Here is a 115,343-nt window from a genome sequence, read left to right as displayed (position 1 = left end):
CGCTGGCAACAACTGTTCGGCGTGCAACTGCCGCTGGCGATGCCGAGCATCATGGCCGGGATCAACCAGACCACGATGATGGCGCTGTCGATGGTGGTCATCGCCTCGATGATCGGCGCACGCGGCTTGGGCGAGGACGTGCTGGTCGGCATCCAGACCTTGAACGTTGGGCGCGGGCTGGAAGCGGGCTTGGCCATTGTGATTCTGGCGGTGGTGATCGACCGCATTACCCAGGCTTATGGCCGACCACGGCATGAGGTGAGCAAATGACCACGCCTTCTAAAATCGAAGTCAAAAACGTATTCAAGATTTTTGGCAGCCGCTCCAAAGAAGCGCTGGCCATGATCCAGCAAGACAAAAGCAAAGATCAGGTGCTGGCGGCGACCGGGTGCGTGGTGGGGGTCAATAACCTGTCGCTGAACATCGGCACCGGCGAGATTTTCGTGATCATGGGCTTGTCGGGGTCGGGCAAGTCGACGCTGGTGCGGCACTTCAATCGCCTGATCGATCCCACCAGCGGCGCGATTCTGGTCGACGGCGAAGACATCCTGCAATACGACATGGAAGCCTTGCGCCAATTCCGTCGCCATAAAATCAGCATGGTGTTCCAGAGCTTCGGCCTGTTGCCGCACAAAAGCGTGCTCGACAACGTGGCGTATGGCCTGAAGGTGCGTGGCGAAAGCAAAGCCCTATGCGCCGAGCGCGCCTTGCACTGGATCAACACCGTGGGCCTCAAGGGCTATGAAAGCAAATACCCGCATCAACTGTCAGGCGGCATGCGTCAGCGCGTCGGCCTGGCGCGTGCCTTGGCTGCCGACACCGACATTATCTTGATGGACGAAGCCTTCAGCGCCCTTGACCCGCTGATCCGCGCCGAGATGCAGGACCAGTTGCTTGAACTGCAAAAGACCCTGCACAAAACCATCGTCTTCATCACCCATGACCTGGATGAAGCGGTGCGCATTGGCAACCGGATTGCGATTCTCAAGGACGGCCGATTGATCCAGGTGGGCACGCCCAAGGAGATTCTGCATGCGCCGGCCGATGACTATGTGGATCGTTTTGTTCAGCGCCGTGCCGTGGCGGTTTAGGGGGAAGGGTGAGAGATGAGTAACGTGCAGACTGAAGCCGTGGTGATTGATAACGCGCGCATGCGCTGGCAGGACGTGGTGGCCGTTGCCCGGCATGGCGCGGGGCTGGAGCTGTCGGCGCAGGCCTGGGCCCGCATCGACAACGCGCAGGCCATCGTGCAGCGCATTGTGCAAAGTGGCGAGCGCGCCTATGGCATCAACACTGGCTTAGGCGGGTTGAGCAACGTTTCGTTGCAGCATGAGCAACTGAGCGCACTGTCGCGCAACACCTTGCTCAGCCATGCGTGCGGCGTGGGCCCTGTGCTGAGCAATGAGCAAACCCGAGCGATCATGTGCGCGGCGGTCATTCAATACAGCCAGGGCAAGTCCGGCTTGCACCGCCAAGTGGTCGAAGCGCTGCTGGCGTTGCTCAATCGCCAGATCACCCCGCAGGTGCCGTCTCAAGGTTCAGTGGGGTATTTGACCCACATGGCGCATATCGGCATCAGCTTGCTGGGCGTGGGCGAGGTCAGCTATCGCGGGCAGGTCGTGCCCGCGCAGCAGGCCTTGGCCGCCGAGGGGTTGAGCCCGGTGCAACTGGGGGCTAAAGACGGCTTGTGTCTGGTCAATGGCACGCCGTGCATGACCGGTCTTAGCTGTCTGGCGCTGGCCGATGCCGCGCATTTATTGCAGTGGGCTGATGTGACGGGCGCCATGAGTTTCGAGGCGCTGCGTGGCCAGATCGATGCGTTCGACCCTGAGATTTTGGCGCTCAAGCCGCATCCGGGCATGCAGCAAGTGGGGGCCAATGTGCGTCGCCTGCTCGCAGGCAGTGAAGTGATCGCCAGCAGCAAAGGCGTGCGCACTCAGGATGCGCTGAGCCTGCGCTCAATTGCGCAGGTGCATGGCGCCGCCCGCGACCAGCTCAAGCACGCCATTGCGCAGATCGAAACCGAGCTTAACTCGGTCAATGACAACCCGATGGTGCTGGGCACGCCCGAGGCCTATCGGGTGGTCAGTCAGGCCAACCCGCATGGCCAGTCGGTGGCCTTGGCGGCGGATGTATTGGCCATCGCGATGGCCGAGATCGGTTCGATTGCCGAACGTCGGCTGGACCGTTTGATCAACCCGCATGTCAGCGATCTGCCCGCGTTTCTGGTGAGTCAGCCGGGCGTTAACTCGGGGATGATGATCGTGCAATACGTCGCAGCCTCGCTGTGTGCGCAAAACCGCCAACTGGCGCAACCGGCGGTGCTCGACAACTACGTGACCTCGGGCTTGCAGGAAGACCACTTGAGCCTGGGCACCAATGCGGCGCTCAAGCTGCTGCAATTGCTGGAAAACTGCACGCAGATTCTGGCCATTGAATACCTGTTGGCGGCGCAGGCGTTCGAGTTTCTCAAGGCCAAGCATTTCGGTGATGGCACGCAGTTGGCCTGGCACTTACTGCGCGAGCACGTGGCGCCGTACGATCAGGACCGCTGGCTGGCGCCGGAGATTGCCAAGAGCGCGGCTATTCTCAAGGACCCGCGCGGGTTGCAGGCATTGTCGCCTTACCTGGCGTGAAGCATCGACGGAGTGATGGAATGAAAACGCTTTGGCAACACTGCAACGTCGCGACCATGGCCAATGGCACGTACTCGATCATCGAAGACGCGGCCATCGTGACCCGCGATGAATACATCGAGTGGGTGGGGCCCCGTCTGAATCTGCCACACGGCGAGTACGACCAGACCGTGGGCCTTGAAGGCGCATGGGTCACGCCGGGGTTGATCGATTGCCATACCCACACGGTGTTTGGCGGCAATCGCAGTGGCGAGTTCGAACAGCGCCTGCAAGGCGTGAGTTATGCCGACATCGCCGCTGCGGGAGGCGGGATTGCCAGCACTGTGCGTGCGACCCGCGCGGCCAGCGAAGACGAACTGTTCGCCAGTGCCCGTCAGCGCTTGCTGTGTTTGCTGCGCGATGGCGTGACCAGCGTTGAGATCAAGTCCGGCTACGGCCTGAGCCTGGAGAGCGAACGCAAAATCCTGCGGGTGATTCGTCGTCTGGGCGAAGAACTGCCGGTCACTGTGCGCAGCACCTGCCTGGCGGCGCACGCGTTGCCGCCGGAATACAAAGACCGCGCCGACGACTACATCGAGCACATCTGCACGCACATGCTGCCCGCGCTGGCGGCCGAAGGGCTGGTGGATGCGGTGGATGCCTTCTGCGAGTACCTGGCGTTTTCGCCCGAGCAGGTCGAGCGGGTGTTCCAAGTGGCGCAGCAGTTGGGGTTGCCGGTCAAGTTACACGCCGAGCAACTGTCTTCGTTGCACGGCTCAAGCCTGGCGGCGCGTTATCAGGCGTTGTCGGCCGATCACCTGGAATTCATGACCGAAGAAGACGCCATCGCCATGGCGCAGTCCGGGACCGTGGCGGTGTTGTTGCCGGGCGCGTTTTACTTTTTGCGCGAAACTCAACTGCCGCCGATGGACGCCCTGCGCAAGCATGGCGTCAAAATCGCCATCGCCAGCGACCTCAATCCGGGCACCTCGCCGGGCTTGTCGCTGCGCCTGATGCTGAACATGGCCTGCACCTTGTTCCGCATGACCCCCGAAGAAGCCTTGGCGGGCGTCACCCTGCACGCTGCCACGGCCTTGGGCATGGGCGAGACCCACGGCTCACTGGAGCCCGGAAAAGTGGCTGATTTTGTGGCCTGGAACATTGATCGCCCGGCAGACCTTGCGTACTGGCTGGGCGGAGATCTGGACAAACGCGTCGTGCGCCATGGCGTTGACGTCACGCTTTAGGAGAAAAGGCTGTGGATAAGGTTCTGACATTCAAACAAGGTCGCGTGCCCTTGCTGATCAGCATGCCCCACGCGGGGTTAAAGCTGACGCCTGCGGTCGAGGCCGGGCTGATTCCCGAGGCGCAAAGCCTGCCGGACACCGACTGGCACATCCCCAGTCTCTACGAATTTGCTGAGCAACTGGGGGCCAGCACGTTAGCGGCGCAGTATTCGCGGTTTGTCATCGACCTCAATCGCCCCGAAGACGACGCCCCGCTGTACGTAGGCGCGACCACCGGGTTATTCCCGGCCACCCTGTTTGACGGCTTCCCGTTGTTTCGCGAAGGGCAAGTGCCGACTGCGCAAGAGCGTGCGACCTACCTGCAAACGATTTGGCAGCCCTACCATCAGACTTTGCAGCAGGAGCTAAAGCGCCTCAAAGCCGAATTTGGCTACGCGCTGCTGTTTGACGCGCACTCCATCCGCTCGCACGTGCCGCACCTGTTTGAAGGGCGTTTGCCGGACTTCAACCTCGGAACGTTCAATGGCGCCAGTTGTGATCCGCACCTGGCGAGTGACCTTGAAGCGATCTGCGCCGAACACCCGGCCTACAGCCATGTACTGAACGGGCGTTTCAAAGGTGGCCACATCACCCGGCATTACGGCAGCCCTGTGGATAACATTCACGCTGTGCAACTGGAATTGTCGCAGTGCAACTACATGGAAGAGTTTGAGCCGTTCAACTACCGCGAAGACCTGGCAGCCCCGACGCAGGTGGTGCTTGAGCAGTTGCTGACGCGGATGATCGAGTGGGGGCAGGAGCGCTACGCCTAAAACGCCTCGATGACTGTGCGAAACCTTGTAGTCGCTGCCGAGGTACGAAGGCTGCGATGGGTTGCGAAGCGACCCTGAACGGCGGTCATGCGGCCCGCATCGCAGCCTTCGTACCTCGTCAGCGACTACAAGCGGCTCTCTGGGGGGCGGGCACATAACCCCATGCTCATTCCGCGAATCGGGTTTATGATGCCAATCGGCACCATTTTTTGAAGTCCTCATCTGGGATGACCTCAACCCTCCCACGGAGTGTGTAATGCAGACCTTGTTCCCGCAGATCAAACCCTACGCCCGGCACGATCTTGCTGTTGATGGGCCGCATGTACTTTACGTCGATGAAAGTGGCACGCCCGACGGTTTGCCGGTGGTGTTTGTCCACGGGGGGCCGGGCTCGGGCTGTGATGCCAACAGCCGCTGTTATTTCGATCCGGGTGTGTACCGCATCATCACCTTCGATCAACGCGGGTGCGGGCGTTCAACCCCGCACGCCAGCCTTGATAACAACACCACTTGGGATCTGGTGGCCGACATGGAGCGGATTCGTCTGTTCTTGGGCATCGATAAATGGGTGCTGTTTGGCGGCTCTTGGGGCTCTACCCTGTCGCTGGCGTACGCGCAAAGCCATCCAGACCGTGTGCACGGCCTGATTCTGCGTGGGATCTTCCTGGCGCGCCCGCAAGAGATTGAATGGTTCTACCAGGCGGGCGCCAGTCGAATCTTCCCGGACTATTGGCAGGACTACATCGCGCCGATTCCGCCGGAAGAACGTGACGATTTGCTCACCGCCTTCCATAAGCGCCTGACCGGCAATGACCAGATCGCACAAATGCACGCGGCCAAGGCTTGGTCGACGTGGGAAGGCCGCACGGCGACGCTGCGCCCCAACCCGCAAGTGGTTGAGCGTTTCTGCGACCCGCATCGCGCCTTGTCGATTGCCCGTATCGAATGCCATTACTTCACCAACAATGCATTTCTTGAACCGAATCAACTGATCCGCGACATGCATAAAATCGCCCATTTGCCGGCAGTGATCGTGCATGGCCGCTACGACGTGATTTGCCCGCTGGATAACGCCTGGGAATTGCACCAGAACTGGCCGGGCAGCGAGCTGCAAGTAATACGCGATGCGGGTCACGCAGCCTCTGAAACCGGTATTACCGATGCGCTGGTGCGCGCGACCGAGCAAATGGCGAGCAGCCTGCTCAACTTGCAGCCCGACGAAGCATGAAGGGCTTGTTGCAACGCGTCAGTGGGGCGCGGGTCGAGGTGGGCGGTGAGGTTGTAGGCTCAATTGATCAGGGTTTGCTGGTGCTGGTGGCCGTCGAACCCGCAGACACTGAAGCCCACGCGGCCAAGCTGTTGCACAAGTTACTCAATTACCGGGTGTTCAGCGATGCGGACGGCAAAATGAACCTGTCGCTGGCCGATGTCGGCGGCGGTTTGTTGCTGGTGTCGCAGTTCACGCTGGCGGCTGACACCAAAAGCGGGTTGCGCCCAAGTTTTTCCACGGCGGCACCTCCTGCGTTAGCCGAAACGCTGTTCAAGCACTTGCTGGAAGAGGCAAAACGGCTTCACCCGACGGTCGAAACCGGGCGTTTTGGCGCCGAAATGCAGGTGCATTTGGTCAATGATGGCCCCGTGACATTCTTGTTACACATCTAAAACCTTGAAAAACCGTGTTTTCGTCTGAAAACAGGGGGGGGTGGCGATAAATACTTGCTGAGAATAGATGCGTTGTAACGCGGCCTACTAGATAATCCCGCGCTACCATAGACACTAATCCGACGTGCTTGGGGAATCATTTCTCCCTTTTACGGTCGGAACAGTGCTCGCCAACCCGGCATCTAGATCGCTGGCCGTTGGTTTCATCATCTGTTTTCGGCGAGGTTTGCTCGTGATTGTTAGTCCATTTAATGCACCAAAAATGTCTGCCAAGCGGTTGCGTAACGCACTGGTGACGGGCTCTGCGCTCTTTTGCTTGTTCGGTGCGGGTCAACTGTGGGCATTCAGTCTGGATGACGTGGCGGCGCAGGCTAAAACCCTGGCCGAGCAGAAATACCAAGCGCCACGCAGCAACTTGCCAAATGAGTTCCGCGACATGAAGTTTGCGGACTACCAGAAAATTCAGTTCAAACGTGAAAAAGCCCAATGGGCCGGGGACAAGACCCCGTTCAAACTGTCCTTCTATCACCAGGGCATGCATTTCGACACGCCGGTGAAAATCAACGAAGTGACGTCCGACAAGGTCGAAGAGATCAAATACGACGCGAGTCGCTTTGATTTTGGCGATGTGAAATTTGACCCTAAAGCCACCGAGAACCTCGGCTGGGCGGGTTTCCGCGTGTTGTACCCCATCAACAAAGCGGACAAGCAAGACGAAATCATGACCATGCTGGGCGCGAGCTACTTCCGCGTGATCGGCAAGGGCCAGACCTACGGCTTGTCGGCGCGTGGCATGGCGATTGATACCGCATTGCCATCGGGCGAAGAGTTCCCGCGCTTCACCGAGTTCTGGATTGAACGTCCAAAACCTAACGACAAACACCTGGTGATCTTCGCGTTGCTGGATTCGCCGCGTGCGACCGGCGCTTACCGCTTTATCCTGCGTCCTGGCGTAGACACGGTGGTCGACGTGAAAGCGCAAATGTTCCTGCGTGACAAAGTAGGCAAGCTGGGCATCGCTCCGCTGACCAGCATGTACCTGTTCGGCGCCAACCAGCCGTCCAAAGTGCTTAACTACCGCCGCGAACTGCACGATTCGTCGGGCCTGGCGATTCATGCTGGCAACGGCGAGTGGATCTGGCGTCCGCTGAACAACCCGAAACACTTGGCAGTGAGCAACTTTGCCGTTGAAAACCCGCGTGGTTTTGGCTTGCTGCAACGTGGCCGTGACTTCAGCCACTACGAAGACCTCGACGACCGTTACGACAAACGCCCAAGCGCGTGGATCGAGCCACAGGGTGATTGGGGTAAAGGGACTGTCGATCTGGTAGAAATTCCGACAGCTGACGAAACCAACGACAACATCGTTGCGTTCTGGAGCCCGGGCACGCTGCCAGAGCCAGGCAAACCGTTTGACTACGCCTACCGCCTGCACTGGACCCTGGACGAAGCGGCACTGCACCCGACTGACAGCGCGTGGGTTAAACAAACCTTGCGTTCGACCGGTGACGTCAAGCAATCCAACCTGATCCGTCAGCCTGACGGCAGCGTGGCCTACCTGATTGACTTCGAAGGTCCGTCGCTGGAAAAACTGCCAGCCGATGCGCCTGTTCGTAGCCAAGTGAGTGTGGGTGACAACGCTGATCTGGTTGAGAACAACCTGCGCTACAACCCGGAAACCAAGGGCTGGCGCTTGACCTTGCGCTTGAAAGTCAAAGACCCGAGCAAGTCCACCGAACTGCGTGCGGCCCTGGTTCAAGACGTTGAGCAAGCCCCTGCAACCGTGGCCAAGGCTGAGAAAGTGGCAGCCAAAGTGCACGAGAAGAAAGAGCACAAAGACGATAAAGCCAAGGACGCTAAAGCCAAGGACGCTAAAGCTCCGGCAGCCGAGGCAGCCCCCGCCACGCCAGAACCGGTGAAGACTGAAAAAGTGTTGACCGAGACCTGGAGCTACCAGTTGCCAGCCGATGAGTAATGCTCACACTCAGCCAGTCTCGCTTGACGAGTACCTGGCGCACTTGCCACTGAGCGAGGAGCAGCGCGCCGACTTGGCGAACTGCACCTCGTTTGCCGAGTTGCATGAACGTCTGTCAGCGCGCACCGACATCGATGCTGCCGAGGCCGCTCAGGCGTCGGTCGGCACACGTCTGAACCTCACAACGGCTGCCGAACTCGAGGAAGCAGAAATGCTCGCCCTCGACGCCAGTGGCCGGGTGATGCTCAAGGCCACGCCGCCGATTCGTCGCACTAAGGTGGTACCCGAGCCATGGCGCACCAATATTCTGGTTCGTGGCTGGCGCCGTCTGACGGGTCGCAGCAACCCGCCTGCGCCGAAAATCGACGAGCGCGTACTGCCTAAGGCGCGCTGGCGGACGGTGGGCTCGATCCGCCGTTACATCCTGCTGGTGCTGATGCTCGGTCAAACCATCGTCGCTGGCTGGTACATGAAAGGCATCATGCCGTACCAGGGCTGGTCGTTCGTTGATCTGGACGAAGTCATGCATCAGCCGTTGATGCAGACCGCGCAGCAAGTGCTGCCGTATGCCTTGCAAACCAGCATCCTGATTTTGTTCGGGATTCTTTTTTGCTGGGTTTCGGCGGGGTTCTGGACCGCCCTCATGGGCTTCCTTGAGCTGCTGACCGGGCACGACAAATACCGCATTTCCGGCGCCAGCGCTGGCGATGAGCCGATCCCGGAGCAGGCGCGTACTGCGCTGGTGATGCCGATCTGTAACGAAGACGTGACCCGTGTGTTTGCGGGCCTGCGGGCAACGTACGAATCGGTAGCGGCCACGGGTGACCTGGACCGCTTCGACTTTTTCGTCCTCAGTGACAGTAACGACCCTGACATTTGCGTCGCCGAGCAACAGGCCTGGTTGGATGTTTGCCGCGAAACAGAAGGCTTCGGGCGGATTTTCTATCGCCGTCGTCGCCGTCGTGTGAAACGTAAAAGCGGCAACCTCGACGACTTCTGCCGTCGCTGGGGCGGCGACTACAAGTACATGGTGGTGCTCGACGCCGACAGCGTCATGAGCGGTGAATGCCTGACCAGCCTGGTGCGCTTGATGGAAGCCACGCCAGACGCAGGCATCATCCAGACCGCGCCTCGGGCGTCGGGCATGGACACCTTGTATGCACGCATGCAGCAATTTGCAACGCGGGTCTACGGGCCGCTGTTCACCGCCGGCCTGCACTTCTGGCAGTTGGGTGAATCCCACTATTGGGGCCACAACGCGATCATCCGCATGAAGCCGTTTATCGAGCACTGCGCCTTGGCGCCGTTGCCGGGCAAGGGCGCATTTGCGGGCGCGATCCTGTCTCACGACTTCGTCGAAGCGGCGTTGATGCGCCGTGCCGGTTGGGGCGTGTGGATTGCCTACGACCTGCCGGGCAGCTACGAAGAACTGCCGCCCAACTTGCTGGACGAACTCAAGCGTGACCGCCGCTGGTGCCACGGCAACTTGATGAACTTCCGCCTGTTCCTGGTTAAAGGCATGCATCCGGTGCACCGTGCGGTGTTCCTGACGGGCGTGATGTCGTACCTGTCGGCGCCGTTGTGGTTCTTCTTCCTGCTGCTGTCGACGGCCTTGCTGGCGGTCAACACGCTGATGGAACCGCAGTACTTCATGGAACCTCGCCAGCTGTATCCGCTGTGGCCTCAATGGCACCCGGACAAAGCCGTTGCGCTGTTCTCGACCACCATCGTGTTGCTGTTCTTGCCTAAGCTGCTGAGCATCATCCTGATCTGGGCCAAAGGCGCGAAACAGTTCGGTGGCAAGTTCAAGGTCACGCTGTCGATGCTGCTCGAAATGCTCTTTTCGATGCTGCTGGCCCCTGTGCGCATGATCTTCCACACCCGTTTCGTACTGGCCGCGTTCCTCGGCTGGGCCGCGACCTGGAACTCGCCACAACGTGACGACGACTCCACGCCGTGGAGTGAAGCAGTGCGTCGCCATGGCCCGCAAACCCTGCTGGGTGCAGCCTGGGCGGCCTTGGTGCTGTGGTTGAATCCGAGCTTCCTGTGGTGGCTGGTGCCGATTGTCGGGTCCTTGATGCTGTCGATTCCGGTCTCGGTGATCTCCAGCCGGGTCAAGCTGGGCCTCAAATCCCGTGACGAAAGCCTGTTCCTGATTCCTGAGGAATACGCACCGCCGCGTGAATTGTCGGCCACTGCTGAATACACCCACGAGAACCGCTACCACGCGCTCAACGACGGTTTTGTTCGTGCCGTGGTCGACCCGCAGCAGAACGCCCTGGCCTGTGCCCTGGCGACCTCGCGTCACCGTGAAGCCGAGCCGATTGAGTGGCTGCGTACCGAACGGGTACGTCAGGCGCTCAAGGTTGGCCCGCAAGGCCTGAGCAACAACGAGCGTATGGCGTTGTTGAGCGACCCTGTGGCGCTGGCACGCCTGCACGCGCTGGTGTGGAGCGAAGGTCACGAAGACTGGCTCAACGCCTGGCGTGAAACCGTGGCGGCGCAGCCCCACGCGCCGTTGTTGCCGTTGCAGCCTGCGGCGTGATCCCTATCTCGCTCGCACCTCTTTATGGGGGGGCGAGCGAGAGACGGTTTTTCGTAGCAGTTTCCGAAGGCTACGTCCGGCGGCAAAGCCGTCGTAAAGCCATACACCGCGCAGTACCTGATAAACCTCGCACTTAGCCTTTACGATCGCTTCGCAATCGGACGCAGCCTCGCAAAGCTCGGCAGCTGCTACGAAACAGGCATCTGCATTCCCCGCTTGTCGTGCTTTTCTCTCGCAAAACTCGTCTCCTAACCTTCTGTGAGTTAGCATCCGTCCCCGAATGGGTGAGTGCCCGGCTTTATTGGCTTTATGAATCGAGCCCGCCGCAGGCCAACACCTTTATTGAGTAGGTTGAGGGGAGTGGATGATGAAAAATTTTGTCTCGAAACTGCTGTGCGGCGTCGCTGCCTTATTGGCGGTCAGCGCAGCCCATGCCGGCGCCATTGACGACGCGGTCAAGCGCGGCACATTGAAAGTGGGCATGGACCCGACTTACATGCCCTTCGAAATGACCAACAAGCGCGGTCAGATCATTGGCTTTGAAGTTGACTTGCTCAAAGCCATGGCCAAGTCCATGGGCGTCAAACTGGAGCTGGTGTCCACCGGCTACGACGGCATCATCCCGGCCTTGATGACCAACAAATTCGACATGATCGGCAGCGGCATGACCCTGACTCAGGAACGCAACCTGCGCCTGAACTTCAGCGAACCCTTCATTGTGGTCGGCCAGACCCTGCTGATCCGCAAGGAACTGGCAGACAAGATCAAGTCGTACAAAGACCTCAACGACCCGCAATACCGCCTGACCTCGAAAATCGGCACAACGGGTGAAATCGTTGCCCGCAAGCTGATGTCCAAAGCCCAGTACCACGGCTATGACAACGAGCCTGAAGCCGTGCTGGATGTGGTTAACGGCAAAGCTGATGCCTTTATCTATGACGCGCCTTACAACGTTGTAGCGGTTAACAAGTTCGGTAACGGCAAGCTGGAGTTCCTCGACAAGCCGTTCACCTACGAGCCGTTGGCCTTTGGTCTGAAGAAAGGCGACTACGACAGCATTAACTTCATCAACAACTTCCTGCACCAGATCCACGAAGACGGCACCTACGATCGCATCCATGACAAGTGGTTCAAAGACACCGCGTGGCTCAAAGACATGGAATAAGCGCGAATTCCTTGCCGTAGTCGCTGCCGAAGGCTGCGAAGGGTTGCGCAGCAACCCGTTTCCTTGAAGTCTCCACGGACTTCATCGCAGCCTGCGGCAGCGACTACGGCAATTGTTCGTGCTGTCCTCTACGGAAATATTGCAAAGTGATCAAACAGAAAAAAGCCCAGTGGCCCTGGCACGTATTGACCGTGCTGATCCTCATCGGTCTGGCAGGTGCGTTGTATTACGCCACTTCGCTGATGTCCTACGAGTGGCGCTGGAACCGAGTCCCGCAGTACTTCGCCTATCAGGCCGAAGAAGCTCAACGGGCCGCTGAAACCTCGACCGTGATTGAAGTGGTACGCAACGGCGGCAAAGCCGAAGTCGTGCTACGCGGCGACGATGGCGCTGAACAGCGTCTGACCGTGGCCGACAACAGCCTGCAATTGGCTGAAGGCGACGATGTGGCCGAAGGCGATGTGATCGGTGTTAACCGCCATTGGGCAGCAGGGCCGCTGCTTCTGGGCTTGTGGACCACCGTTTGGCTGTCACTGGTGTCTGGCGTGTTGGGCTTGCTGATCGGACTGGCCACTGGCCTGTGCCGGCTGTCGAACAACCCGACCTTGCGCGACCTCTCGACCCTGTACGTCGAACTGGTGCGCGGTACGCCGCTGCTGGTACAGATTTTCATCTTCTACTTCTTTATTGGCACCGTACTCAACCTGTCCCGCGAATTTGCCGGCATTGCCGCTTTGTCGTTGTTCACCGGTGCGTACGTAGCCGAAATCGTGCGTTCGGGCGTCCAGTCCATCGCCCGGGGCCAGAGCGAAGCGGCACGCTCGCTGGGCCTCAATGCCAGCCAGTCGATGCGCCACGTGGTACTGCCGCAAGCCTTCAAGCGGGTACTGCCGCCGTTGGCCGGGCAATTTATCAGCCTGGTCAAAGACACCTCGCTGGTGTCGGTGATTGCCATTACCGAACTGCTTAAAAGTGGCCGTGAAGTCATCACCACCTCGTTCTCGCCGTTCGAAATCCTGTTCTGCGTGGCGGGCCTGTACTTGTTGATCAACCTGCCGCTGTCGCATTTGGCCAGCCGGCTTGAGCGGAGGCTCGCGCAAAGTGATTGAAGTTCGCGAACTGGTAAAAGTCTTCGATACGCGCGGGCACATCGTGCGTGCGGTCGATAACGTGACCACTCAGGTTGCCAAGGGCGAAGTGTTGGTGGTGATCGGCCCGTCCGGTTCCGGCAAGTCGACCTTTCTGCGTTGCCTCAACGGCCTGGAAGAGTTCGACTCGGGTTCGGTCAGCATCGATGGTGTGGATTTGGCCAACCCCAAAACCGATGTCAACGCTTACCGGCGTGAAGTCGGCATGGTGTTCCAGCATTTCAACCTGTTCCCGCACATGACCGTGCTCGAAAACCTGTGCCTGGCGCAGAAAGTCGTGCGCAAGCGTGGCAAGGCCGAGCGCGAGGCCAAGGCCCGCGAGTTGCTGGAGAAGGTCGGAATCGGGCAAAAGGCCAACGAATACCCCTCGCGCCTTTCGGGCGGCCAGCAACAGCGCGTGGCCATTGCCCGTGCGCTGGCGATGGATCCCAAAGTCATGCTGTTCGATGAGCCGACGTCGGCGCTTGACCCGGAGATGGTGGGCGAAGTGCTCGACGTGATGAAGACCTTGGCGCAGGAAGGCATGACCATGGTCTGCGTGACTCACGAAATGGGCTTTGCCCGAGAAGTCGCGAACCGCGTGCTGTTCTTCGATCACGGCAAACTGCTGGAAGACTCCGCCCCGGAGGACTTCTTCAACTCACCGAAAGACCTGCGCGCTCAGGCGTTCTTGCGTCAGGTGTTGTAAGTCTTCAGCGCAAAACCATCAACCTCACTGCCCGGTTATCGGCAGTGGGGTGGCTGTCTCTAATGTGCTGTTCTCGAAATAACCTACCCTCAAGCCTGTGACGCCATTGCTGCTCGAGCCATGCTGCGTCAGCTTCACCGAGGCTTGCCAATGTGTGGTCGGGTGACCTGCTCGATGACGCGTTGCACGCGCTGGCTCAGCTCGGCATGTTCTTCTGGGGTGCGGACGGCTTTTGGCAATGCTCATCGGCGTCTCTCCGAACGTTAGATGGCACTGCAAGTCTAGCCACGATCAGTGAGAAGTTAATTTGAGAAGGGCATGCTAAAGCAAGGTGAAATCAAGCAGTACTGTCATTTCTGACAGTAGACATTTGTCCGGGGCAGGGAGCCTACTGACGGCTCTTAAGTTCTTTACGAAAAGTATCTGTGCTCGGTTGTGCGGCGTTGAAAACAGGCTCATCTAACCTTGGCTAGAAACATTTCGTACAGACCCTAGTGGTTAATATCAAGAGCTGCCCGAGGGTAATTAACGATGAACGCTGACGCTGTCGAAATTAAAGTGCCTGGCTTTGAAAATGGGGTAGTAGACCCGGAAACTGCTCAGCATGGACTGAGCGTAGAGGTCACTATCAGCCCTTCTAAACCTGTTGAACGTTTAGACGTGCGCTGGGGGGCGACGGTGGACGGGAGTGAAGTTGATTATTCAATGGGTACTCAAGTATTTAATACCCCTGGCACTACCCACACAGTTGAACTTACGCCAAAAAATATAGCAGCTTCACTGGGTTTGGATGTGAAGGTGACGGCAACCTTATTTTATGAGGATGGAACAGAGGTTAGTAACGATCTCTTTTTTCAAGTAGGACATTTTTCTGCCAGCGCGTTACCGGCTCCCTGGATAACACAGGCTGATGAAAATAGAGTTCTGGATGTGTCTGAAGTAACTGTGGGAACAATCCGCCTGGGGAGATTCCCATTTTGGGATATCACCTTGGGTTATGTGGTCTGGCTTTATGCGAAAGGCAAGACTGCTGAGGGTGTAGAGCATGACCATAGGCTTTGGGTTCCCGAGTCAAATAAAATGCTGGCCTCGGAAATTGAGCGAGGTTATCTCGAAAAAAGCTTGCCTTACAGTTACTTGAAAGAGTTGGGTGCTGGCACAAAGCTGGATATTCATTTTCTTATTTATATGCGCGGGGCAAGCACGACGTTCGATAAGCAAGCGGAAGCTTTGGCGATGCCCGTTTCAACCTACACGATTGCCAACGGTGCGGAGTTTATTGAAGAGCGTGAATCGTTCGATGACCTAAACATCCTGCCTTGGTACGCTGGGTCTGCTGGTTCTCCCAACGATATTGTCGACGGTGTCTTCAGGAAAATTGCCAAGGATGAGGCGAATAACGGAAAAGCGGGGATCGTTTTACAACAGACCATCGATACGTTGAAACCTGGGGATTACGTTTTCTCTTTTGATGTTCGAAATATTGCTGCGGACGACGAACCTCTATCGCCCGATCTCACCGTGATCCTGGAGGGGAATAATCGTCAAATTATTATTCCTGCAACTAAAGTCCTAAAAGATCAGGGATGGGTAACCCTTACGGGAAACTTCACTGTGAGTACAGCGTTAAGGTTTTATAATTTAAATATTACTAATATGCAGGATGAAGGCCACGTTGGTCCCGGTGGTGGCAATCACTTTGAACTGGATAATGTTGTCTTTCTACGTCCAAAGTTTAGTTAATTATGTAAGGGTTGCAAAAGAAAGCGGGCATTAAACCCGCTCTCTTTACGTTATGGCTTATTAAACCCTGAGCCGCCCCACTAACGTCTGCAGATGCATACCCAGACGCGCCAGTCCATCACGACAAATTGCTGGAAGACTCCGCCCCGGAGGACTTCTTCAACTCGCCAAAAGACCTGCGCGCTCAGGCGTTTTTGCGTCAGGTGTTGTAAGAACGCACCATGGCCAGAGCCGTCAGCTATTTTTCTAACATGTCCTCATACGCTCTGCTTTCGAATATTGCGTGCTGAGTCAGAGGCTGATTCTCTTCGGTTAGAAAGTAGGCTGTTAAGTTCACTCTCCAATTTGAATCGATTTGCGTTTTTCTGAATCTTTCGTGCTTGTGTTGAGCGGCTACCGCTCTGTGCATCAGAGACTCTGAATACCTTTTTAGAGGTATGGCGCATATTAACCAAAGATGCTGAACGCTTGATGGTGGGAGGTTTGATAACCCGAGCAGGCTTCGCCAGAAATTGACCAAAGCTATTCAAAGTGCTTGTTACGGAACCGACCGTTGCCCCTGCTGCCGACCCAATGGTTATCCCTAACAGGACATTACTCAAGGCTGGCGCGTCGGTGTTGTACAAAGCGCTTCTGGCGAGAAATGCAGTAGAGCCCATAAAAGCGCTTGCTTCAACAAGCGTATTTGAGGCTTTTTTGAATTGGGGGCTATTGATGATGCGGTTGTTTGCAACAGCGCGTCTTAGGGGGTTTATTTTTTTGAACAGAGGGAATACATAACCTGTAGTGAAGTCCGCGATCGCCATGCCCAGCCATGCAAAGGCTTCAAACATTTGACCGCTTGGGTCGTAGCGATTCACCGGGTCCCCAGCGCAGTAGGCATAACAGTTCAATCCGCCCTCTGCAAAAGGGCTCAAACGGTCCGCACTGTTGAATCGCATCACAATCGGGTTGAAAAACCGGTGGCCGTTACCAAGGGGATAATGGCCGGTGACGGGGTCAGCGTATTGACCATTGAACCCCAGGGTACTTGCAACGCTCCCTGAGCGGTGCCCGTAAGGTGCGTAGGCCGTGTGCCCGTCTTTGGTTTGCAAAACCGAGCCTTGATAGTCCGTCATGAGCGCACGCACATGTGTGATGTCGCCATCATGCTCTCGCTCGGCCAACAGCACACTGTCTAAGTGAACAATTTGCAGCTGGCGTGAGCCCTGAGTTTCAGTCATGAGCCGATCTCTTCGATAAAAACGGCGGATCTGAGGCTTAGCGGCGGTTGCGACAGTAATTAGTCGGTCCAGAGGGTCGTACGCATAGTGGGTTACCGATGTTGTTGTGGGTGTTTTCACGGTCGTTCTACCAGCGATTTGGAGGAGAAACGAGTGTGTCGCGGCCCATTGTCGTCGTCTAGCTGGCAAAACTGCCAGGTAAACGACGAAATTTGTCGGGAAGTACTTAGACCTTGAAGCGTCCTACAAGCGTTTGTAAATGAGTCCCCAATCGTGCCAGCTCAATACTCGACGCTGCGGTTTCTTCGCTGGCAGCGGCCGTTTGATCAGACACATCACGTACGTTCAGCACGCTGCGGTTGATCTCTTCGGCCACGGCGCTCTGTTGTTCGGCCGCAGCCGCGATTTGCTGGTTCATGGCCTGGATGGCGGACACGGTGCGGGTGATAGTGCCCAATGACTCGCCTGCACGACGGCTCAGGTCGACGCTGTTGTCGGTCAGGGTGCGGCTGCTGTCCATGCTGCTGGACGCTTGCTGCGTGCTGCTTTGCAGACCGGCAATCAGCGTTTCGATTTCCTCGGTCGATTGCTGAGTGCGTTGCGCCAGGCTGCGTACCTCGTCGGCCACCACCGCAAAACCGCGTCCGGCTTCACCGGCCCGTGCCGCCTCAATGGCCGCGTTGAGCGCCAGCAGGTTGGTTTGCTGGGCAACGGACTTGATCACGTCGAGCACGCTGCCAATCTTGTCGCTTTCACGCTTGAGATGGCCCATGGCCTCAGTAGAGTGACCGACCTCAGCCGCCAGTTTTTCAATCTGTGCGATGGCCTGCGCGACCACGTGATCGCCTTCGCGGGCCTGCTGGTCGGCAGCGGCAGCGGCTTCAGACGCTTCTTCGGCATTGCGCGCAACTTCTTGCACGGTCGCGGCCATTTCGTTCATGGCCGTGGCCACCTGATCCGTTTCGACCTTCTGGCTGTTGACCCCGGCGCTGGTTTGCTCGGTGACTGCTGAAAGTTCCTCGGCGGCACTGGCGATTTGGGTCACGCCCTCGCTGATCCCGCCAATCAGCTCGCGCAGGCCTTCGGTCATCCGCTGAATGGCGGTTTGCAGTTGGCCCAGTTCATCACGGCGATTCGTCTGGAGGTTGCGGGTCAGATCACCTGCGGCGACCAATTCAACGGTTTTAAGCGAGCGTTGCAGCGGGATAACAATCTGACGGGTGATGATCCAGGCGGCGATGATGCCGATCACCAGCGCCAACAGGGCGCAACTGGCCAGTAGCACTTTGGCTTGCTGGCTGTCTTGGTCACGCTTGGCGGTTTGAATCGACGACAATTTTTGGCTGAGTTCGATCAGGTTATTGCCTTGCACTTGCATGCGTTGCAACGCTTGCTCGTGGCCTTGGCTGGTTTGGGTGAGGTCAGTAAAGGCCTGCCTGTACTCAGCCGCCGCCTTAAGTTGCTGATCGACCAACGCCAGGTCTTCGGGTGCGGTCAGAGTTTTGCGCGAGAGCTGCAACGAGGTGTCCAGATCGCTCAGCCGCTCATTTACGTCGCGGTAGGCGTTATCGGCCTGGCTAATCTGATAATCGAGGCGGGCAATGCGCAAGTCTTTGGTCAGCCCGATGATCTTTGAAATGTTGGCCAGCTTGTCGCCTCGGTCAATGACAGAAACCAGGCCATTCCAGCCCGTTGCCGCGATCAGCAGCGTCAGAACCAATACCAGGCCGAAGCCCAACCCGAGTTTACGATTGACGCTGATATTGCCGAGTAGTTGGGCTAAACGACGGTACATGGTGTTGCTCCTTTAGTGACGCGGGTCGTGAGGCGAAAAGCGGTCCATTGCTTAGCGGTGCTCATGGATTAACAGAGCATCGGCGTCAGAGGAGAGAACTAAAATACGCACGTCGAATGTGTGACACAGGTCGCAGGAAGCTTCCTGGTGCCATGTAGGAGTGAACTGGTCTCGCGATCTTTTGATCTTAAAAGACCGCGAGTCAAGCAGAGAGAGTGGCGCTTAGAACAGGCGAGCGAGCAGGGCGGTGACGGCAGTTTCGACCCGCAGAATACGAGCGCCGAGTTGCACCGGTTGCAGGCCTGTTTTGGCCAGCAGGTCGATTTCGTAAGGGATCCAGCCACCTTCCGGGCCGATGGCCAGTGTCACCGCTTGGTTGAGGCCGCGCGGGCAGTCCGGGTAATCGCCGGGATGACCGACCAAGCCCAGTGTGCCCTCGACCATGGCGGGCAGGCGGTCTTCGACAAACGGTTTAAAACGTTTTTCGATGATGATTTCAGGCAGTACGCTGTCACGGGCCTGCTCCAAGCCCAAAACAAGCTGCTCGCGAATCGCTTCGGGTTCCAGAAAGGGGGTCTGCCAGAAACTTTTTTCAACGCGATAACTGTTGACCAGTACCACTTTTGGCACGCCCATCGACGCCACGGTTTGCAGCACCCGGCGCAGCATTTTCGGACGCGGCAAGGCCAGCAGCAGGGTCAGCGGGAGTTTTTCCGGCGGTGGCTGGTCGAGGCTGAGGATCACCAGTTCAGCCTCTTTGGCTTCAAGACGCACCAATTCGGCACGGCCCATCAACCCGCCTATACGCCCCACCCGCAGGCTGTCGCCTACGGCGGCACGGTGCACGTCCTGCATGTGCGTCAGACGCCGGTCGCGCAGGATTACGCGGTCGGCAGCAATGAAGTCAGCCTCTTCGAGGAGCAGCAGGTTCACGCTTGAGGTGCTGGCGGTTGAGCGTTGGTGTCACTGTCAGCCGGTTCTTCGTCATCGCTGCGTTTGTTTCTGGTGATCAGGCTGCCAAACAGAATGCCGATTTCGAACAACATCCACATCGGGACGGCCAGCAGGGTCTGCGAGAAGATGTCCGGCGGGGTCAGGATCATGCCGACCACAAAGCAGCCGATGATCACGTACGGGCGGATCTTGCGCAGGTATTTGACGTCGACGATGCCGATCCAGACCAGCAGCACCACGGCCACCGGAATTTCAAAGGCCACGCCAAAGGCGAAGAACAAGGTCATGACGAAATCAAGGTAGCTGCTGATGTCGGTCATCATTGCCACGCCTTCGGGGGTGGCGGCGGCGAAGAACTTGAACACCAGCGGGAACACCAGGAAATAGGCGAAGGCCATACCCGCGTAGAACAGAAAGATGCTGGAGATCAGCAGCGGCACGGCAATGCGCTTTTCGTGCTTGTACAGGCCGGGCGCAATGAAGCCCCAGATCTGGTGCAGGATCACCGGGATCGCAATAAACAGCGAGACCATCATGGTCAGCTTGAGCGGGGTGAGGAACGGTGAGGCCACGTCGGTGGCAATCATCGTGGCGCCCACCGGCAGGTATTCACGCAACGGTGTGGAGACCAGGGTGTAGATCTGCTGCGTGAAGGAAAACAAGGCGACGAAGATCAGAAAAATCGCCGCAATACAGCGCAACAAGCGGGTGCGCAACTCGGTCAGGTGCGAAACCAGTGGCATGGGCTGGTCGTGTTCGGGCTGCTCGTTTTGGGAGGATTCGCTCATGCGCTTAAGGGGCTCGCGGTGGCAGGGTTGGGTCGTGTGGCGCGGGCGGTTGAGGCGCAGGCTCGGACTCGGTCTTGCTCAGGCTGATCGGTGCAGGGCTGGCAGGCTCTGCAGGCGGCGGGGTTACAGGCGTAACCTGCGGCGCAATTACGGGCTCTGTCGGCACCACGGGCGGCACGGGTGGTTGGAGCGGGGCCAGGATCTTCTTGGCCTCCTCTTCCATCGACAAAATGTGTTCGTTGTGCAACTGGCGGCGGATTTCATCTGCGCCGATTTCACGTTCAACTTCCTGTTTGATCGCATTGAAACTGCGTTTCAAGCGCCCGATCCACAGGCCCGCCGTACGCGCAGCGCTTGGCAGGCGCTCGGGGCCGAGCACCAGCAGGGCCACCAGGCCGACGAGTAGCAGTTCACCGAAGCTGATACCGAACATTAGTTTTGGCTCACACGTCTTTACGGGTTGGCTCTTCGACTTTTTGTGCCTGCACGTCGATCGTGTGCGGCTCATTCAGGGTCGAAGTGGTGTGCGGGGTGGGTGCAGCAGTGGGCTGTGCAGGCGGAACCACCGGCTCAGCAGGCTTTTCGTCATCGTTCATGGCTTTGCGAAAGCCCTTGATCGATTCGCCCACGTCAGTGCCCAGGTTTTTCAGTTTTTTGGTGCCGAAGACCAGGACCACGACTACCAGAATGACGATCCAGTGTTTCCAGTCAAAAATGCCCATGCTGTGCTCCTTGAAAAAAGGGTTTAGGCGGACGGCCGCGAGGCCTTTTCCACGTGTCCGGAGGTGCCGATGCGGCGTTCCAGTTCATCCAGTACGGCCTGAGGATGCTGACCCAGCTGGGCGAGCATGATCATGCTGTGGAACCATAAGTCAGCTGTTTCATAAATCACATCGCTGCAATCACCACTGATGGCGGCATCTTTGGCGGCGATGATGGTTTCGACCGACTCTTCGCCGACCTTTTCCAGAATCTTGTTCAGGCCCTTGTGGTACAGGCTGGCGACATAGGAGCTGTCTGGCGAGGCGCCTTTGCGCTCTTCGAGCACTTGAGCGACGCGGCTTAGGGTGTCAGTCATGAGAATGGCCTGCGTGGTAAATGGCGTTCGGGTCTTTAAGCACCGGATCAACGGTCTTCCACTCGGCGTTTTCGTACACGCGATAGAAGCAGCTCCGACGGCCGGTATGGCAAGCGATGTCACCGATTTGCTCAACCATGAGGATGATGACGTCAGCGTCACAGTCCAGGCGCATTTCATGCAGTTTTTGCACGTGGCCTGATTCTTCACCCTTGCGCCACAGTTTGCCACGCGAGCGTGACCAGTAAATGGCACGATTCTCGGCCGCCGTCAGGCTCAGAGCCTCGCGGTTCATCCAGGCCATCATCAGCACGCGCCCGGTTTTGTGGTCTTGGGCAATCGCCGGCACCAGGCCGTCGCTGTCCCATTTGATCTCGTCCAGCCAGTCTTTCATGTTTGACTCCGCACTCGCGATGCCCACAGTTTGCCAGCCTCTCTCAAGAGTGACCAGAATTCCTACGATCGGCGCACGATCAGATAAAGGCCCACGACCAGCAGGATACCCGCAGGCCAGTACCCGATGCTGCCCAATGGGCCAGCAGTTGCCAGCAAGGCGCCTGCGACCACATGTCCGGCGCCCAGCAGGCGCAAGAACCAGCCATCTTTGGGCTCTTGCACCCTCAACTGCTGGTTTTTGGCATGAGGTTGCGATAAGCGCTCCAGCAAATCGCGGGTCATGCCCGCCAGATGCGGGATCTGTTCAACCTGGCTGTGCAAGTTGCGCAGCAAGGTTTTAGGACTTACACGTTCACGCATCCAGCGTTCAAGGAACGGCTGCGCGGTGCTCCACAGGTCGAGGTCAGGGTACAGCTGACGGCCAAGGCCTTCGATGTTGAGCAAGGTTTTTTGCAGCAGCACCAACTGCGGCTGGACTTCCATATTGAAGCGCCGAGCAGTCTGGAACAGGCGCATCAGGACCTGCCCAAAGGAAATCTCTTTCAGCGGTTTCTCGAAAATCGGTTCGCATACGGTCCGAATCGCCGCTTCAAACTCGTTGAGTTTGGTGTTCGCGGGCACCCAGCCAGAATCGATGTGCAATTGCGCCACACGCCGGTAGTCACGCTTGAAGAAAGCGAACAGGTTGCGCGCCAGGTAGTCCTGGTCTTCGGGTGTCAGGCTGCCGACGATGCCGCAGTCGATGGCGATGTACTGCGGGCTCCACGGATTGACTGTGCTGACGAAAATATTGCCGGGGTGCATGTCGGCATGAAAGAAGCTGTCGCGGAACACTTGGGTGAAGAAGATCTCGACCCCGCGCTCGGCGAGCATTTTCATGTCGGTGCGCTGATCGGCCAAGGCCGCCAGGTCGGTGACTTGAATCCCGTAGATACGTTCCATGACCAAGACTTTCGGGCGGCACCAATCCCAGTAAATCTGAGGGACGTAGAGCAGCGGCGAGCCGTCGAAGTTGCGCTTGAGCTGGCTGGCGTTGGCCGCTTCGCGGAGCAAATCGAGTTCGTCGTAGATGGTCTTTTCGTAATCGCTGACCACGTCCACCGGGTGCAGCAGGCGGGCGTCGGCGCTCAGGCGCTCAGCGGTCTTGGCCAGAATGAATAGCCAGGCCAGGTCAGAGCCGATAATGGGTTTGAGGCCCGGACGCACGACCTTGACCACCACTTCTTCGCCGGTTTTGAGCTTGGCTGAGTGAACCTGAGCCACCGAGGCCGAGGCCAGCGGCTCAATGTCAAAACGGCTGAAGACTTCGCTGATTGTGGCGCCGAGCTGTTCTTCGATCAGCTTGACCGCCAACTGCGGGTCAAACGGTGGCACGCGGTCTTGCAGCAGCATCAACTCGTCAGCGATGTCCGGGGGCAACAAGTCGCGGCGAGTCGAGAGAATTTGCCCGAATTTGATGAAGATCGGCCCCAAATCCTGGAGTGCCAGGCGCAGGGCCGCCCCTCGGCTCAGCTCCAGTTTTTTACGCGGGAACCAGCGCCACGGCAGCACGTAGCGCAATGACAACATCCACCACGGCAAAGGCAGGGCAAACAGCAGGTCATCCAGACGGTAGCGAATAACGACGCGCTGGATGCGAAACAAACGGCGTATGGCAAGCAGCTTCATGCGTTATCGCTGGTATTGAGGGATCGACTGAGGCGCTCGAAGCGTGCCTCCAGGCGGTCCAGGTCGAGTTTGAGTTGGTCGAGTTCATCGAAGCGCGCTTGCGCTTCACGTTCGCCGACCAAGGTGCGGGCTTCTTCGCTCAGGTATTCGGCCAGATTCTGATTGAGGCTGGCGAACCCTTGCTGATACCAGTTAGCGCGACTGCGCAGGTGGCCGCCGATCAGCGCCGTGGCTACCGGGCCTAGCCAGCGCGAGAGTTCGTACTCCCAGTCCAGCTCCAGGTCTTGCAGCACGGCGGCCAACTCCATCAGCGCTGCGCTGTCGCCTTCAAGCTCGACTTCAGGGCTGTGCAAAATGGCGCTTTTGTCCTTGCTCAACGCCAGACGCAGCAGGCTCGATGCCGGCGCACGCAAGGTGCAGTCAGCCTCGGCGGCCCATTGCGCGGCCAGCAGCAGGCCTTCATCGCTGGGCAAGATAAACAGCTGCAATGAAGGGCTTGTGCCTTGAACGGCAATTACCTTGCCGGTCAAAGGACGCAAGCGCGTCATCGCGGTGCCGTCCAGGCGTAAAACCCGGTTGACCCCGCTTTCGACGCTGGCGAGAAGGCCGCGCAGCAGCATCAGGGCTTGATGCCGCGGTGCAGGGCAACGATGCCTGAAGTCATGTTGTGATAGGTCACGCGGTCAAAACCGGCCTCGACCATCATCGACTTCAGCGTCTCTTGGTTCGGGTGCATGCGGATCGACTCGGCCAGGTAGCGATAGCTCTCCGGGTCATTGAGGATCAGCTTGCCGACCATTGGCATAAAGGCGAACGAATAGGCGTCGTACACCTTGGACATCAGCGCGTTGGTAGGCTTGGAAAACTCCAGCACCAGCAAGCGGCCACCCGGCTTGAGCACGCGCAGCATGGAGCGCAGCGCGTCTTCTTTATGGGTCACGTTACGCAGGCCAAAGGCGATGGTGACGCAATCGAAGTGGTTGTCCGGGAACGGCAGCTTTTCGGCGTCGGCCTGAACGAACTCAATATTGCCTGCCACCCCTTTATCCAGCAGGCGATCACGGCCGACCTTGAGCATCGAGGCGTTGATGTCAGCCAGCACCACGTGGCCGGTCGGGCCGACCAGTTGCGAGAACTTGCGCGCCAGGTCGCCCGTACCGCCCGCGATGTCCAGCACCTTGTTGCCAGGGCGTACGCCAGACAATTCGATAGTGAAACGCTTCCACAGACGGTGCATGCCGCCCGACAGAACGTCGTTCATCAGGTCATATTTGCCGGCTACGGAGTGGAACACCTCGGCGACTTTTTCCGCCTTTTGGCTTTCCGGCACGTTCTTGAAGCCGAAGTGGGTGGTGGGTTCGGCATCGCTGCCTTTGCGCTGATCAGTCATATCGCTGTCACCAGAAGAGAATGCTGGCCATTCTAATCCCGGTGGCCGGCTTTGTCTTGGCCGGGGGCTGTTGAGGTTTGATTGTGGCCTCCACCCCGTATAGTGACGGCCTAATTTACTCGGAGTGATCCAATGGCTCGTATTAGCGTTGAACGGACCCATAGCCTGGGTCTTGAGGCAGCACGTGAAAAAGCTCAACCGTTGGTTGAAAAGCTGGCCGGGCAGTACGGCCTGACCCCTGAATGGTTAGGCGACACGGTAAAACTGAAACGTTCGGGGGTGAACGGCACCCTGAAAATTGGCGAAAAAACCATCAAGGTTGACGTTGAACTGGGTCTGTTGATGTCGCCGATGAGCGGCATGATTCAATCCGAAATTGAACGCTCGCTGGACAAAGCCTTGGCGTGAAAGGGTGAATTTAAGACGCTGTAAATGGCGATGACAGGTGATCTGCATCGTCATAAGCGCTTGGGATGTGAGGGTTGGATGTGTAGTGCGTAGGAATTCCCCAATTAACATGTCCATTTAATTTATTTGTAAAGTCTGAATCGGCTAAAAGCCTTTAGTTATCTGGTGTGCCTGATATTCAAGTGTAAGTTTGGGTGGGTTGGCGTTTTATAAAGGAAGGCTAGTATTGGTTTAAAGCGTTAAAGCGTTAAAGCGTTAAAGCGTTAAAGCGAACCAAGCAAAACCAAACTAAACCAACCAAGGATTTAATGATGTCTGTTTATCAATATGCTGTTATTCACCGCCCACAACTCAGCGCCAAAGATATTAATGTCAAGGCTGAATCGATACTGGCTGATTATGTTTCTTCGCGTGAACTTATTTGGTCGCCAGTCGTGGAGCCTAAAGCCGGGATCAATTACTACATCCAAACCAAGGCCGGTAGTGTTATCGGGCTGGTAAGTGTTGTCGACAATCGCGTCATGTTCTTAACCTTCGGCGCTGAAGCCGCTGACGATGCATGGACCTCTGAAAGTGAAGTCCGGGAACTGATGGAAGCTGCTTTCCCAGGTTCCGTTGAAGCGTAATTGCTTGTTGCAGTACTTAGTTGAATGACGATTTAGGTAATACTGCGACTCTGAACGCTCCCCGATTGTAAATAGAAAGGGGGGCGTTTTTGTGAGGGGGTGAATAATGTTCAATACAGTGAGTTGCACTTGCCCTCTGAAAATTGGAAAAGAACGTCAACGTAGTTTTTATAGCGTGTTTCATGTTTGTTGGTGCGTATAAGACTGATCGGGTCGAAGACGCTATGAGCGAGATGATAAAGCGTGTGCTGGAAGTGTTCGCGTGCACTTGTTCTTATGAGATTGCACCGAATGAAAATAGGGCTGGCTAAACGATTGAAACGCTTGCTGGTGAACAGTCAGATTTTGTGACCATTTCTTCTCAATGGGTTCAGTTCTATAGGTATGTGCCGGATGGACCAGAAGTCTTGGTAGATGCTCATGCTTTAAAAACAGAAATGATTGGCCTGATAGCGTTTTTTCTTGTCAGTTATGAAAGAGCCTCGGCGTCGCTACTCGCGCCATTGCCTTAAAACCAATAGTGCTGGTGTTCTCTGTTTGTTGATTCGCACTGAGCGGCCTTGAAACAAGGCGGTTTAGCGTCTAAAACTGATGGAGGTGAGCACGTTGTTCATCTTGATGATTCGACGCTTTAGCTCACAGGCGTCGCAACCGAACATTGAGGGGAACATGATGGCGGCTAAAAAACCGGCAGTTAAAGAAAGCAACACATGGGTAGGCAAGGTTGAAGAGTACTCGCGCAAAATCTGGCTAGCCGGTTTGGGCGTGTATTCGAAAATTGATACAGATGGCAGCAAGCTGTTTGATACCTTGGTCAAAGATGGCGAGAAAGCCGAAAAGCTGGCCAAGAGTGCAGGCAGTAAATTGGTTGAAGAGGCAAAATCATCTACTTCTTCTGCGCGTTCACGCGTCGAGGATGTTAAAGACCTGGCGTTGGAGAAATGGAGCGAGTTCGAAGAGGCTTTCGACAAACGCCTGACTAGCGCCATATCTCGCCTGGGTGTGCCGAGCCGTGAAGAAGTGAAAACGCTACATGCTCAAGTGGAAACGCTGACCAAACACATCGAAAAGTTGACCGCTGCTGCGGCAAAAGTAACCGCCACCAAAGCCCCTGCTGCCAGTAAGCCTGCACCGACCAAAACGGCTGCGGTAAAACCTGCTGCCAAACCAGCGGCCAAGGCGTCATCAACGCCAGCGGCGAAAGCACCTGCCAAGCCTGCTGCGGCAAAATCTGCGACTAAAGCCCCAGCTAAAGCTGCGGCCAGTGCTGCTGCGAAAACAGTTGCCAAACCCGCGGCGAAACCCGCTGCCAAGCCTGCGGCCAAAACGACCGCAAAACCAGCCGACAAAGCACCAGCAAAACCTGCTGCTAAAGCACCTGCCAAAGCGCCTGCTGCTGCGAGCAAGCCTGCAACAGCTAAACCGGCTGCGGCGAAACCGGCGGCTAAAAAACCGGCGGCTGCCAAAAAACCGGCTGCAGCCAAAGCTCCCGCAGCGACTCCTGCTGCGCCAACGGCTTCGGCAACTCCAGCACCAAGCCCTGAGACAACCACTTCATAACGCAAACGACTGAACCTGTAGCCGCTGTCGCAGGACGACCGAAGGACCTTCAGCAACGGGGTCGCTGTGCAACCCATGGCAGCCTGCGGCAGCGACTACAAAAACAGTTCGGCTACCAGGTCACCGCGCCTTTGATCTGGTTGTAGCCTTTGATCTGGTTTTTGATCTAGGGAGCCCCCTTAAGTCACGCTGGCCGATCGCGGCGTGCCCACGGAACAATGCCTGTGGTGAGGGCATACCGAGCCTGGGCGAGGTACTGAGTGATAGGGGCAAGAGCGTTTTGGTTACGTTGTCGCTCTTAACAAAGTGACACGCCGTAAGGGCGTAACCCGTAAAAAGCCGTTGATAATCAAATGGATATGCGCGCGTAAAAGCTGCCGAAGTGGCACGCCACTCCGATCGCTGCCTGCGGCAGGGACCACAGGTTTTTAAAAGATCGATTGGAGTTGCGCAAACCTAAACTGAGCAACATTCATTGCCCACATCGATTGCGCAGTCAAAAACGTTACAACATCAACTTAACGACTGACTCCGATGGGTCGCGCGACTTGCCGGCCTTTTTGAGTTCGGCCAGATAGTCTTCCCACAACGCGTCCTGGCGTACCCCGAGTTCATACAAGTAATCCCAGGTAAAAAGCCCGCTGTCGTGGCCATCGTCAAACGTCAGTTTCAGTGCGTACTGTCCTGCTGGCTCTACCTTGCTCAAGCCGACGTTAATCTTGCCGAATTGAAGAATCGGTTTGCCATGCCCCTGCACTTCCGCAGACGGGGAGTGCACGCGCAGAAGCTCGGCTGGCAGGTGGTATTCCTCGCCCGATGTGTATTTAAGGGTCAGGGTTTTTGACGCTTTGTGCAGGTTGATCGCGTTGGGGATTTTGGTCATGGCTTTTGCTCCTCACACAAACAGAATAGCCGCTGGCGCAGGCTGTAAACCAGGCGGGTGGCCTGGTGACAACGTGCAGCAGCGGCTACAGGTGTTGACGCGTCTTACAAAATGTAGCGCGAGAGGTCTTCGTTCTCGGCCAGTTCGCCCAAGTGGCTGTTCACGTACTCGGCGTCAATACGAATTGGCTCTTCGTTCTGTGCGCTGGCGATGTCACCGGCACTGAACGATACCTCTTCGAGCAGGCGCTCAAGCAGCGTGTGCAGACGACGAGCACCGATGTTCTCGGTTTTCTCGTTGACTTGCCAGGCAATTTCCGCCAAACGCTTGATGCCTTCAGGCATGAACTCGATGTTCAGGCCTTCGGTTTTCAGCAGTTCGCGGTATTGCTCGGTCAGCGAAGCATGTGGTTCGCTGAGAATGCGTTCGAAGTCTTCCGGGGTCAGCGCCTTGAGCTCAACACGAATTGGCAGACGGCCTTGCAGCTCAGGTACCAGATCACTTGGCTTGCTCAGGTGGAACGCGCCGGATGCAATAAACAGGATGTGGTCAGTCTTGACCATGCCCAGCTTGGTGTTGACCGTGCAACCTTCGATCAATGGCAGCAGGTCACGTTGTACGCCCTCGCGGGAGACATCCGCGCCGCCCACGTTGCCGCGCTTGGCAACCTTGTCGATTTCGTCGATAAACACGATGCCGTGCTGTTCGACGGCCTCAAGCGCCTTGGCCTTGAGTTCTTCGTCGTTGACCAGGCGGCTGGCTTCTTCGTCACGCACCATTTTCAGGGCTTCTTTGACTTTCAGCTTGCGGCTCTTGCGCTTGCCTTTGCCCATGTTGGCAAACAGGCTTTGCAACTGGTTGGTCATTTCTTCCATGCCAGGCGGCGCAGAAATATCGACGCCAGCAATTTCAGCCACTTCGATTTCGATTTCTTTGTCGTCCAGCTGGCCTTCGCGCAGGCGCTTGCGGAACAACTGACGGGTGTTGGAGTCCTGGGGTGCAGCTGCTTCTTCGCCAAACGTGCGGGCAGGCGGCAACAGCGCGTCGAGGATGCGCTCTTCAGCAGCGTCTTCAGCACGGTGGCGGACTTTGACGATCTCTTGCTCACGCAGCAGTTTGATCGCAGCATCAGCGAGGTCGCGGATGATCGATTCAACGTCGCGGCCGACATAGCCCACTTCGGTGAATTTGGTCGCTTCAACCTTGATGAATGGCGCATTAGCCAGCTTGGCCAGACGGCGAGCGATTTCGGTTTTACCGACGCCGGTAGGGCCGATCATCAGAATGTTTTTTGGGGTCACTTCAACGCGCAGCTCTTCTGGCAGCTGCATCCGACGCCAGCGGTTACGCAAAGCGATAGCGACGGCACGTTTGGCGTCGTCTTGGCCGATGATGTGGCGATTCAGTTCGTGGACGATTTCGCGGGGAGTCATGGACATAGTAGTTGGCGTTCCTCTAGCTAATTAAGGTGCACACACGGGCCAGCGAACGGGCCCGGCAGGCGGCTTATTCAGCGAGGTCCTGCTCCTCAATAGTGATGTTGTGGTTGGTGAACACGCAGATGTCGCCAGCAATACCGAGTGCGGTCTCAGCGATTTCGCGGGCTGACAGTTCGGTTTTCATCAGCAGGGCGCGGGCTGCCGCTTGGGCGAATGCACCGCCCGAGCCCATGGCGATCAAGCCGTCTTCTGGCTCAACCACGTCACCGTTACCGGTGATGATCAGGGACGCGTCTTTGTTGGCAACTGCCAACATGGCTTCCAGGCGGCTCAGCGAGCGGTCGGTACGCCATTCTTTGGCCAACTCGACAGCGGCGCGAACCAGATGGCCCTGGTGTTTTTCCAGCTGGCCTTCAAAGCGTTCGAACAAGGTAAATGCATCAGCGGTCGCACCGGCAAAACCGGCGATAACCTGGCCGTGGTACAGACGACGGACTTTTTTCGCGTTGCCTTTCATCACGGTGTTGCCAAGTGAAACCTGGCCGTCGCCAGCCATAACGACTTTGCCGTGGCGGCGAACTGAAACGATGGTGGTCAAGGGAGAGTCTCCACGCAGCGGGGCGAAAATGCCTGATGGAGATACATATGGGGGTTGTGACGGGTTTTTCAACCGGGGGGAGGGAATGCAGATGAAAGGAGGGGGAATCCAGGGGCGCGAAAACGCGTAGCAGCTGCCGAGTCTGCGAGGCTGCGTCCGATTGAGAAGCGATCGTAAACGCTAAGTGCCGGGTTTAATTGATAGATCGCAGTACTTGATTTTACGACTGCTACGCAGCCGGACGTAGCCTCGCAGGCTCGGCAACTGCTACGCAATGGGCTCTCCCACAGGGGGTATCTCCCCTGTGGGATCAGGTGACATCAGCGGCGCTGTTGCAGCAGCAGATTGTTGAAACCGCCACTCGCCAATTGTTTCTGTGCCACGGTCAGTTGTTCGCGATTGCTGAACGGACCGACCAGTACCCGGTACCAGGTTTCGTCTTTTACCGTACCCGACTCAACCGAAGCGGTCTGGCCGAGCAGCAGGATTTGCGCCCGCACTTTGTCAGCATCTGCCTGTTTGCGGAACGAACCTGCCTGCAGGAAGAACTTGGTCACGGGTGCCGCTTTGACCACAGGTGGCGCAGGCGGTGGCGTCAGGCCGTTCAAGGCTGCTTGAGCACGTACCGTGTCGATCTTCGCCGCTTCGGCTGGCGTCACCGGTGCCAGCGGCGCGGTTTGCGGCGTCGGCAGGGTTTTTTCCGGTACGGCTTCTGGCGGCACGATCACTTCCGACTCGGGCAGCAACGTATAGAAATCGTACTTGGGCTTGGCTGGCTGAGTCGGGCTCGGCGCAGTCTTGTTAGCTTCAGCCACTTGCGACGCTTTCTGCTGCTCTTGCTTGACCCGTTTGACGTCGTCGCCCTTGCCGGGTTCGAGCTTCATCAAAAACACGATGAATGCGCCAACCGTGAGGCCAATGGCCATCCATAGCCAGCCCGGAATCGGCTTCTTGGCGGGCGCCTGATAACGGCTGGCGCCTCGCTTGGGGACAGGTTTTTTCTTGGCGGCCAACTTACATGCGCTCCAGAGTTTCCAGACCCAGCAGCTCCAGGCCTTGCTTGAGGGTACGGCCCGCCAAGGCTGCCAGGCGTAGACGGCTTTGTTTTTGTGCTTCGTCTTCAGCGTTCAGGATCGGGCAGTTCTCATAGAAGCTGGAGAACAGACCTGCTACTTCGTACAAGTAGGTGCACAGCGTGTGCGGTGTGCCTTTTTCGGCAACGTTGTTCAGTACTTCACCGAACTGCGCCAATTTGGCCGCCAACTCTTGCTCTTGCGGTGCAGCCAGTACGATGTGGCCTTCCACTTGGTCGAAGGTCTTGCCCAGTTTACGGAACACGCCCGCGACACGGGTGTAGGCATACAGCAGGTAAGGCGCAGTATTGCCTTCAAAGTTCAACATCAGGTCAAAGTTAAAGCTGTAATCGCTGGCGCGGTGCTTGGACAAGTCGGCGTATTTCACCGCGCCGATCCCGACGACCTTGGCGATGGCGCGCAGTTCATCTTCTGGCAGCTCAGGGTTCTTCTCTTTCACCAGTGCGTAGGCGCGCTCTTTGGCTTCGTTGAGCAGGTCGATCAGTTTGACAGTGCCACCATCACGGGTCTTGAACGGACGGCCATCAGCGCCGTTCATGGTGCCGAAGCCCATGTGTTCCATTTCCATCGGATGGGTCACAAAACCGGCCTTGCGCGCCACGGCAAACACTTGCTGGAAGTGCAGGGCCTGACGCTGGTCGACGAAGTAGAGCGCGCGGTCGGCTTTTAGTACGCCGCTGCGATAGCGGATGGCCGCCAGGTCAGTGGTGGCGTACAGGTAGCCGCCGTCTGCCTTGACGATAATCACCGGCAATGGCTCGCCTTCGGCATTTTTGAACTCGTCGAGGAACACGCACTGGGCGCCGTTGCTCTCGACCAGCATGCCTTTGGCCTTGAGATCGTTGACCACGTTGATCAGGTCGTCGTTGTAGGCGCTTTCGCCCATCACGTCAGCCATGGTCAATTTAACGTTCAGCAGTTCGTAGATTTTCTGGCAGTGCGACAGCGAGATGTCTTTGAATTTGGTCCACAGCGCCAGGCAGTCCGGATCACCGGCTTGCAGCTTGACCACCAGGCTACGGGCGCGGTCAGCAAACTCGGGGGACTCGTCGAAACGCTGTTTGGCGGCGCGGTAGAAGTTTTCGAGGTCAGACAGCTCTTCGCTGGTGATCGGATTTTCTTCCAGATACGCCATCAGCATGCCGAACTGGGTGCCCCAGTCGCCCACGTGGTTTTGACGGATCACTTCGTCGCCCAGAAACTCAAGCACTCGCGCCACGCCGTCGCCAATGATGGTCGAGCGCAGGTGGCCCACGTGCATCTCTTTGGCCAGGTTAGGCGCCGACATGTCGACCACTGTGCGTTTGGCTGGGCCAGACTTGTGCACGCCGATTTTCGGGTTGGCCAGTGCCGCGTCCAGGCGCGAAGCCAGGGCTTGGGTGTTCTGGAAGAAGTTCAGGAAGCCAGGACCGGCGATCTCGGTCTTGCTGATCTGCTCATCGGCCGGCAGGGCAGCGATGATTTTTTCAGCCAGGTCACGCGGCTTCATGCCGGCAGGCTTGGCCAGCATCATGGCGATGTTGCTGGCGAAGTCGCCGTGAGTCTTGTCACGGGCGTTTTCCACCTGAATCGCTGGCGTCAGGCCTTCAGGCAACACACCTTCTGTGACGAGTTGAGCGAGGGCTTGTTGAATCAGCTGGCGAATGGTGTCTTTCATGGTCTTCTCTTTCGACCGCAAGCGCGGTAGCGCTTCAGTGCGCAGGTGGAAAAACTGGGCATTGTCCGCTAACGGAGCGGCAAGCTTCAAGCCTTTCGCCGTAAGTGGCGAGCTGCAAGCCTGTAGGAGCGAGCTTGCCTCGCGATCTTTTAAACAATCAAAAGATCGCGAGGCAAGCTCGTTCCTACAGGCCGTGGGTCAATAAAGGTCCACAGGATCCACATCCAGCGACCAGCGGACTTGTCTGCCACTGGGCATTTGCTCAAGGATCAGCAACCAGTGGCTGAGCAGTCGATGCAGCGGCGCTCGGGCGTTGGCTTGTAAGAGTAGTTGAGCGCGGTAACGTCCGGCCCTGCGTTCCATTGGCGCAGGCACGGGGCCGAGCAATTCAATACCGCCCAGGTTCATCTCGCCCAGCAAGCGCTCGGCTTCACTGCACGCCTCATCCAGAAAACCTTCGGCCTGCCCTGGCTTGTGGGCCTCAGCGCGCAGCAGCGCCAAGTGCGCAAAGGGTGGCAAGCCCGCGGCCCGGCGTTCGCTCAAGGCCTGTTCGGCAAAGGCAAAGTAACCCTGTTCAGTCAGCTGAATCAGCAGCGGGTGGTCGGCCAGGTGAGTTTGGATAATCACTCTGCCCGGCTCTTCAGCCCGACCCGCACGGCCTGCAACCTGAACGATCAACTGCGCCATGCGCTCGCTGGCGCGAAAATCGCCGGAGAACAAGCCGCCATCGGCATCCAGAATCGACACCAGTGTCACCCGTGGAAAGTGATGGCCTTTGGCAAGCATTTGCGTGCCCACCAAAATGCAGGGCTGACCTTTTAGAATCGTCGCAAACAGCTGGTTCATCGCGTCTTTGCGCGATGTGCTGTCGCGGTCGACGCGCAGTACCGGGTAGTCGGGGAATAAAATGCCCAACCGCTCCTCGGCACGCTCGGTGCCTGCGCCCACTGGCCGCAGGTCGACCTTGCCACATTGCGGGCAGTTGCGCGGCACGCGTTCGACGTGGCCGCAGTGATGGCAGCGCAGCTCGCCAGAACGCTGATGAACGGTCATGCGCGCATCGCAGCGCTGGCATTCCGACATCCAGCCGCAGTCATGGCACAGCAGTGTCGGCGCGAAGCCGCGGCGGTTGAGAAACACCAGCACTTGCTGGCCCGCAGCCAAGGTCTGGCCAATGGCTTGTTGCATCGGGCCGGAAATACCGCTGTCCAGCGGGCGACTTTTTACGTCCAGGCGCAGGAAACGCGGCTGTTTGGCCCCGCCTGCACGTTCATTCAGGCGCAGCAGGCCATAACGACCGGTGTAGGCGTTATGCAGGCTTTCGAGGGACGGCGTGGCAGAGCCGAGCACAATCGGGATGTTTTCCTGACGGGCGCGCACCAGCGCCAGGTCGCGGGCGTGGTAGCGCAAACCTTCTTGCTGTTTATAAGAGCCGTCGTGCTCTTCGTCGATGATGATCAGCCCCGGGTTCTTCATCGGGGTAAACAGTGCCGAGCGGGTGCCAATAATAATGTCGGCTTCGCCGTCGCGCGCCGCCAGCCAGCTTTCCAGTCGCTCACGGTCATTGACCGCTGAGTGCACCAGCGCGATGCGCGCATTGAAACGCTGCTCGAAGCGGGCCAGGGTTTGCGGCCCCAGGTTGATCTCTGGGATCAATACCAATGCCTGTTTGCCGGCTTCGAGGGTTTCGCGGATCAGTTGCAAATACACTTCGGTCTTGCCGCTGCCCGTCACCCCGGCCAGCAAAAAAGCATGAAAGCTGTCGAACCCGGCGCGAATCGCTTCGCGGGCAGCGCGTTGTTCATCGTTGAGTGGCAGTTCAGGCTGGGCCAACCAGTGTTCATGCCGTGCGCTTGGCGCGTGGCGACGAATTTCGACGGTCACCAGTTCTTTGGCCAGCAGCAGGTCGAGGCTGTCTTTGTTCAGCTTTAACTTGCTCAGTAACTGATGGGCCACGCCATGCGGGTGCTGGGCGAGTGTGGCCAAGGCTTCACGCTGGCGCGGAGCACGGGCGATGCGCGGATCATCCGGCTTGGCGCCGTGGGCGATCTGCCAAAAGCGTTCCTGACGGGTTTCGGCCAGTTCGCCCTGGCGCAGCAGCACGGGCAACGCCCAACTCAACGTGTCGCCCAGGCTGTGCTGGTAGTACTGCGACGTCCACAGGCACAGCTTGAACAGCGACGCGGGCAGTGGCGGTGTGGCGTCAAGCAAGGCGATGGCGGGTTTAAGCTTGTCCGCCGGGACCTCGCTGTGATCGACCACCTCGACCAGGATGCCGATCATCTCGCGCCGCCCGAACGGCACCCGCAAGCGCATGCCTGGCTGTAATTGATTGCGCAACACGCCCGCAGGCGCTCGGTAATCAAACAGGCGGCGCAAGGGTGAAGGCAGGGCAAGGCGCAAAATGGCGTCGGGCACGCGGGGCTCTCATGTGATGGACGGTCAATATGGCCGGGAGCCTAGCAGACAACGCGCCCGGAAGCAGGCCTGAGGCAGTTCAAACGCCTGGATCTGGATGAAGAAAGACCCGACTCCCGGTGCTTGCGTCTGTTTAAAGGTCTGGTATCATTCCCGCCCTAATTTACGTGCGGTATTCAACAATGGTGTTGAGTGGCGGCACGCTAGCCTGAGGAATACCCCATGAAAGCCGATATCCATCCAGCGTACGAAGTCATCCAAGTAACTTGCAGCTGCGGCAACAAGTTCGAAACTCGTTCGAACCTGTGCAAGCCACTGGGTACTGACGTATGCAACGAGTGCCACCCGTTCTACACCGGTAAGCAAAAAACTCTGGACATTGGCGGTCGTGTTGATCGCTTCAAGACTCGTTTTGGTGCTTTCGGCGCTAAAGCAGCTCCAGCAGCAGCAGAAGCAGAAAAAGCAGCCGAGTAAGGCTGATGACTTTGGACAGCCTTTCTGGTCTGGCCGGGTTAATGAAAAAGGCGTCCCTCGCGGGCGCCTTTTTTGTACCTGCGATTTGGTTTTCGGCCGCTCAGGCCCAAGAGCTGTGCCCGGCGCCGCGCGCGGTGACTTACGCACAGGTTGAGCGGGTGGTCGATGGTGATTCGCTGCGCCTTAAAGATGGCCGCAGCGTGCGCTTGATCGGCCTCAATGCTCCCGAGACCGGTAAAAAGGGTCGTTCCGACGAGCCGTTTGCCGATGCAGCGCGCAAACGCCTGCAAAGCCTGGTATCGCAGAGCGACGGGCGTGTCGGTTTATTGCCGGGCAAGCAGCCTCAAGACCGTTATGGCCGCACGCTGGCCCATGTCTTTGGCGCCAATGGCAGCAACTTCGAAGCGCAGTTGCTGGCCGATGGCTTGGGGTTTCAAGTCGCGCTGGCGCCTAACGTTGAAATGCTCGACTGCCAGCAAGCGGCTGAGCGTGGCGCTCGTGTGGCCAAACGGGGTGTGTGGCGACAATCGCCGGTGCAGGCGCCGTCGCAAATCAGTCGTTCGGGCTTCGCACTGGTCGGCGGCACAGTCAGCAAGGTTCAGCGCAATCGCGGCGGGCTCTGGATCGATCTAGAGGGCGGCTTAGTGGTGCGCATCGCTCCAGATCAATTGGGCAATTTCGAGCAAGAAAACCTCTCAAACCTTCGTGGTAGAGAGGTTGAAGTGCGGGGTTGGGTGCTGGATCGCGCACAGCGCGGCGGCCTGAAAACGGGGCAGGCTCGCTGGATGTTGTCATTGACGCATCCCGGAATGCTGAAAGTGGCTGAGCATTAAAAATTGTAGACAATTTTAAATGCAGATTGTGGACACTCAGCCCTTGCAGGGCGCGGCTCTTGGCCCAAAGTCGTAGGGTAAAGCCCTTGACACTGCTGACTGGGCAGTCTTGTCGGGACTTTGCGACACGCGTATGCTCGGCGATCCGTCGTCCAACAGAAAAAAAGCGGAATGCCCATATGTCTGATTTGAAAACCGCCGCTCTCGAATATCATGCCCAGCCCCGTCCAGGGAAACTGAGTGTCGAGCTCACCAAACCTACCGCTACGGCCCGCGATCTAGCGCTGGCTTACAGCCCGGGTGTAGCCGAACCAGTACGCGAAATCGCCCGCGATCCTGAACTGGCCTACAAATACACTGGCAAGGGCAACCTGGTCGCCGTAATTTCTGACGGCACCGCAATTCTGGGCCTGGGTAACCTCGGCCCATTGGCTTCCAAGCCTGTTATGGAAGGCAAAGGCGTACTGTTCAAGCGCTTTGCCGGTGTTGATGTGTTCGACATCGAAGTCGACGCCGAAAGCCCGCAAGCTTTTATCGATACTGTTAAGCGCATCTCCATCACCTTCGGCGGTATCAACCTCGAAGACATCAAAGCACCTGAGTGCTTTGAGATCGAACGTGCCCTGATCGAGCAGTGCGACATCCCGGTTTTCCACGATGACCAGCACGGCACCGCGATCGTTACCGCTGCCGGCATGATCAACGCACTGGAAATCGCTGGCAAAACCCTGGCTGACGCCAAGATCGTTTGCTTGGGCGCCGGCGCTGCGGCCATCTCCTGCATGAAACTGCTGGTGAGCATGGGCGCAACCATCGAAAACATCTTCATGGTTGACCGTACCGGTGTGATCCACTCCGGCCGTGATGACCTGAACCAGTACAAAGCTGTGTTCGCTCACGCCACTGAAAAACGCAGCCTGGCTGATGCCCTGCACGGTGCTGACGTGTTCGTTGGCCTGTCGGGCCCGAACCTGCTGAGCGCTGAAGGCCTGAAGTCCATGGCAGCGAACCCGATTGTGTTCGCGTGCTCCAACCCGGACCCGGAAATCTCCCCGGAACTGGCTCACGCCACCCGTGATGACGTGATCATGGCCACTGGCCGTTCGGACTACCCGAACCAGGTCAACAACGTACTGGGCTTCCCGTTCATCTTCCGTGGTGCTTTGGACGTTCGCGCCAAGCGCATCAACGAAGAAATGAAAATCGCAGCGGCCAACGCACTGCGTGAACTGGCCAAACTGCCAGTGCCGCAAGACGTGTGCGACGCCTATGGCGGCATCAAGCTGGAGTTCGGTCGTGAGTACATCATCCCGAAACCAATGGATTCGCGCCTGATCACCCTGATCTCCGATGCGGTGGCTAAAGCCGCTATCGAGACTGGCGTGGCAACCCTGCCGTACCCGAAAAACTACCCGCTGAAAAGCGTGGATGACGTGTTCAACGGCTAAGCCGCGATAGCGTCAAACCAAAAGCCCCGGCTCGAAAGAGTCGGGGCTTTTTGCTTTTTGGTGTCTTTGCCTGTCTTGTGTTTGGTCTTCTTCTGGTTTTATTTTGGGAACCGTCCTACATCCAGCATTGCAGCGATCCGTTAGCGTCAGCCCTCTCTTTTTTGACCCTCCTATGACGCACATGGATACGCACTCTCTCTCTATTGCGCGCGCGCGCACCTGTTTTCAACTGGTCGATGAGCAGGGGGTCGGTGAGCCTTTTGCCGGGCTGGCTTACGAGGTTGTAAATAGCGAAGGGGGGCTCACTCCCGGTTATCTGGATGCCACCGGCTGTGGTGCGATTGGCGGCCCTTTTAGCGGGCCTGTTGTTGTGCGGTTTACCCGATTGCAGGGTGCTCTGCACATCACAGAGCTTCAGTTCAGGGCTGAACACACCCGATATGCCAATAAAGACGGGGCCCGGACGCGTCACAATCCAACTAAAAAAAGCGTGGACACGGACTATTACCAAATTGAAGTCCGACACTTGGTCGAGCATGTTTCGCACTTGCCGCCTGTGGTCGAATGCCGCTATCCGCTTGAAGCTCAGGCTCAACAACGCATGCAGACAGGTGGCCAGTTCGGGGTGTGCCTGGCCGTGGGTCGGTGCACGGTGCTTCAGGTTCGGCCTTTACGGGCACTGAGCCCCATGCTCTGCGCCGCTGCACCGTTGTCTGCACTCAATCGGTACCAAATGGCATTGATGGCCGCGGCGGGTGATTGCCCTTTTGCGCACACGCCAGGCAGCACTGCTCTTGGGGCCTATCGGCCGCTATACGAAGACGTGGCGTACTCGAAGCGTTTGCAGGTCGCGCCGGTGTCGACAGCTCAGATCCTGATCGCTCATAACGATGACGTGTTATTGATCGCCGTTCGCGGCCCGCGCCTGGCGGCAGACTTCATGCGCGACACCGATATGCATCAAGTGCCTTTTGCAGAAGGCGAGGGTTGCGTGCATCACGGTTTTTACGAGGCGGCGAGGCACGTTTATGAGTGCGTGGGCGCCTATCTGGATACATTCTGCGTCAATCAAAAAGTGCTGGTCTGCGGCCACGGGCTAAATGGGGCTGTGGCGTTGATCCTTAGCCAAATGCTGCGTATTCGTCAGCGTATTACCGACCTGCAGCTCTACACCTACGGCGCACCCCGCGCGGCAGACGCAGCCTTTGTCAAAGCGGCTGAGTCATTGATGCATTACCGGATGGTCAACCATCACGACCCGTTGCCCAGCGGGCCGAGCCGTTGGATGAATACCCGGCTGTCGACTGATGGCGCGCAGCCAATGCTTGAATTTATGCATGTGCCGCCCGAGCTTGGGGTCTTTGTCGCGGGCCTCAGTCCATTGACGGGCGAGCTTTATCAGCATCACGGCACCTTGTGCCATTTCATGCCCATTGATCGGGGCCAAGGCCAGGTCTCGCATGTAATGTGGGCGCCGACGAGCGACATCGTGACCCAGCATGCGTTGAGCCGCGCAGTGTTTGAACGGGCGCGAGAGTCGTTAATCCGCGTGGATCACTCTCATGGCATCGACAGCTACCTCGCGGATTGCCGGACTGCCCTGCGAAGTGCTCAAGAAGCGCTAGAGGTGCGGCGTTCGCTGGTCACTGAGCCAGAAGTGAGGTTTATCGATCAAGCGTTCGAAAGCATCGCCCAGCAACTGCGTGCCGAGTATCAGCGAGTCATGACATGGCCCGACAAGGATACTCAGGTGCAAGAGCGCGCCATTAATGTGCTGATGCGCGAACTCTGTCGGCTCCATACAACCCGCAAGCGCTTGTGCAGTTTGCGGTTCAAAGTGCCGAGTGCAGCGGATGTTTACGGCGAGTACGCGCAACAGCCGCAGGTGCTGGCACAGAGTCTGGAGCGCTGGCTGGCGGATGATGCGAGTGTGTGCAGCGAGCCATTGGCGGTGGCGTCTGCGTCATAGGATTAATGGCCCCGGCCTAACAGCGACATCCCCCGGTAAGAGCGAGCTTAAGTGCGTTATTGAACGATCTTGTATTGAATTGCTCGCTTCCCATGAGTAATAGAGAAGCCTCCTACATTTGTTTTGATGCCTGTCCGCTAACGTCCTTCCCTTTGTCAAGGGGTGGCTTTGTTCGCAAGCGTGCCCTCAGCGTCTGAGGAGCCACGGATGTCCACTTTTGATCGCCAATCCCGCTTTAGCCTGAGCATCAGCGGTGTTGAACATGAGCTTCGCGTCTTGGCCTTCATCGGCAATGAAGCCATCAGCAAGCCCTTTGTCTTTGATGTCGAACTGGTCAGTGAACGCTCTGATCTGGACCTCGAAACCCTGCTGCATCAGCCTGCTTTTCTGGCATTTGACACGCAGGGCAACGGCATTCACGGGCATATTTCCAGTATCGGTATCAGCAGCCCCGGCAAGCGCCTGACTCACTACTGGCTGACGCTGGAACCGCAGTTGGCCTACCTGGCCTATCGCACCAATCACCGTATTTTTCAGCACCTGACCGTGCAGCAAATCATCGAAGAGATCCTGGAAGAGCACGGCATTCTCGGCAATTCCTACACCTTCAACTCACTCTCGTCTTACGCGCCACGGGAATACTGCGTGCAGTACGGCGAGTCTGATCTGCGCTTTATCCAACGTCTGTGTTTTGAAGAAGGTTTTCACTACTGCTTTCGGCATTCGCCTGACGGACATCAATTGGTATTCGGCGACAAACAGCAAGCGTTTACCTCGCTCAAGCGCCCGACGTCGTACGTGCAAGGTGCAGGCATGGTGGCGGCAGAACCCTCGATCAATCACTTTGAACTGCGTTTTAAAACCCGCACCAATCGCACGGCACGCCGTGATTACGATTTCCAAAAAGCCAGCCGTACATTAGAGGCTGATAGCCACCCGATCCTTAACGGGCGCGTATTTGAGAACTACAGCTACCCCGGCCGTTTCAGCCAGACCGCCCAAGGCCAAGAGCAAAGCCAGCGCATGCTGGAACACCATCAAGCCGGTTATCGCCAGGCAAACGGGCGCAGTGATCAGCCAACCCTGAGCAGTGGCCACTTTTTGACGATGAGCGAGCATGCCAACACTGCGCTCAACACCGGCTGGTTGCTGACGCAGGTCATCCACGAAGGCAAGCAGCCACAAGTCCTGGAAGAGCAGGGCGCCAGCCCGCAACCGGCCCCAGCAGATGGCTTTATCCAAGGCTACCGCAACACCTTTCACGCGATCCCCGAAGACGTGACCTACCGCCCGCAGGAAATCTTCGCCAAACCGCGCATTCTCGGCGGTCAAACCGCCCGCGTCACCGGGCCTGCGGGTGAAGAAATTCATTGCGATGAGTACGGCCGGGTCCGGGTCAAATTTCATTGGGACCGCAGCGGCATCGACGACGACCAAAGCAGTTGCTGGCTGCGCGTGTCGTCGAGCTGGGCGGGCGACCGCCATGGCGGCGTGGTCATCCCGCGCGTGGGCATGGAAGTCTTGGTGGTTTATCTGGACGGCGACCCGGATCAACCGGTTATCTCTGCCTGCCTGATCAACAGCCTCAACCCGGCGCCACTCGCGCTGCCTGCCAACAAAACCCAAAGCGTGTTCCGCAGCCGCAGCACCCCAGGGGGCGGTGGCTACAACGAGTTGCGCATCGAAGACCGCAAAGGCCAGGAGCAGATCTACCTCCACGCCCAGCGCGATATGGCGCAACACATCAAAAACGACAGCGTGTTGCAGGTCGATGGCAAGCGCGAAGAAACCATCACCGGTAACAGCGTGTCGGTGTTTGACGCCGAAGAACAATGTACCGTCAGCCTTGATCGCAAAGTCCAACTCAACGCCAACGACCACCTGGTGGTCGCGGTCAGCAGCCATACCCGCGTCGGGGTGGCGATGATCGCCGAAGCCGGAATGCACGTGCACCTCAAGGGCGGAGCGAGTGTGGTCATGGATGCGGGGGCCAACATCACTCTCATGGCCGGCGGGCAGCACCTGTTGATTGGCGCAGCGGGCATTTACGCCAGTTGCCCGATCCTGCTGGGCGGTGTGCCGTTGCCGGGGCTGCCAGCGGTGCCGCTGCTACCGGGAGAGTCAGAGCGCTTGCTGCCCCCTGAAGCCTTGCCCACGACCATCGCGCCGACACAACAGGCGCTAATGGCCAACGCCCACGCAGCGGGCGCTGATTTCTGCCCCGTGTGCGAGGCCTGCAAAAACGGCGTGTGCCTGCCTGAAGGAGCGTCGCAATGAGCCCTGTATTGCCACGCCAGTGGATGGATGAGCAGCGCGGCCAAGGTCGCGACGTGTGCTTGGTGCTGGACTCTCAAAACGAAACCGAAGCCTGCCAAGGTTTGCTGAATGGGCGCGCCCACGAGCGTTATCACAGCGTATACAGCCAAACCCCGGTGGCCGAACTGGCCAGCGCCGGGCCTTTTTTGATTGGGCTCGACAGCACGGATACCGAGCGCTTGGCCGAACTGCTCAACGCCCCCGAACGCAATTGGGGTTGGCTGGCCAGCCTCGCACCGGGCGATTTGCCCATGTGGCTCGAACATTGGCGTGTACGCTTTCTGGTCGGCGAACGTCCTGAGCGTGTCTTGTATCGGTTCCAGGACAACCGCGTGCTGACCCGAGCGCTGCGGCATCTGCCTGCGGACCTGCTCCCGGCCTACCTGGGGCAAGCCATCAGCGTGTGCTACTGGCAGGGCGAGCAGTGGGCTACCACTGACAACCCAGCGCCCGGCGAATACGCGCTGCCCGAGGCTGCGGCTTGGATGAGTGTGCCCGCACCGTCTCGTCACCTGGCGTCGATACATGCCCACAACGCCCGTTGGATTTTGTTAGAGAAACATTTCCCGGCCTATCATCGACTGGCCGGACAGCTCAAACCCTGCGAGTGGCTGAGCGGCAAACAGACACAGGCGCTCCAGTGGGGGTGGGTTGAAGAAGCGCAGTTAGTGTTTCTGTTGTTACACAGCTTGAAACATCCAGGTTTCGAACTGCCCAAGGCGTGGCATCCGCACCCTCATGAAACGGCAGCCTTGCATTTTGAACGCGTGAGTCAAGCGGCAGAACAGGCTTATGGCGGGGTGCAACTATGAAGTTGCTACGTGCACATCTCTTTCTATTAATTAGCGCAGTACTGCTTGTAGGGTGCTCTTTAGTTAAGTCGGATACTTTTATTTTTACTGCCGACTTACCGCCGAATTTTTATTACCGGGCTTCGGCTGTTTATGTGCCCGCCAAAGGCGAGACGTGTACGGTGCCGGGAGGTAAAAATACACACGTAGGCTTCAATCGTCATTGGCGCAAGGAGTATAAACCTGATTCAGAAATCGCCTTGTATCGCACCGTGAGCGGCTGCCCGATGGTTGTTAGTCATCTGCAACTTCAAATTTACTCTACATACGGCAATGATCGAGGGGACTTTGGCGTGGATAAAGCCACGGTTGTCATCCGTGAAGAATTACCGGCTAAATTCCAAAAAGAGTTCAGTGTTAACGATGAAAGTTATTTTCATGGGCAGTGCCAGTTTTTGTTCCGTACGTCAGGAGGAAAACGTCGGATAGTTAAAATTTTAGACTGTAAGGGTGAAGATGAAAACGGAGTGCTGGCCCGTGGTCGTCCTGTGGCTGGATATACCTTGGATCAGTTGCAAGGTAAAACGGTGAAGTTACAGATAAAACTGGTAAAAGAAGAAAAACCTTACATGGGCGATACATGGGTGAAAGTCAAAAATGGCTGGAAGCGATGCATGGGAAAAGGTTTTGAGGATCAATACGCTTTCTGTAACGGAAATTATAAAGACTTTAGTGGCTTTATGATGCCAGACGGAAAGCAATGCACTATTTATCCAGGTTGTACCGAATAAGAGGTTGTGCACATGCAGCGAATAGTTAAGCGCGTAGCCTTGTTGGCACTGAGTGTTATTGTCTCCGGGTGCTCTTTAGGCAAGTCGGATACTTTTATTTTTACTGCCGACTTACCGCCGAATTTTTATTACCGGGCTTCGGCTGTTTATGTGCCCGCAAAAGGCGAGACGTGTACGGTGCCGGGAGGTAAAAATACACACGTAGGCTTCAATCGTCATTGGCGCAAGGAGTATAAACCTGATTCAGAAATCGCCCTGTATCGCACCGTGAGCGGGTGCCCGATGGTGATTAGTAAAGTGAAGTTAGAGATTAACGCTGTCTATGGGGATGATTGGGGTGATATAGGCGGAGATAACGCAAGTGTAATGATTTATGAAGTTTTACCGGCTGACTATAAAAGAGAATTTAGTGTTGAGGGTGAAAGTGGTTTTTATGGGCAGTGCCAGTTTTTGTTTAGAACATCTGGAGGGAAGCGACGAATAGTTAAAATTCTGGATTGTAAAGGTATAGATGCCAAGGGAGTGTTAGCCCGTGGTCGCCCTGGCGTTGCCTACACGCTGGATCAGCTACCGGGTAAAACGGTTAAGTTGAAAATTAAGTTGGTTGAAGAAGAGATGCCTGCCATTAAAGATACCTGGGTCAAAGTCCCTAACGGTTGGAAGCGTTGTATGGGTGATAACTTTGAAGATCAATATGCATTCTGTTATGGCGATTATAAGCGCTTTAGTAGCTTTATGATGCCGGACGGAAAGCAGTGCACTATTTATCCGGGGTGTACAGAATAAACAAGGATCGAAAGTGAATATTAAAAATGGCGTGAAAGGTGTTGACTTGAAGGGGCGCGTGCTTTCTTGTCCTGCGATGGGTAAAACAACCAGTTTTCAATTGGTAGACGAGTTTGGTAGGGGAGAGCCATACGCGGGATTAGCGTATAAAGTTGTAGATTCAAAAGGCTTGATATATAACGGTTTTTTAGATTCAGTAGGCGTAAGTAGGGTCGTAAACCATTGTTCTGGAGCTATTGCGTTATTGCTCGATGCGGTTTACGCAGGTGAAAATAAAACGTATACGTTTTTACAGTCAAGGCCGCATTATCCACTCAAAATTACCGAACTTCAAGTCAGGGCTGAACAGACTCACTGCATCAATAAAGACGGCTCACGTAGCTCAGTAAAGCCCATCATGGACCGTGAGCAGTTTGTGTACTGTCAAGTTGAAGTCCGTCATTTGGTCGAGCATGTATCGCATTTACCGCCCGAAGTGAAAAGCCACTTCCCATTGAATGTGGCTGACCGTCGGCTGATGGGCAAGTTTGGCGTGCGCGGTGTTTGTATGTCGCCTGAATGCCATACGGTGTTGGAGGTTCGCCCCTTGCGGGCATTGCGCCCCTTGTTGTCGACGGGGTCAGAATTCTGCGCACTCAACCTGTACCAGTTGGCTTTAATGGCCACGCTGAGCTATTGCCCATTTGGGCAAGCGCCCGATGAGCAGCCCGTGACCACCCCCGGCGTCAGCTTTAAACAAGTGCCGAGCATGGGCAATTGGTTTGGCGACAAACTCGCAACCTTTACAGAAACGTGGCAAGTAAACCCCGAGCAAACCCAAGCGTATTACCCGTTGTATGAGGATGTACCTTACTCAAAGCGCTTGGAAATTGTGCCGTTTGATCCTGTTCTCTACCCGGCCAATGATCCTTCTCTGGGACTGGATCAGGAAAACCCAGCCAATATTCATTTTCTTGACGATACCAAGGAAGGCGTGGAGGGCACTGACACCCAAGCTTTTGTGACGCACAACGATGAGGTCATTCTGATTGCTGTACGGGGTACCAGCGCGGGGGCGGATTTCTTGCGCGACGTGGACGCACTCCAGGTGCCTTTTGTGGAAGGTGAAGGCCAGGTGCATCGAGGTTTTTATGAAGCGGCGCAAGTGGTCGCGGCCTTCGCTTCCAAGTACCTCGATAAATTCTATTCCGGGCAAAAGGTACTGGTCTGTGGCCACAGCTTGGGTGGCGCGATTGCGCTGATTCTTTCGCAAATGCTGCGTTGCAGGAAGGGGTTTGATTACGACGTGCTGCTCTACACCTACGGCGCCCCGCGCGCGGCGGACACGACCTTTGTCAACGCTGCCGAGTCACTGGTGCATCACCGCACGGTCAACCATAACGACCCGATCCCAAGCGTGCCGGCAACCTGGATGAACACCAAGACCGCCGTGTATGGCTCAGGCGTGGTGCTTACCTTTGTCAATGTGCCCGTTGGGCTTTCTGTGTTTGCCACTGGGTTGGCCAATTTAACCGGGGAGCCTTATCAGCATCACGGCACGCTACGCCACTTTATGCCGGTGGAGTTTGGCCAAGGGCGGGTGTCGCACCTTTTATGGACGCCGGTGTGCGATACCGTTATTCAGCATGCCGTGAGCCGCGCTGCGCTTGGGCAGCAGGACGGTTTACCTCAGCGTGAGCACTTTGTCCGGCAGCTATTTTCCATGGGCCATCACTATATGGTGGACAGCTATATCCCCGGTTGCTGGGCCGCTTTGCGTCGCCATAAAGAAGCACTGGATGGCAATAGCTCATTGGTGACAAAGCGCGAGTTCGACTTTGTGGACGACGTGTTTGGGCACATTACTCAACAGTTGCGCGTTGAGTACCGTCAAGAGATGACGCTGCCAGACAAAAAAGTCCAAGGCCACGAGAGCAACAAGGTGCTGCTGGTACGCGAAGTCGACAAAATCACGGCGACCCGTGAGCGTTTGAAACAATTGAAGTTCAGCGTACCAAGCCCCGCAGATGTATACGGCCAATGCGCAATGCGCCCCGAACAATTGGCTCACAGCCTGCAGCGTTGGCTTGCGCATGCCGAAAACACCCGGCCCGAGCAGCTGGCGATGGCACCGCAAGCATTAGAGGTGCGTGTACGTATTGCTTCGCTGGATGATCCCCTGACTGATCACGTTGTAGGGGCGTGCTACACCGGGGATATTTTGGATTTAGGTTAGCCGCAAGCCACACGCGTAAAACCGCCTGTAACTTGCAGCTAACCCTCTTGCCGCTCTCTTCGTCAGAAGAGATCTATTGGCGCGCTATCTTCTGCGGGCAGCGGGCTGCCCGGTGCAGGGTTGTTGCCCAGTTCACTGTTGGTCGGCGGGGTGTCTTCGCTTTTGAACAGTTCAAAGTAGGCGCCCGGTGTGCCTGGCGAGGCAATGCGCCCGCTGGCAGGGTCGATGCGCAGGCTGAGGATGCCTTCGGGTTCGGCCTGGCTGTGTGCAGGCTTGCCTTTGAGCGCGCCGCCCATGTAGCTCATCCAGATTGGCAAGGCCACGGTGCCGCCGTATTCGCGACGCCCGAGGCTTTCGGGTTGGTCGAAACCGGTCCACACGGTGGTCACATAATCGGCGTTGTAACCGGAGAACCACGCATCTTTGGATTCGTTGGTGGTACCGGTTTTGCCCGACAGATCAGTGCGGCCCAGCGCCAGGGCGCGGCGGCCGGTGCCGAGTTTGATCACGTCTTGCAACATGCTGGTGAGGATGTAGGTGGTGCGCCCGTCAACGATGCGCTCGGCGACCGCCTGGGTTTCGGTGGTCGGCAGGCCGGGTGCGGCGTTGATGGTGTCGATGGTCAGCGCTGCGGCCTCTGGAGGCGCGTCTTTGCTGGCGTTTTTCGGCACGCTTGGCGGATTGGCCACGAACAGGGTCTCGCCGTTGCGGCTTTCGATTTTGTCGATCAGGTACGGCGTGATTTTGTAACCGCCGTTGGCAAAGGTGCTCCAGCCGGTGGCGATTTCCATTGGGGTCAGAGTGGCAGTCCCCAAGGCCAGCGACAGGTTGCGCGGCAGGTCCTGCTTGTTAAAGCCGAACTTGCTGATGTAGTCGATGGTGCGGTCAACGCCCAGGCTTTGCAGCACGCGGATCGAGACCAGGTTGCGCGACTTGTATAGCGCCTCACGCAGGCGAATCGGGCCGAGGAAGGTGTTGGTGTCGTTTTTCGGGCGCCAGACTTTGTCCAGGTACTCGTCGACAAACACGATCGGGGCGTCGTTCACCAGCGTGGCGGCGGTGTAGCCGTTGTCCAGTGCTGCGCTGTAGATGAACGGCTTGAAGCTGGAGCCAGGTTGGCGCTTGGCCTGCATCGCCCGGTTGTAGTTGCTTTGCTCGAAGGCGAAACCCCCGACCAGTGCGCGAATGGCGCCGTTGTCCGGGGCAAGCGATACCAGCGCACCTTGCACGTTTGGCACTTGGCTGAACTTGAGCGCGCCGTCAGCTTGCGGCTGCACGCGAATCAAATCGCCCACTTGCGCCACGTCTGAAGGCTGCTTGGGCATCGGGCCCATGCTGTTGGTGTTCAGGAACTTGCGGGCCCATTTCATGCTGTCCCACGGGACGTGGGCTGCGCCATTACGGGTCAGCACTTGCAGGCCGTCTTTGTCGACCTGGGTCACGATGGCAGGCTCAAGCCCGCTGATCGGCCGTTGTTTGGCAAGTTCTTGGGTCCAGACTGCCTGGGTTTTACCCGCAAAGCGCGATTCTGGGCCGCGATAGCCGTGGCGCTGGTCGTAGGTCATCAGGCCGTCTTCAACCGACTTGTTGGCCAACGCTTGCAGGTCGCTCGGCACAGTCGTGGTCACCCGATAACCTTCGGTGTACGCCTCGCTGCCATAACGGCCGACCATTTCGGCGCGGGCCATTTCGGCGATGTAAGGGGCGTTCACTTCCGGACTTTGCACGTGATAGCTGGCGTTGACCGGCTCGGCAATGGCGGCTTCGTAGCTGGCCTGATCGATTTTGCCCAGCTTGTACATGCGGCCCAGGATCCAGTCGCGGCGTTCTTTGCTGCGCACCGGGTTGGCCAGCGGGTTAAAGCGCGAAGGGGCTTTCGGCAGGCCGGCAATCATTGCCATCTGCGCCAGGCTCAGGTCACGGATCGATTTGCCGTAGTAAACCTGCGCCGCGGACTCGATGCCGTAAGCGCGGTTGCCGAGGTAAATCTTGTTCACGTACAGCTCAAGGATTTCGTCCTTGGTCAGCTCGCGTTCAATTTCCAGGGCCAACAGGATTTCGTTGGTTTTGCGGGAAAAGCTCCGCTCACTGGTCAGGAAATAGTTCTTCGCCACCTGCATCGTGATGGTGCTGCCACCCGATTGTATGTGTCCGCTTTTTACCAACTGGGTCGCGGCACGCATCAGGCTGCTGGGGTCGACCCCGTAATGATTGGCGAAGTTGTCATCCTCTGCCGAGAGCAAAGCATTGATGAAATTGGGTGGAATGTCGGCGAACTTGATCGGAGAACGGCGCATTTCGCCAAACTCTGCAATCAATTTGCCGTCGCTGGTGTAGACCCGCAAAGGAATCTGCAACTGGATGCTTCTCAGCGACTCTACGGACGGCAAGCCAGGACTAAGATAGAGATACGCGCCGCTAAGCACGAGCAAGAGCCCGCAGAACACGGCAACGAAAGACCACCCGAAAAACTTCAGCAGACGAATCAAGGCTTTTGGATTTCCAGATTAAGAAATGGGTGTGCACGTCAGGGTAGTGCGCAGTTATGCGGGGTCGACGGTGCGGAAAAAAACGCCCGGCATTATAAGCATTTTTCAGCTGCAAGCGTCAGGGACCGCATGTCAGAACGGGTTATGAACGGATCTCATTATTTACCCTCCGTAAGTCACGGATTGCATTAGGGAAAACCACAGTGTTCGGATATTTTCGCAACGCCCGCCAGCGGTATTTGGGTGTCGACATCGGTTTACACGCGGTAAAAGTCGTCGAGTTGAGCCGTTCGCGCGGCACCTTCCAACTGGAGAGATATGGCATTGAGCCATTAGCTGCCGTGCTCATGGACGATCTGACCCGTGTCGATCCGAAAAGTGCCGCGCAGGCATTGGTAAAAGTGCTGGGCGCGGCTTCGGTGGTGGCACGTAATACGGTGGTGGCAGTCCCTGACACGCAGGTCATCTGTAAAAATCTTGAGTTGGATGCTGGCCTGAGTGAAGACGACCTGGAGCTTTACGTTCGCCTTGAGGCTGAGCAATACATTCCGTATGCACTGGATGAGGTCGCGCTGGATTTCGAGGTCATGGGCTGTGTCGAGAACAACCCTGAACGGTTGAACGTGCTGCTGGTGACGTGTCGTCAGCAGACGCTTGACTGGTACGAGGCGGTTTTGAGCCTCGCCGGGCTCAAGGCGCGGGTGATTGCTGTGCAAGCTCATGCTGTGGCCCGGGCGGTTGAGGCGTTAACGCCTTATGCGACAGGTTTGCAGGCGCCGGGGGCGGTGGCAGTGGTCGATTTTGCCCCCCATACGACGCTATTGAGCGTTGTGCAGCAGGGGCAGGTGCTTTATTCCCGAGAATTGCTGTTTGGTTGCGATGCGCTTGAGGATGAAGCATTCAACAGCATTGCGCTGCAACACATCAGACGCGGCCTTGAGCCGTTTGTCGAACCCCTTGCATCGCTCGTGCTGTCTGGCTCGGCGGCGTCACGCAGCGGCTTGAGTGAGTGGCTGGAGGCTCAACTTGGCGTGCATACGCAGGTCGCCAATCCGTTTGCGCTCATGAGTATTAATCCTTTGCTAACACCTCAAACCTTGCTTTGCGATGCTCCTATGTTGTTGACTGCCTGCGGTCTGGCCTTAAGGGGGTTTGATTAATGGCAAGAATCAACTTACTGCCGTGGCGCGCATTGTTGCGAGAAAAACGACGTAAGCGTTTTGTGATCGTATTGCTCGCGCTGTCAGCGATGGCAGTCGGTGGATTGTTTGTGATTGACCACTTTATTGACCGGGCGGTGGAGCGCCAGTTGGCGCGCAATGATTTGATCAGAAGTGCCATGGTGCAACTGGATGGTCGTGCTGAGCAGATCGATCAGTTGAAAGTGCGTCGAGAGCAGTTGCTCGAACGCATGCAGACCATAGAGACGCTTCAGGGCAATCGGTCTGACAGCGGAATCATTTTGGAGCAACTGGCGCGCAGCCTGCCCCAAGGCGTGTATTTCACTGATGTGAAAATGACTGACCAGACGCTCGTGATCACGGGGGTGGCTCAGTCCAATAAGCTTGTCGCGGAGCTGATGCGCAACCTCGATGCCTCGCACTGGCTCGAAACGCCCGTGCTGATTGACGTGCAAGCGGGGCCTGTCCATGCAGAGGGGCCGGAACGGTTATTTGAAATGACCGTGCGCCAAACCCGACATGTGCACAGCGGCGGCCAACTGTGAGCGCGGTCCAATGGCTGGCACGTTTGGGCCAATTCGAGCTGCGGGACCTGGACTTCGAGCGTGTGGGCTGGTGGTCGCTCAGATTTAAAACCCTGGTGGCGCTGCTCTTGGTGGGCGTGCTGCTGATCGTGGGTTATGGGTTGCAACTGCAATCACCGGTCAACCAGCTTGCCCAACAGCGCGAAGTCGAAGTCGCGCTGAAAACCGAATTTGCTACTAAAGCCGCCCAGGCAGCAGGTCTGGAAGCTTGGCTGATGCATCTGAGCGAGCTTGAAACGGCATTCAGTGATGTGTTGAAGCAACTGCCCGGTCAGGCTGAAGTGCCCGGCCTGCTGGATGAGGTGTCCCGTATTGGCCTGACCAGCGGCTTGTTGATCGAGCACATTCAGTGGTCGCCCGAGGTGCTTCAGCCGTTTTATGCCGAATTACCCTTAAAGATGGTGCTGGTCGGCGGTTATCACGAACTCGGACTTTTCGTCAGTAGCCTGGCGAGCCTGCCGCGCATCGTTACCCTGCACGACTTCGCCCTTGCGCCGCTCAATGAAACGGGTGACGGCCAACTGCGCATGACACTGTTGGCCAAGACCTACCGCACCCACGATCAAGGATTGATCCCATGAGTGTTGTCTTTCGGCTGTTTAGTCTTGGATTGATGGCAGCGCTGGCGGGCTGCGATGACGCGCAAAGCACTGCGCAATTGCACGCGTATTTGCAGGCGGCCCCGCAAAGCACGCCAGCCTTTATCGCGCCTGTTCCCAGCGTTGAGCCTGCCCGTGCGGTCGCTTATGAAGCGAGCGCGTTGCGCAGCCCTTTTCAGGTCGTGCGCGAAGGTGGCTCGGGCAGTTGGCAGGTCAGCCTTCTGGTGGCTGATGAGCTGGACATCGACCGGTCCCGGCAGTTTCTGGAGGGGCTGGATCTTGAGCAGTTCGAGATGGTCGGTACGTTTTCCAATGACCAGGGGGCCAGCGCCTTGCTGCGTGCTGACGGGATTGTCCATCGCTTGAAAGTCGGCGATTACCTGGGGCGCAATAACGGTCAGGTGGCCTTTATTGACCCCGCGCACGTTGAAGTGTTTGAAGTGATTTCAGATGGTCAGGGCGGTTGGCTGGAGCGCTCCCTGAGCATCCCTTTGAAACAGCAGTCTTAACGGATATACACCATGAAAAGGATTTTCCCGGTCTGCGGACTGGCGCTATGGAGTGCGCTGAATTCGCTGTCGGTGCTGGCTGTGGTCCAGCATTCGGCCCTTGTAAACCCAACCATTAGCGCGCCGAACCCGGTGTATACCGGGGAGAAAGTGTCGCTGAACTTCCAAGCCATTGAAGTGCGCACGGTGCTTCAGTTATTGGCAGATTTCACCCAATTTAACCTGGTGGTCAGCGACGCCGTGCAAGGCAGTATTACCCTCAACTTGCAGGATGTGCCGTGGGATCAGGCGCTGGACCTGGTGCTTAAAAGCAAAGACCTCGGCAAGCGTCTCGAAGGCAATGTGCTGCTGATTGCCCCGTCTGAAGAATTAGCCGCCCGAGAGCGATATGAATTGGAGGCGCGCAATCAATTGGCTGAACTGGCTCCTTTGCGGCGCGAGCTGGTGCAAGTCAATTACGCCAAAGCGGCAGACATCGCTAAGTTGTTCCAGTCCGTGACTGACGGCCAGACCAGCGAGGACGCGCGTGGCTCGATCACTGTCGACGAGCGCACCAACAACATCATCGCGTTCCAGTCTGGCGCGCAGCTGGACGAGTTGCGGCGCATCGTGGCGCAACTGGATGTGCCGGTACGTCAGGTGATGATCGAGGCCCGCATCGTGGAAGCGGGCGTCGACTTTGAGCGCAATCTGGGCGTGCGCTGGGGCGGTTCCTTGAACAAGGGGGGCAAATGGAGCGCAGGCGGTATTACCCAGGCAACTGGGGCGGGGGGTGAGGCCGGGAATATGAGTGCGCCTTTTGTCGACATGGGGGTCAAGGGCAATACCTCGGGGTTGGGCATCGCTTTTATCTCCAACAATGTCTTGCTGGACCTGGAACTGAGCGCGATGGAAAAAACCGGCAACGGTGAAATCATCTCTCAGCCCAAAGTGGTCACCTCCGACAAAGAAACAGCCAAAATCCTTAAAGGCACCGAAATTCCCTATCAAGAGTCCAGCTCCAGCGGTGCCACGTCGGTGTCGTTCAAGGAGGCCTCGCTGTCGCTGGAGGTGACACCGCAAATCACCCCGGACAGCAGCGTCATTATGGAGGTGGTGGTTACCAAGGATGAGCCGGATTACATGAACATGGTCAATAACGTGCCGCCGATCAAAAAGAACGAGGTGCAGGCCAAGGTGCTGGTCAAGGACGGCGAAACCATCGTAATCGGCGGTGTGTTCTCAAATACTCAAAGCAAAGTGGTAGATAAAGTGCCATTTTTGGGCGATCTGCCGTATGTTGGCCGACTTTTCCGTAATGACGCTGTCCTGGAAAAAAAATCCGAGCTGCTGGTGTTCCTGACTCCGCGTATCATGAACAACCAGGCGATTGCTGTGAGTCATTGATTCTGTGCGAAATTTGATTCTTGTTGGGCCTATGGGGGCTGGTAAAAGCACCATCGGACGTTTGCTGGCCAAAGAGCTGCACCTGCCGTTCAAAGATTCCGATAAGGAAATTGAAGTGCGCACCGGTGCCAATATCCCGTGGATCTTCGATAAAGAAGGCGAACCGGGTTTTCGTGATCGCGAGGCGGCAATGATTGCCGAACTCTGCGAGGCCGATGGCGTGGTGCTGGCGACCGGTGGGGGTGCCGTGATGCGGCCGGAAAACCGCAAATCGCTGCGGGCGGGCGGGCGGGTCGTGTATTTGCATGCCTCCGTCGAGCAGCAGGTCGCCCGCACCGCGCGCGACCGCAATCGGCCTTTGCTGCGCACCGCCAACCCGGAGAAAACCCTGCGTGACCTGCTGGCCGTGCGCGATCCGCTGTATCGGGAAATCGCCGACCTAGTGGTCGAAACCGATGAGCGGCCGCCGCGAATGGTCGTTTTGGATATTCTCGAGCGTCTGGCGCAGTTGCCTCCCCGCTGACTCTATTACTTGTAGTCGCTGTCAAGGCACGAAGGCTGCGAACGGGGGCGTAGCGCCCGCAAAACCTTAGTCCTCAGTACATCTGATTGACTGTGGTGCATTATTTGCGGCTGCTGCGCACCCGTTCGCAGCCTTCGTGCCTCGTCAGCGGCTACAGGCGATTAAAGTGCGCTACGAAATGCGTTATCCTCGGCGCCGACCATGCCCGTTCAGCGGTGTGGTCATCACTTGATAATTGCGAAGCAGGGCGCCAGCGCCCTCTTTCTACGCGGGGTTTCATGCAGACACTGAAGGTTGATCTAGGCGAGCGCAGCTACCCCATTCATATTGGCGAAGGTTTGTTGGATCAGCCGGAGTTGCTGGCCCCGCATATCGCCGGTCGCCAAGTGGCGATTGTGACCAATGAAACCGTCGCGCCACTCTATCTAGAGCGTCTGACCCGCAGCCTTGCGCAGTTCTCAGTGGTGCCGATCATCCTGCCGGACGGTGAATCGTTCAAAAACTGGGAAACCCTGCAACTGATTTTCGATGGCCTGCTCACTGCTCGCCACGATCGCCGTACTACCGTGGTCGCCCTGGGCGGCGGCGTGGTGGGGGACATGGCCGGTTTTGCAGCCGCCTGCTACCAGCGCGGTGTTGATTTTATTCAGGTGCCCACCACCTTGCTGTCCCAGGTGGACTCGTCGGTGGGCGGCAAAACCGGGATCAACCACCCGCTGGGTAAAAACATGGTCGGCGCGTTTTATCAGCCCAATCTGGTGCTGATTGATACCCAGACGCTCAATACCTTGCCTGCGCGTGAGTTGTCGGCAGGCCTGGCCGAAGTCATCAAATACGGGCTGATCTGCGATGAGCCGTTCCTGACCTGGCTTGAAGACAACATGGACGCCCTGCGCAGCCTTGACCAAGTAGCCCTGACGGCTGCGATTCATCGTTCATGCGAGGCCAAGGCCGAAGTAGTGGGCGCTGACGAGCGTGAGTCGGGCGTACGCGCCACACTCAATCTCGGCCATACTTTCGGTCATGCCATCGAAACCCATATGGGTTATGGCGTGTGGCTGCACGGCGAAGCGGTGGCAACGGGCACCGTGATGGCACTGGAGATGTCCGCACGTCTGGGCTGGATCAGCGAGGCTGAGCGTGACCGCGGGATCCGACTGTTCCAGCGCGCCGGCTTGCCGGTGGTGCCGCCTGTCGAGATGACCGAAGCCGATTTCATGCAACACATGGCAGTTGATAAAAAAGTGATCGACGGTCGTATGCGCCTGGTGCTGTTGCGTCGCATCGGTGAAGCCACAGTGACTGACGATTATCCACAAGAGGTTCTACAAGCCACGCTGGGTGCGGATTACCGCGCACTGGCTCAGCTTAAAGGTTAATAAGATCGCGATGACTAGTTTGCATGCCGACGAGGCGTTCCTCGGTCACTTCCAGCTCAATCACGACCCCTTCGCCCCTCGGGTGCCGGGCTTCAAGTTTTTCCCTGCGCAACGCAAACCGGTGCTGGGGCAGTTGCATCACCTTGCCCGTTACAGTCAGTTGTTGTTGGTGGTGACTGGCCCTGAGGGCAGTGGCAAGACCTTGTTGCGCCAGGCGTTGGTCGCGAGCACCAACAAGCAGTCGGTGCAGAGTGTGGTGGTATCGGCACGCGGTGCGGGCGATGCGGCGGGTATCTTGCGCCAGGTGGCGCAAACCCTGAACGTGGCACGGCCAGAAGTCGACGCGATTCTCAAGCAAGTGGTGCAATTGGCGCTCACCGGGCAAGAAGTCTACTTGCTGGTCGATGATGCCGAGCAACTCGACGAATCCGCTCTTGAAGCGCTGCTGGGGCTGGCGGCGGGTACGCCGGAAGGCCGCCCGCACGTATTCCTGTTCGGTGAGCCGTCAATGATTGCCGGGCTTGAACAGCTAAGCGCTGATGAAGAGCGCTTTCACGTGATCGAATTGCAGCCGTACACCGAAGAGGAAACCCGCGAGTATCTGGCTCAGCGCCTTGAAGGTGCAGGGCGCGGAATCGAACTCTTTAGCGCGCAGCAGATCTCAGATATACACGAGAGCTCCGAAGGCTGGCCTGGCATCATCAATCAGGTCGCCCGCGATGCAATGATCGAAGCCATGATTGCTAGCCGTTCAGCGGTCAAGCGTCCAAGTATGGGGTTCAAGATGCCGAAGAAACACGTATTGGCCATTGGTGCAGTAGTGGTAGTGGCTGTCGCCGCGGCCATTTTGATTCCAGGCCGCAGCAAGGCGCCAACCGCGCCGACAGCTGAACAAGGGCAATTACCGTTGGGTCAGGCTACGCCGAAGGTGGGTGCCAACCCGTCGATAGATTTCGCCGGATCTTCACAGCCAATGCCGCTGCCGCTGGTGGGCCAGTCGCAACCTGTGATGCGCGGGCCGCTGGCTGAAGAGGCAGGTGGCATTGCTGAAGGCGATGATGGTGCGGTGCCATCTGTCGGCGGCGTTGCTCAGCCACCCACTGTGACCACCACTGCGCCGCCGGTTGGCGTGCCAGCCGGTCCAACACCTGCGCCACGCCCAGCGCCAGCCGTTGCAGCCGCTAAACCTGCACCCGCGCCGGTTGCCAAGCCGGCTCCAGCCCCTGCGCCCAAGCCTGTGATCAAAGCGGCCGAGAAACCCGCCGAGAAGCCGGTCACTGTGGCCAAGGCCGCACCGGGTGGTAGCTGGTACGCCAGCCAGCCTGCCAGCAACTACGTGGTGCAGATCGTCGGCACCAGCTCCGAGGCGTCCGCTCAAAACGTGGCCAAAGAACTGGGCGGCGAAGCCCGTTACTTCAAGAAAACCTTGAATGGCAAGCCGCTGTACGTCGTCACTTATGGCAACTTCCCAAGCCATGCCGCAGCCACTGCGGCAATCAAGAACTTGCCAGCGAAGACTCAGGCTGGTAAACCTTGGCCTCGCACTGTCGCCAGCGTCCAACAAGAACTGGCAGCAGCTCGCTGATGCCCCGGCGGCCTTACCCAGGCCGCCGTTCTGACACATCAAAAATACTCGCACGAGCATGCGGCTTTTTAGCCGCGTGCTTTGTGGTGTCTGCGCCGTGTGGCGGTCAACATCAAAAATGTTTTGACTAGCACGAGCAATCGCTTTAAACCTTCATTAATGCGACATAAATTTACGGCCAGTCGCCGCTTAATTTGTGAGCCTCTGTGTCGGTGTGTAGAATGACCACCCTTTTGCTCCTGCCAAGCTGGCGTACGTTCAGCGCGGGAAGCAAGTGGTTGAATTAAAAGAAATTTGCCCTTTTTTGGGGCAGCCTGGTGAGAAAGTGTCTATGAAAGCAGGTCTGTACCACCCCGATGAATTCAAGGATAACTGTGGTTTCGGCCTGATTGCCCATATGCAGGGCGAACCCAGTCATACCCTATTGCAAACCGCCATTGAGGCCCTGACCTGCATGACCCACCGCGGTGGGATCAACGCAGACGGCAAGACCGGTGACGGTTGTGGCCTGCTGATTCAAAAGCCTGATCTGTTCTTGCGTGCAACCGCCAAAGAACACTTCGGCACCGATTTGCCTAAGCAATACGCGGTCGGCATGGTGTTTTTCAACCAGGACCCGATCAAGGCCGAAGCAGCCCGTACCCACATGAACCGCGAAATCCTCGCGGCGGGTCTGCAATTGGTCGGCTGGCGCAAAGTGCCGATTGATACCAGCGTGCTGGGTCGTCTGGCGCTGGAGCGTCTGCCGCAAATCGAACAAGTGTTCATCGCAGGTGAAGGCCTGAGCGATCAGGACATGGCGATCAAGCTGTTCAGCGCCCGTCGCCGCTCGTCGGTAGCCAACGCGGCCGACACGGATCACTACATCTGCAGCTTTTCTCACAAGACCATCATTTATAAAGGCCTGATGATGCCGGCGGACCTCACCGCCTTCTATCCAGACCTGAGCGATGAGCGCCTGCAAACCGCGATCTGCGTGTTCCACCAGCGCTTCTCCACCAACACCCTGCCGAAATGGCCGCTGGCTCAGCCATTCCGCTTTCTTGCCCACAACGGCGAGATCAACACCATTACCGGCAACCGCAACTGGGCACTGGCCCGTCGCACCAAGTTTGCCAATGACCTGATCGGCGACCTCGATGAGCTCGGCCCGCTGGTTAACCGCGTGGGTTCTGACTCCTCCAGCATGGACAACATGCTGGAGTTGATGGTCACCGGCGGCATCGACCTGTTCCGTGGCGTGCGCATGCTGATTCCACCTGCGTGGCAGAACGTTGAAACCATGGACCCCGATCTGCGGGCGTTCTATGAGTACAACTCCATGCACATGGAGCCGTGGGACGGCCCGGCGGGCGTGGTCATGACCGACGGTCGTTACGCGGTCTGCCTGCTCGACCGCAACGGCCTGCGCCCGGCGCGCTGGGTCACGACCACCAATGGCTACATCACCATCGCCTCTGAAATCGGCGTGTGGGATTACAAGCCTGAAGACGTAATCGCCAAAGGCCGTGTGGGCCCGGGGCAAATCCTCGCGGTCGACACGGAAACCGGCCAGGTGCTCGACACCGACTCCATCGATAATCGCTTGAAGTCGCGCCACCCTTATAAACAGTGGCTGCGCAAGAATGCCCTGCGCATTCAGGCCACCATCGAGGACAACGACCACGGTTCTGCGTTTTACGACGTCGATCAGCTCAAGCAATACATGAAGATGTACCAGGTCACGTTCGAAGAGCGCGATCAGGTGCTGCGTCCACTGGGCGAGCAGGGCTACGAAGCCGTGGGTTCGATGGGTGACGACACGCCAATGGCTGTGCTGTCCCAGCGTGTGCGCACGCCGTACGACTACTTCCGCCAGCAGTTCGCGCAGGTCACCAACCCGCCGATCGACCCGCTGCGTGAAGCCATCGTCATGTCGCTGGAAATTTGCCTCGGTGCCGAGCGCAACATCTTCCAGGAATCGCCGGAGCACGCCTCGCGCGTCATCCTCAGTTCGCCCGTGATCTCGCCTGCCAAATGGCGTTCGCTGATGAACCTCGATCTGCCGGGCTTTGAGCGTCAGATCATCGACCTCAACTACGACCAGTCGATTGGCCTTGAAGCCGCCGTGCGCAACATCGCCGATCAGGCCGAAGAAGCTGCGCGTGCTGGCCATAGCCAGATCGTGCTGACCGACCGTCATATCGCGCCGGGCAAGTTGCCGGTTCACGCTGCGCTGGCAGTCGGTGCTGTTCACCACCGCCTGACCGAAAAAGGCCTGCGTTGCGACAGCAACATCCTGGTAGAAACCGCTACGGCTCGCGACCCGCACCACTTTGCGGTCCTGATCGGTTTTGGCGCCTCGGCGGTGTACCCGTTCCTGGCCTATGAAGTGCTGGGTGACTTGATCCGCACCGGCGAAGTGCTGGGCGACCTTTACGAAGTGTTCAAAAACTACCGTAAGGGCATCACCAAGGGCCTGCTCAAGATCCTGTCGAAGATGGGCATCTCGACCATTGCCTCCTACCGCGGTGCGCAACTGTTCGAAGCCATCGGCTTGTCCGAAGAAGTGTGCAACCTGAGCTTCCGTGGTGTGCCAAGCCGCATCAAGGGCGCGCGTTTTGTCGACCTCGAAGCCGAGCAAAAGCTGCTGGCAGCCGAAGCCTGGAGCCCGCGCAAGGCCATTCAGCAAGGCGGCCTGCTCAAGTACGTGCACGGCGGCGAATACCACGCCTACAACCCGGACGTGGTCGCGACCCTGCAAGCGGCTGTGCAGCAGGGCGACTACAGCAAGTTCAAGGAATACACCGCGCTGGTCGACAAACGCCCGGTGTCGATGATCCGCGACTTGTTTCAGGTCAAAACCCTCGACACGCCATTGGCCATCGACGACATCGAACCGCTGGACTCGATCCTCAAGCGCTTTGACTCGGCCGGTATCTCGCTCGGCGCCCTGTCGCCAGAAGCGCACGAAGCCCTGGCCGAAGCCATGAACCGTTTGGGCGCCCGCTCCAACTCCGGTGAAGGTGGCGAAGACCCAGCGCGTTACGGCACTATCAAAAGCTCGAAAATCAAACAAGTGGCGACTGGCCGTTTCGGTGTGACCCCCGAATACCTGGTCAACGCCGAAGTGTTGCAAATCAAGGTTGCCCAAGGCGCCAAGCCGGGCGAGGGCGGACAACTGCCAGGCGGCAAGGTCAACGGTCTGATCGCCAAACTGCGTTACGCCGTACCCGGCGTGACCCTGATTTCGCCACCGCCGCACCACGACATCTACTCCATCGAAGACTTGTCGCAGCTGATTTTTGACCTCAAGCAGGTCAACCCTAAAGCGCTGGTCTCGGTCAAATTGGTGGCGGAAGCGGGCGTTGGCACCATCGCCGCTGGCGTGGCCAAGGCGTATGCCGACCTGATCACCATCTCCGGTTATGACGGCGGCACCGGCGCATCGCCCCTGACTTCGATCAAATACGCGGGCGCGCCGTGGGAGCTGGGTCTGGCTGAAACCCACCAGACCCTGCGCGGCAATGACCTGCGTGGCAAAGTGCGGGTGCAGACTGACGGCGGCCTGAAAACCGGCCTCGACGTGATCAAGGCGGCCATCCTGGGTGCTGAAAGCTTCGGCTTCGGCACCGCGCCAATGATCGCGCTGGGCTGCAAATACCTGCGCATTTGCCACCTCAACAACTGCGCGACCGGTGTGGCCACGCAAAACGAATCGCTGCGTAAAAACCACTACATCGGCACCGTCGACATGGTGGTCAACTTCTTCACCTACGTGGCCGAAGAAACCCGTGAATGGCTGGCCAAGCTGGGCGTGCGCAGCCTCGAAGAACTGATCGGTCGTACTGACTTGCTGGACATCCTGCAAGGCGAGACGGCCAAGCAGCACCACCTCGACCTGACGCCGTTGCTGGGCAGCGACCACATCCCGGCTGACAAGCCGCAGTTCTGCCAGGTTGACCGCAACCCGCCGTTCGACAAAGGCCTGCTGGCCGAGAAGATGGTTGAGATGGCCAGCTCGGCCATCAACGACCTGAGCGGTGCCGAGTTCGCGCTGGACATCTGCAACTGTGACCGTTCGATTGGTGCGCGTATCTCGGGTGAAATCGCCCGCGCTCACGGCAACCAAGGCATGGCCAAGGCGCCGATCACGTTCCGCTTCAAAGGCACTGCCGGTCAGAGCTTTGGTGTGTGGAACGCCGGTGGTTTGAACATGTACCTGCAAGGCGATGCCAACGACTACGTGGGCAAAGGTATGACCGGCGGCAAGCTGGTGATTGTGCCGCCTGCAGGCAGCGTCTACAAAACCCAGGACAGCGCGATTATTGGCAACACCTGTCTGTACGGCGCCACTGGCGGCAAGCTGTTCGCCGCGGGCACCGCAGGTGAGCGTTTCGCAGTGCGTAACTCCGGTGCTCACACCGTGGTTGAAGGCACTGGCGATCACTGCTGCGAATACATGACAGGCGGGTTCGTCTGCGTATTGGGCAAAACCGGTTACAACTTCGGCTCGGGCATGACCGGCGGTTTCGCCTACGTGCTGGATCAGGACAACACCTTCGTCGACAAGGTGAACCACGAATTGGTGGAGATCCAGCGTATCAGCGGCGAAGCGATGGAAGCCTATCGCAACCATCTGCAACACGTGCTGGACGAATACGTTGAGGAAACCAACAGCGAGTGGGGCCGTAATCTCGCGGAAAACCTCGATGATTATCTGCGTCGTTTCTGGATGGTCAAGCCTAAGGCTGCCAGCTTGAAAACGTTGCTATCCAGCATCCGTGCCAACCCGCAGTGATATGCGCCTGAAGAGTTTGATGAGGTTTTAACAATGGCTGAACGTCTGAGTAACGACTTCCAGTTCATCGATGTCGGGCGCAAAGATCCGAAGAAGAAACTGTTACGTCAACGCAAAAAAGAGTTCGTGGAAATCTACGAACCCTTCAAACCCCAGCAGTCGGCCGACCAGGCCCACCGCTGCCTGGGGTGCGGTAACCCGTACTGTGAATGGAAATGCCCTGTGCATAACTTCATTCCCAACTGGCTCAAGCTGGTGGCCGAGGGCAACATCCTCGCCGCCGCTGAACTGTCGCACCAAACCAACACCCTGCCCGAAGTGTGTGGCCGGGTGTGCCCGCAAGACCGGCTGTGCGAGGGTGCTTGCACCCTCAACGACGGTTTTGGCGCAGTGACCATCGGTTCGGTCGAGAAGTACATCACCGACACCGCCTTCGCCATGGGCTGGCGCCCGGACATGTCCAAAGTGGTGCCGACCGGCAAGCGCGTGGCGATCATCGGCGCCGGGCCTGCGGGCCTGGGCTGTGCTGACGTGCTGGTGCGTGGTGGAGTAACCCCGGTGGTCTTCGACAAAAACCCGGAAATCGGCGGTCTGCTGACCTTCGGCATCCCGGAGTTCAAACTCGAAAAAACCGTTCTGAGCCATCGTCGCGAAGTGTTTACCGGCATGGGTATCGAGTTCCGTCTCAATACCGAAATCGGCAAAGACATCAGCATGGAAGAACTGCTGGCCGAGTACGACGCGGTCTTCATGGGCATGGGCACCTACACCTACATGAAAGGTGGCTTTGCCGGTGAAGACTTGCCGGGCGTGCACGACGCGCTGGACTTCCTGATCGCCAACGTCAACCGCAACCTGGGCTTTGAAAAGTCGCCGGAAGACTTCGTCGACATGAAAGGCAAAAAGGTGGTGGTGCTCGGTGGTGGTGACACGGCCATGGACTGCAATCGGACGTCGATCCGTCAGGGCGCCAAATCGGTGACCTGTGCGTATCGTCGTGACGAAGCCAACATGCCCGGCTCGCGCAAAGAGGTGAAAAACGCCAAAGAAGAAGGCGTGAAATTCCTCTACAACCGTCAGCCGATTGCCATCGTGGGTGAAGGCAAGGTTCAAGGCGTGAAAGTGGTCGAGACCCGTCTCGGCGAGCCGGATGCCCGTGGCCGTCGCAGCCCTGAGCCGATTCCGGGTTCCGAAGAGATCATCCCGGCAGACGCCGTGATCATCGCGTTCGGTTTCCGTCCAAGCCCGGCTTCGTGGTTTGAGCAGTTCGACATCCAGACCGACAGCCAGGGCCGCGTGATTGCGCCTGAGCAGTCGCAGTTCAAGCACCAGACCAGCCACCCGAAGATTTTTGCCGGTGGTGACATGGTGCGCGGTTCTGACCTGGTAGTGACCGCGATCTTCGAAGGCCGCACGGCGGCAGAAGGGATCATGGATTACCTGGGCGTTTAACCTGACCCCTGTAGGAGCGAGCTTGCCTCGCGATCTTTTGATCGTTTAAAAGATCGCGAGACAAGCTCGCTCCTACAGCAAAAAGTGTGTCACCCCGCGTCAAATCGCCCCGATAGATAAAAGGCACGGCTCTTGCCGTGCCTTTTGCGTCCGTCTCTGAGAAAATGCCCCCACTTTTTTTCCGGATGCTGACATGACTGATCTCAAGAATGACCGTTTCCTTCGCGCTTTGCTCAAGCAACCCGTAGACGTAACGCCTGTCTGGATGATGCGTCAGGCCGGTCGCTACCTGCCGGAATACCGCGCCAGCCGCGCCAAGGCCGGTGATTTCATGAGCTTGTGCAAGAACGCCGAATTCGCCTGCGAAGTCACGATGCAGCCTCTGGACCGTTTCCCTCAGCTGGATGCGGCCATTTTGTTTTCCGACATCCTGACCATTCCCGATGCGATGGGCCAAGGCTTGTACTTCGAAACCGGCGAAGGTCCGCGTTTCAAAAAAGTCGTGAGCACGCTGGCGGACATCGAAGCGTTGCCGATCCCTGATCCACAAAAAGACCTTGGCTACGTGATGAACGCGGTCAGCACCATTCGCCGCGAACTCAATGGCCGTGTGCCGCTGATCGGCTTCTCGGGCAGCCCATGGACCCTGGCCACTTATATGGTGGAAGGCGGCTCGTCCAAAGACTTCCGCAAAACCAAGGCCATGCTCTACGACACCCCGCAAGCCATGCACTTGTTGCTCGACAAGCTGGCGCAGTCCGTGACTTCGTACCTGAACGGTCAGATCCTGGCGGGCGCTCAGGCCGTGCAGATTTTCGACACGTGGGGCGGCAACCTGTCATCGGCGGCGTATCAGGAATTCTCACTGGCTTACATGCGCAAAATCGTCAGCGGCCTGATCCGCGAGCACGAGGGCCGCAAGGTGCCGGTGATCCTGTTCACTAAAAACGGTGGCCTGTGGCTTGAAAGCATCGCCGACGCGGGTGCCGATGCGCTGGGTCTGGACTGGACGTGTGACCTGGGTGAAGCCCGCCGCCGCGTGGGCCACAAAGTGGCACTGCAAGGCAACATGGACCCCACCGTGCTGTACGCGAACCCGGAAGCCATCCGCACCGAGGTCAAACGCATTCTGGCCAGTTACGGCAAAGGTTCGGGCCATGTGTTCAACCTGGGTCACGGCATTACCCCGGAAGTGAAGCCTGAGCACGCCGGTGCGTTTATCAGCGCCGTACATGAGTTCTCGGGGCAATATCACGAGTAAGTGCAGTTTTACGAGTATCTATCGTTAGAGCGCCCGGCCAATGCCGGGCGTTTTTGTTTTAATTGTTTATAAATAAAGCAATTCAGATTTTCCCCGTATGTATTTAGGAATAATCCTACATATTAAGTTGTCGGAATAAATAAATCTTCCCACCCGATTGCGGGCAGTCATGAGTCTTTTAAAACTTATAGTCTGTCGCGTAGGAATTTTCTTAGTTTGCTGTAATTACCTGTGGTAGGGCTCTCTCTGTCATATCGCGTTGTTTATATCGCTGTGCGTTGAACAGAGAGCGCGAGTTTTATCTTTTTAAATAATAAATAGACCGAGGTTGTAAATGAATATTGCACTTTCAAAGCCGCGCAATCTGATGCTGTGCGCATCATCGCTGACGCTGATGGCGACCCTGTTTACGGCTCAACACGCAGCCGCTCACGGCTACATGAACTCACCGCCATCGCGGGCTTATGCTTGCCAGCAAGGGCTGAACATTGATTGCGGCCAAGCTCAGTATGAGCCGCAGACCGTCGGCGAAGCCCCTAAGGGGTTTCCTGAATTCGGTCCAGCCGACGGCAAGATCGCAAGTGGTGGCCATGCCAGCTTCGCGGCACTGGATGCCCAGTCTGCCAACCGTTGGCACCTGACTGAAATCAAGGATCACAACATCGAATTCAGTTGGTTCTATACCGCAGCCCACAAAAGTACTCGCTGGCAGTACTTCATCACCAAAAGCGGCTGGAACCCCAACCTGCCAATTTCTCGCGATAGCTTTGAGCTGACACCGTTCTGCCAGGTTGAAGGTGGCGGCGCAGTGCCTATCGACGGCGCAGCCGGTGGTAATGGCCAGGGCAAGGACAAACACAGCTGCTCGATCCCGTCAGACCGCAGTGGCCACCACCTTATTTTGGGTGTCTGGACAGTGGATGACACTGCCGCTTCGTTCTATGACGTCGTGGATGTCAACATCACCGCGCAGATTGCCGACCCGGATGGCTGGAAAAACGTCGGTTCGATTTCGCAAACCCAAACATTGCTGCCAGGTGACTCGGTCAAGGCTCGTGCCTTTACCGGCAGCTCCGAGAGCGCTGAATACAGCTTCGGTGTCGCCATTGAGAAGCCAGAAGAAGGCCAGCCAGCCAATTGGTCGTACAAACTGGCAAATGTCGTGAACGCGGCCAACAAGCCTTTGGTGCGTGCAGGCGTGCGTAATGAAAACGGAGACATTGAGCCAATCAAAGGCGCAAATACCTTCTACGCGAAAGCCGAAAGTGGCGTAACCCGCTACGAAATGCAGACCGTGATGGTTCCAGATCCGGGCGCTTATCTGCACCTGCATGATGTTGCGCCGGAGTACGTGCTGGAAAAAGGCCGTGGCACCGTTGGTTTAACCGTGATGACCAACAAAAACGTCACGCTGGAAGCGACAGTGTTCAACGCCGCCAACAAGCAAGTGGGTTACACCAAGCAAACCGTGAGCGCCACCACCGCACCTGTCAGCATTGCGGTGATCAGCGCGCCGGGCGAGCATTCCTTGAAGCTGATTGCGACCAGTCAAGATGGCCGTGAAAACTTCCAGGACCTCAAGTCGATCAACCTGACCGGTGAAGGCGGTGCTCAGGAATACGACTTTGTTTTCCCTGAAGGCATTGCGGGTTACAAGGCGGGCACGTTGGTGCTTCAACCTAAAAACGACAAAGTCTATGAGTGCCAGCCGTTCCCGAGTTCGGGCTACTGCATTCAATACAACATCAATGCCAATGGTTTCGAGCCGGGTGTCGGCGCGAGCTGGAACATGGCGTGGACTGAGAAGTAAGTCCGTGTGATCAAGGCTGGGTAATGCTTTTAATTTAATCGTTATCCACCGACAACTGTAGGAGCGAGCTTGTCTCGCGATCTTTTAAACAATTAAAAGATCGCGAGACAAGCTCGCTCCTACAGGGTTCGTTTTAACAGTGAGTAATTTTTTATTTATTAATGGCTTGCAGATGAAAAGGTTTTGAATAATTTTTTGGGTGCAATAACGCGCTACTTACCGCTCATTCTGAAGGTGCTGCTGTGGGGGGTATGTTTGGGGTATGGCGTGCATTTAGCCTGGCAAGAGGGGTTGTACCGCCAATCGCTGGTGGTTCCGGCCGTGGCACCTGCTCGTCCTGCTTCAGTACCTGCGCCTGATCCATTTGAACCGGATGCCATCGCAGCCGTGTTGGGCCTGCAACCTCAAGGTGCATTGGCAAGCAGCGCCGAGCCGTTGGAGCTGCGTGCCAGCCTCGTGTCCAGCCATGGCGCGTCGCAGGCGTTGCTGGTGGGCAGCCAGCAAGCGCGCTTTTACCGCGTCGGTGAACGGCTGCCGGGGGGCAGTGTGTTGCGTCGTATTGAGGTCTCGCACGTGGTGCTTTGGCGCAACAACCGCGAAGAGCGTCTGCTGCTCAAACCACCGGGCCGTCACCTGCTACCTGCCCGCCAAACGCCTGCTACACCGGCTCAGGCAACCTCCCTTTATCTGCGGCCCCTTGCCGAACAACCTTAGAGAAACATCATGACCAGGCCCAACGTGTTCGGCATCGGCCGTCTTTTAATGTGTGGTGTTGTGCTCAGTACAGCGCTATTGCAAAGCGATGTGCTGGCCGAGGAGCCGTATTGGCTGTTGGCGATGAAAGACGCCGAGCTGCGCGATGTCGTGCAGGAAATGTCATCGGTATTGGGCGCCACCATCGTGCTCGACCCAAGGGTGCAGGGTCGCATTACCGTTATGTCTGAAGCACCGCTGGACCGTGATGGCGTGCGTGAGCTGTTTTACGCGGTGCTGGATGCGCATGGTTTTGCCGTCGTCGATCAAGGTGATCGTTTATTGATCATTCCCGCTGCCGAGGCCAAAGCCCGCGCGGGCAATCCTGACGGGTCCGAGCAGGGCTTTGTCACGCAAGTCATCGAGCTCAATGCCAGCGTGGCGGCTGACGTGGCGGGGCTGCTGCGCCCCTTGGTGTCGACCAGCGGTTATGTCGGGCCTTCCGCCTCAGCCAATGCGCTGATCATTACCGACACCGCCTCCAATACCCGGCGTATTGCCGAACTGGTTCGCCAACTGGATGGCGGTACGCGACATGACTATTCGGTGGTCGAGCTACTGCATGCACAGGCCAGTGATGTCGCCAAAGTGATGCAGCAGTCACTGGACAAAAAAAGCACCGGGCCGAGCAGTCAGGTGATTGCCGATGCGTCGGCCAACCGGCTGGTGATTCTGGGCAATAAAGCGGTGCGTGAACGGTTTAGCAAACTGGCGCACTCGCTGGATACAAAGCCTGCCCGGCAGTCCGAAAACTCGCGGGTCATACGTCTTCGTCACAGTGACGCCAAGCAATTGGCCGAGGTGCTCGAAACCGTCGCCCAGGGCATGCAACAGGACGCCGCGTTGGCCGGTGCCACGCAAAAGGCCAGTGCCCGCGAGGTGATGGTGGCCGCCGATGAAAGCCAAAACGCTTTGGTGATCATGGCTGACCCGGCGAAAGTGCGTAGCCTGGAAAACATCTTGCGCCAGCTTGATCAGCCGCGCTCACAAGTGTTGATCCATGCCGCCATCGTCGAAATCTCCGGCGACATTGTCGATACCCTCGGCGTGCAATGGGGGGTGAACAGGGGCAGCGTTCAAGGCGCTATCAACTTCCCGGGCACCAATATCCAGGTCGGCGCACTCTCGGGGCCTAATCCCGCGCTGCCCGAAGGTGCTGTGCTGCAACTGGGCGGTGACCGCTTCAATGCGTTGATCTCGGCGCTGGCCAGTGACACCAACAACAACGTGCTGTCCACGCCCAGCTTGCTGACGCTGGACAATCAGGAAGCCGAGATTCTGGTGGGGCAAAACGTGCCCTTCAAGACCGGCTCCTACACCGGCACGGGCGAAAGCTCGCAAAACCCGTTCACCACGGTGACCCGCCAGGACATCGGCATCAGCCTCAAAATCAAGCCGCACATCAATGACGGCAGCTCGTTGCGCCTGGAGGTGGAGCAAGAAAACTCCGAACTGGCCCCTTCACTGCAAGGGGTGGACTCTTCCGACCTGATCACCAACAAACGCGCTCTCAAGAGCACCATCCTTGCGGAAGATGGCGAAATCATTGTCATCGGCGGCTTGATCAAAGACAGCGTGCGCACCCAGGTCAGCGGTGTGCCTTTGCTGCGTGACATTCCTTACTTGGGCGCGCTGTTTCGCTGGAGCAAAGACACCCACACCAAAACCAACCTAATGGTGTTTTTGCGCCCAACCATTGTGCGCAGCAAAAACGATATTCGCGAGATCAGCGAAGACCGCTACAACGCGTTGCGCAACCTTAGCCAACCGTCGTCCAAAGACAGCAACTCGCTGTTGCTGCCCAGTGACCCGCACCAAATGTTTGACGGCAACCTGCAAGACCCGGATGCCGTTGACCTGCGCCGCCCCAAAGCAGCCCGTCCATGAGCCTGTCGCCGGTGCGCTTGCCCTACAGCTTTGCTCGACGTTTCGGGGTGCTGCTGGACACCGCGACCCAGCCTGCGAGCCTGTTGATACGCAGCGACACGCCGTTGACCGTGCTGGCCGAAGTACAGCGCTGGGCGGGTGTTGAAATGCGGCTGCAACGCGTACCGGATGCACAGTTCAACGAGCGCCTGACCAGCAGCTACAGCGCCGGGCAAAGCGCCGCCGAGCAAGTGGCGCAGGGGCTGGACAGCGAACTCGACCTGATGAGCGTGGCCGAACAGGTGCCGCAAACCGCCGACTTGCTGGAGCAGGAGGGCGACGCGCCGATCATTCGTTTGATCAACGCGCTGCTGCGTGAAGCCATGCGTGAAAAAGCCTCGGATGTGCACCTGGAAACCTTCGAGCACTACTTGTCGGTGCGCATGCGCATCGACGGCCAACTGCGCGAAGTGCTGCGACCAAAACGCGAACTGGCGAACTTGCTGGTATCGCGGATCAAAGTCATGGCGCGGCTGGACATCGCCGAAAAACGCGTGCCGCAAGACGGCCGCATCAGCCTGCGGCTGGCCGGGCATGAAGTCGATGTACGCGTCTCGACCTTGCCGTCAGCGCATGGCGAGCGCGTGGTGATGCGCCTGCTCGACAAACAGGCCGGGCGCCTCGACCTGGAATGCCTGGGCATGCCCGCGTCAACCCTGAGCCGCTTTGAACACATACTGGCCCGGCCCCACGGGATTTTTCTGGTCACCGGGCCCACCGGCTCGGGCAAAACCACCAGTCTGTATGCCGCGCTCAGCCACCTCAACGCCCCGACCCGCAACATCCTGACCGTCGAAGACCCGGTGGAATACCACCTGCCCGGCATCGGCCAAACGCCGGTCAACAGCAAGGCCAACATGACCTTCGCCCGTGGCTTGCGGGCGATTTTGCGGCAGGACCCGGACGTGGTCATGGTCGGTGAAATCCGCGACCACGAAACCGCTGAAATCGCCGTACAAGCCTCGCTCACCGGGCACTTGGTGCTGTCGACCCTGCACACCAACAGTGCGGTGGGCGCGGTCACTCGTCTGGTCGACATGGGCGTCGATGCCTACCTGCTGGCGTCTTCGCTGGTCGGCGTGCTGGCCCAACGCTTATTGCGCACCCTGTGCGCCGACTGCAAAACCCCTTATCGCGCCGACCCGCAGCAATGCCAGCGGCTGGGGCTCGATCCACAGGCTGACGTCACCTTGTACCAGCCGCAGGGCTGTCGCCATTGCCAGCAGGGTTATCGCGGGCGCACCGGGATTTATGAACTGGTCGGCATCACCCCGGCACTGGCAGAACTGATTCATCAGGGGGCCAGCGAGCCGGACCTGATCCGTGAGGCGCGCGAACACGCCCCCAGTTTGTTTCAGGACGGCCAACGTCTGGTGCTCCAAGGCCTGACCAGCTTTGACGAACTGCTGCGCGTGACCCTGGAGGACTGAGCATGCCGACCTTTGAGTACCGGGCGCAGGGCGCCAATGGGCGTAACTGCCGAGGCCAGCAAGAAGCCGACAATGCGCGGCATGCGCGGCAGCTATTGCGCGAGCGCGGTTTGCGCCCGACCCAGTTGAACGAAGCCAGAAAAAACCGTGCGGCGCGCACGCGCGGGCGGCTGGGTGTCACCGATCTGGCCCTTGTCACGCGGCAATTGTCGACCTTGATCCATGCCGGTTTACCCCTTGAAGAAGCCTTGGGCGCGGTGGCAGCGCAGAGTGCCAAGCGACACGTGAGCAACGTGTTGCTCGCCGTGCGCAACCGCGTCACCGAAGGCCATGCCTTGGCGACGGCGCTGTCAGCGTTCCCTCGGGCCTTCCCGGAACTGTTTCGCGCCACCGTGGCGGCGGGCGAGCGCAGTGGCCATTTGGGGCATGTGCTCGTACAGCTCGCCGACTACACCGAAGCCCGTCATGCCTCGCGCCAGAAGATCCAGTTGGCACTGGTTTACCCGCTGATTCTGTTAATTGCCTCGTTCGCCATCGTCGGCTTTCTGCTGGGCTACGTGGTGCCGGACGTGGTCAAAATCTTTGTGAACAGCGGCCAGCCGCTGCCCGCGCTGACTCAGGTGCTGATCGCCCTGAGCACGGGTTTGCGTCACTACGGCTGGCTGTTGTTGCTGCTGTTGCTCGCCGTCACGGGTGCGGCGCGCTGGGCATTGCAGCAGCCTGCCTTGAAACTGCGCTGGCATGCGCTGCTGCTCAACCTGCCCATGGTTGGCGGGGTCTTGCGGGCGATGGAGGCTGCACGATTTGCCAGCACCTTGTCGATTCTGGGCAAGAGCGCCGTGCCGCTGGTGGATGCCCTGGAAATCTCGGCCACGGTGATCGCCAACCTCGCTATTCGCCAACGCATGCTCGATGTCGCGCGCACCGTTCGTGAAGGCGCAACGCTGGCCCGTGGGCTGGAACGCAGCGGTGACATCCCACCGATGATGCTGCACCTGATTGCCAGCGGCGAACGTGCCGGTGAGCTGGACAGCATGCTGGCGCGGGCTGCCGAGCAGCAGGAAAAAACCCTCGCAGCGCGCATTGCGCTGGTGGTGAGTTTGTTTGAACCAATCATGTTGGTACTGATGGGCGGCGTGGTTTTGCTGATCGTCATGGCCATCTTGTTGCCGATTCTTAGCCTCAATCAACTGGTGAATTGACCGATGAATACCCTTCGAACATCAACTCAACGTGGCTTTACCCTGATTGAAATCATGGTGGTGGTCGTCATCATCGGCGTGCTGGGCGCCATTGTCGTGCCGCAGTTCATGAGCCGCCCCGACCAGGCCAAAGTCACTGCTGCGCACACCGACATTCAGGCCATCAGCACTGCGCTGGAAATGTACCGCCTCGACACCTTCAACTACCCCTCTACCCAGCAAGGCCTTGAGGCGCTGGTCAGCCGCCCGTCCGGCACGCCGGTGGCGAAAAACTGGAACCCGCAGGGCTACCTCAAAAACGTGCCGGTCGACCCTTGGGGCACGCCGTATCAATACCTCAATCCGGGGACCCACTCGGCGGGTTATGACCTGTTTTCGTTGGGGTCAGATGGTGTGCTTGGCGGTGAAGAGCATGCCGCTGACATTGGCAACTGGAGCAACTGAGGCATGCGTTATTCATCGCTGGGCTTCACCTTGATCGAGCTGATGGTCGTGATGGTGCTGATCGGCGTGCTGGTCTCAATGGTGCATATCAGCCTGGGTGACAACCGCGCCCGTGATGCGCAACAAGAAGCCCGGGCCATGCTCGCCTTGATGCAAGGGCTGCGCGAGAAGGCGGTGCTGGACGGGCAGGAATACGGCCTGCGGCTGGAGCCCGAAGCCTACCAGCAGATGCGTCTGCAAGGGGCGACCTGGCAGGCCGTCGAGGCGCCGGTAAAACTGTCCGCCGGTGTGCTGCTGACTCTGGTGTTGGAGGGGCGTGTGCACAGCCTTGCCGCAGGCGAACAGATCCCACAGTTGCTGTGGCTCAGCAGTGATGAAAACACCCCCTTTGCCTTGCACTTCGACAGCCCGCCGCTGCGCTGGCAGAGCCTGTACAGCGATGGCCTTGGCAACCCGCTGCTCGAAGCGTCCGAGGTCACCGATGCGTACTGAAAAAGGCTTTACCTTGCTGGAAGTCATGATCGCCCTGGCCGTGTTCGCGACCTTGGCGGCGGCTGTCATGTCTGCCAGCCAATACGTATTGAGGCAAAGCGCACGGGTCGAAGCCCGACTGCTGGCAGGTTGGTTAGCAGACAATCATCTGAGTGAACTGCACCTTCAAAGCGCTACTTTGGCCATAGGATCGAAAACACTCACGCAGCGTTTTGCTCAACGCGAGTGGCGTCTGGTTCAACGCATCGTCAGCGAGCCCGACACGGGCCTGTTACGGGTAGAACTGAGCGTCAGCCCGGCGGGCAGTGATCCGGCCTTGCTCAGCGTGACGCACTGGCTGGCGCGCAGTCATGACTAAGCCGCAAGCGGGTTTTACGTTGCTCGAACTGGTGATCGCCATCGCCATTTTTGCCTTGCTGGGAGTGGCTTGCTGGCGGCTGTTTGATGGCGTGCTGCGCGCCGAACGCAGCAGCAGCGCCCACGAGCAGACCTTGCGCGGCTTGCAGCGCGCCGTGGCCCTGATCGAGCGCGATGCATTGCACCTGCACACCTCGGCCAAGCTTCCCGGGCTGGCGCTTTACCCCAACCAACTCAACGTGCGCCGCGCCAACTGGCGCAACCCGCTGGGCCAGCCGCGCAGCGAACTGCAAGACGTCAGTTACAAGCTGGAAAACGGTGTGCTTTGGCGCTACAGCCAGGGCCTTGAAGGCGGCGAACTGCAAAAACAAAAACTGCTCACAGACGTGCGCGATCTGCGCTGGCGGCTGTACGACCGCAACCTGGGCTGGCGCATCGATTGGCCGAGCGGCAAAGCGGCCCCCAAAGGGATGCCCCAAGCCCTTGAAATGCAGTTCTCAGCGGGCCGATTTGAACAGCTTCGCCGCGTGATTCTGCTGCCGGAGGGCGAGTGATGCGCAAGGGGCAGCAAGGCATTGCATTGCTCACCGTGCTGCTGGTGATGAGCCTTGCGCTGCTGGTGACCGCAGGCATGTTGCGCAACCACCGTCTGGCCCTGCACAGCAGCGCTCAGCAACTCCATCAACTGCAATTGCGCCAATGGGCGTTTGCCGGGGAAGCCTGGGCGCGAGAGCGTTTGTACACGCTGTTGCCTGACCCCAAATTGCCCGTTGCAGCAGGCCAGGCCTGGGCCAAAGGTCGGCCCGAATGGCTGATCGACAACGGCCACATCGAGGTCGAAATCGAAGACTTGGCCGCCCGTTTCAACGTCAGCACCTTGCTCACTCAAGGCGCTGTCGACGAGGTGCTGAAACAGCGTTGGTTGCGCCTGCAAACCCAGCTTGAGCTGCCACCCGTAGACGCCAGCGCGCTGCAAGGCCTGAACCTGAGTGACATCAGCCAATTGCGTCGGGTACCGGGTGCCGACGCCCGCTGGTACGCACGCATGCATCCCTGGATCGCCCTGCTGGGCAAAGACGCGACGCTCAACATCAACACCGCTTCCTCCACGTTGCTCGCCACCCTCGAAGGCGTCACACCAAGCATGGCTCATCGCTTGCTGAGCGAGCGGCCGTTGCAGGGGTTCGCCAGCGTCGAGGACTTCACCTTCACCCCGGCGCTGATCGGCCTGGGGCTTCAAGCGGCCGGGTTGGGCACTGGCAGCCGCTGGTTTCGCATCACCACCCGCGTACGTGTGGGGCAAAGCCGCTTGCGCCTCGAAAGCGACATGGCCCGCGACCTCAAAACCGGCCGATGGCACCTTCTACAACGGCGCTTTTTAGCCCCTGAACACAGCGAAGCTTCTTGATGAACAGCCGGCTTTATCTCACCTCGCACAGCGATACGCGGGTCTACCTGTGGCACGACGAAAAAACCGCCTACGAAACCTCACTGAACGAGGCCGCCGAGGCCCTGGGCGCGCGCGATGTGCAACTGATTCTGCCCATGGAAATGTGCAGTTGGCTGCTGACCGAGCCCTGGCCGGGCAGGCGCCGACCGAGCGTTCAGGCCTTGGCCTTTGCAGTGGAAGATCAACTGGCGGATGACCTTGATGACCTGCACATCGCCGTCGGCCCCATGGATGCACAGCGGCGCTACCCGTTGCTAGTGATTAACCGTCAGCACTTCAAAAATATCTTGGCGCAGTTGCAGGCGCGCGGCTTGAACATCGTCAGCGTGCACGTGGACGCCGACCTGTTGCCCCGCGAGCAACCGAGCATTGCAGAGTGGGACGGGCGTTGGTTGGCAGGCGGCGCGCTGGACCTGCGGCTGGCGTTAACCCTTCAGGCGCTGGACGCCCTGAAAGACGGGCCGCTCGGTACAGCGGTTGAGCAAACGTTTGATCTCAGTGCCGCGCCGCCTGATGCCATCAACCTGCTGCAAGGCGAGTTTCGGCGCACCTCGCAGGGTCTGCCTTGGCGAGGTTTCAGTGTTGCCGCCTTACTGATCGTTGCCCTGGCCGTGGGGGCGAGCCATCTGCGCAGCAGCTTCCTTGAGAGCGAGGCGGCGCGGATTTATGCCCTGAGCGAACAGCGTTTTAAAGCGCTGTACCCGGAGCACACCCGCATCGTCGATTTGTCTGCGCAACTCAACGCCCTGCAGCAGCAAGGCGCAGCCCGGCAAAACGGGCACATGGCGCGCTTGCTTCAGTTAACCCAGCACGTGATCGGTGCCAGCAGCGTGGACGTGCAACGCATGGAATGGCGCGCCGCCGTCGGCTGGACCTTAACCATCACCGCCAACAACTTTGCCGAGCTTGAGCAACTGCGCGAGCGAGGCTTGCAAAGCGCACTGCCGATCACCTTGGGCAACGCCAGCCAGCAGGGCAACCGGGTGCAGGCTTTACTCACCCTGGAGGACGCTTTATGAAGGCCCGTGTGCGTGAGCGCTGGCTGCAACTGCCACGCCGTGATCGCCAATTGTGTGGGGTGCTCGCGGTATTTCTGTTGGCTGTCTTTGGCTTCTACGGGGTGTGGCAGCCTGCGCAGCAACGGCTGGCCGTGGCGCAAACGCTGTATGCCCAACGCGTTGCACAAGCGGCAGAGGTACAGCGAGCGCAGCCCACGCGAGCGACCCGGGTTTACACGCAACCCTTGAGCAGCCGCCTCAGCGAAAGCGCCGCGAGTGCGGGGCTGACTGTGCAGCAGTTTGACGTGGACACGCAGAGGTTGCGCATCAGCTTGAGCGGCAATGCCCTGACGGTACTGGAGTGGCTTAATCGCATCGAGCAAGAAGGCGCCGAATTCGAGAGCCTGAGCCTGGAAAAAAGCGCTCAGGTTCTGCACGTGCAACTACAGATCAATAACCCATAACCTCTGTAGCCGCTGCCGCAGGCTGCGATAAGGACCGAAGGGCCTTCGCTTTAAAGCAGGGTCGCTGCGCAACCCATCGCAGCCTGCGGCAGCGGCTACACAGGCTGGCTATTACCCGGCAACGCGGGCAGTTTGGCCAGACGCAGCGCCACCAGCAGGGCGATCACCAGCAAAGCGCCGATGAACGCACCGATGCCGTTCCAGCCCGCGTAGTGCCAGAAAAAGCCCCCTGCGGTCCCGGCCACGCTCGACCCGGCGTAGTAACAGAACAGGTACAGCGACGAGGCTTGGCCCTTGGCTTTAGTTGCACGGCGGCCGATCCAGCTGCTGGCCACCGAGTGCGCACCAAAGAAGCCAAAGGTGAACAGCAGCATGCCGATAATCACCAGCGCGATGGGTTCGAACAGGGTCAGCGCGATACCCGCCAGCATCAGCACAATCACTGCCCACAGCACTTTGCGACGGCCCAGTTTGTCAGCCAGCGCGCCAATTTGTGCCGAGCTGTAAATGCCCGACAGGTACACCACCGAGAGCAAGCCCACCACGGCCTGGTTCATGTTGTACGGATCGGCCAGCAAGCGATAACCGATGTAATTGAACAGCGTCACAAAGCTGCCCATCAGCAAAAACGCTTCCAGAAACAGCCACGGCAAACCGGCATCGCGAAAGTGCATGGTGAAGCCGTTCAACAGGCTGCGCGGGTTCATGGTTTGCGGGCGGAAGTTACGCGACTCCGGCAAGATCTTCACAAACACCAGGGCCAGCACCAATGCCAGGCCGCCGATCACCAGCATCGCGGTGTGCCAACTGACGAAGTCGATCAACACCCCCGTGATCAACCGCCCGCTCATCCCGCCAATCGCATTGCCGCCGATGTACAACCCCATCGCCAGGCCAATGTGTTGCGGGTGAATTTCCTCGCTCAAATACGTCATGGCGACAGCGGCCAGCCCGCTCAGCGACAACCCCACCAGCGCGCGGGTAATCAGCACGCCTTCCCAGCTCGGCATAAATGCACTGAGCAACGTAAAAACAGCTGCACTGAACAATGCAAACACCATCACCGGCTTACGCCCGATGGCATCAGAAATAGGCCCGGTCACCAACAAGCCGATAGCCAGCATCCCGGTGGCCACCGACAAAATCAGGCTGCTTTGCGCGGCGTTAATCCCGTATTCATGGGACAGCATCGGCATCATTGGCTGCACGCAATACAGCAGGGCAAACGTCGCAAAACCGCCCGAGAACAGCGCCAGCACCGTTCGCATGAACATCGGCGTGCCTTTCTCGATAAACACGTCATTGAGTTGAGCGACAACATCATCCAGTGCAGTGGGCGGGATTTCGTGAGCGAGGGGGGCGACAGCAGTTTTCACGGGGACCTCATAACGCGTGCAGCCAAACGGCAATGGCAAAAGAATATAGCCCGCTAACGATTCTTTCCAATATATTATTCGACCTGTTTGATAGGTTTAACGACTTAATGGAGTTTGCATGGAACTGCGCCATTTACGCTATTTCATCGCTGTCGCCGAAGAACTGCACTTTGGCCGGGCCGCCCAGTTGCTGGGCATCTCTCAACCGCCGTTGAGCCAGCAAATACAGGCGCTGGAACAAGAGCTGGGGGCGCGGCTGTTCGAGCGTACCAACCGTCGGGTCGCGCTCAGCGAAGCCGGGCGATTGTTTCTCGACGAGGCGCGTCAGGTGCTGGCGCAAGTCGACAAAGCCGCCGACGTCGCCCGCCGTGCGCAGTTGGGTGAACTGGGCGAAATGAAAATTGGCTTCACCTCTTCAGCGCCGTTCAACTCAAGCATTCCGCAGGCCATTTTTGCCTTTCGCCAGGCCTTCCCAGCGGTGCACCTCAACCTCAAGGAAATGAGCAGCCGCGACGTGGCGGAGGCGTTGGTGGAAGAGTCGATCGAAATCGGCGTCATGCGCCCGTTCCCCTTGGCAGACTCGCTGGTGGCCGTGGAACTGTTCAGCGAGCCCTTGGTGGCGGTCATTCAGGCCGAGCACCCATTGGCCGAAGGCAGCGAAAACGGCCTCTACATCGGGGCATTGGCTGACGAACCGTTCGTCTTCTTCCCGCGCAGCTACGGCAGCGGGTTGTATGCGCAACTGCTGAGCCTGGCGCGCCAAGCGGGTTTCAGCCCGCACATCGCACAAGAAGCGGGCGAAGCCATGACCATCATTGGGCTGGTTTCAGCGGGGTTGGGTGTGTCCGTGTTGCCCGCGTCGTTCCAGCACATGCGCATCAAAGGCGTGGTGTACAGGCCCCTGCTCGACACAGACGCCAGCACCGCCGTGTGGCTGGTGCAACGCAAAGGCAACCCCTCGCCGATGGCCAAGGCGTTTGCTGAGCTGGTGACGCGCAAGATGGTGAAGCCCTAGGAGTGAACGGATATAGCTGACATAACAAAGCGGCCTTCCTGACGAGAGGGAGTGTTAGGGACTGATTCTTTGGGTGTAACCTTTGGGCTACATTTTGTGGATGATTGAAATTATCCGCAGCACAATATTTTCGCGTTGGTTGGCAGATTTGCCAGACAGTCGGGCGCGGGCGCGTATCTTGCTCAGGCTTGATCGAATGGCTGAAGGCAATTTGGGTGATACCAAATTTGTTGGCGCAGGATTGAAAGAGGCTCGTATCGATTACGGTCCGGGTTACCGCTTGTACTTCATCCAGCAAGGCCAATGTTGGGTGGTTCTATTGTGTGCCGGTGATAAAAGCAGCCAAACCCGCGATATCAAACAAGCGCGACTGATTGCCAAAGACTGGAAGGAGTACAACCTTTGACCGAAAAGTTCACCCGCTGGGACAGCGCCGAATTCCTCAAAACTGAAGAGGATATAGGTTATTACCTGGAAGCCTGCATGGAGGAGGCTGGCGATGACCCTGCTTTCATTGCCAAAGCGCTTGGCACCATTGCGCGAGCGCGGGGCATGAGTCAAGTAGCGCGGGATGCAGGTCTTTCAAGAGAAAGCCTGTATCGAGCGCTGTCCGGGGAAGGCAACCCGGAGTTTGGGACCATTCTTAAAGTAGCCAAGGCGCTTGGGCTAAAGCTGCATATCTCCAAGTGAACGGGGGAGGGCTGTCTCTGGAGTAATGCCAGTCAGTTAAGCGAACGCTGTTTTATATGCAGCGAGAAACCTGTGGGAGCCTGGCTTGCCAGCGATGCAGGCGATGCGGTTTTTCTGTTAAACCGCGTCGATACTCTCGCGGGCAAGCCCGCTTTCACAGGGGCGCCAAGCCCTCAATTCACCTTCGACAAATCCCCTTTCAACGCCACGCCTGCAATGACTGCGCCCGCATGGCACTCGTAGGTTTTCGGGTCTTTGCGCTCGTTGCGTTTGTAGAAGCTGCTGATGTCGGTCACGGCGTTGGCACCGGCTTTTTTGGCCGCGTCATGCAGGGTGATCAACGCCGATTGCAGCGCCCAGGAGCACGCCTGGTAATCGGTTTTGTTAAAGGCGTTGGTCTTTTTGTTGGTCACGGCGCCAGGGCTGATAACGGTCACTTTGCCGCTCGGTGTGTTACCCGCCAGATAGAACTTTACGCTGCCATCAATTTTGCCGGTGCTGATGGCTTCGGTGACCACCTGATCAAAGGGCAGGTACAAGGTGTCATCGCGTGCCTGGCTCACAGCAGGCAGTGCGCACAGCAGAACAGCGGTCGTTGCCAGAGTCTTGAATTGCATAACTGAGGTCTCCTTGACCTTAAGGCCAGCGACGGAATATCAACGATGTGTTGACCCCGCCAAAGGCAAAGTTGTTGTTCATGACGTAGTCGTTGTGCATCACGCGAACTTCGCCGCGCAGGTAATCCAGCTCGCCGCAGCGCGGGTCAACTTGATCCAGATTGAGCGTCGGCACATAACGATCGCGGTTCATCATTTCGATGCTGAACCACGACTCCAGCGCCCCGCAGGCACCCAGCGTGTGGCCCAAAAAGCTCTTCTGCGAACTGATGGGCATGTGTTTGCCGAACAACTCGCTGGTGGCCTGGGTTTCGGCAATGTCGCCCTGTTCAGTGGCGGTGCCGTGGCCGTTCACATAACCGATGGCGTGAGCGCCAATGCCTGCATCTTCCAGCGCCAGTTCCATGGCTCGGCGCATGGTGCTGACTTCTGGGCGGGTGGTGTGCTGGCCATCGGCGTTGCTGCCAAAGCCGACGATTTCGGCATGGATATGCGCGCCGCGAGCCAGCGCATGTTCCAGCTCTTCGAGCACCAGCATGCCGCCGCCTTCACCAATCACCAGGCCGTCGCGGCCGCTGTCGTAGGGCCGAGGGCTGGTGTGCGGCGCGTCGTTTTTAAGGCTGGTGGCGTACAGCGCGTCGAACACCATGGCTTCGGTGGGGCACAATTCTTCGGCGCCGCCCGCGAGCATCAACGGCAGGCGGCCGAACTTGATCGACTCGTAGGCATAGCCAATGCCTTGGCTGCCGCTGGTGCAGGCGCTGGAGGTGGGGATCAGGCGTCCGGTGAGGCCAAAAAAGATGCTGATATTCGCCGCGGTGGTGTGCGGCATCATGCGCACGTAGCTATTGGCGTTGAGGCCTTCGGCGACCGAGTTGAGCAGCATGTTGCCGAAGGCTTTGATTTCGTCCGTGCTGCCGGTGGACGACCCGCAGGCCACGCCCATGCGCCCGTCCCGAATGATCGGATTGCCCAGCAAGCCCGCGTCTTGCAAGGCCTGTTCGGCAGCGCCGACCGCCAGGCGCGATACACGGCCCATGCTGCGCAGTTGTTTGCGGGTCCAGTGGCTGGGCACCGCAAAGTCATCAATCGGCCCCGCCAAACGGGTGTTGAGTTCGGTGAAGCGGTCCCACTCGTCCATGCGCCGGATGCCGCTGCGGCCCGCGACAAAGTTGGCTTCGATGCTGGCCCAGTCACTGCCCAGCGACGTGATGCCGGCCATGCCGGTAACGACAACGCGCTTCATCAGCACAGGCCTCCGTTGACGGCCAGCACTTGGCGGGTGATGTAGCCGGCTTCGGCAGACATCAAAAAGTTGACCGCCCCCGCGACTTCTTCCGGGGTGCCCATGCGTTGCGCGGGGATCATTTTCATCAGGTCTTCTACGGGGACATTTTCGTCGAGCATGGCGGTATCGATCAGGCCCGGGGCCACGCAGTTAACAGTGATTTTGCGTTTGCCCAGCTCAATGGCCAAGGCTTTGGCGGCGCCGATCAAGCCCGCCTTGGAGGCGCTGTAATTGACCTGGCCGCGATTGCCGATCAGGCCGGACACCGAGGTGATGCACACAATGCGTCCGGCCTGACGACGGCGGATCATCGGCATCATCACCGGGTGCAACACGTTGTAAAAACCGTCGAGGTTGGTGCGCATCACCACGTCCCAATCGTCTTCGCTAAGGGCCGGGAAGGCCCCGTCGCGGGTCAGTCCGGCGTTCAATACCACGCCGTAATAGGCGCCATGGGTTTCCACATCGGCCTCTAGAATGTCCCGGCATTGAGCGCGGTCCGACACGTCGAATTGCAGCACGCGGGCGTTACGCCCCAGCGCCAGCACTTGCGCCATCACGGCATCGGCTTCGCTGCGGCCACTGCGGCAATGCAGCACCAGATCAAAACCGGCTTGGGCCAGACGCAAGGCAATGGCTCGGCCGATGCCACGGCTAGAGCCGGTGACTAAAATGGACTCAGTCATGGCGAGTCTCCTGGGAAGCTTGAGCAAGGTAGTGTTCAGCCTGAGGTGGACGGAACACGTTCAGGCGGGCGGTGGCGTGAATCTGCGGGCCAGTGAGATGGCACTCGAACACGCCCATGCCGTTGTCGTCTTCCAGCGAGCGCAGCGCATGGATCTGCAACTCGGCGCCCAGCGGGAAGTGTTCCACGTTGCATTCGAACTTGCGGGTGCCGAGTAAAAACCCCAGTGCAACGGGCTTGCCTTCCAGGCGCGCACGGCAACCGGCGTAGGCGGCCACACTTTGCGCCATCAACTCGATGCCGACCCAGGCGGGCAGGCTGCCGTCTTGGCGGTTAAACAGGCCGCCTGCGCGCACGGTGAGGCGGGTCTGAATGGTTTCTTCATCACACGCCAGGACCTGATCGATCAAGATCATGTCGCCAGCGTGGGGCAGCAATTCGGCGAGCGGCCAATCAATCATGGGGCGTCTCCGATAATCAGGCTGACGTTATTGCCGCCGAAGGCAAACGAATTGCTCATCAGGCAGCGTTGTGGGGCGGGTGCCAGGGTTTGGCCGGGCGTGACCCAGTTCAGCGCGGGCAATGCCGGGTCGGGTTGACCGTCCCAGATATGCGGGGGCAGGGCGTTGCCGTGGGTCAGGCTCAACCAGCAAAACGCGGCCTCCAGCGCCCCGGCGGCGCCCAACGTGTGCCCGGTCATGGGTTTGGTCGATGAACATGGCACGCCTTGTGGGAAGACGTGGGCCACCGCGTGGCTTTCCATGGCGTCGTTGTGGAGCGTGGCGGTGCCATGCAGGTTCAGATAGCCGATGTGGTCGGCCTGCAAACCCGCGCGCTTCAAGGCGATGTGCATCGCTTGCACGGCGCCCCGGCCGCTGGGTTCGGGGGCTGAAATATGGTGTGCGTCCGAGCTTGCGCCCGCACCCAGCAGGGCAATCGGCTGCGGGCCGCTGGCCTGTTTGCTCATCAAGAACAAGGCCGCACCTTCGCCGATGTTGATCCCGCGGCGGTTCACCGAAAACGGGTTGCAGCGCTCATCAGACACGGCTTCCAGTGCGCAAAAGCCGTTGAGCGTCAGCTTGCACAAACTGTCGACGCCGCCGCACAGCACTACGTCGCAGAGGTTCATGCTCAGCAGCCGCTGCGCGCTCATCAAGGCGCGCGCGCTGGAGGTGCAGGCCGTCGAAATCACATAGGTCGGGCCGCTGATGTTCAACCAGTCGGCAAGGAAGGTGGCGGGTGCGCTCAGCTCTTGCTGCTGGTACTGGTAGTCGTCGGGAAACTGTTGGTGTTGCCCATAGTGCTTGATGCCACGACTCGCTTCCTCGATGCCCGAGGTGCTGGTGCCCAGCACAATGGCGATGCGGTCACGGCCATAGGTCTGAATGGCAAGCGCTATCTCATCGCGAATCTGCAACGCGGCGTCGAGCAGTAACTGGTTGTTGCGGCTGCTTTGCTCACGCAGAGGCGCCGGGACAGCCACCAGCGCGCCCTGCACGCTGCCCACCGCTACCGAGCGCCCCGGCACCCAGCCGGTGGCGCGCCGTATGCCCGAGCAATCCCCGGCAAACAGTTGGCGCGCGACTTCATCCGGGCCACGGCCCAGTGAACACACAATGCCCAGCGCATTCAGGTAAGCAGTCATGGGGCCGTCTCAGTGTTGGATGAGGTGTCGAGTGGGCTGATGGTGTAACGCACGCCGTTTGCCAGGTCGATGCTAAACACCTGTGGCTGTCGGTAGTGCACGTGCCAGCGTTGATCGATAGCGCGCTGATCCGTGCTGGATTTAGCCTGTGGATAGTTATCGGCCAGTTGATCGTTTGGCGTGAGCGCAAACAGCAAGGCGGCGAACAGTTCGCGGGCCTCCGGGTTGGGCGGCAGCAATCCATCGGCCTTCCAGTGGCTGTTTTGCAGCAACTGCCGCGCCAGAGGAATCCCCAGCGGGTCCATGAGCGACCAGCGCAGCCCGGCGTCTTCTTGCTGAATCACCAACAACCAGTCCTGGCGCTGATCGGCTTGTTTGCGTAGCACATGCAACTGCATCGGCAGCGCCAGGGTTGGCGTGTGTTTGGGCAGAGGCAGGCTGGTGCAGCCACTCAACAATACAAACAGGCACAATCCAAGGGCCGCGATAATCCTGTAGCCGCTGCCGCAGGCTGCGATAAGGGCCGCAGGACCTTCAGCATTGCAGGGCTGCTGCGCACCCCATCGCAGCCTGGCGGCAGCGGCTACAGGTTTTGCAGAGGTCATTGCAGATTGCCTTGCAAGGGTTTACGGGCGACCACGTTGACCAGGGTTTCTTCACGCTGGCCCACGGGTTTGGCTCGGCGCAAGCCAAAGCGTTCCAGCAGCCCGAAATCGCTGGAGCGGCTCCACCACAGATACGGGTACGACACGTTGCGCGCCTCAAACTCAAAGCCCTGATCGTGGATCATCTCCAGGTACTGCGCGGCACTTTTTTGCACGTGCATGGGGTGGCGGAACAGCCAGCGAATCACCCACGTGTCGATGTAAGCCTCAGTGGACTCGGCAAACAGCAGGTAGCCGCCCGGCTTGAGCACCCGATAAAACTCGGCCAGCGCCCGGTCCTGTTGCACCAAGTGATGAAAGGTCTGGTGGCAGAACACCATGTCGACGCTGGCATCGGCCACGTTCAGTTCGGCGCAGTCGCTGCCGATCAGCTCAATGTCGAGCCCTTGACGCTGAGCTTCTTCGCGGCTCAGCTCAAGGCTCAGCGGGTCGGCATCGAGGCCGATCAAACGCTGTGGGGCGAAGGTTTTTTGCAGGTACTGGAATGATTTGCCCTGACCGCAACCTGCGTCCAGGATCACCGGCGCAGGCGGCAGCTCATGGCTGAACAGACCGCGCAGGTCGTTGATCGCCACCCTCAAGACGTGGTGCTGCCAGGTGTGGCTGCGCAAGAACCAAAACCCGAAACGGGTTTCTTCGACGTAGGTATCGCTAAGCGGTTTCATTGGGCCTCCATGGCGCAGATGTCCGACAGCATGCGCAAACGGCGCTTGGGTTCGCTGACAAACGGGTTGCGTTCATCCCAGGCGTAGCCCGCCAGAATCGAGCTGATCATGCGGCGGATCTGCGGTGAACTGTCGGGGTGGTAAATAACGTCCTGAAAGGTCCCGGCGTACCAGCCTTCGACGTAACAGCGGAAGGTGTCGACGCCGCGCTTGAGCGGCTCGGCAAACTCGGTGTGCCAATCCACGGTTTCGCCTTGCAACTGACGGTGCAGCACCGCCGCCGCCATGCTGGCGGAGCGCATGGCGATGGTCACGCCCGAGGAAAAAACCGGGTCGAGGAACTCAGCGGCGTTACCCAGCAGCGCAAAGCCCGGGCCGTGCAGGGTTTTGACGTTGGCCGAATAGCCGCCGATGGTGCGCGCGGGGGTGTCCCACAGCGCATTGGCCAGCACCCGTTGCAGGCTTGGGGTTTCATCGATAAAACTGCGCAGGCGCTGGTCGAGGTCTTCGCTGCGGCCTGCAAAGTGTTCCGCTGCCGCCACCACACCCACCGAGCAGCGGCCATTGCTGAACGGGATGCTCCAAAACCAGATGTCGCGTTGGGTCGGGTGAGTGGTGATCAGGATTTTGTCGCGGTCAAAGCCCGAGTCATCAATGCGGTCTTCAATGTGGGTGAACACGGCTTGGCGCACCGGGAAGTTCGACGGCGCCTCCAGGTCCAGCAGGCGCGGCAATACGCGGCCGTAACCGCTGGCATCGAGAATAAAGTCGGCTTCAAGCGTGTAGCGGCTGGCGTCTTCGCGTTCGACCGTGAGCAACGGTTTGGCCCGCTCAATATCCACCTCAATCACGGCTTCACCGTAACGGATCTCAACCCCTTGCAGCGCGGCCTGGTCGGCCAGCAGCTTGTCGAAGTCGGCCCGTTGTACTTGAAACGTGGAGGGCTTGCCGTCACTGAATGTGTCGCCAAAGTCGAAGGCGGTGTACTGCTCGCCCCACGCGAAGGCCGCGCCATTTTTGAGCTGGAACCCCGCAGCTTGCACGGCCTCCAGCATGCCCGCCTCCTCGATAAAGTCGATGCAGTGCGACAACAGGCTTTCGCCAATGGAGAACCGCGGGAAGTGCTGGCGCTCGACGATCAACACGTCGTGCCCCTTGCGTTTGAGCAAGGCCGCGGCAATCGCGCCGGACGGCCCAGCACCGATTACCACGACGTGGCGACGTTCCATTTCAACTACAGACACACAGGCTCCTTGCCGGGGGTTACGGCAGACTTCAAAGGGGGTTTGTTCATGCCGGCCAAGGCCGGTAACAGCGTTGCGATCAAGCCCATCAACATCAGCGCGACATACAGCGCCGGACTGATGAGCTGTTGTTGCAGCAGCAGGTTGAGAAACACGATTTCACTCAGCCCGCGAATATTGAGCAGCAGGCTTTCGCGCCAGCGACTCGCGCTGGCAAACGACGGTGTGGCCCAACCCAGGCCGAGCCAGTTGCCCAGCAGCTTGCTGAGCACGGGCAGCACGACCAGTGCGGCGATTTGCAGCGCGCTTAACTCGATCAGGGCGCTGTGCAGGTTGATCTGCACAATGCCGAACGTGAGAATCAGCGGCACCGCGCCATAGGTTTGCAAACGCTCCATCCAGACAGGTTTTAACGGCATCACCAGCGGTACCTTGAGCCACGCCATGCACAGCAAATAACCGACACCGAAAATCAGTGCATTGAGGCGGTAATGCTCGGCCACCACCAGCAACGCGAAAAAGCTCAGGCTGTAACACAGCGGCTGGCGAATCCGCAGCCCGCGCAGCAGCAATGGCAGCAAGGCGCCTGCCAGCGGCAGCAGCAAACTGTTGAGGTTGAGGCTGCCTTGGGCCAGGCCGAACAGGCTCCAGCAAGTCAGGTCGATCAGAATCGCGCTTTGCACCAACCGCCGAGTGGCGGCGGGCGGGTAGTCGATATGGCGCAAGTACAGGTACAGCACCGGGATGGCCGTGATCGCAAACACCAGGCCCACGGCCAATGTACTCAGCCAGGGTTGCGCGGGCAGTAGCCACACCGCGCAGCCGAGTCCGCAGGCAAAAGGAACGGCGAAGCTGGGCACGGCGATTTTCAGGCTTTGGCGGTCAATGCGCAGGTCAATCACGTCACTCAAAATGTGCCCCAGCAGCAGGGCAAAACTCAGGCTGTACAGGCTTTTTAGCCACACCGGCGCCACCAGCTGCGCGCCGCTGAGTTGCCAATGTGGCTCCACCCACAGCAGCATCAACAAAGGCAAACCGATGGACGCCAGCAGCAACTGGCTGACGATCGGGATCACCCGATAATGACGGCCGATGCGGGTCGCGACGGCAAATAAACCCAAGGCTAATAGCCAGAACAGCAGCGTCATCATGGGGTGTGCGCCTTTTGGCCTAGCTCTTGTTTACGGGCCCAGGGCGCGAGCATAAAGCTGAACGCCAGCCCCAGGCTGACCGACAGTCCGAAGTTGCTGACCGCAGGCGTGCTGGACACGGCCAGCAGGCCAAACGACAGCCACGTGGTGAGCGCCGCCAGCAGGGTGCCGAGCAGGCTGACGGCGGCGCCGCCGATTTGCTCGCGCATTAAAATCGCGTAGTCGACGCTGATCGCCGTGACCAGCAGCAAGCCGAACAGGCTGAACAAGGTCAGTGGCTGGCCCAGCCAACCGAGGCTGGCCAGACTGCACAGAGCAGCCAGCAGCGGCAATGCAATCATGCGCACTGCGCCACCCAATCCGAAGGGCGCGATCAACAACAAAACGATCAGCCCGCAGGACAGCAGCTTGAGTTCTGCCGCGCTGATTTGGGTCGCGGCGAACACCGTGTTCAAGTCACCCAGGCGATCTACCAACTGCACGCCGGGCAAGCCTTGGGCCTGTGCCCGCAGCACGCTGGCGTTGCTCAAGCCTTGCAGGCTGACCATCGCGGCCACGCCGTTAGCCTGCTTGCCCAGCCACAGCGCCCGCCACGGCTCGGCCAGCGGGCCCACGAGCGCATCGTCGATGTGTTGCTCGGGCAAGGCGTTGAGTTGCGTCAGCTCCTGTTGCAGCGCGGCCTCGGGCACACCCAGTTCCAGCAACGGCTGCCAGTGTTGTGGCAGTTGCTTCAAGGCTTCGCGCAGTTGCTGTTGTTCGCGGGGCAGGCTGACTAACTGGTTGAGGGCCAAATACCCTTGCAGCTTGCCCCCGTTGACCAATTGATCGAGCCGCGCGCTGAGAGCGGTCTGGCGCTCCAGCAATTGCTGCTCGTTGTCGGCGCGTACCAAAAAGAATTGGCTGGTGGGCTGGTAACCGGTAATCCGCGCAATGGCTTGGGCTTCGGCCAGCAGTTGCGGCGGCGCGCCGACCCATTGGCGAATGTCGTTTTTACTGGTCAGTTGCCACACGCCCGCTGCGCAAAATGCCAGCAACAAGGCCAATAGCACAGGCGTCGGGACTTTATTCAGCAGCGCCTGGCGCGCATCGAGCAGGCTTTGCGCGATACGCAGCGGCCATTGCGCAGGGCGCAGCTCCACACCCTTGAGCAGGGCCGGCAGCAGGCACACGGCGCTCAAATAGGCGCCCACTAAACCGGCGGCAGAGAAAATGGCGATTTGGGTCAGGGCTGGAAACGGGGTAAACGCCAACGCTAGGTAACCGATGCAACTGGTGGCCAGGCTCAGGCTCAGGCCGGGCAGCGTGAGGCGCAGGGCAGGCCAACTGCGCCAGGGTTTAAGGCTCCAGCTTTTAGACAGGTAATGCAGCGGGTAATCCACGGCCACGCCGATCAGGCTTGCGCCCAGCACCAGTGTCATCACGTGTAGGTGGCCAAAGAAGGCAACGCAGGCCACGGCGCCAAACAGCATGCCGACCAACACCGGCACAAAGGCCAGCAGCACGCGCCAACGGCGGAACGCCAGCAGCAACAGGAGCAAAATACCGAGGGTCGCGCCGCCGCCGACCCAGGTCATTTCACGGGTGGCTTGTTGCTGGCCACTGGCGGCGTAAAGCAAGCCGCTGGCGGCGAGCAACTGCACGTTTTGATTGGCCGCTTGCCCGCGGCTTTTTTCCAGTAACGCGGCCACTTGCAGCGGCAGATTCATGTCAAAGGCATTGCCTTGGGTGCGTGCGCGCAGCAACACCCAGCTTTTGCCGTCAGCGTCGGCGATCAAGGCACCGCTGCCAATGTCCAGTTGCACGGCGCCGCGTTGGGGCTGGCTGTTTTGGATGCGCCCGGTCAGGCCCAGCCAATCGTCTTGGCTGGGCACCAGACTGAATCCGGTGAACGGGTCGAACAACGCTTGCACGCGCTGTTGAATAAAGGCTTCGGGGTGTTCGATCAGTTGCGTGCGGTCCACTTCGCCCAGCATCGCCAAGCGCCCGCGCAGCAGTTGCTCGCGCAGGGCCGGGAGGTCGGCTTGCAGGTTCCACTGCACCTTTTCAAACAGGCCGCTGGCTTGCCATTGCTCGCCCAACTGTTGCGCGGTGGCGATGGCGTGCTGTCGGTCGGCGCTGCCCACCAGCACCAGCATTTCGCGATTGAGGGGCTCTTGCATGCGCTGTTCAGCGCTCAGCTCCAGCGCATCCGGTGATTGGCCGGGCACCAGTTCCATCAGGTTGGCCGACAGCGGTGCGCCATGGCGCCATTGCCAGCCAGCCAGCGCGAGCACGGCCAGCAGCAGGATCAAAAAGCCGCGAGGCAACCAGCGTTCACTGCGCAAAGTCGTGTTGCTCCGCAGGGCTCAAGGGTTGATTGCTGACGCTGTTTTGCATCGTTAACACGGTGCTGTCGCCTTGGGTTTCTTGCAGCTCGATGCGTTGCACCAGCTCGCCGCCGTCAATGTTGATCTGGTTGAACACCTGCTTGAGCAGCAGCGAGCGCGGGGTGAGGATCAGCTTCCAATGCTCGGGTTCGCCTTGCAATTGCAGGTCGAAGTCGCGCTGCAAGCCGCTGCTGTCGCCTTGCAACACGGCGAGAAATAGGCGATTTTGCTCGGCCCCGGCACTTTTGCCAGGGAGCATTTGCCACTCGCTGCCGTTGCGCCGGGCAATGCCAAGGGCGGTGATGCGGTAGTCCTGTTGCAGCGGGGTTTTGAGCTGCCACAGCAGGCCGTGGTCTTTGGCCAGCACAAAGGTCCCGGTGCTGGTCAGCGGCTTGGGGAGCGCCCGCAGGTGTTTTTGCTGGATGAAATCGCCGTGAATGACCTGGGGTTTGGCCAGTTGCTCGCTCAGTTGTTGCAGGTCGAAGGCGTGGGCCAATGGCGATAATCCGAACAGCAAAGCGACCACGTATGCCCTGTAGTCGCTGCCGAAGGCTGCGATAAGGGCCGAAGGACCTTTACCCTTGAAAAAGCGCGACCCCTTCGGGCTCGATCGCAGCCTGCGGCAGCAACTACACAGAGCGGCGATCAGCTTCATGGCAGGACCTTTGCGACAGCGTCGGTGAAGCACGCAGGCGACGCCAGTTGCATCTCGCGGCTGGCAATGTCGACCGCCACTTGCACGGTGCAGGCCCGTGTCAGACGCTCTCCGGTGGCGGCATCGGTAATCAGGTAGTTGATCTTCAGACGGTTTTCCCACTCCACCAAACTGGCGCGCACGTTGATCTGCTGGCCGAAGGTGGCGCCACGCACATAACGCAGTTGCAGGTCGATGACCGGCCACGCGTAGCCTGCGTCGAGCATCTGCGTGTAGTTGTGGCCGATGTGATCGAGCAGGGCGCAGCGGGCAATTTCCAGGTATTTGACGTAATGCCCGTGCCACACCACATGCATGGTGTCGATGTCGAAAAACGGCACCAATATGTCGGTGTCGACGTGCAAAACGCCTTTGCTACGCATGCAACCTCCAGTGTTGTTGGGCAATACGGGTCAGACACAGGCGCAACTCGGCTTCGAGGGCGCGGTCTTCAATGACCGGGGCAAAGTCTTTGCCCAGCTCGGCGTGCATGGCGGCGAGGGCGGGCGGGAGCGGGCGAGCGTCTTCGGCACGGCTGCGCAGCCACACACCCTGGTTGGCAGCCAGCAAAGTGGCGGCAGCGACTTGCTCGGTCAGTTCCAGCACGCGAATCGCGTCACGGGCGGCGATGGTGCCCATGCTCACTTTGTCTTGGTTGTGGCACTCGGTAGAACGCGAAAACACGCTGGCGGGCATGGTGTTTTTCAGCGCTTCGGCGGTCCAGGCGCTAGTGCCGATTTGCACCGCTTTAAAGCCATGGTTGAGCATTGCCCGTTCTGCGCTGGCGCCTGACAGGTTGCTTGGCAAGCCGTGGTTGTAACGCACGTCCACCAACAGCGCGAGCTGGCGATCAAGCAGGTCGGCGACGTTGGCGACCAAGGTCTTGAGGCTGTCCATGGCAAAGGCGATGTGCCCGCCATAGAAGTGCCCGCCGTGCAGCACGCGTTCTTCTTCGGCGTCGATGATCGGGTTGTCGTTGGCGCTGTTGAGTTCTGTTTCGATAAACCCGCGCAGCCAGTTCAGGCTGTCGGCCAATACGCCCAGCACGTGGGGCGCGCAGCGCAGCGAGTAACGGTCTTGCAACCGATGCAATGGCGCAGTCGGGGCGTCGATGGCCAGGTCTTGGCGAAGCCAGGCCGCCACCTGCATTTGCCCCGGATGCGGCTTGGCGGCGAACAGGCGCTCGTCGAAATGTTCGGGGTTGCCTTGCAGCGCCACGACATTGAGCGCAGTGATGCGGGTCGCCAGTTTGAGCAGGTAGTCGGCGCGGGCATACGCCAGGCACGCCAGGCCAGTCATCACGGCGGTGCCGTTCATCAGCGCCAGCGCTTCTTTGGGGCGCAGCACCAGCGGTGTCCAGCCCAGTTCCCGGTGCACGTCGGCGGCCAGGCGGCGCTCGCCGTTGAACATCACTTCGCGCTCGCCAGATAACGTGGCCGCCACATAAGACAACGGCGTCAGGTCGCCGCTGGCGCCCACCGAGCCTTCTTCGGGGATCAGCGGCAGCACGTCGTGGGCGATAAACGCTTGCAGGCGTTCCAGCAATTCGACCCGCACCCCGGACACGCCGTGGCACAGCGACTGCAAGCGTGCGGCCAAGACCGCGCGGGTGGCTTGGGCGTCGAGCAGTTTGCCCAACCCGCAGCCGTGAAAGGTGTAGAGGTGACGCGGCAGCGCTTCCACATGTTCCAGCGGCACGGCGACCACGCACGAGTCGCCGTAGCCAGTGGTCACGCCGTAGATCACGCCTTCTTTATCGAGCAATGAATCGAGAAAACGTGCGCCTTTGGCGATGCGTTCGCGAAACTCGGCATCGTCCTGCAAGCGGGTGGGTGCATGACGATTGGCCAGGGCCAGCACGTCTTCAATGCGCAGCGGGGTTTGGCCGAAGGTTACTGGCTCATGCAGATGCATCGTCATCGGTCTTCCAGAAAGGGTAAAAGTTAAACCATTGTTGCGGCGCTTCGAGGCAGTAATGCCCCAGCCGTTCGGCGTAGCGGGCGGCCCATTGGGCAATCACCTGCTCGCGGTCGCTGCGCCGCCACAGCACGGCCTCGGCGAAGGGTTCGAGGATGACGCGGTAACGGCCTTCGCGTTTCAGGCAGAACAGTAAATTGACCGGGCATTTGAGCAGCCCGGCCAGCAGCCAGGGGCCTTGGGGGAAGTGCGCCGGATGTCCGAGAAAGCTAGCCTGCACATGGCGCCCGCCGTGCAGCGGCACGCGGTCACCGGCAATCGCCAGCCACTCACCGTTTTCCAGGCGCTGGCTCAGTTGCAGCATGACCGCCGGGTTGAGTTCGCTGACTTGAATCAGCCGCAGGTGGGTGGCCCCGGCTTCGCCCAGCAGGCGGTTGAAGTGTTCGGCGTGTTTGGTGTGCACCAGCACGTTCATGGTGACTTTTTCACCCAGCTCGGCGAGGGCACGGCACACCTCAAGGTTGCCCAGGTGCGCACCGACCAGCATCTGCCCGCGCTCGCTGCGCATTTGATCGCGCAGGCGGGCGGGGTCGACGATGTCGATGTCTTCGATCTTCAGACGGCCGTTCCACATGTCGAGCTTGTCGAGCAGCGCATCGGCAAAGGCCATGAACTGGCCGAACACCCGCCACTGAGTGGGGCGCAAGGCCGGTTGCCCGCTCCAGTCGGCTAACCGCTGCTGGTATTGCCAGAGGCTGCGCCGGGCACTGCGGCCGAACAAAAAGAAGTACAGCACGATGGCGTACAGCACGGGCGTCAGCAGGCGGCGACCGAGCACTTTGACCCCGAAGGCGGTGAGCTTCATCAGCCAGAAATTGCCGCGCTCTTTGTGGTCAGCCCAATGCTGTTGTGATTCGCTCATGCCCGCCAGCGCCTCCATACAATGCTCGGCATGCGCACCAACATGCCGAAGAACAGCTTGGTGTGCATGCCCGAGATCAGCGCGTTGTCATGGAACAGGCGAAAGTGCGACAGGCCATCCTGCGGGTAATGCACCTGGGTCGGCAGCCAGCGCATCGGCTGATTGCGCCAGGCCAGGCGCACCAGGATTTCGGGGTCGAAGTCCATGCGTTTGCCCAGCTTGACCGAGTTGATCAATGCCAGCACGGGGGCGAGCGGGTACACCCGAAAGCCGCACATCGAGTCGGGAATTTGCAGCGACAGGCTGTTGATCCACACCCAGACGTGGGTCAGGTAGCGCGCATACAAACGGCCTTTGGGCACGCTGGCGTCGTACTGTGGATAACCGCAGATCAGCGCCTCGGGATGCTGCTGCGAGGTGTGGATAAAGGTCGCGACATCGCGCAGGTCGTGCTGACCGTCGGCGTCGACCTGCAAGGCGTGGCTAAACCCCAGGCGCGAAGCCTCACGCAGCCCGGCCATCACGGCGCCGCCTTTGCCTTGATTGACCGCCAGGCGGATCAGGTAGGTGTTTTCGGCGTTGGCCAGTTGCTCAAGGACTGCGCTGCACGCAGGGCTGCTGGCGTCGTCGACCAATACACAGGGCAAACCTGCGGCCAGCAACGCCTCGACCACAGCGGGCACGGCGGTTTCATGGTTATAAACCGGGATCACGGCGCAGGGGTTATGCATGGGGGGCCATATTGTGTGGGCGCTGGCCAGTAAGTTATCCACAGGCCGCCTCCAGCAGGATGCGACCACTGGAGCAGGCGGCGTTGGCATTGCGATACGCGAAGTGCAATTTGCTGCGTTCGCGATCAAAGCGCAGGGTCAGTTCGATGCTGTCGCCGGGGCGAACCAGTTGCTGGAACTTGAGCACTTCCATGCCCGCAAAGCGTGGCGGCAGGTCGAGCAGTTGCTGGCCCAGGCTCATGGCCCAGTCCACTTGCACCACGCCGGGCAGCACCGGGGTTTTGGGGAAGTGACCGCTGAAGAATGCCAGGTCTGGCGGAATCGACAGGTTGAGTGTCCAGCCGTCATCGAGCGGGTGTTGGCTTAGCACTTCAGGCAGTGTGGGCCGAGGTGCAAGCAACAGCGCATCGACCTGCGCTTGCGGCAGTTTGCCTTGGCTGGTGAGCGGCATTTGCCGCAGCAATCGCCAGCGGCGCGGCAAGGCCAGGGCTTCGCAATGCTGGCCAAGGTGCTGGCGCAAGGTCTGGGTCAGCGCTCGGCGGCCCTGTTCGCGCAGGGCAAACAGGCCGCTGGCGCTGAGCACCAGCAAGGCGCCGAGAGACGCCCGGTTTTCATTGACCACGCCCAAGCGCGCTTCTTGCACCCAGTCATGCTGGGTCAGGGCGTGTTCAAGCATGGGCAGCGAGATGCGTTTTTCTTCCAGTTTGACGATGCGGTCCAGACGCCCCAGCAACTCAAAGCGGCCATCGGCTTCAATGCGCGCGGCGTCAGCTGTTTGCTCAATATGGCCCGGGGGCAAATACGGCGAGGCGATACGCAGCGCGCCGTCTTCGCTTTGGCTGAGCTGCACACCGGCAAACGGCTGCCACAAGGTTGGGCCTTGACGCCAAGCGATGCCGCCGGTTTCGGAACTGCCGAAAATTTCGGTGGGCCACTGACCCAGACGTTGCTGCAACGCGTGCGCCGCCTCGCTCGGTAGCGCGCCCCCCGAAGAGAACACCCGACGCACTTGGCTCAAGGCAGGCCAGTTGAGGTTGTCGGCCATGCGCTTGAGCAGCGCCGGGCTGGCCACCCAGGCAAAGGCCGGGTGTTCGAGGCTGGCGCGCTGCATGTCTTCAGGGAAGGCCAGTTGCTGGCGGGCAAAGAGCCGGCCCGCGCACAGCGGCCACAGCACACGGAACAACAGCCCGTAAATATGCTGCGCGGCCACGCTGGCAATCAGGCAGGCGTCGCCCAGTTCGTGGCCCCACAGTTGCTCCAGTGCCTCAACTTCATTGGCCATCTGGCGCAGGTTTTTGTCGATGCGTTTGGGCTCGCCGCTGGAGCCTGAAGTGCACAGGCTCAGCTGACACGCGTCCAGGTCCAGTTCAGCCGCGGGCAATGGGGCGCCGTACAAGGCTTCAAGTTCCGCGCTGTTGGTCAGCCACACATCGACGTGCGCGTCCCAGCGTTGTCGGGTGTGAACTTGCAGGTCGGCGGGCAGCAAGATGCTGGCGCCGGCCCGCCAGGCACCCAGCAGCGCCACGGCCAGATCAGCAGCATCGTCCAGATGCACGGCAATGCGTTGCACACCACGCTGCTGCAATCCGCCCGCCAGGCTTAAGGCCTGGGTGCAGAGCGCGTGATGACTGAGCGGCGGGTCAAAGCTGACCACCCGCGCTGTGTGGCCCTCAAGCAACAACTGCTCAAGTTTTATCCAGTTCATGCCTGGCCTCTTACTTTTTGTCGTATCAGCCATTCAATGGCAAACAACAGCCCCATCAACCCATAGGCGATCAGGCCGTTGTACAACGTCCACCAACTCAGCGGTGCCCACAGTGTGAGGCTGGCTGCGACTAACCCGTTGAGCAGAAAAAACAGGCACCAGACCTTGGTGACCTGCCGTGTGTAATGAATCGCGATGTCGGGCAATACCGGCTCGCGCAAACGGGCCAGACGCTCGACCATCGGCGGCCCGACTATCAGGCTCAAGCCAAAGAGGCTGAGCATGCAGGCGCTGATCAGCACCGGGTACCAGCGCAGCAAGGCCGGGCTGTTGAACAGCGCCAGCAACGCGCAAAACACCAGCGCAACCAGTGCCATCCACAGGCTGCCCGGGCGTCGTTCGCCAGTGAGTGCGCGGGCCAGCCACAGGGCACCCAGCAGCAGCGCAAACTGCCACGGGGCAAAGTGGGCCATGCCGAAATGCACCGCGAAGGGGTACAACAGACCCGCCAGCAGCAGGCCCAGGCCGATCAATCGGCTCATGCGCCCGGTTGAGCCAGACGGTAGACCGCCTCGACCACATCGTTGACGGTGCGCACTGATTTGAATTCATCGGCGGCGATCTTTTTACCGGTTTTGCGCTTGATGTGATCAATCAGGTCGACGGCGTCGATGCTGTCGATTTCCAGGTCCTGATACAGGTTGGCCTCCAGCGTGACGCGCGCAGGTTCGAGTTCGAACAGTTCCACCAGGGCATCGCGCAGGAGGTTGAAAATATCTTCACGGTTTTGCATGGTTCGGTCTCAGGCAGCCTGTTTGGCTGTGACGAAAGCCGCAAGGCTGGTCACGTTGGAAAAGTGATCGCGGGTGTCTTTGGCGTCGGCATCTATCTTGATGCCGTAGGTTTTTTGAATCGCCAGGCCCAGTTCCAGGGCGTCAACCGAATCCAGCCCAAGGCCTTCACCAAACAGGGTTTGATCGTCGCCAATGTCGCTGATGCTGATGTCTTCGAGGCCCAAGGCATCGATGATCAGCTGTTTGATGTCACGGTTTAGATCGCTCATCTGTGGCGAGCTCCTTAATGAAGTAGTCATGCACGAAGTCATTGAGCAGGCGCGATGCTTTGGGCGGCGGGCCAAGTGCTGAAAAGGTCTTTGGATTTATATCGGCCCCGACACGAAAACTGAAGTGCACGCGGCGTTCGGGAATGCGGTACCAGGGTTCGGCTTTGGTCAGCGTGGTGGGGCTGACGTTGATCACCACCGGCGTCAGGATCTTCGCACCGCGCAAGGCAATCGAGGCGGCCCCGCGATGAAAGGCAGGCGCAACGCCTGGCTGGGTGCGCGTGCCCTCCGGGAAGATAATTAGGGTCTGGCCCTGTTGCAGCGCGCCTGCGGCGTTGTCGAGCATGTCGATGCTGCCGTCATTGCTGATGTATTGCGTGGCGCGCACCGGGCTGCGCGTGAACGGGTTTTGCCACAGGCTTTGTTTGACCACGCAGTTGGCGTTACGCACCAGCCCGATCAAAAAAACCACATCAATAAGCGACGGATGGTTGGCAATGATCATTTGGCCGGGACGCCCGAGCCGTTCGGCGCCTTGCACGTCATAGGTCAGTACGCCCATGCGCGCCATAAAACGGATAAATAGCCAAAACAGCAGGCTGACGGTGTAGCGCGCACGTTCGCGGTGGCGCACAGCATCGCCTGGCAGGCAACTCAGCAGCGGGAAAATCACCAGCCGCAGACACAGGCACCCAAGCCCGAAGCTGACAAAGCTTATTGCGGTGGCAATCAGGCGCCAGTAATAGGCATCACTGCGAGTCTTCACGGTGTGCGTTGCCAGTGCCAGAGCCGGTTTTTCCAGGCGTGCCGGAACGATGTCTGCCCTGCGAGCAGGTGGCGTAACAACTCAATGGCGTGGGGCCACTGGGTTTTGGCTACAGACGGGGTGTTATCGGGGGTGAGCGTCACATGCCATTGCTTGCCTTGCGTCAGCAGCAGGCCGACGGCGTAGGCGAAAGGCACGTCGTCGATCCAGTGCTCATACGCCTGGGGAGGCTGCTCTTCGGTGATCACCAGTAACACGGCGGGTGCGCCTTCGTTGAGCAGCGCGCACGCTTCAATCAGGCCGTGTTCCAGGCCATCACCGGCAGCGGCGAGTGCGGTCATTTCACTGGTTTCGCCGCGCATGATCGACCACAGGCCAATGACCGCGTTGTGCACCGAGAGACTGAACTGGGTGGGCGACAAGGGTTGGTCGGCCGCGAGTTCACTGAGGATGTCGAAGGTGCGCGGTGTTTCGCCGTGGCGGGACACAAACACCAGCGGCAGAGCTTCATGCCCCTGCGCCAATGGCCAGCCGACACTGAACGCCATGCGCGCCAAGCGGCTGAGGCGGCGGCGTTGCATGGCCGGTAAAAACGATACGTCAGGGCTGGCATCGCTGGCAGCGACCGCGTGGGGTTGCTGGCTCCAGGCTTGCCAATCGGCCACGTTGTCGAGGCCCGGAGCCCAGGCTCGCCAAGCGGCAATATTGAAGTTGATCACTGGAGGTTCATCCCGCCCTGACGGGCTTCCCTGATGCAAATATAGGCAGCGGTCAATGCTGCACTGATAACAAAGTGGCGGCATTATCCCGGTGCAGTTGGTTCGTAGCAAACACCGCTTACATTTTAGGGGGTGGTTTTTCAGCTGATCGGCCGAAATAGCTATCTTTTTGCCAGAGCTGAACTATAGGCACCCTTATGACTTCGAGAAAGACGGTACGTTCTGGCGTATGCCGGGATAAATATTTTTAGGTTGTAGCTCTTTTCGCTGCGAGGTAGCGAATTTGTCCACAGGGCATCTACACTCGGGCACTTATTGATACACGGAGGTTTAGAAATGCGTCGCGTGGTGTTCAACCAAAAAGGCGGTGTGGGCAAGTCCAGCATCGCTTGTAACCTGGCGGCCGTCAGTGCCAGCGAGGGTTACCGAACGTTGTTGGTGGATCTGGATGCACAGGCCAACTCCACCCAATACCTCACCGGGTTGACGGGTGATGATATTCCGATGGGGATTGCCGAGTTCTTCAAGCACAGCCTGTCGGCCAGCGTGGGTTCAAAGAAGAATCGGGTCGATATTTACGAAACGCCTTTCGAAAACCTGCACATCATTACGGCCACCGCCGAACTGGCTGATTTGCAGCCCAAGCTCGAAGCCAAGCACAAGATCAACAAGCTGAAGAAGCTGCTGGATGAGCTGGCCGAGGACTACGACCGCATCTATGTCGACACGCCTCCCGCGTTGAATTTTTACGCAGTATCGGCGCTGATCGCCTGCGACCGTGTGCTCATCCCCTTCGATTGCGACAGTTTTTCGCGTCAGGCGCTGTACGGCCTGATGTCCGAAATCGAAGAGCTGAAAGAAGACCACAACGAAGACCTGTTGGTCGAAGGCATTGTGGTGAACCAGTTTCAGGCCCGGGCCAGCCTGCCGCAGCAAATGCTTGATGAGTTGATTGCCGAAGGCTTGCCGGTGTTGCCGGTGTACCTCAGCAGCTCAGTGAAAATGCGCGAATCGCACCAGGCCAGCCAGCCGTTGGTGTATTTCGACCCACGGCACAAGCTGACCCAGCAATTTGTAGAACTGCACGATTTCCTGGATCAAAACGCCTAAGCACGCACGCCGTGCTTTTGCAGCCAGTCCTTGAGTTGCTGCAACGGGAAGGCGCCGCTTTGACGGGCGACTTCCTGGCCGTTTTTGTAGAGGATCAGGCTCGGAATCGAGCGAATGCCCAGTTGCGTGGCCAGTGGCTGATTGGCTTCGCTGTCGAGCTTGGCCAGGCGGCACACCCCGACCAGTTGGCTGGCCGCTTGCTCAAACACCGGAGCAAACGCCTTGCACGGCCCACACCATTCAGCCCACACATCCACCAGCAGCGGCAGATCGCCTTTGATCTGGCTGGCGTAGTCGGCTTGCTTCAAGTCGAAGGGTTTGGCGATCAGCACCTCATTTTTACAGCGCCCGCATTTGGGGTGTTCGCCCACGCGTGCGGCGGGAATGCGGTTAAGGCCGTTGCAGTGAGGGCAGGGGATAAGCAGCGGGTCGGTCATGGGAGTCACTCCGGGTGTGGGGCTTGAGGTGTAAACCTCGTAGCAGCTGCCGAGCTCCGCGAGGCTGCGTCCGATTGCGAAGCGATCGTAAATCCGTTACACGCGGTGTGCCTGAAAGATCGCGAAGCCTGATATTGCGACGGCTTCGCCGCCGGACGCAGCCTCGCGGAGCTCGGCAGCTGCTACGGGCAGTGGGCGGCTTTGTGCAGTTCAGCAGATAATCCTTCAGCCCGCCACGGGTGTGAGCGGCCAGATCCACGGGATCACGAACATGGCCACGATCAGCATCAGCACATTGAGCGGGATGCCGATGCGCACAAAGTCGCTGAATTTGTAGCCGCCTGCGTTGTACACGAATGTATTGGTCTGATAGCCAATAGGGGTGGCAAAGCTGGCGCTGGCGGCGAACATGACCGCGACCACGAACGGCCGCGGGTCGACGCCCAGTTGTTGGGCCACGCCAATCCCTATCGGCGTCAGCAGCACGGCCACGGCATTGTTGGACAGCACTTCGGTGAGGATGCTGGTCAATAAATAGACAAACCCCAGCATCAATAACGGCCCGGCATTCGGGATGGCTGTCATGGTGTGGTTGACCACGAGCGTGATCAGCCCGACTTTGTCCATCGCGATACTAATGGCCAGCATGCCGAAAATCAGGCTGAGGATTTTCCAGTCCACGGCTTTGTAAGCGTCCTGAACATCCAGGCAGCGAGTGGCCACCACGACCACCGCGGCAATCAGTGCGAGGCCTTCGATGGGCATGACTTCAAGCGCCGCAAGCACCATGACGGCCAAGGTGGCGATCACTGCAATCGGTGCCTTGTCGCGGCGATAGGCGCGCTCCAGCACCGTATTAAGGCTGATCAAGTCGCCATTTTCCGCGAAGCGGCGAATTTGCGAGGGCGTGCCTTCTACCAGAATCACATCGCCAAACTGTAAATGCAGGTCGTCGAGGTTGCCTTGAATGTTCTCGTCCTGGCGATGCACGGCCAGCACCGCGATGCCATAACGCGCCGTCAGGTCGAGGTCGCGCATGGGCCGGTGGCTGTAGCGCGAGTTACGGCCCACGATGGCTTCGGCGAGAATCACGTCGTGATTGCTGATGGTCTCGAACGCGTCGCCCCGGTTGAACGTCAGCACGCCGCTTTCGCGCAGCTCGACCACGTCCTGTACTTGCCCGTGCAACACCAGTCGGTCGCCGCTGCGCAGTTGTGTGCGCGAGTCGGGGGTGGTGAGTTCTTGCTCATCGCGGAAAATCTTCAGCACTTGCAGGCCGCTGCCGCCGTTTAGATTGGCTTCGGCCAGGGTTTTGCCGATCACCGGCGAATCGTGCGGCACCAGCAACTCACTCATAAACGTACGCGCCAGATTCGGGCGCAGCTGTTTGGACAGACTGTCGCGATCAGGCAGCAGGCGATTGCTGAACAGCATCAGATACACAAAACCCACGGCGGCAAACATCAGCCCGGCCTGCGTGATCTCGAACATGCCGAACGGCGCGAGCCCGGCCTTTCGCGCCACGCCGTCCACCAGAATGTTGGTCGACGTGCCGATCATCGTCAGCATCCCGCCCAGCACCGTGGCGTAAGACAGCGGGATCAGCAATTTAGAGGGCGAACTGTGAGCCCGTTTGGCCAGCGCAATCGCCACCGGGGTCAAAATCGCCACGACCGGGGTATTGTTCAAAAAGGCCGAAATCACTAGCGCGGTAATCATCAACCCGCCGAGCACCCGCATCGGCTTATCGCCCACCAGATTACCCAGCCAATTGCCCAGTGCATCAATACAGCCCGTGCGCTCCAGCGCGGCGGACAATACAAACATGCAGGCAATCGTCGCGGGGGCCGAGTTACTGAGCACACTCAACACCTCGTGCGGCGTGAGGATCTGCGTCACCAGCAACGCTGCGACCGCAATCGCGGCCACCACATCGGCGCTCCACTTCTCGCGCACAAAAGACACCAACAACCACACCAACAAAGCGGCAACAAACAACAGGGGCAGCGAGTCCCAGGACATGGGTATTCCTTAGAGCGACGAATCTCGTATGAGGTATCGGGCAGGCCAGAGCCTGCGCGCGGGCGTCACCATAGTGAGCGAGGGCGGGTTCGTCTAAGACTCTTTGGGCAGGTTGTTATGCGATTTGGTTATGCGGGTGTCCATTGATGAGCGTGTGGACATTCCCGGCATGGGTGCGCAGGTTTTACGACTGCTACGGGGTTTACATACGTCACTGGCCTCGCGATCTTTTAATCGTTTAAAAGATCGCGAGGCAAGCTCGCTCTTACACGGGGGAACACCTCAAGACGAACAACTGATCTCCAAATGCTTGCCCCACTCTGGCGGCCGTTCGGCATAGCTTTCCATGCCCGGCTGCTCGGTGAACGGTTGGGTCAGCACTTGGTGCAATCGCCGAACTTCGCTGTAATCCCCGGCCTCTGCGGCATCAATCGCTTTTTGCGCCAGATAGTTGCGCAGGATGTACAGCGGGTTGACCGCGTGCATGCGCTCGCGGCGCTGGTTTTGATCGCTCGCGCCTTCGCGCGCCACTCGGGCAACGTATTGGCTCGCCCATTCGTCAAAGCCCTTGAGGTCGACAAATTCGTCGCGCAGGCTGGCGACCGCTTGTTCTGCCGGTTGGTCGCCCAAGCGGCGCAAGAACAAGGTGTAGTCGATGGCGCTGCCCTGCATGCGTTGCAGCAGGTCTTCGATCAGTTTTTGATCACCGTCTTCGGCTGTGGTCAGGCCCAGGCGGCGGCGCATTAGATCGAGGTAGTGCGCCTGGTACAGCGGCAAGAACAAGCCCAGTGTTTCGCGAAGGGCTTCGACGCTGATAAAGGGGGTCAGGGCCTGGGCCAATGCGCTGAGGTTCCACTGGCCGATGGGCACTTGGTTGCTGAAGGAGTAGCGGCCTTCGTGGTCGGAGTGGTTGCAGATGAAGTGGGCGTCGAAGTCGTCGAGAAAGGCGAACGGGCCAAAGTCGAAGGTGATGCCCAGGATCGACATGTTGTCGGTGTTCATCACGCCATGGCAAAAACCGTATGCCTGCCATTTGGCGATCAGTTCGGCGTTGCGCTCAACGATTTCGCGGAACATCGCCAGGTACGGCTCGGGCTGTTCCAGGCAGTGCGGGTAGTGCAGGGCCAGTACGTGTTCGCCCAGTTGCTTTTGCTGCTCCGGGCGTTTGGTGTAGTAGAAGTATTCAAAGTGCCCGAAGCGGATGTGGCTGTGTGCCAGGCGCAGCACCATGGCGCCACGTTCCTGTTTTTCGCGCCACACCGGGGTATCGGAGCCGATCACGCACAGGGCGCGGCTGCTGGGGATGCCCAGTGCATGCAAGGCTTCGCTGGCAAGGAATTCACGGATGGATGAGCGCAGCACGGCGCGGCCATCGCCCATGCGCGAGTAGGGCGTCATGCCGGCGCCTTTGAGGTGCAAGTCCCAATGTTCACCCGCTTCGTTGTAGACCTCGCCCAGCAACAAGCCGCGACCGTCCCCCAGTTGTGGGTTGTAGGAGCCGAACTGGTGGCCGGAATAGACCATGGCGCGGGGCTCGGCGTCGGCCCACAAGGTGTGACCGCCAAACAGTTTGGCAAACACCGGGTCGTGCGCGACGGTCGGGTCGAGGTCGAGCAGGGCCATTGCAGCATCGCTGGCGACCACCAGTCGTGGTGCGTCGAGAGGGTCGGGCAACACGTGGGTTGAGAACGCGTCACCCAGTCGGGCAAAACGATTGTCGAAGGTCAGTTCGTCGAGGGCTTTCAATGGCCGTCTCCAGCAAAGTGTGAGGGTAAACACCCCGTGTAGGAGCGAGCTTGCCTCGCGATCTTTTCAACGATCAACAGATCGCGAGGCAAGCTCGCTCCTACAGACGTTTAGGCGTCCTGCTAGTCGGGCTTGCCCGGCAGGGGCTTTTGTTCAGGCGCTGGCAGATCTATTGGCACCAGCTTGTATTCCTGGTTCGAGGTGTTCTTGAGGTACACCTCCATCTGCTGGAACGAGATGTTGATGTGGTGGTTCTTGAACTCGCGGTTGATAAAGCGGTTCACTTCGTCGACCACCGGGTTTCGGTCGCCCAGGTCGCGTACGTGCATGCGCAGTTCGTGGTCCAGGGTGCTGGCGCCGAAGTTGAGGAAGTACACATGCGGCTCGGGGTCTTTGAGGACGCGTGGGTTTTCTTGCGCGGCTTTGAGCAGCAAATGCTTGACCAGGTCCAGGTCGGAGCCGTAATCGACGCCCAGTTTGAGGGTCACACGGGTGATGGTGTCGGTCAGCGACCAGTTGATCAGTTGCCCGGTGATGAAGGTTTTGTTCGGGACAATGATGTCTTTGCGGTCGAAGTCAGTGATGGTGGTCGCCCGGATGCGGATCTTGCTCACGGTGCCCGACAGGTTGCCGATGGTGATGGTGTCGCCAATCCGTACCGGGCGCTCGAAGAGGATCATGATGCCAGAGATGAAGTTAGCGAAGATTTCCTGCATCCCGAAGCCCAGGCCCACCGACAGTGCGGCCACCAGCCACTGCAACTTGTCCCAGCTCACGCCCAGCGTCGACAGGGTGGAGACAAAGCCAACGCCGATAATCACGTAGGTCAGCAAGGTGGTGGTGGCGTAGGCGCTGCCCTGGCCCAAATCGAGCCGTGACAACACCAGCACCTCAAGCAGGCCGGGCAGGTTGCGCGCCAGGGCAATGCTGATGCCGATGATGACCAATGCGCCGAGCACGTCGCCAATGCTGATCGGCACCATGCTCATGTTGGCGCCGGTGCCGCTGGTGTATTCGTACAGGGTGATGTTGTCGAGGTAGGAGAATACCGAGATCAAGTCGGCCCATACCCAATACAGCACCCCGATAAAGGCCGCGAGCAAGGTCAGGCGAATCAGGCGCAGCGATTGCTGGTTGACCTGTTCGATGTCCAGTGTCGGCTCTTCAATGATGGTGTCGTTGCCTTCACCCGCTTCTTTGGCAGCCTGGCGTTTGGCCAGTGCGCGGGCATAGGCCAGACGTCGTGCTGCCACCGCGAGGCCGCGCACAAAGGCTGCTTCAACCACCAGCCACAGCATCAGCAGGTAAAGGGTGTTGATTAAGCGGTCGCTGAGTTTGAGCGCGGTGTAGTAGTAGCCAAAACCCACCGCCACGAACAGCGCCAGGGGCAGCAGGGCGAACGCGAAACCGAGCAGCTTGCGCACGCGGTAGGCTTTTTTCTCGGTTTGGTCGTTGAGCAGCAAGCGGCACAGCAGCCACGCCATGGCGGCATAACAGGTCAGCACCACGAGGATGCCCAGCACGTCGTCTGCCAGCGCCGCCGGTTGTTGCTCGGCGAAGGCGACCACGGCCACCAGTGCCAGCACCACGAAACCCAGTTTTCGAATCCAGTTCTGCAGGAATTCAACCAGCGGTTTTTCCCAGCGGAAATGCAGTTCGGCCACGCCGCCCGGCGCGAGAATCCGGTAGGCGGTGTAGAACACCAGCCAGGCTTCGGCCATTTGCACCAGCGCTGCCCCGGTATTGGCGTTCATGCCTCGGGCATCGGTTTGCAGAGCATACCCGCACAGGGCCAGCGCCAATGAGAGCGGCATGGCCAGCAAGATGTTGATCAGAATCGCCAGCGGCGTGTGCCATTGGCTGTCGCGCTTGAAGTGGCCAATGTCTTGATGGATTTTGTTCAGCTTGCCGTAAAGGTAACGGCGCTTCCACAGCAGGGCTACCACCACCATCACAAACGGCAAAAACAACAGCGGCCGCTGGATCAGGCCTTGTGCCAGCTCTGTGACACTGGAACCCCACGGCAGGGTGACGATTTGCTGCTTGAGGTGGTGCGGGGCGGTTTCCAGCCATTCGAAGTCCAGCGGTTTGTTGCTGGGGATCCAGAACATCTGCTCGTCCAGCGTCGCGCGCAGGCTCTGGGCGGTGCTGAGCAGTTGCTTTTGGTTCAGTTGCAGGGTGATCGATTCGTTGAGCAGTGAACTCAACTCGCGGTTCAAACGGTCCAGCAGGTCGCTGCGGGTGTTGACCAGTTCAAGCAGGGTCTTGCGCAGTTGCGGCGTGACTTGATCGGGCGGCTGGGTTGCCAGCAGGTTGTCGACGTAAGTGGTCGGGTTGCTGATCTGTTCGCGCTGTTGGTTGATCTCAAACTGATACAGGCGAATATCAGCGATGTCATCCGCCAGGTCCTTGTCCATCTTTTTCAGGCGCGGCAGCGCTTGCTTCTGCTGATAGAGAATTTTGGACAGCAGCAAACTGCCCCGCAGGACGTTGATCTGCTCATCCAGCGCCTGATCGCTTTGGGTGACGTTGTCCAGTTGCTGCTTGGTTTCGAGGTTCTGCTGGGTGACTTCGTTGAGGCGGTCGGTGCTGCGCAACAGGTAGTCGGAGAGTTTGAGGTTAATCGCGCTTTCGGTCGACAGCAGGCTGCTGCTGCCCGTCTTTTGGGCCTCGATGGATTGTTCGGTCACGGTCTGCTGCGACTGGGCCAGACGCTTCTTGTTGATCAGGGTTTGCAGCTCTTGGATTTCCTGATCCTGGCGCGTGGTTTTTTCCAGCAGCAGATCGTGCTGGCTGCCGCTCAGGTCTTGCAGTTGGCTGTTACCGGCCAGTTCCTGACGACGCAGGGCAATCAGCGCGGTCAGCGCGGCGGCTTCGGCATTGAGTTGGTTGCGCTGCTCAGGGGTCAGTAATTTGCCATTGTCGCGACCCGCTTTAAGGGTGTTGTTGATCTGCTGGATACGCGTTTGGCTGTTGCTGATCTCGGCCTGCGCCCGCTCGGGTCGGGTCTGGGCGGCAATGCTCTGGCTGTTGGCGCTGGCCAAGGCCTTTTGCAGTTCACCTTGCTCGGTGGTGTGGTCGGCCAGCATTTGCTCCAGTTGCGACACTGAAAGGCTGGCGTAACGCTCTTCCACAGGCAGCGCTTTGGTGGCCTTGAGGCGTGCCAATTCGCGTTGGTTATCGGCCGTTTGACGTGGCGCGTTGTTGAGCTGCGCTTTAACTTCGCTCAGGCGCTGTTCGTAATCGGCTTTGTTGGCCAGCAGGGTTAAGGTCTGTACCAGCACGGCCTGCAAGGCTTTTTGATCGGCGTCGGGCAGCTTGCGGTCAGCAATTTTATCCAGGCTTAGCTGGACCGCCTCAGCGGTGGGCGGATCAGCCGCCTGTGCCAAGCCAACGCATAGGCTTAGGCTGAGCAGGACGGTTGCGAAGAACGTGCGCAGAGTTGGCATAGATTCCGGTCAAGCAAAGGGGTCAGAAAGGGTGAAGTTTAGAGGAACAACCCAGGGCCCGGGGCACTTCCTTCGGGGAATCTGACGCCCACTTTGCCTATCTTGTTCCCGTCCATCACGGCCACGGTCCAAATAGTGTTGTTCCATTCCACCTGGTCGCCGACCACTGGCGCGCCGCCGACTTTTTGCGCAATGAAGCTGCTGAGTGGAATGTTCGGATCAATGCCATCGAGCTTCAGGCCATACAGGGCCGATACCGCGCCCAGTTGGGCGTCGCCTTCGAGCACAAAGTCGCCGAAGAAGCGCAGGTCCAGCCCGCGGGTCGGTGGTTGGCTGAACAGTTTGCCGAGGGCCGGCAAGTTGTGTTCGTGACCAATCACGCACAGCAAATCGCCAATTTCCAGGGTTGTACTGCCCGACGGATGGAGCAGTTTTTGGTCGCGGAACAAGGCGGCGATGCGCGTACCTTCGGGCATTTTCAGTTCACGCAAGGCCGCACCGATGCACCAGTTTTGTGCGTCCAGGCGATAAACGAATAACTCCCACTCACTGGTGACGTGCACTTCCAGGGCTGCACGCGAGATGGGCGCGAGGTCTGGCGGTACGGTGACCTTGAGCAGCTTGGCGACCCACGGCAGGCTGGTGCCTTGCACCAAAAGGGACACCAGCACGATAAAGAAGGCGAGGTTGAAGTACAGCTGTGCGTTCGGCAAGCCGGCCATCAGCGGGAACACCGCCAAAATAATGGGGACCGCGCCGCGCAGGCCAACCCACGCAATAAACGCTTTTTCGCGCCCGTGGAATGCTTTGAAGGGCAGCAGGCCAATCATCACTGACAGCGGGCGGGCGAACAAAATCATCCACAGGGCCAAGGCCAGCGCAGGCACCGCGATGGGCAGCAAGTCGTGTGGGGTGACCAGCAAACCCAGCACCAGGAACATGCCGATCTGTGCCAGCCAGGCCATGCCGTCGAGCATGTGCAAAATGCCGTGACGGCTGCGGATCGGGCTGTTGCCGATCACCAGGCCGCACAGGTAAACGGCCAGGAAGCCGCTGCCGTGCAAGGCGTTGGTCAGGGCGAAAACCACCAGACCACCGGCGATCACCAAAATCGGATACAGCCCGTTTGCCAGATTGATCCGGTTAACCATTTGCAGCATCAGCCAGCCACCGGCCAGGCCTACCACGGCACCGATCCCGAACTCGCGCAGCAGATCGAGGATCAAGCTCGCATGCAGGCCGGTTTCACCGCTGGCGAGCATGTCGATCAACGTCACGGTGAGAAACACCGCCATCGGGTCGTTGCTGCCGGATTCGATTTCGAGGCTGGCCGATACCCGCTCGTTCAAGCCTTTGCCGCCCAGCAGCGAGAACACCGCCGCGGCATCGGTTGAGCCAACAATGGCGCCGATCAACAGGCCCTGAATCAGATTGAGGTTAAACAGCCAGGCGGCCATCAGGCCGGTCAGCCCGGTGGTGATCATCACCCCGACGGTGGCCAGCGACAGCGCGGGCCATAGCGCCACCCGGAAACTGGAGACCCGGGTACGCAGGCCGCCGTCAAGCAAGATCACCGCCAGGGCGAGGTTGCCGACCAGGTAGGCCGTAGGGTAGTTATCGAAAATAATGCCGCCACCATCCACGCCCGCCGCCATGCCGACGGCAAGGATGATCACCAGAATCGGGATGCCCAAACGAGAAGACAGGGAGCTGACCAGAATACTTGCGCCTACCAGCAACGCGCCGATTAAGAACAGGCTGTTGATGGTCGTCGCATTCAAAGGCCGTACTCCAGAAAAGCTTAAAAGACAGGGCGCAACCATGCAGGCTGCGTGCCAGCGATTCTAACCTGCGATATTGGCGAACTGTCAAAAAGCTTTTGCCCGTATTTGCAGCCTTTTACCTCGTCAGCGACGACGTGATCAGTCTATACATTGGCTTTTTCTTACGTGATTGCAGGAATAGGCCTGCATTTTTTTGATGGGCAAATTGCGTCTACTCGCGGCTCTGTTTATCCATGGACGAGTCATGAAGCCGAGCACTGCGACTGACCTCAGCCCCAACGCCCTCTACACCGTAGCAGTCCCCAAATTTCTGCTGCTGTACCTGATGACGGGCGGTGTGTACTTGTTTTACTGGTCGTACCGTAATTGGGCGGCGTATAAAAAAAACACCGGCGCCGCGATTACGCCACTTGTGCGCGGATTGTTCTGGCCCTTTTTCATACTGGACCTGTTTGACAAAGTACACATCGGTCTGGCCATGCAGGGGCGATCGTATAAGCACTCTCTCGAGATCCGGGCCTTATTGATCATGTTGCTGGTGATGTTCATTGTGCTGCTGTTTACGTTCTTTGACCGACCTTCGGACGCGCATTTTGTGTATGTAGCGGATGCGGTCTTGATCGTCTGCGGCGGATTTTTGTTTGTCGGGGCCCAGCGCGCAATCAATGTGCTGGCAGGGGATGCGCGGGGCTTGAGCAATTCGCTCATGGCATGGAGCAACTATGCCTGGATGTGCCTCGGTTGTGCGGGGTGGCTTGCGCTAATGCGGTATTTCCCGTTTGCCTGAGTGCGTGCGCGCCGAAATGCAGACCCAAAAAAACCGGACACCCCTGCAAGGGTGCCCGGTCTTTTAGGTTTCAGCTAAAGCATCAGCCGATGGTCATCAAGCTCGCGTTACCGCCCGCCGCAGCGGTGTTGACGCTCAGTGCGCGCTCAATTACCAGACGTTCCAGGGCAATGTTGGTTTCGCCTTGAGACAGACCTTGTACACCGACAATAGCGCTCGCGCGTTTGGCCACTTGCTGGCACACGCCACGCAGTTGGTCGCTGTCGCCGTGGTGCAGAACGGCGTCGAAGACCACCTCGTCTTTGGTCCAGTCCGCCACCAACTTGATGCGCGCTTGCACCTCTTTTGGCAGGCGGGCAATCAGGGCTTTGGCCAGTTCGCTGTCCGGCAGTACCGCCGAGCTGCCCACGGCCAGTACGGCAGCCAGTTGGGTCAGCAGGTCGCTTTCAGTGTCAGCCAGGCACAGCACGTGTTCGCGCGGCAGGATGGCGTAGCTGTTGCGCTCGCCCGTCGGGCCGTTCAGCAGGCGGGTAATGCCGCTTTGCGAATGGGCGGCGAATTCGTTGCACAGCTCGGCCAATGCTGCTTGCTCGTTGCTTTGCGCCCAGGCTTGCAAGGCCTTGAGCGGTGCGCTCAGGGCTTCGCGGGCTTGGGTGTCTGGCACGCTGATGGCGTCGACTTTAGCGAACGATTGCTCGATGGCATCGCTTGGGCGGGTCGACAGCAGGCGGAACAGATACAACGGGCCGCCGGCTTTCGGGCCAGTGCCTGACAGGCCTTCACCGCCGAACGGCTGCACGCCGACCACGGCACCGACGATGTTGCGGTTGACGTAAACGTTACCGGCATTGACGTTGTTGACCACTTTGGCAATGGTCTCGTCGATGCGGGTGTGAACGCCCAGTGTCAGGCCGTAACCCGAGGCATTGATCTGAGCGATCAACGAGTCGATGTCTTTGCGCTTGTAGCGCACCACGTGCAGCACCGGACCGAAGATTTCACGTTCCAGCTCGCTGAAGCTTTCGAGTTCAATCAGGGTCGGCATCACGAAGGTGCCGCGCTTGCATTCGTCAATGTCGGCAATCGCCATTTGATAAACGCTGCGGCCTTTGTCGCGCATGCCCTGGATGTGCTGCTCGATCCCGGTCTTGGCTTCGGCATCGATCACCGGGCCAATGTCTACGCTCAGACGCTCAGGGTTGCCCATGCGCGATTCGGCCATGGCACCTTTGAGCATTTCGATTACGCGGTCTGCCGAATCTTCCTGCAGGCACAGTACGCGCAGGGCCGAGCAACGCTGACCGGCACTGTCGAAGGCCGAAGACACCACGTCGATGACCACTTGCTCGGTCAGGGCCGAGGAATCGACGATCATCGCGTTCTGGCCGCCGGTTTCGGCGATCAGCGGGATTGGACGGCCTTGGGCGTCCAGGCGTCCGGCGATGTTGCGTTGCAGCAGGCGAGCGACTTCGGTGGAGCCGGTGAACATCACGCCTTTGACCCGATCGTCGCCGACCAGACGTGCACCCACGGTTTCGCCACGGCCCGGCAGCAATTGCAGCACGCCTTCCGGGATGCCAGCTTCCAGCAGGATGCGCACGGCTTGTGCGGCGACCAGCGGGGTTTGCTCGGCCGGTTTGGCCAGTACCGGGTTACCGGCAGCCAGCGCGGCCGCAACTTGACCGCTGAAAATCGCCAGCGGAAAGTTCCACGGGCTGATGCAGACCACCGGGCCCAGTGGGCGGTGGGCATCGTTGGTCAGGTCGTTGCGTGCCTGCACTGCGTAGTAACGCAGGAAGTCCACGGCCTCGCGCACTTCGGCGATGGCGTTGGCGAAGGTCTTGCCGGCTTCACGTGCCAACAGGCCCATCAGCGGCTGGATCTCGGCTTCCATCAGGTCGGCCGCGCGTTCCAGAATGGCGGCGCGCTCGGCGGGCGGGGTGGCCTGCCAGATCGGTGCGACGTTCAGCGCGCACTGAATGGCGTTGTCGGCATCGTCAACGGTGGCTTCTTGCACATAACCCACCACGTCGCGCAGGTCGGCCGGGTTGAGCACAGCTGCCGGGACTTGGGTGCTGGACGCGCAACCGAGCATCGGCGCAGCTTTCCAGTCGTTGTGAGCAGAGGCCAGCAGGGCGCAGGACAGCGACGCCAGACGGTGTTCGTTGGCCATGTCGATGCCGCTGGAGTTGGCGCGTTCGCTGCCATACAGATCGCGTGGCAATGGGATGCGCGGGTGCGGCAAGCCGAAGCCGCCTTCTGCCGTCGCCATTTGCTCGATCTGGCTCACAGGGTCGGCCACCAACTGGTGGATCGAGATCGTGTGGTCAGCGATGCGGTTGACAAACGAGGTGTTCGCGCCGTTTTCCAGCAGGCGACGTACCAGATAAGCCAGCAGTGTTTCGTGGGTGCCGACTGGTGCGTACACGCGGCAAGGACGGTTCAGTTTGCCCTCGGAGATTTTGCCCACAACTTGCTCGTACAGTGGTTCGCCCATGCCGTGCAGGCACTGGAACTCGTACTGGCCAGGGTAGTAGTTCTGACCGGCAAGGTGGTAGATGGCCGACAAGGTGTGGGCGTTGTGCGTGGCGAACTGCGGGTAGATCGCTTCCGGCACGGCCAGCAGCTTTTTCGCGCAAGCAATGTAGGAAACGTCGGTGTACACCTTGCGGGTGTAGACCGGATAGCCTTCCAGGCCTTCAACATGGGCGCGTTTGATTTCGCTGTCCCAGTACGCGCCTTTCACCAGGCGGATCATCAGGCGGTGACGGCTGCGACGGGCCAGATCGATCACGTAGTCGATCACATACGGGCAACGCTTCTGGTACGCCTGAATCACGAAACCGATGCCGTTCCAGCCGCTCAGTTGCGGCTCGAAGCACAGGCGCTCCAACAGGTCGAGCGACAGCTCAAGGCGGTCGGCTTCTTCGGCGTCGATGTTGAGGCCGATGTCATATTTCTTGGCCAGCAAGGTCAGCGACAGCAGGCGCGGGTACAACTCGTCCATCACGCGTTCGTACTGGGCGCGGCTGTAACGCGGGTGCAGGGCCGACAGCTTGATCGAAATGCCTGGACCTTCATAAATCCCGCGGCCGTTGGAGGCTTTGCCGATCGAGTGGATGGCTTGCTCGTACGAGGCGAGGTACTTCTGCGCGTCATGTTCGGTCAGTGCGGCTTCACCGAGCATGTCGTAGGAATAGCGGAAGCCCTTGGCTTCAAAGCGCGTGGCGTTGGCCAAGGCTTCGGCAATGGTTTCGCCCGTTACAAATTGCTCGCCCATCAGGCGCATGGCCATGTCGACGCCCTTGCGGATCATCGGCTCGCCGCTTTTGCCGATGATGCGGCTCAGGGAGGAGGTCAGGCCTGCTTCGTTATGCGTGGACACCAGCTTGCCGGTCAGCAACAGGCCCCAGGTTGCCGCGTTTACGAACAGCGACGGGCTGTTGCCCAAGTGCGGGTGCCAATTGCCAGTGCTGATCTTGTCGCGGATCAGCGCGTCGCGGGTGCCTTTGTCCGGGATACGCAGCAGCGCTTCGGCCAGGCACATCAGCGCCACGCCTTCCTGAGACGACAGGGAGAATTCTTGCAGCAGGCCTTGCACGATGCCTGCGCGGCCACCGGCGCTCTTCTGATTGCGCAGTTTTTCTGCAATCGAGGCAGCCAGAGTTTGAGTGGCTTCGGCCATCGGGGCAGGCAGACGCGCTTGCTCCAGCAGCATCGGCACGACTTCAGGTTCCGGGCGACGGTAAGCCGACGTGATCGCGGCGCGCAGTACCGACTGCGGCAGGATGCTTTCTGCAAACTCCAGGAAGCACTGATGAGCGTGATCGGTGTTTGCATCGTCGGCGTCATCGCTGGTGCTACCAGGGATACCGCTCAACTCGGTCAGGGTTGCACCACCCTCGAGCTTTTCCAGGTAATTGAAGATTGCCTGCTTGATCAGCCAGTGTGGCGTGCGATCAATCGAGGTCGCGGCGGCCTTGAGGCGCTCGCGGGTTGGGTCATCAAGTTTGACCCCAAGGGTGGTGGTAGCCATATTTTTATCCTCATGGGTGCCACATGTGCGCGGCAGCAGCTGGCGGCAAGATTAGCTCCGCGCAATCATAGGTGCAACCTAGTGCAACCCGTTTTTTTGCGAATTGATCGACGCTTCGTCAGGATTTATCCCACAGCCTTGAATGGGTGCGCTGGCTTGGTGCTTTTTCGTAGGTCTTGCGTTGTTTTTGCTCCGAAAAGGAGCAAAAAACAGTGATTAAGACGAAAAGACGACAAGGTGCAACTGGTGTGACAGAAATTGGTTGCACCTTATTTGCTTTGTTGCATAGCATTCGCCGCTAAGGTGCAACCGCCTAAACAATGGGTTGATCGGCTGGTGTATTTCCTGGGGAAACATCAGTCATAAATGCGCGGGCAGGTTAATCGTCTCAGACAGGACGTTTGTGAGCGTACGGCCAGACCGCCGCTAAACATAAAAACAATGCCAGGGCTTAATGCAATGAGTGTAAGTAACCCAACGCTGATCACGTTCGTGATCTATATCGCGGCAATGGTGCTGATTGGTCTTATGGCCTATCGCTCCACCAACAACCTTTCTGACTACATTCTCGGTGGTCGCAGCCTGGGCAGCGTGGTAACCGCTTTGTCCGCTGGTGCATCCGACATGAGTGGCTGGTTGTTGATGGGTTTGCCGGGTGCAATCTACATGTCCGGTTTGTCGGAAAGCTGGATTGCCATCGGTCTGGTGACCGGTGCCTACCTGAACTGGCTGTTTGTGGCGGGGCGCCTGCGGGTGCAGACCGAGCACAACGGCGATGCGCTGACTCTGCCGGATTACTTCTCCAGCCGTTTTGAAGACAAAAGTGGGCTGCTGCGGATTATCTCGGCGGTCGTGATTCTGGTGTTCTTCACCATCTACTGTGCCTCTGGCATCGTGGCCGGTGCCCGTCTGTTTGAAAGCACCTTCGGCATGTCGTACGAAACAGCCTTGTGGGCAGGCGCAGCGGCGACCATCGCTTACACCTTTATCGGCGGTTTCCTGGCAGTGAGCTGGACGGACACCGTTCAAGCCACCTTGATGATTTTCGCGCTGATCCTTACGCCGATCATCGTGCTGCTGGCCACTGGTGGCATCGACACCACCTTCCTGGCCATCGAAGCCCAGGACCCAAGCAACTTCGACATGCTCAAAGGCACCTCCTTCATCGGCATCATCTCGCTGATGGGCTGGGGCTTGGGTTACTTTGGTCAGCCGCACATTCTGGCGCGCTTCATGGCTGCCGATTCGGTGAAGTCGATCGCCAAGGCGCGTCGCATCTCCATGACCTGGATGATCCTGTGCCTGGCCGGTACGGTCGCTGTGGGCTTCTTCGGTATCGCTTACTTCTCGGCACACCCGGAAGTGGCCGGTCCTGTGACTGAAAACCCTGAGCGTGTGTTCATCGAGCTGGCCAAGCTGCTGTTTAACCCATGGCTTGCCGGTGTATTGCTGTCGGCCATTCTGGCGGCCGTGATGAGCACCTTGAGCTGCCAGTTGCTGGTGTGCTCCAGCGCCCTGACCGAAGACTTCTACAAGTCTTTCCTGCGCAAAAATGCATCCCAGCTCGAACTGGTATGGGTCGGTCGCGCCATGGTGCTGGTGGTTGCACTGATCGCTATCGCTCTGGCGGCCAACCCTGAGAACCGCGTGCTGGGCTTGGTGAGCTACGCCTGGGCAGGTTTCGGCGCTGCGTTCGGCCCTGTGGTACTGATCTCGGTCATGTGGAAAGGCATGACTCGCAATGGTGCATTGGCCGGTATTCTGATCGGCGCTATTACTGTGATCGTCTGGAAGCA

The 115,343-nt window shown here is 58.8% G+C and carries 100 protein-coding genes and 1 pseudogene (2 of these 101 running past the window's edge); 55 read left to right on the top strand and 46 right to left on the bottom strand.

Annotation, left to right across the window (positions count from 1 at the left end; genetic code table 11):
* The 14 genes and pseudogenes from RHM56_RS21500 to RHM56_RS21435 all read left to right on the top strand — a co-directional run.
* Positions 1–270: the 3' end of a proline/glycine betaine ABC transporter permease gene (locus RHM56_RS21500; protein ID WP_322235891.1), read on the top strand. The gene continues 582 nt to the left of window position 1, outside the view; the window shows 270 of its 852 coding nt (coding positions 583–852); its start codon lies beyond the left edge, outside the window; it ends in the stop codon at positions 268–270.
* Positions 267–1,091, top strand: a complete 825-nt coding sequence (locus tag RHM56_RS21495) for a glycine betaine/L-proline ABC transporter ATP-binding protein (RefSeq protein ID WP_322235889.1) — start codon at positions 267–269, stop codon at positions 1,089–1,091. The genes RHM56_RS21500 and RHM56_RS21495 overlap by 4 nt, the downstream gene beginning before the upstream one ends.
* 15 nt (positions 1,092–1,106) lie before the next feature.
* Positions 1,107–2,636, top strand: coding sequence for a histidine ammonia-lyase (hutH, locus tag RHM56_RS21490; protein WP_322235887.1), 1,530 nt, complete (start codon positions 1,107–1,109; stop codon positions 2,634–2,636).
* Between the two features lie 20 nt (positions 2,637–2,656).
* Complete coding sequence (gene hutI, locus RHM56_RS21485; protein ID WP_322235885.1) at positions 2,657–3,862, top strand: imidazolonepropionase; 1,206 nt, start codon at positions 2,657–2,659, stop codon at positions 3,860–3,862.
* An 11-nt stretch (positions 3,863–3,873) separates the two neighbouring features.
* Positions 3,874–4,674 (top strand): N-formylglutamate deformylase, encoded by an 801-nt coding sequence (gene hutG, locus RHM56_RS21480; RefSeq protein ID WP_322235883.1) that lies wholly within the window; start codon positions 3,874–3,876, stop codon positions 4,672–4,674.
* A 256-nt stretch (positions 4,675–4,930) separates the two neighbouring features.
* Positions 4,931–5,902 carry a prolyl aminopeptidase gene (gene pip / locus RHM56_RS21475; protein ID WP_322235881.1) on the top strand — a complete coding sequence of 324 codons (972 nt, stop codon included), beginning with the start codon at positions 4,931–4,933 and terminating at the stop codon, positions 5,900–5,902.
* Positions 5,899–6,336: a D-aminoacyl-tRNA deacylase gene (gene dtd / locus RHM56_RS21470; RefSeq protein ID WP_322235879.1), complete on the top strand. Its 438-nt coding sequence runs from the start codon at positions 5,899–5,901 to the stop codon at positions 6,334–6,336. The genes pip and dtd overlap by 4 nt, the downstream gene beginning before the upstream one ends.
* A gap of 232 nt (positions 6,337–6,568) precedes the next feature.
* Complete coding sequence (locus tag RHM56_RS21465) at positions 6,569–8,311, top strand: glucan biosynthesis protein G (RefSeq protein WP_322235877.1); 1,743 nt, start codon at positions 6,569–6,571, stop codon at positions 8,309–8,311.
* The gene (mdoH, locus tag RHM56_RS21460; RefSeq protein ID WP_322235875.1) at positions 8,304–10,856 is read left to right on the top strand and encodes a glucans biosynthesis glucosyltransferase MdoH; all 2,553 of its coding nucleotides are present in this window, start codon (positions 8,304–8,306) and stop codon (positions 10,854–10,856) included. The genes RHM56_RS21465 and mdoH overlap by 8 nt, the downstream gene beginning before the upstream one ends.
* 367 nt (positions 10,857–11,223) lie before the next feature.
* Positions 11,224–12,021: a transporter substrate-binding domain-containing protein gene (locus RHM56_RS21455; protein WP_322241832.1), complete on the top strand. Its 798-nt coding sequence runs from the start codon at positions 11,224–11,226 to the stop codon at positions 12,019–12,021.
* A 149-nt stretch (positions 12,022–12,170) separates the two neighbouring features.
* On the top strand, positions 12,171–13,130 hold the full coding sequence (locus tag RHM56_RS21450; RefSeq protein WP_416194925.1) for an amino acid ABC transporter permease: 960 nt from the start codon (positions 12,171–12,173) through the stop codon (positions 13,128–13,130).
* Entirely contained in the window at positions 13,123–13,857 is a 735-nt protein-coding gene (locus RHM56_RS21445) for an amino acid ABC transporter ATP-binding protein (RefSeq protein ID WP_019412264.1), read from the top strand. Before RHM56_RS21450 ends, RHM56_RS21445 begins: the two co-directional genes overlap by 8 nt.
* A 531-nt stretch (positions 13,858–14,388) precedes the next feature.
* Positions 14,389–15,600 carry a hypothetical protein gene (locus tag RHM56_RS21440; protein WP_322235870.1) on the top strand — a complete coding sequence of 404 codons (1,212 nt, stop codon included), beginning with the start codon at positions 14,389–14,391 and terminating at the stop codon, positions 15,598–15,600.
* Between the two features lie 119 nt (positions 15,601–15,719).
* Positions 15,720–15,812, top strand: a pseudogene (locus RHM56_RS21435) (peptide ABC transporter ATP-binding protein); the annotation flags it as partial.
* 45 nt (positions 15,813–15,857) lie between these two features.
* On the opposite strand, the gene RHM56_RS21430 reads toward RHM56_RS21435, so the two are convergent.
* From RHM56_RS21430 to ubiE, 11 genes are all read right to left on the bottom strand, one after another.
* Entirely contained in the window at positions 15,858–16,823 is a 966-nt protein-coding gene (locus RHM56_RS21430) for an RHS repeat-associated core domain-containing protein (protein ID WP_322235868.1), read from the bottom strand.
* Between the two features lie 226 nt (positions 16,824–17,049).
* Positions 17,050–18,618, bottom strand: a complete 1,569-nt coding sequence (locus tag RHM56_RS21425) for a methyl-accepting chemotaxis protein (protein ID WP_322235866.1) — start codon at positions 18,616–18,618, stop codon at positions 17,050–17,052.
* Positions 18,619–18,840: 222 nt separating this feature from the next.
* Positions 18,841–19,551 carry a 16S rRNA (uracil(1498)-N(3))-methyltransferase gene (locus tag RHM56_RS21420; protein WP_322235864.1) on the bottom strand — a complete coding sequence of 237 codons (711 nt, stop codon included), beginning with the start codon at positions 19,549–19,551 and terminating at the stop codon, positions 18,841–18,843.
* A complete protein-coding gene (tatC, locus tag RHM56_RS21415) occupies positions 19,548–20,360 on the bottom strand; it encodes a twin-arginine translocase subunit TatC (protein WP_322235862.1) in 813 nt (270 codons plus the stop codon). Before tatC ends, RHM56_RS21420 begins: the two co-directional genes overlap by 4 nt.
* Positions 20,361–20,364: 4 nt before the next feature.
* Positions 20,365–20,793, bottom strand: a complete 429-nt coding sequence (gene tatB / locus RHM56_RS21410) for a Sec-independent protein translocase protein TatB (RefSeq protein ID WP_322235860.1) — start codon at positions 20,791–20,793, stop codon at positions 20,365–20,367.
* Positions 20,794–20,803: 10 nt separating this feature from the next.
* The gene (locus RHM56_RS21405; RefSeq protein WP_048366734.1) at positions 20,804–21,082 is read right to left on the bottom strand and encodes a twin-arginine translocase TatA/TatE family subunit; all 279 of its coding nucleotides are present in this window, start codon (positions 21,080–21,082) and stop codon (positions 20,804–20,806) included.
* Between the two features lie 23 nt (positions 21,083–21,105).
* Entirely contained in the window at positions 21,106–21,438 is a 333-nt protein-coding gene (locus tag RHM56_RS21400; protein ID WP_322235858.1) for a phosphoribosyl-ATP diphosphatase, read from the bottom strand.
* The gene (gene hisI / locus RHM56_RS21395) at positions 21,431–21,832 is read right to left on the bottom strand and encodes a phosphoribosyl-AMP cyclohydrolase (protein WP_322235855.1); all 402 of its coding nucleotides are present in this window, start codon (positions 21,830–21,832) and stop codon (positions 21,431–21,433) included. Before hisI ends, RHM56_RS21400 begins: the two co-directional genes overlap by 8 nt.
* 62 nt (positions 21,833–21,894) lie before the next feature.
* Positions 21,895–23,502, bottom strand: coding sequence for a ubiquinone biosynthesis regulatory protein kinase UbiB (gene ubiB / locus RHM56_RS21390; RefSeq protein ID WP_322235853.1), 1,608 nt, complete (start codon positions 23,500–23,502; stop codon positions 21,895–21,897).
* Positions 23,499–24,122 (bottom strand): ubiquinone biosynthesis accessory factor UbiJ, encoded by a 624-nt coding sequence (locus tag RHM56_RS21385; RefSeq protein ID WP_322235850.1) that lies wholly within the window; start codon positions 24,120–24,122, stop codon positions 23,499–23,501. Before RHM56_RS21385 ends, ubiB begins: the two co-directional genes overlap by 4 nt.
* On the bottom strand, positions 24,122–24,892 hold the full coding sequence (gene ubiE / locus RHM56_RS21380) for a bifunctional demethylmenaquinone methyltransferase/2-methoxy-6-polyprenyl-1,4-benzoquinol methylase UbiE (RefSeq protein ID WP_322235848.1): 771 nt from the start codon (positions 24,890–24,892) through the stop codon (positions 24,122–24,124). The genes RHM56_RS21385 and ubiE overlap by 1 nt, the downstream gene beginning before the upstream one ends.
* 132 nt (positions 24,893–25,024) lie before the next feature.
* On the opposite strand from ubiE, the gene RHM56_RS21375 reads away from it, so the two are divergent.
* From RHM56_RS21375 to RHM56_RS21365, 3 genes are all read left to right on the top strand, one after another.
* Entirely contained in the window at positions 25,025–25,300 is a 276-nt protein-coding gene (locus RHM56_RS21375; protein WP_322235846.1) for a polyhydroxyalkanoic acid system family protein, read from the top strand.
* Between the two features lie 311 nt (positions 25,301–25,611).
* Positions 25,612–25,926 (top strand): hypothetical protein, encoded by a 315-nt coding sequence (locus RHM56_RS21370; RefSeq protein ID WP_322235844.1) that lies wholly within the window; start codon positions 25,612–25,614, stop codon positions 25,924–25,926.
* Between the two features lie 672 nt (positions 25,927–26,598).
* The gene (locus RHM56_RS21365) at positions 26,599–27,486 is read left to right on the top strand and encodes a phasin family protein (RefSeq protein WP_322241831.1); all 888 of its coding nucleotides are present in this window, start codon (positions 26,599–26,601) and stop codon (positions 27,484–27,486) included.
* Positions 27,487–27,991: 505 nt separating this feature from the next.
* Here RHM56_RS21365 and RHM56_RS21360 read toward each other — a convergent pair.
* The 6 genes from RHM56_RS21360 to RHM56_RS21335 form a co-directional block, all read right to left on the bottom strand.
* Positions 27,992–28,369 (bottom strand): DUF971 domain-containing protein, encoded by a 378-nt coding sequence (locus RHM56_RS21360; protein ID WP_322235843.1) that lies wholly within the window; start codon positions 28,367–28,369, stop codon positions 27,992–27,994.
* 104 nt (positions 28,370–28,473) lie between these two features.
* Positions 28,474–29,808 carry an ATP-dependent protease ATPase subunit HslU gene (gene hslU / locus RHM56_RS21355; RefSeq protein WP_322235842.1) on the bottom strand — a complete coding sequence of 445 codons (1,335 nt, stop codon included), beginning with the start codon at positions 29,806–29,808 and terminating at the stop codon, positions 28,474–28,476.
* Between the two features lie 67 nt (positions 29,809–29,875).
* Positions 29,876–30,406 carry an ATP-dependent protease subunit HslV gene (gene hslV, locus RHM56_RS21350; protein ID WP_016783176.1) on the bottom strand — a complete coding sequence of 177 codons (531 nt, stop codon included), beginning with the start codon at positions 30,404–30,406 and terminating at the stop codon, positions 29,876–29,878.
* Positions 30,407–30,726: 320 nt separating this feature from the next.
* A complete protein-coding gene (locus RHM56_RS21345; protein WP_322235840.1) occupies positions 30,727–31,419 on the bottom strand; it encodes an SPOR domain-containing protein in 693 nt (230 codons plus the stop codon).
* Position 31,420: 1 nt separating this feature from the next.
* On the bottom strand, positions 31,421–33,157 hold the full coding sequence (argS, locus tag RHM56_RS21340; protein ID WP_322235838.1) for an arginine--tRNA ligase: 1,737 nt from the start codon (positions 33,155–33,157) through the stop codon (positions 31,421–31,423).
* A gap of 198 nt (positions 33,158–33,355) precedes the next feature.
* A complete protein-coding gene (locus tag RHM56_RS21335; protein WP_322235836.1) occupies positions 33,356–35,575 on the bottom strand; it encodes a primosomal protein N' in 2,220 nt (739 codons plus the stop codon).
* Positions 35,576–35,797: 222 nt separating this feature from the next.
* Between RHM56_RS21335 and rpmE the strand changes: the two genes are divergently transcribed.
* The 9 genes from rpmE (at position 35,798) to RHM56_RS21290 (ending at position 47,198) form a co-directional block, all read left to right on the top strand.
* Positions 35,798–36,049 carry a 50S ribosomal protein L31 gene (gene rpmE / locus RHM56_RS21330; RefSeq protein ID WP_322235834.1) on the top strand — a complete coding sequence of 84 codons (252 nt, stop codon included), beginning with the start codon at positions 35,798–35,800 and terminating at the stop codon, positions 36,047–36,049.
* A gap of 5 nt (positions 36,050–36,054) precedes the next feature.
* Entirely contained in the window at positions 36,055–36,882 is an 828-nt protein-coding gene (locus RHM56_RS21325; protein WP_322235833.1) for a thermonuclease family protein, read from the top strand.
* Between the two features lie 179 nt (positions 36,883–37,061).
* Positions 37,062–38,330: a malic enzyme-like NAD(P)-binding protein gene (locus RHM56_RS21320; protein ID WP_322235831.1), complete on the top strand. Its 1,269-nt coding sequence runs from the start codon at positions 37,062–37,064 to the stop codon at positions 38,328–38,330.
* A gap of 181 nt (positions 38,331–38,511) precedes the next feature.
* The gene (locus RHM56_RS21315) at positions 38,512–40,299 is read left to right on the top strand and encodes a lipase family protein (protein ID WP_322235829.1); all 1,788 of its coding nucleotides are present in this window, start codon (positions 38,512–38,514) and stop codon (positions 40,297–40,299) included.
* A gap of 207 nt (positions 40,300–40,506) precedes the next feature.
* On the top strand, positions 40,507–42,576 hold the full coding sequence (locus tag RHM56_RS21310) for a type VI secretion system tip protein VgrG (protein WP_322235827.1): 2,070 nt from the start codon (positions 40,507–40,509) through the stop codon (positions 42,574–42,576).
* Positions 42,573–43,427 carry a DUF4123 domain-containing protein gene (locus RHM56_RS21305; RefSeq protein WP_322235825.1) on the top strand — a complete coding sequence of 285 codons (855 nt, stop codon included), beginning with the start codon at positions 42,573–42,575 and terminating at the stop codon, positions 43,425–43,427. The genes RHM56_RS21310 and RHM56_RS21305 overlap by 4 nt, the downstream gene beginning before the upstream one ends.
* Positions 43,424–44,197: a hypothetical protein gene (locus RHM56_RS21300; RefSeq protein WP_322235823.1), complete on the top strand. Its 774-nt coding sequence runs from the start codon at positions 43,424–43,426 to the stop codon at positions 44,195–44,197. Before RHM56_RS21305 ends, RHM56_RS21300 begins: the two co-directional genes overlap by 4 nt.
* Positions 44,198–44,209: 12 nt before the next feature.
* Entirely contained in the window at positions 44,210–44,983 is a 774-nt protein-coding gene (locus RHM56_RS21295; RefSeq protein WP_322235821.1) for a hypothetical protein, read from the top strand.
* A gap of 13 nt (positions 44,984–44,996) precedes the next feature.
* Complete coding sequence (locus tag RHM56_RS21290) at positions 44,997–47,198, top strand: lipase family protein (RefSeq protein ID WP_322235819.1); 2,202 nt, start codon at positions 44,997–44,999, stop codon at positions 47,196–47,198.
* 62 nt (positions 47,199–47,260) lie between these two features.
* On the opposite strand, the gene RHM56_RS21285 is transcribed toward RHM56_RS21290, so the two are convergent.
* Entirely contained in the window at positions 47,261–49,684 is a 2,424-nt protein-coding gene (locus RHM56_RS21285) for a penicillin-binding protein 1A (protein ID WP_416194924.1), read from the bottom strand.
* A gap of 206 nt (positions 49,685–49,890) precedes the next feature.
* Here RHM56_RS21285 and pilM point away from each other — a divergent pair, with 206 nt between their 5' ends.
* From pilM to gspM, 23 genes are all read left to right on the top strand, one after another.
* On the top strand, positions 49,891–50,847 hold the full coding sequence (pilM, locus tag RHM56_RS21280; RefSeq protein WP_322235815.1) for a type IV pilus assembly protein PilM: 957 nt from the start codon (positions 49,891–49,893) through the stop codon (positions 50,845–50,847).
* Positions 50,847–51,413, top strand: a complete 567-nt coding sequence (locus tag RHM56_RS21275; protein ID WP_322235813.1) for a PilN domain-containing protein — start codon at positions 50,847–50,849, stop codon at positions 51,411–51,413. The genes pilM and RHM56_RS21275 overlap by 1 nt, the downstream gene beginning before the upstream one ends.
* A complete protein-coding gene (locus RHM56_RS21270; RefSeq protein ID WP_322235811.1) occupies positions 51,410–52,033 on the top strand; it encodes a type 4a pilus biogenesis protein PilO in 624 nt (207 codons plus the stop codon). The genes RHM56_RS21275 and RHM56_RS21270 overlap by 4 nt, the downstream gene beginning before the upstream one ends.
* Positions 52,030–52,560: a pilus assembly protein PilP gene (locus RHM56_RS21265; RefSeq protein WP_322235809.1), complete on the top strand. Its 531-nt coding sequence runs from the start codon at positions 52,030–52,032 to the stop codon at positions 52,558–52,560. Before RHM56_RS21270 ends, RHM56_RS21265 begins: the two co-directional genes overlap by 4 nt.
* Before the next feature lie 12 nt (positions 52,561–52,572).
* Complete coding sequence (locus tag RHM56_RS21260; protein ID WP_322235807.1) at positions 52,573–53,946, top strand: type IV pilus secretin PilQ family protein; 1,374 nt, start codon at positions 52,573–52,575, stop codon at positions 53,944–53,946.
* Between the two features lie 4 nt (positions 53,947–53,950).
* Entirely contained in the window at positions 53,951–54,469 is a 519-nt protein-coding gene (aroK, locus tag RHM56_RS21255) for a shikimate kinase AroK (protein ID WP_322235805.1), read from the top strand.
* A 278-nt stretch (positions 54,470–54,747) separates the two neighbouring features.
* A complete protein-coding gene (aroB, locus tag RHM56_RS21250) occupies positions 54,748–55,848 on the top strand; it encodes a 3-dehydroquinate synthase (protein ID WP_322235803.1) in 1,101 nt (366 codons plus the stop codon).
* Between the two features lie 10 nt (positions 55,849–55,858).
* Positions 55,859–57,433, top strand: coding sequence for an AAA family ATPase (locus tag RHM56_RS21245; protein WP_322235801.1), 1,575 nt, complete (start codon positions 55,859–55,861; stop codon positions 57,431–57,433).
* Between the two features lie 331 nt (positions 57,434–57,764).
* Positions 57,765–62,213 (top strand): glutamate synthase large subunit, encoded by a 4,449-nt coding sequence (gltB, locus tag RHM56_RS21240; protein WP_322235799.1) that lies wholly within the window; start codon positions 57,765–57,767, stop codon positions 62,211–62,213.
* Positions 62,214–62,246: 33 nt separating this feature from the next.
* Positions 62,247–63,665, top strand: coding sequence for an FAD-dependent oxidoreductase (locus RHM56_RS21235; RefSeq protein ID WP_322235797.1), 1,419 nt, complete (start codon positions 62,247–62,249; stop codon positions 63,663–63,665).
* A gap of 193 nt (positions 63,666–63,858) precedes the next feature.
* On the top strand, positions 63,859–64,926 hold the full coding sequence (gene hemE / locus RHM56_RS21230) for a uroporphyrinogen decarboxylase (RefSeq protein WP_322235795.1): 1,068 nt from the start codon (positions 63,859–63,861) through the stop codon (positions 64,924–64,926).
* Between the two features lie 334 nt (positions 64,927–65,260).
* On the top strand, positions 65,261–66,736 hold the full coding sequence (gene gbpA, locus RHM56_RS21225) for an N-acetylglucosamine-binding protein GbpA (RefSeq protein WP_322235793.1): 1,476 nt from the start codon (positions 65,261–65,263) through the stop codon (positions 66,734–66,736).
* Between the two features lie 183 nt (positions 66,737–66,919).
* Entirely contained in the window at positions 66,920–67,450 is a 531-nt protein-coding gene (locus tag RHM56_RS21220; RefSeq protein WP_322235791.1) for a type II secretion system protein N, read from the top strand.
* A 9-nt stretch (positions 67,451–67,459) separates the two neighbouring features.
* Positions 67,460–69,376: a type II secretion system secretin GspD gene (gspD, locus tag RHM56_RS21215; RefSeq protein ID WP_416194868.1), complete on the top strand. Its 1,917-nt coding sequence runs from the start codon at positions 67,460–67,462 to the stop codon at positions 69,374–69,376.
* The gene (gspE, locus tag RHM56_RS21210; protein WP_322235789.1) at positions 69,373–70,845 is read left to right on the top strand and encodes a type II secretion system ATPase GspE; all 1,473 of its coding nucleotides are present in this window, start codon (positions 69,373–69,375) and stop codon (positions 70,843–70,845) included. The genes gspD and gspE overlap by 4 nt, the downstream gene beginning before the upstream one ends.
* Before the next feature lie 2 nt (positions 70,846–70,847).
* Positions 70,848–72,047: a type II secretion system inner membrane protein GspF gene (gspF, locus tag RHM56_RS21205; protein ID WP_322235787.1), complete on the top strand. Its 1,200-nt coding sequence runs from the start codon at positions 70,848–70,850 to the stop codon at positions 72,045–72,047.
* A gap of 3 nt (positions 72,048–72,050) precedes the next feature.
* Positions 72,051–72,491, top strand: a complete 441-nt coding sequence (gspG, locus tag RHM56_RS21200; protein ID WP_322235785.1) for a type II secretion system major pseudopilin GspG — start codon at positions 72,051–72,053, stop codon at positions 72,489–72,491.
* A 3-nt stretch (positions 72,492–72,494) separates the two neighbouring features.
* Complete coding sequence (gene gspH, locus RHM56_RS21195; protein WP_322235783.1) at positions 72,495–72,983, top strand: type II secretion system minor pseudopilin GspH; 489 nt, start codon at positions 72,495–72,497, stop codon at positions 72,981–72,983.
* Positions 72,973–73,341: a type II secretion system minor pseudopilin GspI gene (gspI, locus tag RHM56_RS21190; protein ID WP_322235781.1), complete on the top strand. Its 369-nt coding sequence runs from the start codon at positions 72,973–72,975 to the stop codon at positions 73,339–73,341. Before gspH ends, gspI begins: the two co-directional genes overlap by 11 nt.
* Positions 73,334–73,894 carry a type II secretion system protein GspJ gene (locus RHM56_RS21185; RefSeq protein WP_322235779.1) on the top strand — a complete coding sequence of 187 codons (561 nt, stop codon included), beginning with the start codon at positions 73,334–73,336 and terminating at the stop codon, positions 73,892–73,894. Before gspI ends, RHM56_RS21185 begins: the two co-directional genes overlap by 8 nt.
* On the top strand, positions 73,894–74,748 hold the full coding sequence (locus RHM56_RS21180; RefSeq protein WP_322235777.1) for a type II secretion system protein GspK: 855 nt from the start codon (positions 73,894–73,896) through the stop codon (positions 74,746–74,748). The genes RHM56_RS21185 and RHM56_RS21180 overlap by 1 nt, the downstream gene beginning before the upstream one ends.
* Entirely contained in the window at positions 74,748–75,809 is a 1,062-nt protein-coding gene (gene gspL / locus RHM56_RS21175; RefSeq protein ID WP_322235775.1) for a type II secretion system protein GspL, read from the top strand. The genes RHM56_RS21180 and gspL overlap by 1 nt, the downstream gene beginning before the upstream one ends.
* Positions 75,806–76,252, top strand: coding sequence for a type II secretion system protein GspM (gene gspM / locus RHM56_RS21170; RefSeq protein WP_322235773.1), 447 nt, complete (start codon positions 75,806–75,808; stop codon positions 76,250–76,252). The genes gspL and gspM overlap by 4 nt, the downstream gene beginning before the upstream one ends.
* A gap of 95 nt (positions 76,253–76,347) precedes the next feature.
* On the opposite strand, the gene RHM56_RS21165 is transcribed toward gspM, so the two are convergent.
* Complete coding sequence (locus tag RHM56_RS21165; RefSeq protein WP_416194923.1) at positions 76,348–77,595, bottom strand: MFS transporter; 1,248 nt, start codon at positions 77,593–77,595, stop codon at positions 76,348–76,350.
* A gap of 151 nt (positions 77,596–77,746) precedes the next feature.
* Between RHM56_RS21165 and RHM56_RS21160 the strand changes: the two genes are divergently transcribed.
* The 3 genes from RHM56_RS21160 to RHM56_RS21150 all read left to right on the top strand — a co-directional run bounded on the left by RHM56_RS21160 (position 77,747) and on the right by RHM56_RS21150 (position 79,333).
* Positions 77,747–78,643 carry a LysR family transcriptional regulator gene (locus RHM56_RS21160; protein WP_322235769.1) on the top strand — a complete coding sequence of 299 codons (897 nt, stop codon included), beginning with the start codon at positions 77,747–77,749 and terminating at the stop codon, positions 78,641–78,643.
* A gap of 100 nt (positions 78,644–78,743) precedes the next feature.
* Entirely contained in the window at positions 78,744–79,049 is a 306-nt protein-coding gene (locus tag RHM56_RS21155; RefSeq protein ID WP_322235767.1) for a type II toxin-antitoxin system RelE/ParE family toxin, read from the top strand.
* On the top strand, positions 79,046–79,333 hold the full coding sequence (locus tag RHM56_RS21150) for an addiction module antidote protein (RefSeq protein WP_048366693.1): 288 nt from the start codon (positions 79,046–79,048) through the stop codon (positions 79,331–79,333). Before RHM56_RS21155 ends, RHM56_RS21150 begins: the two co-directional genes overlap by 4 nt.
* A gap of 173 nt (positions 79,334–79,506) precedes the next feature.
* On the opposite strand, the gene RHM56_RS21145 is transcribed toward RHM56_RS21150, so the two are convergent.
* Genes RHM56_RS21145 through RHM56_RS21045 form a run of 21 tightly spaced genes read right to left on the bottom strand, consistent with a single transcriptional unit; the run spans position 79,507 to position 98,176 of the window.
* Positions 79,507–79,950: an excinuclease gene (locus tag RHM56_RS21145; RefSeq protein WP_322235764.1), complete on the bottom strand. Its 444-nt coding sequence runs from the start codon at positions 79,948–79,950 to the stop codon at positions 79,507–79,509.
* 19 nt (positions 79,951–79,969) lie between these two features.
* A complete protein-coding gene (locus tag RHM56_RS21140; RefSeq protein WP_322235762.1) occupies positions 79,970–81,196 on the bottom strand; it encodes a beta-ketoacyl-ACP synthase in 1,227 nt (408 codons plus the stop codon).
* Complete coding sequence (fabG, locus tag RHM56_RS21135; protein WP_322235760.1) at positions 81,196–81,924, bottom strand: 3-ketoacyl-ACP reductase FabG2; 729 nt, start codon at positions 81,922–81,924, stop codon at positions 81,196–81,198. The genes RHM56_RS21140 and fabG overlap by 1 nt, the downstream gene beginning before the upstream one ends.
* Entirely contained in the window at positions 81,917–82,384 is a 468-nt protein-coding gene (locus tag RHM56_RS21130; protein WP_322235758.1) for a hotdog family protein, read from the bottom strand. The genes fabG and RHM56_RS21130 overlap by 8 nt, the downstream gene beginning before the upstream one ends.
* A complete protein-coding gene (locus tag RHM56_RS21125) occupies positions 82,381–83,568 on the bottom strand; it encodes a beta-ketoacyl-[acyl-carrier-protein] synthase family protein (RefSeq protein WP_322235756.1) in 1,188 nt (395 codons plus the stop codon). Before RHM56_RS21125 ends, RHM56_RS21130 begins: the two co-directional genes overlap by 4 nt.
* On the bottom strand, positions 83,565–84,173 hold the full coding sequence (locus RHM56_RS21120; protein WP_322235755.1) for a hypothetical protein: 609 nt from the start codon (positions 84,171–84,173) through the stop codon (positions 83,565–83,567). Before RHM56_RS21120 ends, RHM56_RS21125 begins: the two co-directional genes overlap by 4 nt.
* On the bottom strand, positions 84,170–84,898 hold the full coding sequence (locus RHM56_RS21115; RefSeq protein WP_322235753.1) for a class I SAM-dependent methyltransferase: 729 nt from the start codon (positions 84,896–84,898) through the stop codon (positions 84,170–84,172). Before RHM56_RS21115 ends, RHM56_RS21120 begins: the two co-directional genes overlap by 4 nt.
* Positions 84,895–86,142, bottom strand: a complete 1,248-nt coding sequence (locus RHM56_RS21110) for an NAD(P)/FAD-dependent oxidoreductase (RefSeq protein ID WP_322235751.1) — start codon at positions 86,140–86,142, stop codon at positions 84,895–84,897. The genes RHM56_RS21115 and RHM56_RS21110 overlap by 4 nt, the downstream gene beginning before the upstream one ends.
* The gene (locus tag RHM56_RS21105; RefSeq protein WP_322235749.1) at positions 86,133–87,293 is read right to left on the bottom strand and encodes a sodium:proton antiporter; all 1,161 of its coding nucleotides are present in this window, start codon (positions 87,291–87,293) and stop codon (positions 86,133–86,135) included. The genes RHM56_RS21110 and RHM56_RS21105 overlap by 10 nt, the downstream gene beginning before the upstream one ends.
* Positions 87,290–89,617 (bottom strand): hypothetical protein, encoded by a 2,328-nt coding sequence (locus RHM56_RS21100; RefSeq protein WP_322235747.1) that lies wholly within the window; start codon positions 89,615–89,617, stop codon positions 87,290–87,292. The genes RHM56_RS21105 and RHM56_RS21100 overlap by 4 nt, the downstream gene beginning before the upstream one ends.
* On the bottom strand, positions 89,607–90,314 hold the full coding sequence (locus RHM56_RS21095; RefSeq protein WP_322235745.1) for an outer membrane lipoprotein carrier protein LolA: 708 nt from the start codon (positions 90,312–90,314) through the stop codon (positions 89,607–89,609). Before RHM56_RS21095 ends, RHM56_RS21100 begins: the two co-directional genes overlap by 11 nt.
* Positions 90,311–90,736 carry an acyl-CoA thioesterase gene (locus tag RHM56_RS21090; protein ID WP_322235743.1) on the bottom strand — a complete coding sequence of 142 codons (426 nt, stop codon included), beginning with the start codon at positions 90,734–90,736 and terminating at the stop codon, positions 90,311–90,313. Before RHM56_RS21090 ends, RHM56_RS21095 begins: the two co-directional genes overlap by 4 nt.
* Positions 90,729–92,273 carry an aromatic amino acid ammonia-lyase gene (locus tag RHM56_RS21085; protein ID WP_322235741.1) on the bottom strand — a complete coding sequence of 515 codons (1,545 nt, stop codon included), beginning with the start codon at positions 92,271–92,273 and terminating at the stop codon, positions 90,729–90,731. The genes RHM56_RS21090 and RHM56_RS21085 overlap by 8 nt, the downstream gene beginning before the upstream one ends.
* Entirely contained in the window at positions 92,254–93,192 is a 939-nt protein-coding gene (locus tag RHM56_RS21080) for a glycosyl transferase (protein WP_322235739.1), read from the bottom strand. Before RHM56_RS21080 ends, RHM56_RS21085 begins: the two co-directional genes overlap by 20 nt.
* Entirely contained in the window at positions 93,189–93,923 is a 735-nt protein-coding gene (locus tag RHM56_RS21075; RefSeq protein ID WP_322235737.1) for a glycosyltransferase family 2 protein, read from the bottom strand. The genes RHM56_RS21080 and RHM56_RS21075 overlap by 4 nt, the downstream gene beginning before the upstream one ends.
* A gap of 34 nt (positions 93,924–93,957) precedes the next feature.
* Entirely contained in the window at positions 93,958–95,628 is a 1,671-nt protein-coding gene (locus RHM56_RS21070) for an AMP-binding protein (RefSeq protein ID WP_322235735.1), read from the bottom strand.
* On the bottom strand, positions 95,625–96,170 hold the full coding sequence (locus RHM56_RS21065; protein WP_322235733.1) for a hypothetical protein: 546 nt from the start codon (positions 96,168–96,170) through the stop codon (positions 95,625–95,627). Before RHM56_RS21065 ends, RHM56_RS21070 begins: the two co-directional genes overlap by 4 nt.
* A complete protein-coding gene (locus RHM56_RS21060; protein WP_322235731.1) occupies positions 96,167–96,421 on the bottom strand; it encodes an acyl carrier protein in 255 nt (84 codons plus the stop codon). The genes RHM56_RS21065 and RHM56_RS21060 overlap by 4 nt, the downstream gene beginning before the upstream one ends.
* Positions 96,422–96,430: 9 nt before the next feature.
* Complete coding sequence (locus tag RHM56_RS21055) at positions 96,431–96,691, bottom strand: phosphopantetheine-binding protein (RefSeq protein ID WP_322235729.1); 261 nt, start codon at positions 96,689–96,691, stop codon at positions 96,431–96,433.
* A complete protein-coding gene (locus RHM56_RS21050) occupies positions 96,672–97,478 on the bottom strand; it encodes a lysophospholipid acyltransferase family protein (protein WP_322241829.1) in 807 nt (268 codons plus the stop codon). The genes RHM56_RS21055 and RHM56_RS21050 overlap by 20 nt, the downstream gene beginning before the upstream one ends.
* Positions 97,454–98,176, bottom strand: coding sequence for a beta-ketoacyl synthase chain length factor (locus RHM56_RS21045; protein ID WP_322235727.1), 723 nt, complete (start codon positions 98,174–98,176; stop codon positions 97,454–97,456). Before RHM56_RS21045 ends, RHM56_RS21050 begins: the two co-directional genes overlap by 25 nt.
* 336 nt (positions 98,177–98,512) lie before the next feature.
* Here RHM56_RS21045 and RHM56_RS21040 point away from each other — a divergent pair, with 336 nt between their 5' ends.
* On the top strand, positions 98,513–99,286 hold the full coding sequence (locus tag RHM56_RS21040; RefSeq protein ID WP_322235725.1) for a ParA family protein: 774 nt from the start codon (positions 98,513–98,515) through the stop codon (positions 99,284–99,286).
* On the opposite strand, the gene trxC is transcribed toward RHM56_RS21040, so the two are convergent.
* From trxC to RHM56_RS21015, 5 genes are all read right to left on the bottom strand, one after another.
* The gene (gene trxC, locus RHM56_RS21035; protein ID WP_322235723.1) at positions 99,283–99,723 is read right to left on the bottom strand and encodes a thioredoxin TrxC; all 441 of its coding nucleotides are present in this window, start codon (positions 99,721–99,723) and stop codon (positions 99,283–99,285) included. The genes RHM56_RS21040 and trxC overlap by 4 nt on opposite strands.
* Positions 99,724–99,948: 225 nt before the next feature.
* Entirely contained in the window at positions 99,949–101,745 is a 1,797-nt protein-coding gene (locus RHM56_RS21030; protein ID WP_322235721.1) for an SLC13 family permease, read from the bottom strand.
* A gap of 282 nt (positions 101,746–102,027) precedes the next feature.
* Entirely contained in the window at positions 102,028–103,491 is a 1,464-nt protein-coding gene (selO, locus tag RHM56_RS21025) for a protein adenylyltransferase SelO (RefSeq protein WP_322235719.1), read from the bottom strand.
* Positions 103,492–103,613: 122 nt separating this feature from the next.
* Positions 103,614–106,940, bottom strand: coding sequence for a mechanosensitive channel MscK (gene mscK, locus RHM56_RS21020; protein ID WP_322235717.1), 3,327 nt, complete (start codon positions 106,938–106,940; stop codon positions 103,614–103,616).
* A 38-nt stretch (positions 106,941–106,978) separates the two neighbouring features.
* Positions 106,979–108,721 carry a potassium/proton antiporter gene (locus tag RHM56_RS21015; protein WP_322235715.1) on the bottom strand — a complete coding sequence of 581 codons (1,743 nt, stop codon included), beginning with the start codon at positions 108,719–108,721 and terminating at the stop codon, positions 106,979–106,981.
* 247 nt (positions 108,722–108,968) lie between these two features.
* On the opposite strand from RHM56_RS21015, the gene RHM56_RS21010 reads away from it, so the two are divergent.
* Positions 108,969–109,511, top strand: coding sequence for a hypothetical protein (locus RHM56_RS21010; RefSeq protein ID WP_322235712.1), 543 nt, complete (start codon positions 108,969–108,971; stop codon positions 109,509–109,511).
* Between the two features lie 82 nt (positions 109,512–109,593).
* Here RHM56_RS21010 and putA read toward each other — a convergent pair whose 3' ends face one another.
* Positions 109,594–113,547 carry a trifunctional transcriptional regulator/proline dehydrogenase/L-glutamate gamma-semialdehyde dehydrogenase gene (gene putA, locus RHM56_RS21005; RefSeq protein WP_322235710.1) on the bottom strand — a complete coding sequence of 1,318 codons (3,954 nt, stop codon included), beginning with the start codon at positions 113,545–113,547 and terminating at the stop codon, positions 109,594–109,596.
* Positions 113,548–114,006: 459 nt separating this feature from the next.
* Here putA and putP point away from each other — a divergent pair, with 459 nt between their 5' ends.
* A protein-coding gene (gene putP, locus RHM56_RS21000; protein WP_322235708.1) for a sodium/proline symporter PutP crosses the window boundary here: on the top strand, positions 114,007–115,343 show its 5' portion. 151 nt of this gene lie beyond the right edge of the window; the window shows 1,337 of its 1,488 coding nt (coding positions 1–1,337); it begins with the start codon at positions 114,007–114,009; its stop codon lies off the right edge, out of view.

The organism is Pseudomonas sp. CCC3.1, assembly GCF_034347405.1.
Lineage (GTDB): Bacteria > Pseudomonadota > Gammaproteobacteria > Pseudomonadales > Pseudomonadaceae > Aquipseudomonas.
This window is presented reverse-complemented; position numbering and strand designations above follow the sequence as displayed.

What these genes read in the sequence shown, in the direction of transcription:
- rpmE (WP_322235834.1), top strand. Translation starts at nt 35,798, where the DNA reads ATGAAAGCCGATATCCATCCAGCGTACGAAGTCATCCAAGTAACTTGC.
- gspI (WP_322235781.1), top strand. Translation starts at nt 72,973, where the DNA reads ATGCGTACTGAAAAAGGCTTTACCTTGCTGGAAGTCATGATCGCCCTG.
- gspG (WP_322235785.1), top strand. Translation starts at nt 72,051, where the DNA reads ATGAATACCCTTCGAACATCAACTCAACGTGGCTTTACCCTGATTGAA.
- mscK (WP_322235717.1), bottom strand. Translation starts at nt 106,940, where the DNA reads ATGCCAACTCTGCGCACGTTCTTCGCAACCGTCCTGCTCAGCCTAAGC.
- argS (WP_322235838.1), bottom strand. Translation starts at nt 33,157, where the DNA reads ATGAAAGACACCATTCGCCAGCTGATTCAACAAGCCCTCGCTCAACTC.
- RHM56_RS21260 (WP_322235807.1), top strand. Translation starts at nt 52,573, where the DNA reads ATGAAAAGGATTTTCCCGGTCTGCGGACTGGCGCTATGGAGTGCGCTG.
- ubiB (WP_322235853.1), bottom strand. Translation starts at nt 23,502, where the DNA reads ATGAAGCTGCTTGCCATACGCCGTTTGTTTCGCATCCAGCGCGTCGTT.
- RHM56_RS21120 (WP_322235755.1), bottom strand. Translation starts at nt 84,173, where the DNA reads ATGACCTCTGCAAAACCTGTAGCCGCTGCCGCCAGGCTGCGATGGGGT.
- RHM56_RS21080 (WP_322235739.1), bottom strand. Translation starts at nt 93,192, where the DNA reads ATGAGCGAATCACAACAGCATTGGGCTGACCACAAAGAGCGCGGCAAT.
- RHM56_RS21360 (WP_322235843.1), bottom strand. Translation starts at nt 28,369, where the DNA reads ATGACCAAAATCCCCAACGCGATCAACCTGCACAAAGCGTCAAAAACC.
- putA (WP_322235710.1), bottom strand. Translation starts at nt 113,547, where the DNA reads ATGGCTACCACCACCCTTGGGGTCAAACTTGATGACCCAACCCGCGAG.
- RHM56_RS21400 (WP_322235858.1), bottom strand. Translation starts at nt 21,438, where the DNA reads ATGACTGACACCCTAAGCCGCGTCGCTCAAGTGCTCGAAGAGCGCAAA.
- RHM56_RS21245 (WP_322235801.1), top strand. Translation starts at nt 55,859, where the DNA reads ATGACTAGTTTGCATGCCGACGAGGCGTTCCTCGGTCACTTCCAGCTC.
- hslU (WP_322235842.1), bottom strand. Translation starts at nt 29,808, where the DNA reads ATGTCCATGACTCCCCGCGAAATCGTCCACGAACTGAATCGCCACATC.
- gspM (WP_322235773.1), top strand. Translation starts at nt 75,806, where the DNA reads ATGAAGGCCCGTGTGCGTGAGCGCTGGCTGCAACTGCCACGCCGTGAT.
- gspF (WP_322235787.1), top strand. Translation starts at nt 70,848, where the DNA reads ATGCCGACCTTTGAGTACCGGGCGCAGGGCGCCAATGGGCGTAACTGC.
- RHM56_RS21055 (WP_322235729.1), bottom strand. Translation starts at nt 96,691, where the DNA reads ATGAGCGATCTAAACCGTGACATCAAACAGCTGATCATCGATGCCTTG.
- RHM56_RS21105 (WP_322235749.1), bottom strand. Translation starts at nt 87,293, where the DNA reads ATGATGACGCTGCTGTTCTGGCTATTAGCCTTGGGTTTATTTGCCGTC.
- RHM56_RS21310 (WP_322235827.1), top strand. Translation starts at nt 40,507, where the DNA reads ATGTCCACTTTTGATCGCCAATCCCGCTTTAGCCTGAGCATCAGCGGT.
- RHM56_RS21430 (WP_322235868.1), bottom strand. Translation starts at nt 16,823, where the DNA reads ATGACTGAAACTCAGGGCTCACGCCAGCTGCAAATTGTTCACTTAGAC.
- RHM56_RS21425 (WP_322235866.1), bottom strand. Translation starts at nt 18,618, where the DNA reads ATGTACCGTCGTTTAGCCCAACTACTCGGCAATATCAGCGTCAATCGT.
- RHM56_RS21030 (WP_322235721.1), bottom strand. Translation starts at nt 101,745, where the DNA reads ATGTCCTGGGACTCGCTGCCCCTGTTGTTTGTTGCCGCTTTGTTGGTG.
- gltB (WP_322235799.1), top strand. Translation starts at nt 57,765, where the DNA reads ATGAAAGCAGGTCTGTACCACCCCGATGAATTCAAGGATAACTGTGGT.
- RHM56_RS21265 (WP_322235809.1), top strand. Translation starts at nt 52,030, where the DNA reads ATGAGTGTTGTCTTTCGGCTGTTTAGTCTTGGATTGATGGCAGCGCTG.
- ubiE (WP_322235848.1), bottom strand. Translation starts at nt 24,892, where the DNA reads ATGACTGATCAGCGCAAAGGCAGCGATGCCGAACCCACCACCCACTTC.
- RHM56_RS21365 (WP_322241831.1), top strand. Translation starts at nt 26,599, where the DNA reads ATGGCGGCTAAAAAACCGGCAGTTAAAGAAAGCAACACATGGGTAGGC.
- RHM56_RS21040 (WP_322235725.1), top strand. Translation starts at nt 98,513, where the DNA reads ATGCGTCGCGTGGTGTTCAACCAAAAAGGCGGTGTGGGCAAGTCCAGC.
- pip (WP_322235881.1), top strand. Translation starts at nt 4,931, where the DNA reads ATGCAGACCTTGTTCCCGCAGATCAAACCCTACGCCCGGCACGATCTT.
- mdoH (WP_322235875.1), top strand. Translation starts at nt 8,304, where the DNA reads ATGAGTAATGCTCACACTCAGCCAGTCTCGCTTGACGAGTACCTGGCG.
- RHM56_RS21115 (WP_322235753.1), bottom strand. Translation starts at nt 84,898, where the DNA reads ATGAAACCGCTTAGCGATACCTACGTCGAAGAAACCCGTTTCGGGTTT.
- gspE (WP_322235789.1), top strand. Translation starts at nt 69,373, where the DNA reads ATGAGCCTGTCGCCGGTGCGCTTGCCCTACAGCTTTGCTCGACGTTTC.
- RHM56_RS21235 (WP_322235797.1), top strand. Translation starts at nt 62,247, where the DNA reads ATGGCTGAACGTCTGAGTAACGACTTCCAGTTCATCGATGTCGGGCGC.
- RHM56_RS21065 (WP_322235733.1), bottom strand. Translation starts at nt 96,170, where the DNA reads ATGAGCCGATTGATCGGCCTGGGCCTGCTGCTGGCGGGTCTGTTGTAC.
- RHM56_RS21085 (WP_322235741.1), bottom strand. Translation starts at nt 92,273, where the DNA reads ATGACGATGCATCTGCATGAGCCAGTAACCTTCGGCCAAACCCCGCTG.
- hisI (WP_322235855.1), bottom strand. Translation starts at nt 21,832, where the DNA reads ATGAAAGACTGGCTGGACGAGATCAAATGGGACAGCGACGGCCTGGTG.
- RHM56_RS21155 (WP_322235767.1), top strand. Translation starts at nt 78,744, where the DNA reads ATGATTGAAATTATCCGCAGCACAATATTTTCGCGTTGGTTGGCAGAT.
- RHM56_RS21160 (WP_322235769.1), top strand. Translation starts at nt 77,747, where the DNA reads ATGGAACTGCGCCATTTACGCTATTTCATCGCTGTCGCCGAAGAACTG.
- RHM56_RS21010 (WP_322235712.1), top strand. Translation starts at nt 108,969, where the DNA reads ATGAAGCCGAGCACTGCGACTGACCTCAGCCCCAACGCCCTCTACACC.
- RHM56_RS21305 (WP_322235825.1), top strand. Translation starts at nt 42,573, where the DNA reads ATGAGCCCTGTATTGCCACGCCAGTGGATGGATGAGCAGCGCGGCCAA.
- RHM56_RS21125 (WP_322235756.1), bottom strand. Translation starts at nt 83,568, where the DNA reads ATGACTGCTTACCTGAATGCGCTGGGCATTGTGTGTTCACTGGGCCGT.
- gspH (WP_322235783.1), top strand. Translation starts at nt 72,495, where the DNA reads ATGCGTTATTCATCGCTGGGCTTCACCTTGATCGAGCTGATGGTCGTG.
- RHM56_RS21300 (WP_322235823.1), top strand. Translation starts at nt 43,424, where the DNA reads ATGAAGTTGCTACGTGCACATCTCTTTCTATTAATTAGCGCAGTACTG.
- RHM56_RS21180 (WP_322235777.1), top strand. Translation starts at nt 73,894, where the DNA reads ATGCGCAAGGGGCAGCAAGGCATTGCATTGCTCACCGTGCTGCTGGTG.
- RHM56_RS21370 (WP_322235844.1), top strand. Translation starts at nt 25,612, where the DNA reads ATGTCTGTTTATCAATATGCTGTTATTCACCGCCCACAACTCAGCGCC.
- gspD (WP_416194868.1), top strand. Translation starts at nt 67,460, where the DNA reads ATGACCAGGCCCAACGTGTTCGGCATCGGCCGTCTTTTAATGTGTGGT.
- hemE (WP_322235795.1), top strand. Translation starts at nt 63,859, where the DNA reads ATGACTGATCTCAAGAATGACCGTTTCCTTCGCGCTTTGCTCAAGCAA.
- aroB (WP_322235803.1), top strand. Translation starts at nt 54,748, where the DNA reads ATGCAGACACTGAAGGTTGATCTAGGCGAGCGCAGCTACCCCATTCAT.
- RHM56_RS21385 (WP_322235850.1), bottom strand. Translation starts at nt 24,122, where the DNA reads ATGCTGCTGCGCGGCCTTCTCGCCAGCGTCGAAAGCGGGGTCAACCGG.
- trxC (WP_322235723.1), bottom strand. Translation starts at nt 99,723, where the DNA reads ATGACCGACCCGCTGCTTATCCCCTGCCCTCACTGCAACGGCCTTAAC.
- fabG (WP_322235760.1), bottom strand. Translation starts at nt 81,924, where the DNA reads ATGACTGAGTCCATTTTAGTCACCGGCTCTAGCCGTGGCATCGGCCGA.
- RHM56_RS21130 (WP_322235758.1), bottom strand. Translation starts at nt 82,384, where the DNA reads ATGATTGATTGGCCGCTCGCCGAATTGCTGCCCCACGCTGGCGACATG.
- RHM56_RS21405 (WP_048366734.1), bottom strand. Translation starts at nt 21,082, where the DNA reads ATGGGCATTTTTGACTGGAAACACTGGATCGTCATTCTGGTAGTCGTG.
- RHM56_RS21070 (WP_322235735.1), bottom strand. Translation starts at nt 95,628, where the DNA reads ATGAACTGGATAAAACTTGAGCAGTTGTTGCTTGAGGGCCACACAGCG.
- RHM56_RS21375 (WP_322235846.1), top strand. Translation starts at nt 25,025, where the DNA reads ATGGCTCGTATTAGCGTTGAACGGACCCATAGCCTGGGTCTTGAGGCA.
- tatC (WP_322235862.1), bottom strand. Translation starts at nt 20,360, where the DNA reads ATGAGCGAATCCTCCCAAAACGAGCAGCCCGAACACGACCAGCCCATG.
- hutH (WP_322235887.1), top strand. Translation starts at nt 1,107, where the DNA reads ATGAGTAACGTGCAGACTGAAGCCGTGGTGATTGATAACGCGCGCATG.
- RHM56_RS21060 (WP_322235731.1), bottom strand. Translation starts at nt 96,421, where the DNA reads ATGCAAAACCGTGAAGATATTTTCAACCTCCTGCGCGATGCCCTGGTG.
- gbpA (WP_322235793.1), top strand. Translation starts at nt 65,261, where the DNA reads ATGAATATTGCACTTTCAAAGCCGCGCAATCTGATGCTGTGCGCATCA.
- RHM56_RS21275 (WP_322235813.1), top strand. Translation starts at nt 50,847, where the DNA reads ATGGCAAGAATCAACTTACTGCCGTGGCGCGCATTGTTGCGAGAAAAA.
- RHM56_RS21075 (WP_322235737.1), bottom strand. Translation starts at nt 93,923, where the DNA reads ATGCATAACCCCTGCGCCGTGATCCCGGTTTATAACCATGAAACCGCC.
- RHM56_RS21440 (WP_322235870.1), top strand. Translation starts at nt 14,389, where the DNA reads ATGAACGCTGACGCTGTCGAAATTAAAGTGCCTGGCTTTGAAAATGGG.
- RHM56_RS21455 (WP_322241832.1), top strand. Translation starts at nt 11,224, where the DNA reads ATGAAAAATTTTGTCTCGAAACTGCTGTGCGGCGTCGCTGCCTTATTG.
- RHM56_RS21095 (WP_322235745.1), bottom strand. Translation starts at nt 90,314, where the DNA reads ATGAAGCTGATCGCCGCTCTGTGTAGTTGCTGCCGCAGGCTGCGATCG.
- RHM56_RS21145 (WP_322235764.1), bottom strand. Translation starts at nt 79,950, where the DNA reads ATGCAATTCAAGACTCTGGCAACGACCGCTGTTCTGCTGTGCGCACTG.
- RHM56_RS21090 (WP_322235743.1), bottom strand. Translation starts at nt 90,736, where the DNA reads ATGCGTAGCAAAGGCGTTTTGCACGTCGACACCGACATATTGGTGCCG.
- hutI (WP_322235885.1), top strand. Translation starts at nt 2,657, where the DNA reads ATGAAAACGCTTTGGCAACACTGCAACGTCGCGACCATGGCCAATGGC.
- RHM56_RS21315 (WP_322235829.1), top strand. Translation starts at nt 38,512, where the DNA reads ATGGATACGCACTCTCTCTCTATTGCGCGCGCGCGCACCTGTTTTCAA.
- RHM56_RS21185 (WP_322235779.1), top strand. Translation starts at nt 73,334, where the DNA reads ATGACTAAGCCGCAAGCGGGTTTTACGTTGCTCGAACTGGTGATCGCC.
- RHM56_RS21295 (WP_322235821.1), top strand. Translation starts at nt 44,210, where the DNA reads ATGCAGCGAATAGTTAAGCGCGTAGCCTTGTTGGCACTGAGTGTTATT.
- RHM56_RS21140 (WP_322235762.1), bottom strand. Translation starts at nt 81,196, where the DNA reads ATGAAGCGCGTTGTCGTTACCGGCATGGCCGGCATCACGTCGCTGGGC.
- tatB (WP_322235860.1), bottom strand. Translation starts at nt 20,793, where the DNA reads ATGTTCGGTATCAGCTTCGGTGAACTGCTACTCGTCGGCCTGGTGGCC.
- RHM56_RS21495 (WP_322235889.1), top strand. Translation starts at nt 267, where the DNA reads ATGACCACGCCTTCTAAAATCGAAGTCAAAAACGTATTCAAGATTTTT.
- gspL (WP_322235775.1), top strand. Translation starts at nt 74,748, where the DNA reads ATGAACAGCCGGCTTTATCTCACCTCGCACAGCGATACGCGGGTCTAC.
- dtd (WP_322235879.1), top strand. Translation starts at nt 5,899, where the DNA reads ATGAAGGGCTTGTTGCAACGCGTCAGTGGGGCGCGGGTCGAGGTGGGC.
- RHM56_RS21320 (WP_322235831.1), top strand. Translation starts at nt 37,062, where the DNA reads ATGTCTGATTTGAAAACCGCCGCTCTCGAATATCATGCCCAGCCCCGT.
- RHM56_RS21325 (WP_322235833.1), top strand. Translation starts at nt 36,055, where the DNA reads ATGACTTTGGACAGCCTTTCTGGTCTGGCCGGGTTAATGAAAAAGGCG.